110 protein-coding genes, 1 tRNA gene, 1 pseudogene and 1 riboswitch (2 of these 113 cut by a window edge) are annotated in these 110,951 nt (G+C 71.9%); of the genes and pseudogenes, 57 read left to right on the forward strand and 55 right to left on the reverse strand.

Features of this window, described 5'->3' with window-relative positions:
• Positions 1-1,555: the 5' end (the start) of a sacsin N-terminal ATP-binding-like domain-containing protein gene (locus ACZ4SV_RS24465; protein ID WP_468006404.1), read on the reverse strand. 1,604 nt of this gene lie to the left of the window's left edge; 1,555 of the gene's 3,159 nt are visible here — the first part of the coding sequence; its start codon is at positions 1,553-1,555; the stop codon falls past the left edge of the window.
• Between the two features lie 171 nt (positions 1,556-1,726).
• On the opposite strand from ACZ4SV_RS24465, the gene ACZ4SV_RS24470 reads away from it, so the two are divergent.
• Complete coding sequence (locus ACZ4SV_RS24470) at positions 1,727-2,260, forward strand: ATP-binding protein (RefSeq protein WP_468006405.1); 534 nt, start codon at positions 1,727-1,729, stop codon at positions 2,258-2,260.
• A 372-nt stretch (positions 2,261-2,632) separates the two neighbouring features.
• On the opposite strand, the gene ACZ4SV_RS24475 is transcribed toward ACZ4SV_RS24470, so the two are convergent.
• Positions 2,633-3,556 carry a DUF3027 domain-containing protein gene (locus ACZ4SV_RS24475; protein WP_468006406.1) on the reverse strand — a complete coding sequence of 308 codons (924 nt, stop codon included), beginning with the start codon at positions 3,554-3,556 and terminating at the stop codon, positions 2,633-2,635.
• A gap of 324 nt (positions 3,557-3,880) precedes the next feature.
• On the opposite strand from ACZ4SV_RS24475, the gene ACZ4SV_RS24480 reads away from it, so the two are divergent.
• From ACZ4SV_RS24480 to ACZ4SV_RS24495, 4 genes are all read left to right on the forward strand, one after another.
• Positions 3,881-5,314, forward strand: coding sequence for an MFS transporter (locus tag ACZ4SV_RS24480; RefSeq protein WP_468006407.1), 1,434 nt, complete (start codon positions 3,881-3,883; stop codon positions 5,312-5,314).
• Between the two features lie 216 nt (positions 5,315-5,530).
• Complete coding sequence (locus tag ACZ4SV_RS24485) at positions 5,531-6,004, forward strand: DUF2771 domain-containing protein (protein WP_365871258.1); 474 nt, start codon at positions 5,531-5,533, stop codon at positions 6,002-6,004.
• Entirely contained in the window at positions 5,977-6,723 is a 747-nt protein-coding gene (locus tag ACZ4SV_RS24490) for a futalosine hydrolase (protein ID WP_365871260.1), read from the forward strand. The genes ACZ4SV_RS24485 and ACZ4SV_RS24490 overlap by 28 nt, the downstream gene beginning before the upstream one ends.
• Entirely contained in the window at positions 6,713-7,570 is an 858-nt protein-coding gene (locus tag ACZ4SV_RS24495; RefSeq protein ID WP_365871262.1) for a 1,4-dihydroxy-6-naphthoate synthase, read from the forward strand. Before ACZ4SV_RS24490 ends, ACZ4SV_RS24495 begins: the two co-directional genes overlap by 11 nt.
• A 26-nt stretch (positions 7,571-7,596) precedes the next feature.
• Here ACZ4SV_RS24495 and ACZ4SV_RS24500 read toward each other — a convergent pair whose 3' ends face one another.
• Complete coding sequence (locus tag ACZ4SV_RS24500; RefSeq protein ID WP_285559186.1) at positions 7,597-7,980, reverse strand: cold-shock protein; 384 nt, start codon at positions 7,978-7,980, stop codon at positions 7,597-7,599.
• A 473-nt stretch (positions 7,981-8,453) separates the two neighbouring features.
• Between ACZ4SV_RS24500 and ACZ4SV_RS24505 the strand changes: the two genes are divergently transcribed.
• Complete coding sequence (locus ACZ4SV_RS24505) at positions 8,454-9,026, forward strand: recombinase family protein (protein ID WP_468006409.1); 573 nt, start codon at positions 8,454-8,456, stop codon at positions 9,024-9,026.
• A 99-nt stretch (positions 9,027-9,125) separates the two neighbouring features.
• Here ACZ4SV_RS24505 and ACZ4SV_RS24510 read toward each other — a convergent pair whose 3' ends face one another.
• The 4 genes from ACZ4SV_RS24510 to ACZ4SV_RS24525 all read right to left on the reverse strand — a co-directional run bounded on the left by ACZ4SV_RS24510 (position 9,126) and on the right by ACZ4SV_RS24525 (position 13,728).
• Positions 9,126-9,395, reverse strand: coding sequence for a hypothetical protein (locus tag ACZ4SV_RS24510; RefSeq protein WP_468006411.1), 270 nt, complete (start codon positions 9,393-9,395; stop codon positions 9,126-9,128).
• Between the two features lie 859 nt (positions 9,396-10,254).
• Positions 10,255-10,614, reverse strand: a complete 360-nt coding sequence (locus tag ACZ4SV_RS24515) for a hypothetical protein (protein ID WP_468006413.1) — start codon at positions 10,612-10,614, stop codon at positions 10,255-10,257.
• A 296-nt stretch (positions 10,615-10,910) separates the two neighbouring features.
• Positions 10,911-11,789, reverse strand: coding sequence for a hypothetical protein (locus tag ACZ4SV_RS24520; RefSeq protein WP_468006414.1), 879 nt, complete (start codon positions 11,787-11,789; stop codon positions 10,911-10,913).
• Positions 11,790-12,576: 787 nt separating this feature from the next.
• A complete protein-coding gene (locus ACZ4SV_RS24525) occupies positions 12,577-13,728 on the reverse strand; it encodes a helix-turn-helix domain-containing protein (RefSeq protein ID WP_468006416.1) in 1,152 nt (383 codons plus the stop codon).
• A 190-nt stretch (positions 13,729-13,918) separates the two neighbouring features.
• Between ACZ4SV_RS24525 and ACZ4SV_RS24530 the strand changes: the two genes are divergently transcribed.
• A complete protein-coding gene (locus ACZ4SV_RS24530; protein ID WP_468006418.1) occupies positions 13,919-14,353 on the forward strand; it encodes an ATP-binding protein in 435 nt (144 codons plus the stop codon).
• Positions 14,354-14,430: 77 nt separating this feature from the next.
• Here the strand turns inward: ACZ4SV_RS24530 and ACZ4SV_RS24535 are convergent, their stop codons facing one another.
• Positions 14,431-16,098: a recombinase family protein gene (locus ACZ4SV_RS24535; RefSeq protein ID WP_468006420.1), complete on the reverse strand. Its 1,668-nt coding sequence runs from the start codon at positions 16,096-16,098 to the stop codon at positions 14,431-14,433.
• Between the two features lie 225 nt (positions 16,099-16,323).
• On the opposite strand from ACZ4SV_RS24535, the gene ACZ4SV_RS24540 reads away from it, so the two are divergent.
• On the forward strand, positions 16,324-16,587 hold the full coding sequence (locus ACZ4SV_RS24540; protein WP_468006422.1) for a hypothetical protein: 264 nt from the start codon (positions 16,324-16,326) through the stop codon (positions 16,585-16,587).
• On the opposite strand, the gene ACZ4SV_RS24545 is transcribed toward ACZ4SV_RS24540, so the two are convergent.
• Together ACZ4SV_RS24545 and ACZ4SV_RS24550 are read right to left on the reverse strand one after the other, a co-directional pair.
• On the reverse strand, positions 16,551-17,189 hold the full coding sequence (locus tag ACZ4SV_RS24545; protein ID WP_365871266.1) for an HAD family hydrolase: 639 nt from the start codon (positions 17,187-17,189) through the stop codon (positions 16,551-16,553). The genes ACZ4SV_RS24540 and ACZ4SV_RS24545 overlap by 37 nt on opposite strands.
• 195 nt (positions 17,190-17,384) lie before the next feature.
• Positions 17,385-18,704, reverse strand: coding sequence for a hypothetical protein (locus ACZ4SV_RS24550; RefSeq protein ID WP_468006424.1), 1,320 nt, complete (start codon positions 18,702-18,704; stop codon positions 17,385-17,387).
• Between the two features lie 98 nt (positions 18,705-18,802).
• Here ACZ4SV_RS24550 and ACZ4SV_RS24555 point away from each other — a divergent pair, with 98 nt between their 5' ends.
• From ACZ4SV_RS24555 to ACZ4SV_RS24570, 4 genes are all read left to right on the forward strand, one after another.
• On the forward strand, positions 18,803-21,376 hold the full coding sequence (locus tag ACZ4SV_RS24555) for a helicase-associated domain-containing protein (protein ID WP_468006426.1): 2,574 nt from the start codon (positions 18,803-18,805) through the stop codon (positions 21,374-21,376).
• A 352-nt stretch (positions 21,377-21,728) separates the two neighbouring features.
• Positions 21,729-22,481 (forward strand): CHAP domain-containing protein, encoded by a 753-nt coding sequence (locus ACZ4SV_RS24560; RefSeq protein WP_468006427.1) that lies wholly within the window; start codon positions 21,729-21,731, stop codon positions 22,479-22,481.
• Between the two features lie 64 nt (positions 22,482-22,545).
• Positions 22,546-23,565: an RICIN domain-containing protein gene (locus ACZ4SV_RS24565; RefSeq protein WP_468006429.1), complete on the forward strand. Its 1,020-nt coding sequence runs from the start codon at positions 22,546-22,548 to the stop codon at positions 23,563-23,565.
• 99 nt (positions 23,566-23,664) lie between these two features.
• Entirely contained in the window at positions 23,665-25,314 is a 1,650-nt protein-coding gene (locus ACZ4SV_RS24570) for a DNA repair helicase XPB (protein ID WP_468006431.1), read from the forward strand.
• Here ACZ4SV_RS24570 and ACZ4SV_RS24575 read toward each other — a convergent pair.
• Together ACZ4SV_RS24575 and ACZ4SV_RS24580 are read right to left on the reverse strand one after the other, a co-directional pair.
• Entirely contained in the window at positions 25,266-26,411 is a 1,146-nt protein-coding gene (locus ACZ4SV_RS24575) for a glycosyltransferase 87 family protein (protein ID WP_468006433.1), read from the reverse strand. The two genes, ACZ4SV_RS24570 and ACZ4SV_RS24575, sit on opposite strands and share 49 nt — an antisense overlap.
• Positions 26,412-26,501: 90 nt before the next feature.
• Positions 26,502-27,131, reverse strand: coding sequence for a TetR/AcrR family transcriptional regulator (locus ACZ4SV_RS24580; protein WP_468006435.1), 630 nt, complete (start codon positions 27,129-27,131; stop codon positions 26,502-26,504).
• Between the two features lie 86 nt (positions 27,132-27,217).
• Between ACZ4SV_RS24580 and ACZ4SV_RS24585 the strand changes: the two genes are divergently transcribed.
• Together ACZ4SV_RS24585 and ACZ4SV_RS24590 are read left to right on the forward strand one after the other, a co-directional pair.
• Complete coding sequence (locus ACZ4SV_RS24585) at positions 27,218-28,177, forward strand: zinc-binding dehydrogenase (protein WP_468006437.1); 960 nt, start codon at positions 27,218-27,220, stop codon at positions 28,175-28,177.
• A 246-nt stretch (positions 28,178-28,423) separates the two neighbouring features.
• Positions 28,424-30,526: a HelD family protein gene (locus tag ACZ4SV_RS24590; RefSeq protein WP_468006439.1), complete on the forward strand. Its 2,103-nt coding sequence runs from the start codon at positions 28,424-28,426 to the stop codon at positions 30,524-30,526.
• 58 nt (positions 30,527-30,584) lie between these two features.
• Here the strand turns inward: ACZ4SV_RS24590 and ACZ4SV_RS24595 are convergent, their stop codons facing one another.
• The 3 genes from ACZ4SV_RS24595 to ACZ4SV_RS24605 all read right to left on the reverse strand — a co-directional run bounded on the left by ACZ4SV_RS24595 (position 30,585) and on the right by ACZ4SV_RS24605 (position 32,727).
• Positions 30,585-31,061, reverse strand: a complete 477-nt coding sequence (locus ACZ4SV_RS24595; RefSeq protein ID WP_468006441.1) for a TrmO family methyltransferase domain-containing protein — start codon at positions 31,059-31,061, stop codon at positions 30,585-30,587.
• A 200-nt stretch (positions 31,062-31,261) separates the two neighbouring features.
• Complete coding sequence (locus ACZ4SV_RS24600; protein WP_365879219.1) at positions 31,262-31,960, reverse strand: copper homeostasis protein CutC; 699 nt, start codon at positions 31,958-31,960, stop codon at positions 31,262-31,264.
• Positions 31,961-32,049: 89 nt separating this feature from the next.
• Entirely contained in the window at positions 32,050-32,727 is a 678-nt protein-coding gene (locus tag ACZ4SV_RS24605) for a maleylpyruvate isomerase family mycothiol-dependent enzyme (RefSeq protein WP_468006443.1), read from the reverse strand.
• 183 nt (positions 32,728-32,910) lie between these two features.
• Between ACZ4SV_RS24605 and ACZ4SV_RS24610 the strand changes: the two genes are divergently transcribed.
• The gene (locus ACZ4SV_RS24610; RefSeq protein WP_468006445.1) at positions 32,911-33,585 is read left to right on the forward strand and encodes an HD domain-containing protein; all 675 of its coding nucleotides are present in this window, start codon (positions 32,911-32,913) and stop codon (positions 33,583-33,585) included.
• 26 nt (positions 33,586-33,611) lie between these two features.
• On the forward strand, positions 33,612-34,715 hold the full coding sequence (locus ACZ4SV_RS24615; RefSeq protein ID WP_468006447.1) for a GNAT family N-acetyltransferase: 1,104 nt from the start codon (positions 33,612-33,614) through the stop codon (positions 34,713-34,715).
• A gap of 205 nt (positions 34,716-34,920) precedes the next feature.
• On the opposite strand, the gene ACZ4SV_RS24620 is transcribed toward ACZ4SV_RS24615, so the two are convergent.
• Together ACZ4SV_RS24620 and ACZ4SV_RS24625 are read right to left on the reverse strand one after the other, a co-directional pair.
• Positions 34,921-35,196: a DUF4031 domain-containing protein gene (locus tag ACZ4SV_RS24620; protein WP_365879211.1), complete on the reverse strand. Its 276-nt coding sequence runs from the start codon at positions 35,194-35,196 to the stop codon at positions 34,921-34,923.
• Positions 35,193-35,576: a hypothetical protein gene (locus ACZ4SV_RS24625; protein WP_365879209.1), complete on the reverse strand. Its 384-nt coding sequence runs from the start codon at positions 35,574-35,576 to the stop codon at positions 35,193-35,195. Before ACZ4SV_RS24625 ends, ACZ4SV_RS24620 begins: the two co-directional genes overlap by 4 nt.
• 56 nt (positions 35,577-35,632) lie before the next feature.
• Here ACZ4SV_RS24625 and ACZ4SV_RS24630 point away from each other — a divergent pair, with 56 nt between their 5' ends.
• Both ACZ4SV_RS24630 and murQ read left to right on the forward strand, forming a co-directional pair.
• A complete protein-coding gene (locus ACZ4SV_RS24630) occupies positions 35,633-36,538 on the forward strand; it encodes a MurR/RpiR family transcriptional regulator (RefSeq protein WP_365879207.1) in 906 nt (301 codons plus the stop codon).
• A gap of 84 nt (positions 36,539-36,622) precedes the next feature.
• Positions 36,623-37,576, forward strand: coding sequence for an N-acetylmuramic acid 6-phosphate etherase (murQ, locus tag ACZ4SV_RS24635; RefSeq protein WP_468006450.1), 954 nt, complete (start codon positions 36,623-36,625; stop codon positions 37,574-37,576).
• Here the strand turns inward: murQ and ACZ4SV_RS24640 are convergent.
• Positions 37,549-38,220 (reverse strand): class I SAM-dependent methyltransferase, encoded by a 672-nt coding sequence (locus ACZ4SV_RS24640; RefSeq protein ID WP_468006452.1) that lies wholly within the window; start codon positions 38,218-38,220, stop codon positions 37,549-37,551. The genes murQ and ACZ4SV_RS24640 overlap by 28 nt on opposite strands.
• A gap of 88 nt (positions 38,221-38,308) precedes the next feature.
• Between ACZ4SV_RS24640 and ACZ4SV_RS24645 the strand changes: the two genes are divergently transcribed.
• Positions 38,309-38,881, forward strand: coding sequence for a hypothetical protein (locus ACZ4SV_RS24645; protein ID WP_365879201.1), 573 nt, complete (start codon positions 38,309-38,311; stop codon positions 38,879-38,881).
• Between the two features lie 16 nt (positions 38,882-38,897).
• Here the strand turns inward: ACZ4SV_RS24645 and ACZ4SV_RS24650 are convergent, their stop codons facing one another.
• On the reverse strand, positions 38,898-40,025 hold the full coding sequence (locus tag ACZ4SV_RS24650) for an NADH:flavin oxidoreductase (protein ID WP_468006454.1): 1,128 nt from the start codon (positions 40,023-40,025) through the stop codon (positions 38,898-38,900).
• 218 nt (positions 40,026-40,243) lie between these two features.
• On the opposite strand from ACZ4SV_RS24650, the gene ACZ4SV_RS24655 reads away from it, so the two are divergent.
• Genes ACZ4SV_RS24655 through ACZ4SV_RS24670 form a run of 4 tightly spaced genes read left to right on the forward strand, consistent with a single transcriptional unit; the run spans position 40,244 to position 44,812 of the window.
• Positions 40,244-41,617, forward strand: a complete 1,374-nt coding sequence (locus ACZ4SV_RS24655) for a nucleotide sugar dehydrogenase (protein ID WP_468006456.1) — start codon at positions 40,244-40,246, stop codon at positions 41,615-41,617.
• On the forward strand, positions 41,614-43,092 hold the full coding sequence (locus ACZ4SV_RS24660) for a glycosyltransferase family 2 protein (protein WP_468006458.1): 1,479 nt from the start codon (positions 41,614-41,616) through the stop codon (positions 43,090-43,092). The genes ACZ4SV_RS24655 and ACZ4SV_RS24660 overlap by 4 nt, the downstream gene beginning before the upstream one ends.
• Positions 43,089-43,250: a hypothetical protein gene (locus ACZ4SV_RS24665; protein ID WP_468006460.1), complete on the forward strand. Its 162-nt coding sequence runs from the start codon at positions 43,089-43,091 to the stop codon at positions 43,248-43,250. Before ACZ4SV_RS24660 ends, ACZ4SV_RS24665 begins: the two co-directional genes overlap by 4 nt.
• Positions 43,247-44,812, forward strand: coding sequence for a polysaccharide deacetylase family protein (locus ACZ4SV_RS24670; RefSeq protein WP_468006461.1), 1,566 nt, complete (start codon positions 43,247-43,249; stop codon positions 44,810-44,812). The genes ACZ4SV_RS24665 and ACZ4SV_RS24670 overlap by 4 nt, the downstream gene beginning before the upstream one ends.
• 103 nt (positions 44,813-44,915) lie before the next feature.
• On the opposite strand, the gene groL is transcribed toward ACZ4SV_RS24670, so the two are convergent.
• The 4 genes from groL to thrC form a co-directional block, all read right to left on the reverse strand.
• Positions 44,916-46,538, reverse strand: a complete 1,623-nt coding sequence (gene groL, locus ACZ4SV_RS24675; RefSeq protein WP_468006463.1) for a chaperonin GroEL — start codon at positions 46,536-46,538, stop codon at positions 44,916-44,918.
• A 402-nt stretch (positions 46,539-46,940) separates the two neighbouring features.
• Positions 46,941-47,144: a cold-shock protein gene (locus ACZ4SV_RS24680; RefSeq protein ID WP_004986573.1), complete on the reverse strand. Its 204-nt coding sequence runs from the start codon at positions 47,142-47,144 to the stop codon at positions 46,941-46,943.
• A gap of 432 nt (positions 47,145-47,576) precedes the next feature.
• Positions 47,577-47,852, reverse strand: a complete 276-nt coding sequence (locus ACZ4SV_RS24685; RefSeq protein ID WP_397942563.1) for a MoaD/ThiS family protein — start codon at positions 47,850-47,852, stop codon at positions 47,577-47,579.
• Positions 47,849-49,132: a threonine synthase gene (thrC, locus tag ACZ4SV_RS24690; RefSeq protein ID WP_468006465.1), complete on the reverse strand. Its 1,284-nt coding sequence runs from the start codon at positions 49,130-49,132 to the stop codon at positions 47,849-47,851. Before thrC ends, ACZ4SV_RS24685 begins: the two co-directional genes overlap by 4 nt.
• Positions 49,133-49,150: 18 nt before the next feature.
• A riboswitch (SAM riboswitch) is annotated at positions 49,151-49,293 on the reverse strand.
• A 157-nt stretch (positions 49,294-49,450) separates the two neighbouring features.
• Here thrC and ACZ4SV_RS24695 point away from each other — a divergent pair.
• Positions 49,451-50,395, forward strand: a complete 945-nt coding sequence (locus ACZ4SV_RS24695; RefSeq protein WP_365872451.1) for a glucosyl-3-phosphoglycerate synthase — start codon at positions 49,451-49,453, stop codon at positions 50,393-50,395.
• Positions 50,396-50,505: 110 nt separating this feature from the next.
• Positions 50,506-51,909, forward strand: coding sequence for an alpha,alpha-trehalose-phosphate synthase (UDP-forming) (locus ACZ4SV_RS24700; RefSeq protein WP_468006628.1), 1,404 nt, complete (start codon positions 50,506-50,508; stop codon positions 51,907-51,909).
• Positions 51,910-51,950: 41 nt separating this feature from the next.
• Here the strand turns inward: ACZ4SV_RS24700 and otsB are convergent, their stop codons facing one another.
• The 3 genes from otsB to ACZ4SV_RS24715 are packed head-to-tail and all read right to left on the reverse strand — an operon-like array spanning position 51,951 to position 54,398.
• The gene (gene otsB, locus ACZ4SV_RS24705; protein WP_468006467.1) at positions 51,951-52,811 is read right to left on the reverse strand and encodes a trehalose-phosphatase; all 861 of its coding nucleotides are present in this window, start codon (positions 52,809-52,811) and stop codon (positions 51,951-51,953) included.
• Between the two features lie 36 nt (positions 52,812-52,847).
• On the reverse strand, positions 52,848-53,072 hold the full coding sequence (locus ACZ4SV_RS24710; protein ID WP_365872447.1) for a DUF3263 domain-containing protein: 225 nt from the start codon (positions 53,070-53,072) through the stop codon (positions 52,848-52,850).
• 45 nt (positions 53,073-53,117) lie between these two features.
• Entirely contained in the window at positions 53,118-54,398 is a 1,281-nt protein-coding gene (locus ACZ4SV_RS24715; RefSeq protein ID WP_468006469.1) for an extracellular solute-binding protein, read from the reverse strand.
• 112 nt (positions 54,399-54,510) lie between these two features.
• Here ACZ4SV_RS24715 and ACZ4SV_RS24720 point away from each other — a divergent pair, with 112 nt between their 5' ends.
• The 3 genes from ACZ4SV_RS24720 (at position 54,511) to ACZ4SV_RS24730 (ending at position 57,637) form a co-directional block, all read left to right on the forward strand.
• Positions 54,511-55,455 (forward strand): ROK family protein, encoded by a 945-nt coding sequence (locus ACZ4SV_RS24720; protein WP_468006631.1) that lies wholly within the window; start codon positions 54,511-54,513, stop codon positions 55,453-55,455.
• Positions 55,455-56,597, forward strand: a complete 1,143-nt coding sequence (gene nagA / locus ACZ4SV_RS24725) for an N-acetylglucosamine-6-phosphate deacetylase (RefSeq protein WP_468006471.1) — start codon at positions 55,455-55,457, stop codon at positions 56,595-56,597. The genes ACZ4SV_RS24720 and nagA overlap by 1 nt, the downstream gene beginning before the upstream one ends.
• 122 nt (positions 56,598-56,719) lie before the next feature.
• Positions 56,720-57,637 (forward strand): 1-phosphofructokinase family hexose kinase, encoded by a 918-nt coding sequence (locus ACZ4SV_RS24730; protein WP_468006473.1) that lies wholly within the window; start codon positions 56,720-56,722, stop codon positions 57,635-57,637.
• A 21-nt stretch (positions 57,638-57,658) separates the two neighbouring features.
• Here the strand turns inward: ACZ4SV_RS24730 and ACZ4SV_RS24735 are convergent, their stop codons facing one another.
• Together ACZ4SV_RS24735 and cdgB are read right to left on the reverse strand one after the other, a co-directional pair.
• A complete protein-coding gene (locus ACZ4SV_RS24735) occupies positions 57,659-58,579 on the reverse strand; it encodes a CBM35 domain-containing protein (RefSeq protein ID WP_468006475.1) in 921 nt (306 codons plus the stop codon).
• 118 nt (positions 58,580-58,697) lie between these two features.
• Positions 58,698-60,377: a diguanylate cyclase CdgB gene (gene cdgB, locus ACZ4SV_RS24740; protein WP_365872437.1), complete on the reverse strand. Its 1,680-nt coding sequence runs from the start codon at positions 60,375-60,377 to the stop codon at positions 58,698-58,700.
• Between the two features lie 360 nt (positions 60,378-60,737).
• Between cdgB and ACZ4SV_RS24745 the strand changes: the two genes are divergently transcribed.
• Positions 60,738-61,310, forward strand: coding sequence for a flavin reductase family protein (locus tag ACZ4SV_RS24745; RefSeq protein ID WP_365872435.1), 573 nt, complete (start codon positions 60,738-60,740; stop codon positions 61,308-61,310).
• 537 nt (positions 61,311-61,847) lie between these two features.
• On the opposite strand, the gene ACZ4SV_RS24750 is transcribed toward ACZ4SV_RS24745, so the two are convergent.
• Together ACZ4SV_RS24750 and arfB are read right to left on the reverse strand one after the other, a co-directional pair.
• Complete coding sequence (locus tag ACZ4SV_RS24750) at positions 61,848-62,687, reverse strand: sigma-70 family RNA polymerase sigma factor (protein WP_468006478.1); 840 nt, start codon at positions 62,685-62,687, stop codon at positions 61,848-61,850.
• A 144-nt stretch (positions 62,688-62,831) separates the two neighbouring features.
• Complete coding sequence (arfB, locus tag ACZ4SV_RS24755; RefSeq protein ID WP_365872431.1) at positions 62,832-63,269, reverse strand: alternative ribosome rescue aminoacyl-tRNA hydrolase ArfB; 438 nt, start codon at positions 63,267-63,269, stop codon at positions 62,832-62,834.
• A gap of 196 nt (positions 63,270-63,465) precedes the next feature.
• Between arfB and ACZ4SV_RS24760 the strand changes: the two genes are divergently transcribed.
• The gene (locus tag ACZ4SV_RS24760; RefSeq protein WP_365872429.1) at positions 63,466-64,041 is read left to right on the forward strand and encodes a TerD family protein; all 576 of its coding nucleotides are present in this window, start codon (positions 63,466-63,468) and stop codon (positions 64,039-64,041) included.
• A 60-nt stretch (positions 64,042-64,101) separates the two neighbouring features.
• Here ACZ4SV_RS24760 and ACZ4SV_RS24765 read toward each other — a convergent pair whose 3' ends face one another.
• The gene (locus ACZ4SV_RS24765) at positions 64,102-64,602 is read right to left on the reverse strand and encodes a hypothetical protein (RefSeq protein ID WP_365872427.1); all 501 of its coding nucleotides are present in this window, start codon (positions 64,600-64,602) and stop codon (positions 64,102-64,104) included.
• Between the two features lie 82 nt (positions 64,603-64,684).
• On the opposite strand from ACZ4SV_RS24765, the gene ACZ4SV_RS24770 reads away from it, so the two are divergent.
• Complete coding sequence (locus ACZ4SV_RS24770) at positions 64,685-66,079, forward strand: M1 family metallopeptidase (protein ID WP_468006481.1); 1,395 nt, start codon at positions 64,685-64,687, stop codon at positions 66,077-66,079.
• Between the two features lie 22 nt (positions 66,080-66,101).
• Here ACZ4SV_RS24770 and ACZ4SV_RS24775 read toward each other — a convergent pair whose 3' ends face one another.
• From ACZ4SV_RS24775 to ACZ4SV_RS24785, 3 genes are all read right to left on the reverse strand, one after another.
• On the reverse strand, positions 66,102-66,794 hold the full coding sequence (locus ACZ4SV_RS24775; RefSeq protein WP_468006483.1) for a pentapeptide repeat-containing protein: 693 nt from the start codon (positions 66,792-66,794) through the stop codon (positions 66,102-66,104).
• Between the two features lie 177 nt (positions 66,795-66,971).
• Positions 66,972-68,378, reverse strand: a complete 1,407-nt coding sequence (locus ACZ4SV_RS24780; protein WP_468006484.1) for an NAD(P)/FAD-dependent oxidoreductase — start codon at positions 68,376-68,378, stop codon at positions 66,972-66,974.
• 10 nt (positions 68,379-68,388) lie between these two features.
• Positions 68,389-69,042, reverse strand: coding sequence for a rhomboid-like protein (locus ACZ4SV_RS24785; RefSeq protein ID WP_365872421.1), 654 nt, complete (start codon positions 69,040-69,042; stop codon positions 68,389-68,391).
• Between ACZ4SV_RS24785 and ACZ4SV_RS24790 the strand changes: the two genes are divergently transcribed.
• Positions 69,041-69,952: an aminoglycoside phosphotransferase family protein gene (locus tag ACZ4SV_RS24790; RefSeq protein ID WP_468006486.1), complete on the forward strand. Its 912-nt coding sequence runs from the start codon at positions 69,041-69,043 to the stop codon at positions 69,950-69,952. The genes ACZ4SV_RS24785 and ACZ4SV_RS24790 overlap by 2 nt on opposite strands.
• Before the next feature lie 157 nt (positions 69,953-70,109).
• On the opposite strand, the gene ACZ4SV_RS24795 is transcribed toward ACZ4SV_RS24790, so the two are convergent.
• From ACZ4SV_RS24795 to ACZ4SV_RS24815, 5 genes are all read right to left on the reverse strand, one after another.
• Positions 70,110-70,814 carry a DUF5994 family protein gene (locus tag ACZ4SV_RS24795; RefSeq protein WP_468006488.1) on the reverse strand — a complete coding sequence of 235 codons (705 nt, stop codon included), beginning with the start codon at positions 70,812-70,814 and terminating at the stop codon, positions 70,110-70,112.
• Position 70,815: 1 nt separating this feature from the next.
• Complete coding sequence (locus ACZ4SV_RS24800; protein WP_468006633.1) at positions 70,816-71,976, reverse strand: HTTM domain-containing protein; 1,161 nt, start codon at positions 71,974-71,976, stop codon at positions 70,816-70,818.
• 46 nt (positions 71,977-72,022) lie between these two features.
• Positions 72,023-72,742: a DUF5819 family protein gene (locus ACZ4SV_RS24805; RefSeq protein ID WP_468006490.1), complete on the reverse strand. Its 720-nt coding sequence runs from the start codon at positions 72,740-72,742 to the stop codon at positions 72,023-72,025.
• A gap of 133 nt (positions 72,743-72,875) precedes the next feature.
• A complete protein-coding gene (locus ACZ4SV_RS24810; RefSeq protein WP_468006635.1) occupies positions 72,876-74,096 on the reverse strand; it encodes an ice-binding family protein in 1,221 nt (406 codons plus the stop codon).
• A gap of 547 nt (positions 74,097-74,643) precedes the next feature.
• A tRNA-Thr gene (locus ACZ4SV_RS24815) sits at positions 74,644-74,717 on the reverse strand.
• A gap of 206 nt (positions 74,718-74,923) precedes the next feature.
• Here ACZ4SV_RS24815 and msiK point away from each other — a divergent pair.
• The 3 genes from msiK (at position 74,924) to ACZ4SV_RS24830 (ending at position 77,532) form a co-directional block, all read left to right on the forward strand.
• Positions 74,924-76,060, forward strand: coding sequence for a diacetylchitobiose ABC transporter ATP-binding protein MsiK (msiK, locus tag ACZ4SV_RS24820; protein WP_468006492.1), 1,137 nt, complete (start codon positions 74,924-74,926; stop codon positions 76,058-76,060).
• A gap of 201 nt (positions 76,061-76,261) precedes the next feature.
• Entirely contained in the window at positions 76,262-76,720 is a 459-nt protein-coding gene (locus ACZ4SV_RS24825) for a hypothetical protein (protein WP_365872411.1), read from the forward strand.
• An 80-nt stretch (positions 76,721-76,800) separates the two neighbouring features.
• Positions 76,801-77,532, forward strand: coding sequence for a nucleotidyltransferase family protein (locus ACZ4SV_RS24830; RefSeq protein ID WP_365872409.1), 732 nt, complete (start codon positions 76,801-76,803; stop codon positions 77,530-77,532).
• Positions 77,533-77,603: 71 nt separating this feature from the next.
• Here ACZ4SV_RS24830 and ACZ4SV_RS24835 read toward each other — a convergent pair whose 3' ends face one another.
• The 7 genes from ACZ4SV_RS24835 to ACZ4SV_RS24865 form a co-directional block, all read right to left on the reverse strand.
• Entirely contained in the window at positions 77,604-79,313 is a 1,710-nt protein-coding gene (locus ACZ4SV_RS24835) for a DoxX family membrane protein (RefSeq protein ID WP_468006495.1), read from the reverse strand.
• Between the two features lie 149 nt (positions 79,314-79,462).
• Complete coding sequence (gene rlmB, locus ACZ4SV_RS24840; protein WP_365872405.1) at positions 79,463-80,404, reverse strand: 23S rRNA (guanosine(2251)-2'-O)-methyltransferase RlmB; 942 nt, start codon at positions 80,402-80,404, stop codon at positions 79,463-79,465.
• 89 nt (positions 80,405-80,493) lie between these two features.
• Positions 80,494-81,897 (reverse strand): cysteine--tRNA ligase, encoded by a 1,404-nt coding sequence (cysS, locus tag ACZ4SV_RS24845; RefSeq protein WP_468006497.1) that lies wholly within the window; start codon positions 81,895-81,897, stop codon positions 80,494-80,496.
• A gap of 126 nt (positions 81,898-82,023) precedes the next feature.
• On the reverse strand, positions 82,024-82,428 hold the full coding sequence (locus ACZ4SV_RS24850) for a PPOX class F420-dependent oxidoreductase (protein ID WP_365872401.1): 405 nt from the start codon (positions 82,426-82,428) through the stop codon (positions 82,024-82,026).
• 57 nt (positions 82,429-82,485) lie between these two features.
• Complete coding sequence (gene ispF, locus ACZ4SV_RS24855; protein WP_365872399.1) at positions 82,486-82,980, reverse strand: 2-C-methyl-D-erythritol 2,4-cyclodiphosphate synthase; 495 nt, start codon at positions 82,978-82,980, stop codon at positions 82,486-82,488.
• Positions 82,970-83,722 (reverse strand): 2-C-methyl-D-erythritol 4-phosphate cytidylyltransferase, encoded by a 753-nt coding sequence (gene ispD / locus ACZ4SV_RS24860; protein ID WP_468006500.1) that lies wholly within the window; start codon positions 83,720-83,722, stop codon positions 82,970-82,972. Before ispD ends, ispF begins: the two co-directional genes overlap by 11 nt.
• Positions 83,723-84,007: 285 nt before the next feature.
• Positions 84,008-84,490 (reverse strand): CarD family transcriptional regulator, encoded by a 483-nt coding sequence (locus ACZ4SV_RS24865; protein ID WP_003953493.1) that lies wholly within the window; start codon positions 84,488-84,490, stop codon positions 84,008-84,010.
• 615 nt (positions 84,491-85,105) lie between these two features.
• Here ACZ4SV_RS24865 and ACZ4SV_RS24870 point away from each other — a divergent pair.
• Positions 85,106-85,798, forward strand: a complete 693-nt coding sequence (locus ACZ4SV_RS24870) for a copper chaperone PCu(A)C domain-containing protein (RefSeq protein ID WP_365872395.1) — start codon at positions 85,106-85,108, stop codon at positions 85,796-85,798.
• A gap of 284 nt (positions 85,799-86,082) precedes the next feature.
• Here ACZ4SV_RS24870 and phoP read toward each other — a convergent pair whose 3' ends face one another.
• Positions 86,083-86,754 carry a two-component system response regulator PhoP gene (gene phoP, locus ACZ4SV_RS24875; protein WP_465195177.1) on the reverse strand — a complete coding sequence of 224 codons (672 nt, stop codon included), beginning with the start codon at positions 86,752-86,754 and terminating at the stop codon, positions 86,083-86,085.
• A gap of 5 nt (positions 86,755-86,759) precedes the next feature.
• A complete protein-coding gene (phoR, locus tag ACZ4SV_RS24880) occupies positions 86,760-88,058 on the reverse strand; it encodes a two-component system sensor histidine kinase PhoR (RefSeq protein ID WP_468006502.1) in 1,299 nt (432 codons plus the stop codon).
• A gap of 388 nt (positions 88,059-88,446) precedes the next feature.
• Between phoR and phoU the strand changes: the two genes are divergently transcribed.
• The 10 genes from phoU to ACZ4SV_RS24930 all read left to right on the forward strand — a co-directional run bounded on the left by phoU (position 88,447) and on the right by ACZ4SV_RS24930 (position 95,465).
• Complete coding sequence (gene phoU / locus ACZ4SV_RS24885) at positions 88,447-89,136, forward strand: phosphate signaling complex protein PhoU (protein ID WP_365941519.1); 690 nt, start codon at positions 88,447-88,449, stop codon at positions 89,134-89,136.
• 244 nt (positions 89,137-89,380) lie between these two features.
• Positions 89,381-89,536, forward strand: a complete 156-nt coding sequence (locus tag ACZ4SV_RS24890) for a hypothetical protein (RefSeq protein WP_468006505.1) — start codon at positions 89,381-89,383, stop codon at positions 89,534-89,536.
• 127 nt (positions 89,537-89,663) lie between these two features.
• Entirely contained in the window at positions 89,664-89,912 is a 249-nt protein-coding gene (locus tag ACZ4SV_RS24895; RefSeq protein WP_365881115.1) for an SCO4226 family nickel-binding protein, read from the forward strand.
• Positions 89,913-89,966: 54 nt separating this feature from the next.
• Positions 89,967-90,227, forward strand: coding sequence for a ribbon-helix-helix domain-containing protein (locus ACZ4SV_RS24900; protein WP_468006507.1), 261 nt, complete (start codon positions 89,967-89,969; stop codon positions 90,225-90,227).
• Positions 90,224-90,667, forward strand: coding sequence for a PIN domain-containing protein (locus ACZ4SV_RS24905; RefSeq protein WP_468006509.1), 444 nt, complete (start codon positions 90,224-90,226; stop codon positions 90,665-90,667). The genes ACZ4SV_RS24900 and ACZ4SV_RS24905 overlap by 4 nt, the downstream gene beginning before the upstream one ends.
• The gene (locus ACZ4SV_RS24910; protein ID WP_468006511.1) at positions 90,664-90,948 is read left to right on the forward strand and encodes a hypothetical protein; all 285 of its coding nucleotides are present in this window, start codon (positions 90,664-90,666) and stop codon (positions 90,946-90,948) included. The genes ACZ4SV_RS24905 and ACZ4SV_RS24910 overlap by 4 nt, the downstream gene beginning before the upstream one ends.
• Positions 90,949-91,057: 109 nt before the next feature.
• Positions 91,058-91,606 (forward strand): flavoprotein, encoded by a 549-nt coding sequence (locus tag ACZ4SV_RS24915; RefSeq protein WP_468006637.1) that lies wholly within the window; start codon positions 91,058-91,060, stop codon positions 91,604-91,606.
• Positions 91,607-91,678: 72 nt separating this feature from the next.
• Positions 91,679-92,170 (forward strand): hypothetical protein, encoded by a 492-nt coding sequence (locus ACZ4SV_RS24920; protein ID WP_468006513.1) that lies wholly within the window; start codon positions 91,679-91,681, stop codon positions 92,168-92,170.
• A gap of 1,232 nt (positions 92,171-93,402) precedes the next feature.
• Positions 93,403-93,807, forward strand: coding sequence for a HEPN domain-containing protein (locus tag ACZ4SV_RS24925; RefSeq protein WP_468006515.1), 405 nt, complete (start codon positions 93,403-93,405; stop codon positions 93,805-93,807).
• The gene (locus ACZ4SV_RS24930; protein WP_468006517.1) at positions 93,807-95,465 is read left to right on the forward strand and encodes an ATP-binding protein; all 1,659 of its coding nucleotides are present in this window, start codon (positions 93,807-93,809) and stop codon (positions 95,463-95,465) included. The genes ACZ4SV_RS24925 and ACZ4SV_RS24930 overlap by 1 nt, the downstream gene beginning before the upstream one ends.
• 348 nt (positions 95,466-95,813) lie before the next feature.
• On the opposite strand, the gene ACZ4SV_RS24935 is transcribed toward ACZ4SV_RS24930, so the two are convergent.
• Genes ACZ4SV_RS24935 through ACZ4SV_RS24945 form a run of 3 tightly spaced genes read right to left on the reverse strand, consistent with a single transcriptional unit; the run spans position 95,814 to position 97,097 of the window.
• On the reverse strand, positions 95,814-96,197 hold the full coding sequence (locus tag ACZ4SV_RS24935; RefSeq protein WP_468006519.1) for a hypothetical protein: 384 nt from the start codon (positions 96,195-96,197) through the stop codon (positions 95,814-95,816).
• Positions 96,191-96,619 (reverse strand): ATP-binding protein, encoded by a 429-nt coding sequence (locus ACZ4SV_RS24940; RefSeq protein ID WP_468006520.1) that lies wholly within the window; start codon positions 96,617-96,619, stop codon positions 96,191-96,193. The genes ACZ4SV_RS24935 and ACZ4SV_RS24940 overlap by 7 nt, the downstream gene beginning before the upstream one ends.
• Before the next feature lie 46 nt (positions 96,620-96,665).
• Positions 96,666-97,097 (reverse strand): NUDIX hydrolase, encoded by a 432-nt coding sequence (locus ACZ4SV_RS24945; RefSeq protein ID WP_468006523.1) that lies wholly within the window; start codon positions 97,095-97,097, stop codon positions 96,666-96,668.
• An 83-nt stretch (positions 97,098-97,180) separates the two neighbouring features.
• On the opposite strand from ACZ4SV_RS24945, the gene ACZ4SV_RS24950 reads away from it, so the two are divergent.
• The 3 genes and pseudogenes from ACZ4SV_RS24950 to ACZ4SV_RS24960 all read left to right on the forward strand — a co-directional run bounded on the left by ACZ4SV_RS24950 (position 97,181) and on the right by ACZ4SV_RS24960 (position 98,804).
• Positions 97,181-97,969: a GntR family transcriptional regulator gene (locus ACZ4SV_RS24950; RefSeq protein ID WP_468006525.1), complete on the forward strand. Its 789-nt coding sequence runs from the start codon at positions 97,181-97,183 to the stop codon at positions 97,967-97,969.
• Positions 97,970-98,030: 61 nt separating this feature from the next.
• A pseudogene (locus ACZ4SV_RS24955) lies at positions 98,031-98,481 on the forward strand (site-specific integrase); the annotation flags it as partial.
• 47 nt (positions 98,482-98,528) lie between these two features.
• Positions 98,529-98,804 (forward strand): ribosomal protein L7/L12, encoded by a 276-nt coding sequence (locus tag ACZ4SV_RS24960; protein ID WP_468006527.1) that lies wholly within the window; start codon positions 98,529-98,531, stop codon positions 98,802-98,804.
• Positions 98,805-98,910: 106 nt separating this feature from the next.
• On the opposite strand, the gene ACZ4SV_RS24965 is transcribed toward ACZ4SV_RS24960, so the two are convergent.
• The gene (locus tag ACZ4SV_RS24965) at positions 98,911-99,672 is read right to left on the reverse strand and encodes a phosphoglyceromutase (protein ID WP_365881123.1); all 762 of its coding nucleotides are present in this window, start codon (positions 99,670-99,672) and stop codon (positions 98,911-98,913) included.
• 256 nt (positions 99,673-99,928) lie between these two features.
• On the opposite strand from ACZ4SV_RS24965, the gene ACZ4SV_RS24970 reads away from it, so the two are divergent.
• From ACZ4SV_RS24970 to ACZ4SV_RS24985, 4 genes are all read left to right on the forward strand, one after another.
• Positions 99,929-101,587, forward strand: a complete 1,659-nt coding sequence (locus ACZ4SV_RS24970; RefSeq protein ID WP_468006529.1) for a stealth family protein — start codon at positions 99,929-99,931, stop codon at positions 101,585-101,587.
• A 12-nt stretch (positions 101,588-101,599) separates the two neighbouring features.
• The gene (locus ACZ4SV_RS24975; RefSeq protein ID WP_468006531.1) at positions 101,600-103,567 is read left to right on the forward strand and encodes a stealth family protein; all 1,968 of its coding nucleotides are present in this window, start codon (positions 101,600-101,602) and stop codon (positions 103,565-103,567) included.
• 77 nt (positions 103,568-103,644) lie between these two features.
• On the forward strand, positions 103,645-104,919 hold the full coding sequence (locus tag ACZ4SV_RS24980) for an MDR family MFS transporter (RefSeq protein ID WP_468006533.1): 1,275 nt from the start codon (positions 103,645-103,647) through the stop codon (positions 104,917-104,919).
• A gap of 82 nt (positions 104,920-105,001) precedes the next feature.
• A complete protein-coding gene (locus ACZ4SV_RS24985) occupies positions 105,002-105,475 on the forward strand; it encodes a carboxymuconolactone decarboxylase family protein (protein ID WP_468006534.1) in 474 nt (157 codons plus the stop codon).
• 13 nt (positions 105,476-105,488) lie between these two features.
• On the opposite strand, the gene ACZ4SV_RS24990 is transcribed toward ACZ4SV_RS24985, so the two are convergent.
• Positions 105,489-105,914, reverse strand: coding sequence for a DUF2000 family protein (locus tag ACZ4SV_RS24990; RefSeq protein ID WP_468006536.1), 426 nt, complete (start codon positions 105,912-105,914; stop codon positions 105,489-105,491).
• Positions 105,915-105,963: 49 nt separating this feature from the next.
• Between ACZ4SV_RS24990 and ACZ4SV_RS24995 the strand changes: the two genes are divergently transcribed.
• A complete protein-coding gene (locus ACZ4SV_RS24995; RefSeq protein ID WP_468006538.1) occupies positions 105,964-106,764 on the forward strand; it encodes a helix-turn-helix transcriptional regulator in 801 nt (266 codons plus the stop codon).
• 61 nt (positions 106,765-106,825) lie between these two features.
• Positions 106,826-107,470 carry a hypothetical protein gene (locus tag ACZ4SV_RS25000; RefSeq protein ID WP_468006540.1) on the forward strand — a complete coding sequence of 215 codons (645 nt, stop codon included), beginning with the start codon at positions 106,826-106,828 and terminating at the stop codon, positions 107,468-107,470.
• 60 nt (positions 107,471-107,530) lie between these two features.
• On the opposite strand, the gene ACZ4SV_RS25005 is transcribed toward ACZ4SV_RS25000, so the two are convergent.
• Together ACZ4SV_RS25005 and mshA are read right to left on the reverse strand one after the other, a co-directional pair.
• Positions 107,531-108,031 (reverse strand): type III secretion system chaperone family protein, encoded by a 501-nt coding sequence (locus tag ACZ4SV_RS25005; RefSeq protein WP_365877347.1) that lies wholly within the window; start codon positions 108,029-108,031, stop codon positions 107,531-107,533.
• Positions 108,024-109,361, reverse strand: a complete 1,338-nt coding sequence (mshA, locus tag ACZ4SV_RS25010) for a D-inositol-3-phosphate glycosyltransferase (RefSeq protein ID WP_365877345.1) — start codon at positions 109,359-109,361, stop codon at positions 108,024-108,026. The genes ACZ4SV_RS25005 and mshA overlap by 8 nt, the downstream gene beginning before the upstream one ends.
• A gap of 177 nt (positions 109,362-109,538) precedes the next feature.
• On the opposite strand from mshA, the gene ACZ4SV_RS25015 reads away from it, so the two are divergent.
• Both ACZ4SV_RS25015 and ACZ4SV_RS25020 read left to right on the forward strand, forming a co-directional pair.
• Positions 109,539-110,333, forward strand: a complete 795-nt coding sequence (locus tag ACZ4SV_RS25015) for a class I SAM-dependent methyltransferase (RefSeq protein ID WP_365877343.1) — start codon at positions 109,539-109,541, stop codon at positions 110,331-110,333.
• A gap of 186 nt (positions 110,334-110,519) precedes the next feature.
• Positions 110,520-110,951: the 5' portion of a C40 family peptidase gene (locus ACZ4SV_RS25020; protein WP_468006543.1), read on the forward strand. The gene runs 654 nt beyond the window's last position; only the first 432 of its 1,086 coding nucleotides appear in the window; its start codon is at positions 110,520-110,522; its stop codon lies beyond the right edge, outside the window.

A 110,951-nucleotide genomic window follows, 5' to 3' on the forward strand; every position in this document is an offset into this window, starting at 1 on the left:
CGGAGCCGGAGCCCTGGGAGGCGCTCCCGGCAAGCGGCACGGGCAGCCCGGACAGCCGTTCCGGGTCGACGCCGGCGAGACTGTCGTACAGCCGCCACCACCAGCCCGGTTCCTTCTCCAGCCCGGCGAGCCGGTCGACGGCGTCGGCGAGCGGCAGCCGGGCGACACCCAGCGTGCGCAGCTCGGTGCGGCGCTCCAGCCCGGCCGGCAGCAGGGTGGGCAGCACCTCGGCCAGCACCCGTACGGTGCCGGCCCCGGCGCCCTCCACCACCTCGGCGTCCCGGGGCCGCAGGGCGTGCGGCAGGTCCTCGTCGCCCTTCGGCTCGGCGGCCGGCGGCAGGAACGCGGTGCGCGGCAGCCGCTCCAGCACGGCCTGCCGCAGCGCGCCGTCCAGCGCGCCCTTGCCGAGCGGTCCGGGCACGAGGTCGATGATGCCCTCGCCCACCGGCCGCCATCCGGCGAGCAGGTCGGCGTAGGCGTCGGCGGCGCGCTGCACCAGGAAGTCGGTGAGCGGCCCGGGTGCCGCGTGCCGGCGGGTGGTGTCCAGCGGGAACGAGGCGATGAGCAGCGCGGGCACGCCCAGCGGCTCCTCGCTCGGCGTCGGCGCGTGCACGACGGCGCTGGTACGCGGCCGGACCGGGGCGCCGTAGGCGTCGACGGGCACGGCCCAGGTCACCGACCAGTGGGGCCGCAGCCGTTCCTCCACGGGCCGGTCGGCGAGCAGATCGGGCGTCAGCGGCCCGTGCGCGGCCGCGGTACGCCAGTGGGTGACGCCGTGCCGGGAGTCCTCCACGACGGTGAAGGCCCCGTCGGTACGGCGGCTCAGCGTGCGCGGCGCCTGTCCCTCGACCTCCACGACGACCTCCGCCAGCCCGGGCAGGGCGAGCAGCAGCGCGTCGTCCACACCGGCGAGCAGCCGCTCGGCGAGATCGGCGGCGGCGGTGTCGCGCAGCGGCAGGATGACCGCGGTGTCGTACGGCTCCGGGGCGGTGCCCTCGGCGGCGAACGGCAGCCGCAGCACGGGCACGTGGCCGTCCCGGCGCCGCACCTCGTCGCCCAGTCCCGGGCTGTGCCGGGCCGTTTCGGCGGCCAGTTCCCGGGCCTCCGCCAGCGACCAGCGGACCCCGCCGTGCCGTCCCACGATCGCCGGCTCGTCGGTGACGGCGAGCACGGCGGCGAAACCGACGCCGAACCGGCCGACGGCACCGTGCGTGGCCTCGGTGTCCCGCTTCGCGGAGGCGCGCAGCGTGGACAGCGACTCGACGCCGGCCGCGTCCAGCGGGGCGCCGGTGTTCGCGGCCACGAGCACGCCGTCGCGGAGGGTCAGCCGCAGCCGCCCGGGGGTCTTCGCCCGCGCGGCGGCGTCGGCGGCGTTCTGGGCCAGCTCGACGACGAGCCGGTCCCGGTAGCCGCCGAGGACGAGATCCTCCTCGGCGTTGGCGTCCTCCCGGAACCGGGCGGGGCTGGTCGCCCAGGCGTCGAGGACACCGCGCCGCAGCCTGGCCGTTCCGAACGGATCGGCCCCCTCGGCCGCCGGCCGCACGAACTTGCTCACGTTGACTCTCCTCTTCCGCGTGAGGACGAAGGTACAGCGCGCGGGGGCGGCGGCGGAGCGCAGAGGTGGGGCGTGCGGGGCCCGCACACCACCCGGCGTGCGCCGGGGAGTGACCCCGCACAACCCGCTGGTCACTCTTCACGGAGGGCGGACGCGGCCAGGCTGAGGGGTGTGAAACAGGAAACCTCCCCCCGCGTCCTGCCCCGCGTCCTGCCTTACACGGTGCGGCTCTCCCCCACGCCCCGCGGGGCCCGGCTGGCCCGGCTGCTCGCCACGGAGCAACTGCGGTCCTGGGGCCTGCCCGTGGACCCCGGGGCGGTGGTCGTGGCGGAGCTGGCCGCGAACGCCGTCACCCACGGGCGCGTGGCCGGGCGGGACTTCCGGCTGACGCTGTACGCCGCCGGGGACGTGCTGCGGATCGAGGTGACGGACACCCGGGGCGACCGGCTGCCCCTGCGCGGGCCGGGCGGACCGGACGCCGACGGCGGCCGGGGACTGCTGCTCGTGGACGCGCTCGCGCTGCGCTGGGGCACGGCGCCCGGGCCGGCGCCGCTGAAGACCGTCTGGGCGGAGGTGCGGACCGGCAGGGGCGGCACACCGGCGGCGGACCGGCCGGGAGCCGACCTCGGGGACGGACTCGGCCGGCTCGGAGAGTTTGGGGCAATCGGAGGGTTCGGACGGGGTGAAGCCGAGCTGGTCTTCTAGAGCGCTCGCGCTCCGCCGGTGACCGCGCCGGGGCGGACGGCGGACGGGTCTACGGCTGGCCTGTGCACCCGGTCCACGGGCCACGGGCCACGTACGCCGTCAGCACGCACCCGGGCCCGACGGGCCCCCGCACACGGTCCGCAGCGTGGGCACCGGGCACGGCAGCGCAGTCCCGAGCCGACACGCGCGGGACCGTCCCGGTCCGGAAGCCCGGGGAGGGCCCGCGGCCCGGCGCGAGCGGGGCCCTCGGGGGGCCGCCGCACGCGGCGCCGGCGGGTCCGGGGCCGTCCGCCACTCGGCCCGGGCCGCCGAGGAGGGCGGGCCGGTGACGCCGGGGAGGGGCCGCTGTGGTGGTCGCCGACGCGGCCGGAGTCAGGAGTGGCCGAGTTCTGCTGTCTCGTCGTCGCCGGTCTCCGGGACGGAGCCGGAGTCGCGGGCCGGGCGGAGCGGGAAGGGGTCGACCCGGGTCTCGTCGATGACCGGCGGCGCCGGCTGCGGAGGCTTCGGCATGACCGCGGCCTCCGAGTGCCCGCCGCAGCCGTAGGCCAGGGAGACCACCCGGCCGTCCGCCGGGGAGAACTCGTTGGCGCAGACCCCGAAGGCCTGGCCCAGGGAGCCGCCGATGCGGGCCAGGAAGCCGCAGCTCACGCAGGTGGCGGGGGCCGCCTGCGCCATGGCGGTCTTGGGGCCGAACGCGTCCTCCCAGCGGTCGGCGGCGACCCGCAGGCCGTACCGGGACAGCACCCGCGCGCGGCGCAGGCCCAGTTCCTCGGCGACGGACGCGATCGTGCCGCGGGACGGCGCCGGCTGGGTGGCCGGGGTGCCCGGCGTGACGTCGGCGTCCTCCGCCTCGGCCAGTTCCCGCATCTCGTCGGAGACCGGCGAGTTCGGCGGCGGCTCCTCCTCGCCCGTGTACCCGGGCTCCAGGCGCAGGTCGTCCTGGTCGGTGGGGAGCAGGTCGCCGGGGCCGAGGTCGCCGGGGCGCAGCCGCTCGCTCCACGGCACCCACTCGGGCGCGAGGAGGGCGTCGGAGCCGGGCAGCAGGACGACCTCGTCCAGGGTCACCGTCTTGGCGCGGGAGGCACGGGCCACCGTGACGGCCCAGCGCCAGCCCCGGTAGCCCAGCTCCTTGCACTCGAAGAAGTGCGTGACAACGCGGTCGCCCTCGGACACGAGACCGGCGTGCTCGCCCACCACACCGGGCGCGGCGGCCTCCTCGGCGGCGGCGCGGGCGAGGTCGACGGCCTCGGCGCACAGGCGGTCGGGGGTGCGGCTTCGCGTTGTCGCTGCGCTCACAGGTATCGCTTCTCTCCTACGCCGTCTCGTCGAGTGCGGCTGCCTCCGGCGGTTTCGCCTACGGAGCGGACCTGGGGACCGCATCGACGTCTGCATCCGCGCGCCCGGGCGCACCTCTGCCATCCATTCTGCGTTATGGCTGAGACAGGCACGCTACACCGGGCGGGATTCCTGCATTTTCCCACCCGGCCCACCGGACGGCCCACCCGGCCCCCGCGGACGGCCGGCACCGGCCCGGCGGACGGCCGGCGCGGCCCCGGCGGCGCCGTGCCGGACGCCGCCATCCGTGCCGTAGCGCACTATCCGCCCGGATCTCGGGGCACTATGAACGTCGTGGCAGCCGCGGACAAGGCGAGTGGTCGGGGCGGCGGTTCGGGCCGGGTGGGCGGTGCCGTCCGCGCGGTGGGCCGTGCCCTGCGTCTTCCGGTCACCGGCGCGGCGCGCGTCATCCGCCGGGTCACGCACGCGCACGGCGCGGGCGAGTCGGGCCTGGGCAAGCTGATCGAACTGCACGCGGTGAACGGCGCGGGCGACGTCATGGTCACCGTGGCGCTGGCGTCCACGGTGTTCTTCTCGGTGCCGACCGACGAGGCGCGCGGGCGGGTCGCCCTCTATCTCGCCATCACCATGGCGCCGTTCACCGTGCTCGCCCCGGTCATCGGACCGCTGCTGGACCGCCTGCCGCACGGGCGGCGGGCGGCGATGGCGGGCGCGATGCTGGCGCGGGCGCTGCTCGCGCTGGTCGTCTCGGGCGCGGTGGCGAGCGGCGGTCTCCAGTTGTATCCGGCGGCGCTGGGCGTGCTGGTGGCGTCCAAGGCGTACGGCGTGGTCCGCAGCGCCGTCGTGCCGCGGCTGCTGCCACCGCGGTTCTCGCTCGTGAAGGCCAACTCCCGGGTGACGCTCGCGGGCCTGCTGGCCACCGGGGCCGCCGCCCCGGTGGCGGCCGGCCTGCACACGCTCGGCGATCCCTGGCCGCTGTACGGCGCCTTCGTGATCTTCGCCGCCGGTACGTTCCTGTCGTTCTCCCTGCCGCCCGTCGTGGACTCGGCCAAGGGCGAGGGCATCGCCCTGCTGGCGGCCGGCGGGGACCGGCCGCGCGGGCCGGACCGCAAGCAGGCCAGGCGGCCCGGGCTGCGCACGGTGGGGCCCGCCGTCACGCACGCGCTCGGCGCCAACGCCGCCCTGCGCTGCCTGTCCGGTTTCCTGATCTTCTTCCTCGCGTTCCTGCTGCGCGAGCACCCGCTGACCGGGCAGAGCGCGGCGGTCTCGCTGGGCATAGTCGGCATCGCGGCGGGCGCGGGCAACGCGCTGGGTACGGCCCTGGGGGCGTGGCTGCGGTCCCGCGCCCCGGAGATGATCATCGTGGCCGTCGTCGCGGTGGCGCTCGGCGCCGGGGTCGTCGCCGCCGTGTTCTTCGGCACCTTCCTGGTGGCGTGCCTGGCGGCGGTCGCCGGGTTCGCGCAGGCGCTGGCCAAGCTGGCGCTGGACGCGCTGATCCAGCGGGACGTGCCGGAGGCGGTGCGCGCCTCGGCGTTCGCCCGCGCGGAGACGCTGCTGCAGATGGCGTGGGTGCTGGGCGGCGCGGTCGGCATCGTGATGCCGCTGGACGGCACGGTCGGGCTGCTGGTCGGCTCCGCGTTCGTGGCCGCCGGCTGGCTGACCACCGTACGGGGACTGCTGGCCTCGGCCCGGCAGGGCGGCCGGACGGGACCGAGGTGGCAGGAGGTCGCGGGCGACACCGGCCCGTCGGCCCCTTGACCGGCGGGCCGGCACGGATCCGCCGGCCCGCGACCGGTCGGGCGCCAGCGACACGTCGGCCCCGCGCCCCGTGGGCGGCAGCGGGCCCGGCCGGTGCTCGGCCCCGTGGTCCGTGGGCCGGCGTCGGACCGGTCGCCGGGCACGCGTGGCGTAACGAACCGGGCACGCCGTACCCCGCGTGGGCGGGCGGCTCCGGACGCCCGATAGCCTTCGGCCATGACCACGCTGCAATCCGCTGTGCGACGCCGCCGCGCCGTCGCCGCCGCCGGCGCCGTTTCCGCCGGACTGCTCGTCCTGTCGGCCTGCGACAAGCCGAGCCCCGTCGCGACGATCACGGTCGGCGGTAACTCGGTCAACTCCGAGGCCCTCTGCTACAACGACGGCGACAAGCTGACCGCCGACTCGCTGAAGGACTGCGTCAAGAACTCCGGCGACGTGGAGTCGATCAAGGTCGGCCAGGACGAGACCGTCCGGATCGGCGTCGACCCGAAGATCGCCGACGCGGGCTGGATCGTGCTGGTCAACGGCCGCCAGTTCACCGACTCCAGCAAGGAGACGTACCGCACGATCCCGAGCAGCGCCTTCTTCAACGCCCAGTACGGCACGCAGGGCGAGACCAACACGCTCGCGATCCAGATGGGCGACAAGACGAACAAGGGCGTGTGGTCCTTCAAGCTGAAGAAGGACTGACCACGCCCTCCGTCCCGGTCCTCGTCGCCACCGCCGTCCCCGCCGAGCGGGACGCGGTGGCCCGGGCGCTGCCTGGACCGGCCGAGGAGGTACGGCTGCCCGGCGCGGCCCTGTGCCGGACGGCCGCGGGCTGGGACCTGCTCGCCGCCGGGGTCGGACCGGCGCTCGCCGCCGCGTCCACCGCCGGCGCCCTGACCGCCGCCGCGCTGGCCGGCCGGCCCTACGGCCTGGTCGTCTCGGCCGGGATCGGCGGCGGCTTCGCGCCGGACGCGCCGCTCGGTTCGCTCGTCGTCGCCGACGCGATCACCGTGGCCGACCTGGGCGCCGAGACCGCCGACGGCTTCCTGCCGGTCACCGAACTCGGGTTCGGGACCGTCAGCCACCACCCGCCGGAATCACTCGTACGCGCCACCGCCGAGGCCACCGGCGCCCGTACCGGAACGATCCTGACCGTCTCCACGGTGACCGGCACCGCCGCCCGTGCCGCCGCCCTGCGCGCCCGGCACCCCGGCGCGCTCGCCGAGGGCATGGAGGGGTTCGGGGTGGCGGAGGCCGCCGCCGCGCACGGCGTGCCCGTGCTGGAGATCCGCGCGGTCTCCAACCCGGTCGGGCCCCGCGACCGCGCCGCCTGGCGCATCGGCGACGCCCTCGCCGCCCTCACCGGAGGCTTCGGGAAGCTGGCGCCCGCATTGGAGAGTTGGCACCTGTATGACCAGTGAGCAGCAGCGGTCCCTGCGGATCGCGTACTCCCCCTGCCCGAACGACACCTTCGTCTTCGACGCCCTCGCCCACGGCCGCGTCCCCGGCGCGCCCGCGCTGGACGTGACGTTCGCCGACATCGACATCACCAACGGCATGGCCGAACGCGGTGAGTTCGATGTGCTGAAGGTGTCCTACGCCGTCCTGCCGTACGTCCTCGACGAGTACGCGCTGCTGCCGTGCGGCGGCGCGCTGGGGCGGGGCTGCGGACCGCTGGTGCTCACCCGGGAGCCGGGCGCCGACCTCACGGGCCGTACGGTCGCGGTGCCGAGCGAGAAGTCGACCGCCTATCTGCTGTTCCGGCTGTGGGCGGCGGACACCCTGCCGGGCGGGGTCGGCGAGATCGTGGTCATGCCGTTCCACGAGATCATGCCGGCCGTGCGGGACGGCAAGGTGGACGCGGGCCTGGTGATCCACGAGGCCCGGTTCACCTACCAGAACTACGGGCTGCACAAGCTGGCCGACATGGGCGAGCACTGGGAGCGGACCACCGGGCTGCCGATCCCGCTGGGCGCGATCATCGCCAAGCGGTCGCTGGGCGCCGGCACGCTCGGCCGGCTCGCCGACTCCGTCCGGGCGTCCGTGCGGGCCGCCTGGGACGACCCGGAGGCCTCCCGGCCGTACGTCATGGCGCACGCCCAGGAGATGGACCCGGCCGTCGCCGACCAGCACATCGGGCTCTACGTCAACGAGTTCACGGCCGGTCTCGGCGAGGACGGTTACGCGGCGGTCCGGGGACTGCTCACCCGAGCGGCGGCCGAGGGACTCGTACCGCCCCTCGGCCCGGACGCGCTCGCGTTTCCCTGAGGAATACCGCGTGGCCGACGGGGTGCTCAGACGTCCAGTTGGTCGGCGACCGCGCGGAGCAGACCGGCGATCTTCTTGCCCGAGGCCTTCTCCGGATAACGGCCCTTCTCCAGCATCGGAGTGATGTTCTCCAGAAGGGTCGTCAAATCCTGCACGATCGAGGCCAGCTCGTCCGGCTTCTTGCGCTGGGCGGCGGCGACCGACGGCGTCGGGTCGAGCACGATCACCGACAGCGCCTGGTCACCGCGCTGACCGGCGACGACGCCGAACTCCACGCGCTGTCCCGGCTTGAGCGCTTCGACTCCGGCGGGGAGAACCGAGGAATGGACGAAGACGTCACCGCCGTCGTCGCGGGAGAGAAAGCCGAAGCCCTTCTCGCTGTTGAACCACTTGACCTTGCCAGTCGGCAAAGCACACACTCCCTCGATCGCTCCAGGCACGTCCTGGCACTACCCTCTACAGCCGTCGAACCAGCCTACCGGCCCTCTCCCCACGTGGGCACGGGCGGAAACAGCGGAGAGTATCGAAAGCGACACAGAGGCTCCTGTTTGAAGGCGGGGCGCTGTCACACACATACGCGTCAGATCCTTGACATGATGCCGCCCCCCGATGTAGGCGCTGCGCCGAATGCCTGACGGATCGTCGGAACCTTCCCTGTGCGCCGCCCTCCCGTCGACAAGGCGGGGCAGAGCCGCGATTTGAGGGGGTCTCATATTCTTGGTTATGAGACCGGTCTCATGACCCCCACAAGACAGAGTCTCTATGTCCGATTTCAGTCTGGTTTGCCTGGGAGTTGGCGAGACCCGTCCGCGAGACTGTCCCAAACTGACTTATGAGACTGGTATCGTAAGTCTCGTTGGGACGGCTTGAGACTGGAGAGACGATGACCACCTACGCATACGGCTACGCCCGAGTCAGCACCACCGCACAGGACTTGCAGCGTCAGTTGGACTGGCTTGCCTCTCAGGGCGTGCCGACGGAGCGCACCTATGCCGACAAGAGGACAGGCACGGACTTTGAGCGTGAGGGACTGGCCTCTGTGCTGGCACAGCTTCGCTCCGGTGACGTTCTGTACGTCGCTTCCCTGGACAGGCTTGGACGCACCATGCACAAGGTGCTCGCCCTCATTGCCGAGTTGCGAGAGAAGGGTGTTCACCTGGTGATCGGGGGAGCGATGACCATTGACACTCGCGTTGGTGGTCCGGCTACCGATATGGCTCTCTTGATGCTCGGTACGTTCGCTGAGATGGAACTGATCTTCCAGAGGGAGCGCCGTGCATCTGCCCGCGCCTCTCGCGAGTCCAGCGGGAAGAGCTGGGGGCGTCCCAGGGAGATTGACCGTTCGGCCGTTCTGGCAGACCTCAACGACGGCATGAGCGTGATGAAGGTGGCAGCTAAGTACGGGATTGGTCGGGCAACCGTCTTCCGCATCAAGGGGGAAGCCAAGAGTAATTGATGAAAAACCGACCAGAAAACCTCCGCCTTTTTCGGGTGGAGGTTTTCTTCATTCTCCGGCGCAATCCGGTTGGTGCAACCAGGAAAAATGCGGTTCCGACTACTGGTCGGCGAAAGTCAGTGATCCGGTCTCGTAGGCCGACGGCGACGGCCAGGACATACGCGGCTGCGCGCCGGACTGCCCGAACGCGTGCGGCTGGAAAGCCGTGCTGCGAGTCTCCGACTGCTCCCCGTCCCCCCCGGCCTGCTCCGGCGGCCGGTAACCGTGCTTCTCCAGGAAGTTGCTCGTGATGTTCTGGATACCGTCGACCAGGCCGCCGAACTGCTCGTGACTCAAGTTCTGGGGATTCGGGATTCCTGCGGTGCTCATTGAGTGATCCTCTCTCCTGCTCCCTTTCAGGCTACTGTCTCCGGTCCCACATCTGGTAGCCATTCGCATGACCAGACCCCTTAGTCTGAGCCCATTCCTTTTAAGGGTAGGGGGGGGTGAATTCATAGGCTACTACTCACCATTACCGGGAATTACAATTCAGGCCACTTACCCGGAATGGCTGGGAAATTCGTGCGACCCACCCCCGGTTTCACCATGGTTGGCACGCTGCTGTAGCTGCTAAAGGGCCGTTTCATGGGGCGGAGCGCCTGGAGTAGTTGCTAGATGGGGGAACATCACAACTGCCGTAGGCAGTGGCCGTGAGTCGGTGTAACAACTAGCGGCCGTGGAATTGAGAGAAAATGCCGACGGACTGAGACTCCGTGAGTTGATACGCAGCACCGGGCAGAGCATGTCTCTCGCGTGTATATGCCATAGGGGGAGTCATAGGCAGTGAGGAGGTTTTCCTCCGGCCCCGGAAACGTCGACCGGGAGCAGCGGGCGAACGGGGCGCAGCCGTGGTGCTGTGTGGCTCTCTCGTCTGTGTAGGGCGTGACAGCGGGGGAATCTCCCATCGGCCCCGAATTCGGCTCCCAGGGCGCTGCGTGGGCCCGTTGTAGGCGTAGGCCGTGACACTGTCCCTAAGCCTCGTTCGCGAGGGGGGTTATGCGTCACAGGGAGAGCAGCGCGGAAGCTCTCCTCCGGCCCCGGTTTCAGGCCACTGCCTCGGAGCCTCGCGCACGAGGGGGGTTATAGCTCACAGGGGAAATGAAAACTCCCCCCGGACGTGACACCGAGGGGAGCGATCCAGCGTGAACAACCCGAACAACGATTTACCGAATGAGTACCAGTTCCCTACTTACGCAGCATACAGGTAAACGCTGCGCACACCCATGAGCCCTTCCGGGCCCTGTGACGTAGCAAGGTGACCGGCCTCAATCAGACTGTTCACCGTGTCATTAAAGTCGCCACGGGACGCCCCGGGAAACGACGTGAGGAAGTCGCGCTGAACCTGCTCGTAGTCGGCCCGTACGTATGCGTCGGTGTACCGGCGCACCATGGCGACGACGGCCGGGCCGACGTTCTCCACCAGGCTGGTGCGCTGTGCTGCTGCTGCCTGCTCTGCTGCTGCCTGCTCTGCTGCGGCGCGCTGCTGCGCCTGCCCAGCCTGTCGGACCGCGTATGTGCTGATGTTCTGCGGAGTCCAAAAGTTACTCATGGGGAATTCCTTCGGGAGAGTCTTCCTGTTCTCATTCCCAACGTAGGGCAAGGGGAAGGAACGTTGGTAAATGCGGAGGGTTATATCAACTCTGCGGAGGCATGTAGTTGCTAGCCGGCTCGGTCCGCTCCTGGTCCCGTGAACCTTCTGATCACACCCCCATGAACCTTCTGATCACACCTACGGCGCTCCCGTGAACCTTCTGATCACACAATCAATTCCAAGAACCTTCTAGTAATGCCGGGAAGGTAATCCATGCCAGGAACTAACCGCGCAAGGCGCGGTAGGGGAGGGAATTAGGCTGCGACTGCCATAGGGACCGGGAGAGACTTCCCGGCCCGGTAGGTACCGGCAAGATGCTCCGGCACGGTGTAAACCCTCGTCCCCTTCCGGCCGGTCTCTCCGGTGGGGAGCAGCAGGCCGGATTCCACCAGGCGCTTAGCCGACCTGGTGACGGCCTCCCTGGTCATTCCTGCTCGCTCGCCGATCGTTCCGGCTGCTGCGGAAATTCCCTCGGGCCCGAGAAACGACCGCATGGCCACCCACGCCAGGAAGTCGCCGTCTGTATCGGCCTGCTCCAGGACGGCCAGGGGAACGTGTACGTACGGGTATGCCGTGCCCTTCCTGGTCATCATGACTTCCCGGAGGGACCGCGCCCGGACGTCCTTCCACTTTGCGCCGTCGGCCCGCTTCTCGACAGAGTTACGCATAGCCGCTAGCCACTGGTCGGCCTTTTCATCAGTCGTGAGACGGTCTGGAGACGGCCAGTAGCGCGTAACTCCCCTAGTGCCGGTCTCTTCCATCACCACCCATTCCGCGAGGGCGTACGAGGCTTTCAGCGCTTTCTGCCGAGCCATGCCGTTCCAGACCTGGCCGAGGTCAACGGCCGACAGGTCGACGTAATCCCGCTTCCCTGAGTGGCGCTCCAATTGGACCCACTGCCGGAAGGGAGCAGGCTTCAACGTCCCCAGCATCGCACGGGGAACCATGCTGTAAGCCGCCGCGCCGTTCGTGGTTGAATACATGTGAGGCTCTTCCTGTCTCTGGCTCGACCCCCTCGCTTCCACGGCTATCGGGGGTCGAGCCTCTTTATTTTCTCCAGGAAGTGTCTCCAGGAAGTCGCCCCACCTGGTAATACCGGGGATTGGTACCAACTTCCCGACAGTAAGTATCAACTCATGTAATGACAGAAACGCCCTGCGCCCCTTACCGGTTATAAACGGCGGCTCCCGTCCTGGCAGCCTGACAAAGACAGGGAAAGTCAGTTAGTACCCAGGAAGGGTTTCCATGGGAATCGTCATTTCGCTGGATGACTACCGGCGACGGAAGGGCCTCCCCATCCCCCGGATCTCGACGACGGTCACGACGGCCGGGAAGCGTCAATGCGCGGAGGCCGACTGCGGGCGAGCGGTGCACGCAAAGGGACTGTGCAGCCGGTGCTACTCCCGGCAGTACCAGGCCCGGAAGCGGCGGGAGCAGCAGCCGACGACGGCCAGCAGGCCGACGGCTCCGGCCCGTTCTCGGCGCGCTGCGCGGTCGGCCGTCGTCGTGACGGACGTTGACCCGTGGGCAGTCGTCCGGGAAGCCCTGGTGATGCCGGAGCGCCGTCCTGCTGCCCGACGGGAGGCCGTCGGTGTCTGAGCGTGTGGAAGTCGTCCCCGTGGTCGACGTTGACCGGCCGACGGTGTGCGGCACGGCCGACTGCTCCCGGCCGCCGAGGTGGCGCGGCCTGTGTCAGTGCTGCTACTCGCGGGAGTGGAAGGCTGCTCGCCGGAGGGCCTTCCAGGCGCAGCGCGCGGCCGAGCTGGCGGCGCTCGCGGAGTGGGCCGACACCGAGCCGGCTGTCTGCTGAGAGCCCCTGAGGGCCTGTCTGGCATTGGGGACCAGCGAGCAGCGCAGGAGCGTTACAGCGGCGTACAGGGGGCTTTACGGGCCATCCCTGGGGGTGTGGTCGACGCGGGGTCAGGACTCAATGGCCTTGAGCCCCTGATACGCCTCTCGCAGATCTGCGCTCTCCGGAAGCTGTCGAGCCTCTACAGCCCTTACAACTTCCAGCGCACGCCAATGGTTGGAGGGGACCACTCGGCCGGACAGAATGGCTTTCTGCGCCGAGTCGCACGCTTCGTCTAGCCGATCTTCCTTGAGGAGTACCAAGGCAAGGTCGATATTCGCTGAAGCCACACGCCTAGGCCATTTGGTCACGTCGTCACTCGGGCTCAGCCTCTCGATTACTTCCCTGGCGTACGGCTCTGCCGCTACGTCTCCAAGCCAAGCAAGCGTTGTAGCCGTGTAGGACAGAGCCTTTGCAGGGTCGTACCGATAGTGATGCTCTGGCGTATCGGGAGCGCCGATAGCAGCAGACATGTTCTGTACCCGCTCAATGGCGGAGTAGGTGTCTTTGGCTTCCCCGAGCCGTGCGTGTGCTCTGCCCTCTTGGGCGGTTGCCTGAATGTGTCCAGAGGAACCAGCCGGGGCAATCTTCTGTGCAGCACGGGAGAGGTCAACGGCCTGGATGTAATCCCCGTCAGTCAGCACGCGCCATGCCTCAGTCTCATAGCACCATGCCTCAATCTCAGGGTGTCCGGCTTCCCTGGCAAGCGTTGCTGCTGTCTCCAGACGGGCCGTAGCGGCATCGTCTTGCATCAAGTCGATATGGACCGTGGCACCCAAAAGAGACAGCCAACCCCCGATGACCAGCAACCGCCGATGCTCTGAAAGAGTCTTCCGGCCGTCGAGCAACTTCCCCACATAGGCAGAGTGCTTACGGACATGGCGCAAGAGGTCTTCCGGCTTGGCTTTTGGATAGGCCATGGCCAAGTCATCAAAGGCACGCTCTAGCCGTTCAAGGGTGGCTGTACCCACATCACTCGCCTGTACGCGTCGAGCAAGTTCCCAAGCGTCCATCTCATCATCGTGAGACCCGCTGTCCTCAACTGTCAGGGAGAGGCCGAGGTATTCATTAACGGCTTGTGTGAACTCAGGAGAGGGAGCCTGTTTCCCATTGAGTACACGACTCAGATAGGCAACGTCGTAATGAAGTTCCTTGGCTGCACCTCTGAGGCTTTTCCCCTGCGCCTTGAGTGCCGTCCGTACCTCAGACCCGAAGTCGATCATCCCGCCGCCCGTGCAGTGTGGACTGTTGACTCTGAGCATAGTCAACGCTGGTCAACAACACCCATGCGCGTTACTGGAGTTGGATGTTGTATCAGGTGGCCCCCACACCGTGTGGGACGGGTGGGGGCCTGGTCCACGCTGGTTAGGAGCGCAGACAGGTGCAGCATACGCGGACGGTCGGGGGTGCCTGGTGACGATGGCACCAACACGGAACGATGAGGCTCCAGAGGCCAAAGCATGGCGTTGGTCGGCTGTTGAGGGAAGCGCGCCGCTCTCGCGTCACGTCTTCCAAAAGTGGCTCATCCGAGTAAAGGCCACCCAGCATGAGGAGAGCGGAAGTCTCCTCTTCTCTGAGTTGTTCTCGAATGCTCTGAGGTATCCGGCACCTGACAGGCTTATTCCCACTCGATGGTTTCGCCTTGATGGCTTCATTCGGGTTGAGGTTGATGATGCCTCCCCGAAAGACCTTGTGATCACTGACCCCGGAATTGAGGCGGCGAGCGGACGGGGCTTGATCCTCGTTCATCTCCTTGCCGACAAGTGGGGAGTGCATCACCGGAGGTTCAACGACGGACACGGCAATTACCTGAACGGCAAGACTGTCTGGTTCGAGCTACACGACTAGCTAGCCGACCACAGACAGCAGAGAGCTCCTGTGACGCCCTCCCCCTCGGGATGGTATCCAGGGGCTCTCTTGCTTTTTCAGGAGCTCTCAGACGGCCGCAGGTTCACTTCAACCACGGGCCCCTGCTTCAGAAGATCTGCCCTTATCTCGATCTTGCGCCAGTAGTCTTCCGGCGCATTGTGAGTGTGCACCAGTTTGAACCTGGTCCAATCAAGATTGGGGAAGAGTTCTTCGGTCATGGTCCTGATATCCCCTAGGTTCATGACGTACGCCCGATCCTTCTTGTCGTCGCCCTCACTCCAGACAAAGACCTTTACGCCATAGTTCCGAAGAAAGCCCCTACGGTCTTCCCGGTCTTTCGCTTCCCAGACTTCCCCGTACTTCTTACCCGTTGCCTTAAAAGTCGGGTTAGCCCTCTCCGCTTCCTGCTTTGCCAGAAGAGCGACCTTTCCAGAGAGCGACTTATGCATACGCTGATAGGACTCTTCCTGCCCCTCTCCGTCGTAAGCTCCTGCGATGTACTTAGCTTCCAGGTTTTCCAGGCGTGCCCTAGTCGTCTGGAGTTCCCTTGCCTGAGAGGGGCCTACTCCTGCCCTTTCGTACATATCCCACTGACCAATACTGTCCCGTATCACCTGGTCAACCCAGGAATCAAGAACGTCTGCCCGGATACTCGGGCCGTTCTGACAGTTCCCACCCTTGAACTTGTTGGAGCACCGGTAATACCTGTGACCTGGTGTCTTGGTGCCATCCTTCCTGGTGTAGCCAGCGCCCATGAGGGAGGTAAACGGCGCTCCACACTCCCCACAGTGGCCGACACCGGACAGGAGACTCTTAGCGCCGTTACGGCTCCCTGTAGGGGCTCCCTCTGCCTTGGGTGCGGGCTTGATCTTGTCTACTAGGTCCGTCCACTCATCCATCGTGGCCAAAGGCGTCTCAGGGAGGATTACAGGCTCTCCCTGGTCATCCAAGACAGCCTCTCCCTTATAGGTGTAGACACCGGGGATCCAGTTGGACCGGATCATTTTGTTGATGATCGTTGCTTGCCATTGCTTGCCCTGAGTCTTTTCCCCTTTCAACTGACGTAGGTGATCGGACCACGTGAGGACTCCTCGCCCGTTGAAGTCTCGGGCAATACGGTGTGTGGACTGTCCCTCTCGGATGCGCCGGAAGATCTCTTCTACGTAGGGGTAGAAGTCCTGGTCAATCTCCAGGATCTTGCGCTTCCCACCTTCAACAACTTTGATCCGGTAGCCAGTTGGCGGAGCACCTACGAGCCATGAACGGTTCTCTAGACGGCTCTGTACGCCGTTCAGGATGCGGGCTTGGATCGTGTCCCACTCAGCCTCAGCAAAGACGGCAGTCATGCGCGCCATCATCTTTCCCTGGGGAGTGGAGAGGTCGAACCCCTCTTCTACACAGACAATGAACTTGCCGTTCTGCTGCGCCCACTCCAGTAGCTCATTGAAGTGCATCGAGCGACGGGTAAGCCTGTCCATCTTGGCTGCAATGATCACGTCGAACTCATCAGCCTTGGACGTCAGCCACTTCCCCAGCTTCGGCCGCTTGAAGGGGGACAGGGAGCCGGACACGTCCGTGTCCTCTGCCTCCCCCACCAGGACGCCGGACAGGTGAGGAGAGCTGACGTGGTGGCGTATCACGCCACGCTGCCACTCGATGGACGTCGAGCCGTCCGAGTCGGCAGAGAGTCGGAGGCATGCGAGGTAGCGGAGACCAGGAGTCATGGGGAGGACTGTAGCGGGTCTCTGTGTTTAGCGGACCGGCTAGACCTTGCCGGTAGGCACGTCTGTCCTCGTCCTCGTACTCGTCGGGAAAACCGCTGGGGAAACGGCTCTTGATAGCACTAGAGCGGGTCGTCCACGACCCGCCGCTACCAAGGCTAATGGTCTTCGGGCGGGTGACAAGACGTCCCCCGGTTGTTCTGTCGCGCAGGGAACTACCCTGGTCCGGTGCGTGACAAAACCCAACCGAATTCCGCCGCGCCGGGTGACCGGCTGATCCGCGCCGGTGCCGTCGTCTTCTTCCTCGGGGCCGTGGCCACCCTCGTCACGGTGGCCCCGCTGCTCCTCGGCGCGACACCATTTCCGACCTACATGTTCGGCCTGAGCATGCTCATGGCCGTAGGATTCCTCGTCGCCGGCGCCGGTGTCCTGCGGTCGGCCGCCGCCGGACGGCGTCAGGCGCGGGGTGCCGCGCCGGGCGTCCCGCGGTAGCCGGCGAGCCACGCCGGGAAGGCGGACAGGTCGGCCAGGACGACGTCCGCGCCGGCCTCCCGCAGCTCGTCGGGCGGGCACGGACCGGTCGCCACGGCGACCGAAAACGCACCCGCCGCGCGGGCCCCGCGGACGTCTCCGACGTGATCGCCGACGTACACCGCCGCGTCGTACTCGCGCAGCGCCGCAGCCTTCTGCTCGGCCCACAGGTCGCCGACGACCACGTCCGGTGCGATGCCGAGGTGCGTCAGGTGCAGTTTGGCGTTCGGCTCGTACTTCGCCGTCACCACCATCGTCCGTCCGCCGGCCGCCCGCACCGCGTCGACCGCCTCCCGGGCGCCGGGCATGGCGGGCGTCGTGGTGATGGCTATGGACGGGTACATCTCCCGGTACAGCTCGGCCATCGCCGGCACCCGCTCGGCCGGGAACCAGTGGATCAGCTCCTCCACGAGCGGCGGCCCGAGCCGGGTCACCGCGAGGTCGGCGTCGATGAACGTACCCGTCCGCTCGGCCAGGGCCTGATAACAGGCGCGGATGCCCGGGCGGGAGTCGATGAGGGTCATGTCGAGGTCGAAGCCGACGGTGAGGGCCATGGGGGACATTGTGCGGGGTGCCTCCGGCGGTGGGTGGGGCGGGGCGTGTCGTGGGGGGTGCTGTCTTGTGCCGGGTGCGGGTGCGTGGGGGGTGCTCGCGCCGTTCCCCGCGCCCCTTCGGGGGCGCGCCGTGGGGGGTGGTGTCGTGTGCCGGGTGCGGGTGCGTGGGGGGTGCTCGCGCCGTTCCCCGCGCCCCTTTGGGGGTTATCTGGTGCGTTGGGAGCGCCAGGTCAGGTAGAGGGCCGATGCCAGCGCTGCGCCGCGGACCACCCAGGGCCAGGTCTCGCCGATCGCGTCCGTCATGGTGCCCTGGGTGATCGGGTCCCCCCAGCGGCCGTCGGCGCGGCCCCACAGCCACGCCGCGCCGGCGGCGACCGCCGCGCCCGGCAGGAACATCACCGCCCACTTGGTCTCCGCGGGCGTCAGCCGCCGGGAGCCGTAGGCGATCGCCCAGCCGAGGAGCAGCGCGTACCAGTTCCCGAGCACGGCACCGGCGACGAGCGCGACGGCGGCCAGCAGCAGGAGGGGGTTGGACCAGCCGGCCGGCACCAGGACGGGCAGTCCGCGCCGGCGGCGGGCGGCCGGCGCGGACGCGGGTCCGGGCTCGGTTCCCGCTTCGGCCTCCGCCGGGGCGGCCTCCGTGGCGTCGGGCTCCCGTGCCGGGCGGCTGAGCAGTTCCGGGATCTCCACCCCGCCGACGAAACCCGGTACCGGGTCGGCGTCCGTCAGAGGTCCGCTCACCCGCCACCAGTCGGGCGGTGCCGTACCGTCGCCGAGTTCGTGGGCCGGGGCCAGGTGCGGCGGGGCCGGGACGTCGCGGGCCACGGGCGGGTCGGCGGGTCGGGGGCGGGGGCGCGGTACGACCCTGCGCAGGCCCTTCGGGCGTTCCTCCCGGGGCATCTCCTTGTCGAGGGCCGGCTCCTCCCGGCGCGCGTCCTTGCCGCGGCCCGCCCCGCCCTGGTGCGCGTCCTTGCCGCGGCCCGCGCCGCCCTGGTGCTGCTTCCTGCCGTAGGTCGCCTCACCCCGGCGCGACTCCTTGCCGCCGCCCGGCTCGCCCTGGCGCGGGTCGCTGCCGCCCGGGTCGCTCTGGCTCGGGTCGTCGCGGCCCGGGTCGTCCCGGTGTGGGTCCTTCTCGTGGGGTGTCGTCTCGCGTCGTGGCCCCCAGGGCCGGTTCCGGTCCGGACGGCGCGGGCCCTTCGGCCGGGGCCGGGCCGCCGGGTCGGGAGCCTGGTCGCCGGTGACGGGCTGGGCGGGGACGCTCGTGGCGGGCGGCGCGGGCGGCCCGGGCGCGCCGGCCGTGCCGCTCGCCGTGCCGACCACCTCGTCCGGGCTGCCCAGCCGGTCCAGGATGCGGCGGACCGCGGCGGGCGAGTCGACCGTCGCCCGCGCCCGGTGCCGGTCGATCTCGTTGCGCAGCTCCGACACCAGCCGCATCCGGGTCGCCGACGGCAACTGCCGCTGCTGGGCGATGTCACCGACGCGGCTCAGATACTCGTAGACGACCTGGTCGCTCTCGATCCCCACGGAACCCCTCCGGGGTGCGCCGACTGAACTGCCGTGAGGGACGGTACCGCGTCTTCGCCGCTGCCCTGGGCCCATCGATGTCGGCTACCGTTGGCCGGATGAGCCCCGAGGCCCACCCCGCCCCTCGGTCCCTGGCGGAGGCGCTCCGCGCCCGGGACGACTCCTCCCTGGCCGCGTTGCTGCGCAGCCGCCCGGACCTCGTCACGCCCGTGCCCGGCGATCTCACGCAGCTCGCCACCCGCGCCGGCACCCGCGCCTCGGTGCTGCGCGCCCTGGAGCGGCTGGACCGGTTCGCGCTGCAGACGGCGGAGGCGCTGGCCGTGGCGCCGGACCCGGCGCCGTACGACACCCTGCTCGGGCTGATGGCCGGGGACGACCGCGACGAGACCGTGGCCGCCGCGCTGCCGCGGGCCCTCGCCACCCTGCGCGAACAGGCGCTGGTGTGGGGCGGCGACGACCGGCTGCGGCTGGTGCGCACCGCCCGCGAGGTGCTGGCCCCCTCGCCGCGGCACCCGTCGCCGACCGGGCTCGGGCCGACCGTGCAGGAGGCCACCTCGGGCATGTCCCCGGGGCGCGTCCAGGAGCTCGTGACGGCGGCCGGGCTGCCGTCGACGCACGACCCGGTGTCCGCCGTGGCCGCGCTGACCGCGCTGTTCGGCCACCGGAAGAAGATGGCCAAGCTGCTCGCCCAGGCCCCCGAGGCCGCCCGCGAGGTGCTGGACCGGCTGGTGTGGGGGCCGCCGTACGGGCAGGTCACCGCGGAACCGGCGGCGCATCTGCGCTGGCTGCTGGACCGCGGGCTGCTGCTGCCGACCGTGCCGGGCACGGTGGTGCTCCCGCGCGAGGTCGCCCTGCATCTGCGCGCGGGCCGCGCCCACCGCGCGCCCGAGCCGCTGCCGCCCGCCGTGGCACCGGCCGCGACGCACTCCGGGCAGGTGGTCGACGCGACCGCGGCCGGGCAGGCGTACACGGCGCTGGCCACCGTGGAGGAGCTGCTGAAGGAGTGGGACGAGGGCGGTCCGGCCGTGCTGCGGGCGGGCGGGCTCAGCGTGCGTGACCTGAAGCGGACGGCCGTGGCGCTGGACGTGTCCGAGCCGGTCGCCGCCTTCTGGACGGAGCTGGCGTACGCGGCCGGACTGGTCGCCTCCGACGGCGAGGCCGACGAGCGGTACGCGGCCACGCCCGCCTTCGACGAGTGGCTGGAGCAGCCGCCGGCCGAGCGCTGGTCCCGGCTGGCGCAGGCGTGGCTGACGGCCACCCGCACGCCGGGGCTGGTCGGCGGCCGGGACGCCAAGGACCGTACGCTGTCGGCGCTCGGTCCGGGCCTGGACCGGTCCGCCGCGCCCGAGGTACGGCACCGGGTGCTGTCCCTGCTCGCCGGGCTGCCGCACGGCACGGCGCCGGACGCCGGGTCGGTGCTGGACCGGCTGCGCTGGGAGCGTCCGCTGCGCGGGGCCCGGCGGGAGGGCGAGGACGATCTGCGGACCCTGCTGGCCCGCTGGACCCTGTCGGAGGCGGAGCTGCTGGGCGTGACCGGCCGGGGCGCCCTGTCCTCGCACGGCCGCGCCCTGCTGGGCGCGTCCGTCCCCGGCTCTGGGTCACCGGGGCCCGGGTCGGGCTCCCCGGGGTCCGGGTCCGGCTCCGCCGCGCCGAGCGGTCCGGGGGACAAGCTGCCGGTGCACCACCACCACGCGCCCGGCCGGCTGGTTCCCCTCGCGGCTGCCGAGCAGGCCGTCGCGGGCGCCGCAGCGGCGCGGCTGCTCGCGCCGCTGCTGCCGGAACCGCTGGACCACGTGCTGCTCCAGGCGGACCTGACGGCCGTCGCTCCCGGCCCGCTGCGGCGCCCGCTCGCCCAGGTGCTGGGCGTGCTCGCGGACGTGGAGTCCAAGGGCGGCGCGACCGTGTACCGGTTCACACCGGCGTCCGTCCGACGGGCCCTGGACGCCGGGCGCACCGCCGCCGACCTGCACGCCTTCCTCGCCGAGCACTCCCGCACCCCCGTCCCGCAGCCGCTCGCCTATCTGATCGACGACGTGGCCCGCCGGCACGGCCACCTGCGGGTCGGCGCGGCCTCGGCGTATGTGCGCTGCGACGACGACGCCCTGCTGAACGAGATCCTCGCCGACCGGCGGGCCGCCGCCCTGCGGCTGCGCCGGCTGGCCCCGACCGTGCTGGCCGCGCCGGTCGATCCGGCGGCGCTGCTGGAGGGGCTGCGCGCGATGGGGTACGCGCCCGCCGCCGAGTCCGCCGAGGGCGATGTCCTGATCACCCGCGCGCACGCGCACCGCACCCCGCCGCGCACCGCGCCCGAGCCGGTGCCGGACGGGCCGCCGCCGCCCGACGCCACGCTGCTCGCGGCGGCGGTCCGCGCCATCCGGGCCGGCGACCTGGCCGCCACCACCCCGCGCAAGCCGGCCGGCGAGCCGCCGGCGGGCGGCGGGCTGCCGCGCACCTCGTCCGCCGAGACGCTGGCCACCATGCAGGCCGCCGTGCTGACCGGGGACTCGGTGTGGATCGGCTACGTCAACGCCGAGGGCGCCGCCAGCCAGCGCGTCATCTCCCCGGTCCGGGTGGAGGGCGGCTTCGTCACGGCGTACGACCACACGGCGGACGAGGTGCGGACGTATCCGCTGCACCGGATCACCGGCGTCGCCGAACTGGCGGACGACTGACTCCTGCCAGGCGGCCCCCCCTGCCGGCGGTCCCTCCCGCCTGGTGGTCTCCTGCCCGGCGGTCCCGCTGCTCTTCGGTCCGCCCGTCCTGAGGCGTGCCCCTGTCGTGCCCCTGCCGCCGCGTCCCTCCCGCCGTACCCCGGCCGCCGCGCTCCCCACGGGATCGCGTGATGTCCGGTGTTCCGGCGCGGCGGCCCGGACAGGGCGCTGACCAGGCCGGACAGTGCCCGGCTGTCCCGGACATGTCCTGGACGCCCCGACCCGTTGTCAGCGCCGGGAGCGCCCGGCCAGCCTTTCGGTCGTCAGCCGGACCCACCGGGCCCGGCACCGGACCGACGGAAGGAAAATCGGGATGACCGCGATACGCACAGCGAGGACCACGGCCGTCGCGGGGGCGGTCCTGGCCATGTCGCTGGGGGGCCTCGTGACGGCCGGCCCGGCACACGCCGCGACGCCCCCGGGACCGCTGGCCGCCAAGCAGGCGCTGAGCCAGTACACGAGCGACAACGCCGAGGTGAAGAAGCGCAAGTACGAGGGTGACGCCAAGGACGGCGACTCCGAGCGCAACAACTGCAACTTCTACACCGGCTTCTGGACGGCCAGGGCCAACCTGCGCTGGGACCACACCAGCGCCCCGCGCACCGGGACCATCAACAACCACCAGGCCTGCGGGACCAGCAAGGGCTACATGTACGTCAAGACCGGCGGCGCCTGGAAGAAGAGGTGGACCAGCGTGAAGTGGACCTCGCGCGCCTGGTGCGCGGACTTCGCCAAGTACGCCTGGTACTGGGGCAAGGCGGACGTCAGCGGCCTGAACGCGGCGGCCGACTCGTTCCGCGCGTACGGCAAGGCCCACCACACCTGGCACTCCAAGGCGCAGGTGAAGGCGGGCGGGTACCGGCCGGCGCCCGGTGACGTGGTCTCCTACGACGACAACGGGGACGGCCGGGCCGACCACGTGGGCGTCCTGACCTCGTACAGCTCCAGCCGGAAGGTCTACCACTCCGTCGAGGGCAACACCTCCCTGGAGCGGCTGACCTACAAGAAGAGCCAGTCCGCCACGGCGGGCCGGGTGATCGGCTACACCACGCCGAAGGCCCGCTGACCTCGGCCACGTTGGCCGGAAAAGGATTGGTTCCCCGGCCGGCTCCCGCACAACGATGGGGGCCATGGACGACAGAGCGCTCGCGTTACGGGAGGTACGGACGGCGGCGGACCTGAACGCCGCCCTGTGCGAGCTGAAGGCGCGCTCCCGGCTGACCTACCGGCAGCTCGAGGAGCGCGCCGCCGAGAAGGGCGAGCCGCTGCCGCGCAGCACGCTGGCCGACGTCCTGCGCAACGGTTCGCTGCCCCGGCAGGAGCTGCTGACGGCGTTCGTCCGGGCGTGCGGGGAGGGCGGGTACGTGGACGAGTGGCTGGCCGCACGGCAGCGGGCCGCCGAGGCGCCGCCTCCGGGGCAGGGGCCCGGGGCCGCGGGGGGCGGCGTGGGGGGATCGGCGGGCCCGGGGGGCCCTGGGGCCACGGGGGGCTCCAGGGACTCCGGGGACCGCGAGGAGGGGGCCGGGCGGCCGGTATGGCGGCTCCTGCGCGCCCACCCGGCCGGTGTCCTCGCCGGGTCCCTCCTCGCGGCCGCGCTGGCCGCCGCGGCCGCCGTCTGGTCGCTGGGGAACTTCGGGGGCGACGGCCGGCCGGCGCGGCTGCCGCACGGGCAGGTCCTGCTGCGGCCGCTCGGCTCGCCCGGCCTGTGCGTGACGGACGGGCAGGTCCCGGACGGGCGGTACCACTCGCTCGTCGCCGTCCAGCGCCCCTGCGATCAGACGGCACCCCAGACCACCACCCTGGACCCGGTGGGCGAGGACGCCTACCGGATCGCCTGGTACCGCCCCGACCAGGGCAAAGGGTGCCTGAAGGCCCTCACCGAGGGGCCCGGCCGGGACCTGCTCGAACCGTGGGACGCCTGCGAGCGGACCACTGCCTTCCGCTTCGTCCGCACCGAGCCCGCCGGCAGCGGGCAGGCCGGCGGCACGTACACCGGCCCGAGCTACAGCGGCCGCAGCTATCTGATCAAGATCTCCGACGACACGTGCGTCGGCATCAGGGACGGGAGCGGCGCGGCCGGGACCGAGGCCGTGGTGGAACCCTGCACCGGCGCGGACGCCCAGCTCTTCGTCGTCGAAGCCGTGGTGTGAGCGGGCGGCCGGGCCCTGCGCCGGTCCCGGGACTCGCGGTCGGCCCCGCCGCATGAGGCACACTGGACGTTTGGCCGTTGTGGAAAGGGTGTGCCGCGCGTGAATGGTCCACTGATCGTCCAGTCCGACAAGACCCTGCTGCTGGAAGTCGACCACGAGCGGGCCGACGCCTGCCGGCGGGCCATCGCGCCCTTCGCCGAGCTGGAGCGCGCCCCCGAGCACATCCACACCTACCGCGTGACGCCGCTCGGCCTGTGGAACGCGCGCGCCGCCGGACACGACGCCGAGCAGGTCGTGGACGCCCTGGTGGAGTACAGCCGCTATCCCGTGCCGCACGCGCTGCTCGTGGACATCGCCGAAACGATGGACCGCTACGGCCGCCTCACCCTCAGCAAGCACCCCGCGCACGGACTCGTCCTGTCCAGCACGGACCGGCCGGTGCTGGAGGAGGTGCTGAAGTCCAAGCGGATCGCCCCGCTGGTCGGTGCCCGGATCGACCCGGACACCGTCGTCGTGCACCCCTCGGAGCGCGGGCAGATCAAGCAGACGCTGCTGAGGCTGGGCTGGCCCGCCGAGGACCTCGCCGGGTACGTCGACGGCGAGGCGCACCCGATCGACCTGCTGGAGGACGGCTGGACCCTGCGGCCCTACCAGCGGCAGGCCGTGGAGAACTTCTGGCACGGCGGCAGCGGGGTGGTCGTGCTGCCCTGCGGCGCCGGGAAGACACTGGTCGGCGCCGGGGCGATGGCCCAGGCCAGGTCGACCACGCTGATCCTCGTCACCAACACCGTCTCCGCCCGGCAGTGGAAGCACGAGCTGGTGAAGCGGACCTCGCTGACCGAGGACGAGATCGGCGAGTACAGCGGCACCAAGAAGGAGATCCGGCCGGTCACCATCGCCACCTACCAGGTGCTGACGACCCGGCGGAAGGGCGTCTACCCGCACCTGGAGCTGTTCGACTCCCGGGACTGGGGCCTGATCGTCTACGACGAGGTGCACCTGCTGCCCGCGCCGGTGTTCAAGTTCACCGCCGACCTCCAGGCACGCCGCCGGCTGGGGCTGACGGCCACCCTGGTGCGCGAGGACGGCCGGGAGTCGGACGTGTTCTCGCTCATCGGGCCCAAGCGGTTCGACGCGCCCTGGAAGGAGATCGAGGCGCAGGGCTACATCGCGCCCGCCGACTGCGTCGAGGTCCGGGTGAACCTGACCGACTCCGAGCGGCTGGCGTACGCGACGGCCGAGGCGGAGGAGAAGTACCGCTTCTGCGCGACCACCGAGACCAAGCGGAAGGTCACGGAGGCGATCGTGCGCCGCTTCGCCGGGCAGCAGATCCTGGTCATCGGCCAGTACATCGACCAGCTGGACGAGCTGGGCGAGCATCTGAACGCGCCGGTCATCAAGGGCGAGACGTCCAACGCCCAGCGCGAGAAGCTGTTCGACGCGTTCCGCCGGGGCGAGATCAGCGTGCTGGTGGTGTCGAAGGTCGCGAACTTCTCCATCGACCTGCCCGAGGCCACGGTCGCCGTCCAGGTGTCCGGGACCTTCGGCTCCCGGCAGGAGGAGGCCCAGCGGCTCGGCCGGGTACTGCGCCCCAAGGCCGACGGCCACCAGGCGCACTTCTACTCGGTCGTCGCCCGCGACACCCTGGACCAGGACTTCGCCGCCCACCGGCAGCGCTTCCTGGCCGAGCAGGGCTACGCCTACCGCATCGTGGACGCGGACGAGATCCTGGCCGAGGGCGCGGCCTGACGCTCCGGGCGGCGCACCGCCGCCCCCGCCAGCAGGACCAGCGCCAGCAGCGGGTACGGCGAGGCCAGCGGCTGCTGCCACCACGGCAGGTGCAGGTCCCGGTCGCCCGCGTGCGGGACGAGCCACAGGGTGCGGGCGGTGAAGACCGCCGCCGTCCCGGCCGCCGTCCAGCGGCGGCCGTCGCCCAGCAGCACCGCGAGCAGCGGCACGCACCACACCCAGTGGTGGGACCAGCTGATCGGGCAGACCAGCAGGCCCGTGCCCGCGGTGAGCAGGATGCCGTGCCGGTCCTGCCCGGCGCGCGCCGCCAGCCACAGGCCGGCGGCGCAGCAGACCGCGGCCGGCAGCGCCCAGCCGAGGCCCGGCGCCGGCTCGCCCAGCGTCCGCGCGACCAGTCCCTGGAGGGACTGGTTGTCCACGATCCACGCCTTGCCGACACGGCCGGTCTCCCACAGCCGCCCGCCCCAGAAGGAGACCGTCGCGGACGGCAGCAGGACGGCGCCGGCCGCGACCGTCCCCGCGCAGGCCGCGAGCGCCGTGACCGCCTCGCGCACCCGGCCGCGCAGGAGCAGGTAGGCGAGGAAGACGGCCGGGGTGAGCTTGATGCCGGCCGCGATCCCGAGGGCGGCCCCCGCCCACCGGGCGCCCGGGGGCCGGGTCAGGTCCCACAGGGTCAGACAGGCGACGGCCAGGTTGATCTGGCCGAACAGGAGCGTCTGGAAGACCGGTTCGAGCCAGAGGGCGAGGGCGGTGCCGGCGCAGACCAGGGCCGGGGCCGGGGTGCGCTGTGCCAGCCGGGCGGAGAGGGCGACGAGGACGGCGAGGAGCAGCGCGTTGGCCGCGAGGAAGGCCGCCTTCAGGACGGGCACGGGAAGCCAGGACGCCGGGACGAACAGCAGGGCGGCGAAGGGCGGATAGGTCGCGGGGAGCCGCCACTCGGTGACGGTGAAGCCGTACAGGTCGGTGCCGTGGGCCACGGCCGCGCCCTCGGCGCGGTAGACGAGGAGGTCGGCCATGGGCGCTCCGCGCAGGGCGCACAGGGTGCCGAAGGAGGCCAGCGAGAGGGCGAGCAGGAGCAGGGCCGTCCGTTTCCGCACGGACCCGACCTTATGCGGTGATACGCGGCGTACGCCCGCCTCCTCGCCGTAGCCGCCGGGGACGGGCGGGGCGACTGGCGGGCCCCGCGGTCAGGGACCGGCCGGTGCCGCGGGCGCCGGTCGTGCCGCCGGTGGCAGCGGCGCGTGGTGGGGGCAGGTCTCGAACGCCTGGACCGCCAGGGCCGCGAAGCGCCGGGAGGCCGCGACCCGGGCGGCGGTGGAGGTGGCGTGGATGCCCTTGTTGGCCATGAGGACGAGAAGGAGGTCGTCCAGGACGAAGTCGGGCCTCAGCCGCCCCGCGTCCTGGGCGCGCCGGGCCAGTGCGGCGACGGCTTTCACCGTGTACGCGCGTCCCGCCACGTCCGGTGCGCCCGGGAGCGTCGACAGGAAGGCTTCGGTGAAGCCCCGGTCGCGTGCGTGCAGCTCACAGATCTTCTCGATCACCAGGCACAGGCCACGCCACGGATCGGGGTCCGCGCACCCCTCGTCGACGATGGCGCGGCACGCGTTCAGCCGCTCCTCGAAGGCTTCGGCGATCAGTGTCCGCTTGGCCGGGAAGTGCCGGTACAAGGTGGCGGGTCCCACCCCGGCGCGCCGCGCGATCTCCCGCATGGGCACGTCGAGGCCGTCCGCCGAGAACAGCGCCCGGGCCGCTTCGAGGATGCGGTCGCGGTTGTCCTGGGCGTCGGACCGCAGTTTCTGAGGCAAGCGATCGCTCACCTTCTCACTTTAGCCAAGCGGACGGCGGCGTCCGTATACCGTCCCGGGACGCAGCTTCGACAGCATCGAGACCGTGGGAGACGACGTTGAAAGCAGTGGTGATCCGGGCGTTCGGAGGCCCCGAGGGTCTGGCCGTCGTCGATCTGCCGGACCCCGTCCCCGCCGCCGGGCAGGTGCTGATCGCCACCGAGGCGGCCGGCGTCGGCGGGGTCGACGCCGTGATCCGCAGCGGGGCCCTGGCCGCCTACGGCTTCACGGCGGGCCACATTCCGGGCGGCGAGGTGGCGGGCATGGTGACCGCGGTCGGTGACGGCGTCGACGCCTCCTGGATCGGCCGGCGCGTGTGGGGCTTCACCGGCACCGGCGGGGGCTACGTCGAACAGGCCGTCGCCCCGGCCGAGGACGTCGTCCCGCTGCCCGGGGAGCTGTCCGCCGTCGACGCGGTGACGCTCGGCAGTTCCGGCGCGGTGGCCCACTTCGGGCTTCGCCACGCCCGCTTCGCCGCCGGGCAGACGGTCCTGGTGCGGGGCGCGGCCGGCAGCATCGGGATCATGGCGGTGCAGCTCGCGGCGCGCGGTGGTGCCGCCGCCGTGGCGGTCACGGCCTCCTCGGCCGGGCGCGGCGAGCGGCTGCGCCGGCTCGGCGCGACCCATGTGCTGGACCGCTCGGGCCACGGGCAGGACGCTCCCGCGGGCTACGACGTCATCATCGACGTCGTAGCCGGTGCGGACCTGCCGTCGTTCCTCGACAGGCTCAACCCGAACGGCCGCATGGTGGCCGTGGGCGCCGTGGCGGGGCAGCCGCCCGCGGACTTCGGTACGAAGCTGATGGCGGCCTTCCAGAAGTCGCTGTCCTTCGCGACGTTCAGCGCGGCCACCGTCCCGCGGGCCGAGCTGCGTGCCGTGCGCGGCGCGCAGTTCGCCGAGGCCGGCCGCGGCGGGATCGAGACGGTGGTGCACGAGGTGCTGCCCCTGGACCAGGCCGTGCGCGCGCACCGGAAGATGGCCGCGGGCGAGGTCTTCGGCAGGATCGTGCTGACCCCGTGACCGGGGCGCGCGTCCGTCCTGGCCGGACGCCGGCCGGCGCCGGGGAGCGATCGTCACGACAGCGATCATCGCGGCAGCGATCGTCACGGCAGCGATCATCGCGGCAGCCGAAATCCAGTGGACCCGCTCCGTCGGCCCGCCTAGAATCTCCGCCCTTGCCCGCCTCCCTCACGGAGTGCCGTCGTCCGGCCGGAAACCGGACGGCATCGTCGTAGCCCACGTAGCTGGTCCACCGGAGGCACCCCCTTGTCCACGCCCGCCCACGCCCCGCTCGGCGACCCGCCCGACGATCCGCTCGCCCGCGAGCGCTCCCACCTCGCCGCCTCCCGGGCCGCCCTGCGGGCCATGCGCGAGGACGTGGAGGCCCTCGACATCAGGGACGTCACCGCGAACTGGGTCAACGCCGAGGTCCTCGCCCGCCAGATCGACGAGCGCGTCAAGGCGCTGGCCGACCTCAGCGACACCCCCCTGTTCTTCGGGCGCCTGGACTACCTGCGCGCGCCGGGCGCGGAACTGGCCGAGGGCGCGCGGGGCGAGCGTTTCTACATCGGGCGGCGGCATGTGCACGACGCCGACGGCGACCCCATGGTCATCGACTGGCGTGCCCCGGTCGCGCAGCCGTTCTACCGGGCGTCCGGCAAGAACCCCATGGACGTCGGGCTGCGCCGGCGCTTCGGCTACACCGGCGGCGAGCTGACCGCGTACGAGGACGAGCACCTGTCCGACCCGGCGCAGACGGCCACCACCAGCAAGCTGCTCCAGCAGGAGATCGAACGGCCGCGCGTGGGCCCGATGCGGGACATCGTCGCCACCATCCAGCCGGAGCAGGACGAGATCGTCCGCTCCGGCCTGTCCGGCACGGTCTGCGTGCAGGGCGGCCCGGGCACCGGGAAGACCGCCGTCGGCCTGCACCGGGTCGCGTACCTGCTGTACGCGCACCGGGACCGGCTGGCCCGCACCGGCACCCTGGTCATCGGGCCGAACCGGTCCTTCCTGCACTACATCGAGCAGGTGCTGCCCGCGCTCGGCGAGCTGGCCGTCCGGCAGGCGACGGTGGACGACCTCGTCGCGCAGGTGGAGGTGCGCGGCACGGACGACGCCGCCGCCGCGACGGTCAAGGGCGACGCCCGGATGGCCGAGGTCGTCCGGCGCGCCCTGTACGCGCACGTGACGGCGCCCACCGAGCCGGTCGTGGTCGTGCGCGGCTCCCGGCGCTGGCGGGTGCCGGCGTACGAACTCCAGGAGATGGTCCGCGAGTTGCTGGAGCGGGACATCCGCTACGGCGCGGCCCGCGAGGCGCTGCCGCAGCGCATCGCGCACGCGGTGCTGGTGCGGATGGAGCAGGCCGGGGAGGCGCCGGACGACCGGGTGCAGGACGCGGTCGCCCGCAGCGGCCCGGTGAAGGCGGCCGTGAAGGAGGTCTGGCCGGCCGTGGACCCGGCGAAGCTGGTGCTGCGGCTGCTGACCGACGCGGACTTCCTCGCCGAGCACGCCGCCGGGATCCTGGACGAGGACGAGCGCAAGACGATCCTGTGGACGAAGCCGGCGCGCAGCGTGAAGTCGGCCAGGTGGTCGGCGGCGGACGCGGTGCTGATCGACGAGGCGGCCGATCTGGTCCAGCGCACCCCCTCGCTCGGGCACGTGGTGCTGGACGAGGCGCAGGACCTGTCCCCCATGCAGTACCGGGCCGTGGGCCGGCGCTGCACCACCGGCAGCGCGACCGTGCTGGGCGACCTCGCACAGGGCACGACCCCGTGGGCGACCCGGAGCTGGGCCGAGGCGCTGCGGCACCTGGGCAAGCCGGACGGGGCCGTCGAGGAGCTGACGGCCGGTTTCCGCGTGCCGTCCGACGTCATCGCGTACGCCTCCCGGCTGCTGCCGCACATCGCGCCCGGCCTCACCCCGGTCGCCTCCGTCCGCGAGAACCCGGGCTTCTTCGAGGTCCGCACGGTCACCCAGGCGGCCGAAGTCGTCGCTGCCTGCGCGGAGTTGCTGCGCAAGGAGGGCTCGACGGGCCTGATCGCCGCCGACGCCCGCGTGCCCCTGCTCGCCGAGGCGCTGACGGCGGCCGGCATCTCCTGGCTGGCCCCCGGCGAGGAGACCACCCGGGAGACCCGGCTGACCCTGGTCCCGGCCTCGCTCGCCAAGGGCCTGGAGTACGACTACGTGGTCCTGGACGAACCACAGGCCGTAGTGGACGGCGAGCCGGACGAACGCACCGGCCTACGACGCCTGTACGTGACACTGACCCGCGCGGTATCAGGCCTGACCATCACCCACACAACCCCACTGCCCGCACAGCTCACCCCGGAGGAAACACCTTCTCCACAGCCGGTGCCGGGGAACTAGCCAGGCGCCCTCCACCTGTTCCGAGCGGGGATCCGGGGACGGGAAGTGCCCAGGGCGCTCAAGAGGTCTTGTCGGCCCAGTAGTCCTTCAGCATCTCCCGAGGCCAGGAGGGCTCGCGCACGGGTCCCCGCGGTCCCATCTCCTCGAAGTACGGCGAGAGGTCGTAGATCTTCGTGCCGACGACGGCGTCCAGGTCGGTCACATGCAGTCTGAGTCCGTCGACCCTGAGGAGCCGGGGGAAGCTCTGCGCGAGTTGGTTGGGGCGGCGGTGATTGCGGTGCGCGAACGTTCCCGTGGCCGGCCAGTCCGGGTTCCCCCTCGGACTGCGCGCGTGATACTCGACGTCACCGGGTGATGCCTTGTCGAAGTGCCACACGACCACCAGGTGCGAGAACTCGTCCAGTCCCTGCACGGAGTCGAGGGGGAACTCCGACTCATCGAGCTGGATCACGGACTCGACGCCGCCCCAGTAGTCGTCCGCCACCTCGGTGCGTCCTTCGACCACCGTTCCGATCGGCCTGAGCTCCAGCACCACGGCACCAATCCTCCGGCTCGCCCTCAATCACGCGCCTGATCAATCTACTGGGGAGAGATACGTGGTCGCGCGGGCGTCGAGAACGCGCCGAGTGTGACGGCTCGGCCACGCCGTCCGGGCGGTGGCCACCCTGCTCAAGCCGGTCATGGCTTGCTGAACAAGGGGGCGGCCACCGCCCGTACACGCCGCCGCGACATTCCTTAGCCGGCGTCCTCGTCCAGGGTCGTGCGCCACTGGGCTACCGCGTTGGCCGAGACCGGGCCCTGCCAGCCGTCGGGGCGGGCCGCGCCGCCGATGTGGAACGCCTCGATGCCGCCCGCGCGCAGCGGGGCCACGTGGTCCAGCCGCAGTCCGCCGCCGACCAGGATCTGCTGCTCGTAGCCGGGGCCGGCGCCGCGCGCGGCCTCGGCGAGCAGCGTGGGCAGTCCGTCGTCCACGCCCGCGGCGGAGCCGGCGGTGAGGTAGGTGTCCAGGCCGGGCAGGCCGGCGAGCTGCTTGCGCAGGAGGTCCCGGTCCGCGGCCCGGTCGATCGCCCGGTGGAAGGTCCACGCGGCGCCGTCGAGCGCGCCGACGACCCGTTCCACGGCGGCCAGGTCGGCGGCGCCGTCCGCGGCGAGGAAGCCGAGGACGAACTGGTCGGCGCCGGCCTCCCGCAGTTCGCCGGCCACGCCGACCAGCCGGTCCACGTCCCCGGCCGCGAACCCGTCCGCGAGGCGGAGCATCACGCGCAGGTCGATGTCGACGGCGGCGCGGACCGCGGCGACGGTGGCGGGCGCGGGGGTGAGCCCGTCGGCCGCTATCTCGGTGACCAGCTCCAGCCGGTCCGCGCCTCCGGCCTGGGCGGCGACCGCGTCCTCGACGTCGAGGGCGATCACCTCCAGGACTGCACGCTTGCTCATGGCACCCCAATTCGTCGGCGTTCGTCGGGCGACTACAGGTCTAGTCCAATTCAAGAGTACGCCGGTACCGGGGCGCCACGGGGCCGCACTCATCCGAAGACGTTCAACTCCGCCTCCGTGACCCCCGTCAGTTCATAGGACGCACCCGTCAACGGGCGCCCCGCGTACAGCCGTACCAGCGTGGCGGCGTCGCCGGCGTACCGGGCGGGCGCGCGGTCCGCGGCCTCCGCCCCGAGCCGCAGCGGCCCCTCCGCCCCGGCGAGGTCCGCGCGCAGCGGCACGTGGTCCCGCTCCCGGGTGAGCCGGACCAGCAAGGTCAGCGCGTCCGGCAGCCCCGCGCCCGCGTACGCCCCCGGCTCCCGCCACGCGTCCCGCACGTCCCCGGCGTGCACCCACTCCGCCAGCGCGAGCAGGTCCAGCCACGGGTCGCCCCCGGCGATCACCGGTCCGGCCTTCCGCATGCCGTGCTCCAGCTCGTCCACCACCCGGGCGTTGCTCCAGCCGGCCCGCTCGGCGATGTCCCGGTCGTTCGACTCGGCGGAGAACACGCCCTCCTCGAACCGGTTCTCCAGCACCCGGGCCAGCGCGGCGGAACCGTGCGCCAGCACGTCCCGCACGGTCCATCCCGGGCACGCGGGCACCGGCAGCGCGAAGTCCGCGTCGGGGCGGGAACGCAGCAGCGGTACGAGGGCGTCGCACTCCGTGGCCAGCAGCCGGCCGGGCAACCAGGGATCACGCTCGTCCCTGTGGGGGGTGATGTCCGTCATGCGGCTCACGCTAGGCACCCTCGCGCCCGCCCCGCGGACGGCACGGCGACGGGGAACCCGCACGAGGGAACCCGCACGAAGGACGCCGGAAGCCGGATGCCGGAAATCGCATGCGGGGGCGGACCGACCGTTGACGTCCGAGGGGGCGGGTCCGGCGGGTGGGGGCGCGGGAGAATGGGGGGCATGGCCGATCTCGACGACCCGCGTCCGCACGACACGCCTCCGCACGACCTGCGTTCCCGTTTCGTCCGGGCGCTGACGGCGGTCCGCTCCCCCGGCGGCGGTCCCGACCCCGCCCCCTACGCCGACAACCTGCTCGCCCGCTGGCAGGAGCCCCAGCGCCGGTACCACACGGTCGCCCACCTCACCGCCGTACTCGACCACGTCGACGCCCTGGAGACCTGCGCGGCGGATCCGGACGTGGTCCGGCTGGCCGCCTGGTTCCACGACGCCGTGTACCTGCCCGAGCGGTCGGAGAACGAGGAGCGGTCCGCGCGGCTGGCCGAGCGCGCCCTGAGGGAGGCCGGCGTCCCGGACGCGAAGACGGCCGAGGTGGCCCGGCTGGTCCGGCTCACCGCCGGCCACGACCCGGCCGAGGACGACCGCGACGGCCAGGTGCTGTGCGACGCCGACCTGGCGATCCTGGCCGCGCCCCCGTCCGCGTACGCCGCCTACACCGCCGCGGTCCGCGAGGAGTACCACTTCGTGCCCGGCGACGCCTTCCGCGCCGGCCGTTCGGCGATCCTGCGGCAACTCCTCGGCCTGCCCCGGCTGTTCCACACCCCGTACGGGCGGGAGCACTGGGAGGCCACCGCGCGCTACAACCTCGCGGCCGAGCTGGAAATGCTGTCGACCTGACGGAACCGGCCCCCTAGGGTTCGCCCATGCGACCGATAAACGGGGACGACGTGACCGAGGCCGTCGCGAGCTGCATCGCGGCCCTGCGCCCGGCGGCGGACCGCGACTGGAGGGCCGTGCCGGCCGGCGGACTGGAGTGGGACTGCCACACCACCGCCGTGCACGTCGCCGACGACCTCGCCGCCTACGCCGCCAACCTGGCCGGACGGGCCGAGGACGCCTACTTCCCCTTCGAGCTGACCCTCGACCAGGGCGCCGGCAACGGGGAGCTGCTGGACGTCGTCGGGGCGACCGGCGCCCTGCTGGCCGCGGCCGTGCGCAGCGCGCCGCCCGGTGTGCGCGGCTACCACACCTACCCGTTCGGCAGTGCGGACCGCCAGGGCTTCGCCGCCATGGGCATCGCCGAGGTGCTGCTGCACACCCACGACATGGCCCGGGGCCTCGGCCTGCCCTACGAACCGCCCGCGGGACTCGCCGAATCCGTGCTGGCCTGGCTCTTCCCGCACGTCCAGCCCGGCTCCGCGCCCTGGCCGACCCTGCTGTGGGCCACCGGCCGCGGGGAGCTGCCCGGCCGCGCCCCGGTCACCGAGTGGCGCTGGCGCAACAACCTGGTCATCCCCGCCGGGCGCATCACCCTGACCGGCGTCCGCCCGGCCGTCGCCCGCGACCTGGGCCTCGGCGGCGACGGCGGCTTCGACTGGCCGGACGGCGGACCGTTCGACGGCACCCGGGAGGCCGCCGGCTATCTGGTGAAGGCGTACGAAGCGGGCGTGCACCGGCCGGAGTTCGGCGTCTTCGTGCTCGTCCGGGAGGAGGACGGCCGCGCCCTCGGCGGCATCGGCTTCCACGGCGCCCCGGACGAGGAGAGCCGGGTGGAGATCGGCTACGACCTCGTCGAGAGCGCCCGCGGCCAGGGCTACGCCACCGAGGCGCTGCGCGCGCTGGCCGAGTGGGCGCTGGCCCGGGAGGACGTCGGCCTGGTCACGCTGACCATCGAGCACGACAACGTCGCCTCGCAGCGCGTCGCGGACCGCGCGGGCTTCACCCGGGCGACCGTGGAGGAGGAGCGCACCGCCCACGACGAGCAGGGCATGGAGTCCGGCCTCCGCCTCTACCTGCGCCGCGCCTGAGCACCCCGCGGCCGGCACGGCACCCACGTCCCGGCCGCGACCTCACCCGCGCCGGACCCCCGCGGTCTCACCCGCGCCCCGGCCGCACCCGCACCGGCATCCGCGCCCCGGCCCCGGCTCACCCGGACCGCACCCGCACCGGACCCCGCAGCCTCACCCGCACCGCACCCGCATCCCGGCCCCAGCCTCACCGGACCCCCCGGTCTCACCCGCCCCGCGCGCGCAGTCCCTTCGGGCGGCGCAGGCCCGAGGCGCGCAGCAGCCGTACCACCTCGCGGCTGCCGACTTCCACCGCCCCGGCGGCCACCGCGTCCGCGTACCGGTGCGACGGAAGGTCGTAGTGGTCGCCGTCGAAGGCCCGCCCCGGCAGGCCCAACCGCTCGGCGAAGGCGTGGAGTTCGGCGTACGACACATCGCTCACCAGGTGCGACCACATGCGTCCGTGGCCGGGCCAGGCGGGCGGGTCGACGTACAGCGTCACGAGGAGGCCGCCGGTCCGGTGGCCGAGCCCAGCGAGCCCACCGACGCCACCCGGACGCCCGCCTTGTGGCACACCCAGTGCGGATCGGGGCCCAGTTCCGGTTCCACGTCCAGCGCGTGCGGGTCGCCGGAGCCGCACACCGGGCACAGCGGCCAGCGGCCGTACCGGTCCAGCAGCGCGTCCTGCACGTCCTGGGCGACCAGCCCGGCGACGAAGCCCGCGCCGTCCGGCCACTGCTCGACCCACCAGCGCCGCTGCGCGATGGAGTCCTCCACCAGCGAGACCACGTCCGCCTCGGCGGCCTGGCCCGCGACGAGGTCGGCGAGCACCAGGGCGCGGGCGGCGTGCAACGCCTGTTCCAGAGGGCTGATGGGGTCCATGCACCCCATTGTGCGCACTCTTGACCCCGGCACCGAACCGAAAATATCTTTCATTCGTGACCCAGGACGTGAAGGAAAGTTTCGGCAGCCCGGGCGGCTCGCTCGCCGCCAAGGTGCGCACGCTCGCCCCCTCCATGACCCGGTCCATGCAGCGGGTCGCCGAGGCGGTCGCCGGCGACCCGGCCGGCTGCGCCGCGCTCACGGTCACCGGCCTCGCCGAACTCACCGGCACCAGCGAGGCCACGGTGGTGCGCACCGCCCGGCTGCTGGGCTATCCGGGCTACCGCGACCTGCGGCTCGCCCTGGCCGGACTCGCCGCCCAGCAGCAGTCCGGCCGCGCGCCCGCGATCACGACCGACATCGCGGTGGACGACCCCATCGCCGACGTCGTCACCAAGCTGGCCTACGAGGAGCAGCAGACCCTCGCCGACACGGCCGCCGGGCTCGACACCGGGCAGCTCGGCGCGGCCGTCACCGCACTGGCCGCCGCCCGGCGCACCGACGTGTACGGCGTCGGCGCCTCCGGACTGGTCGCCCAGGACCTCACCCAGAAGCTGCTGCGGATAGGGCTCATAGCCCACGCGCACAGCGACCCGCACCTCGCGGTGACCAACGCGGTGCAGCTCCGTTCGGGTGACGTGGCGCTCGCCATCACCCACTCCGGGGCGACGGGGGACGTCATCGAACCGCTCCGGGTGGCCTTCGAGCACGGGGCGACGACGGTGGCCATCACCGGCAGACCCGACTCCGCCGTCACGCAGTACGCCGACCTCGTGCTGACCACGTCCACCTCTCGGGAGACCGAGCTGCGGCCCGCCGCGATGTCCTCGCGGACCAGCCAGCTGCTCGTGGTGGACTGTCTGTTCGTGGGAGTGGCGCAGCGGACGTACGAGACGGCGGCGCCGGCGCTGGCGGCGTCGTACGAGGCGCTGGCGCACCGGCACCGCAACACCGCGCGGTAGACCGCAGGACCGACCGTTCGTGGGGATCCGCGGGTCCGCCGTGGCGGACCGCGCTCCCCGTACTGGAGAGAGCCGCCCCCCAAAATGACCTCTTCCGACCTCCGCAGTCAGCTGGCCTCCCTGACCACCGAGGCCTTCCGTCCCGAGCTGGCCGACATCGACCGGCTGCCCACCCTGGAGATCGCCCGGCTGATGAACGGCGAGGACGCGGGCGTGCCCGCCGCCGTGGCCGCCCGGCTGCCGCGGATCGCCGCCGCCATCGACGCCGTCGCCGAGCGCATGGCCCGCGGCGGACGCCTCGTCTACGCCGGTGCCGGCACCGCCGGCCGGCTGGGCGTGCTGGACGCCTCCGAGTGCCCGCCCACCTTCAACACCGATCCGGAGCAGGTCGTGGGTCTGATCGCGGGCGGGCCCCCGGCGATGGTCACCTCCGTGGAGGGCGCCGAGGACTCCGCCGAGCTGGCCCGCCGGGACCTGGACGCGCTCAAGCTGACGCCCGACGACAGCGTGGTCGGCGTCTCCGCCTCCGGCCGCACCCCCTACGCCGTCGGCGCCGTCGAGCACGCCCGCGCCGTCGGTGCGCTGACCATCGGCCTGGCCTGCAACGAGCACAGCGCGCTCGCGGCCGCCGCCGAGCACGGCATCGAGGTGGTGGTGGGCCCGGAGCTGATCACCGGCTCCACCCGGCTGAAGGCGGGCACGGCCCAGAAGCTGGTGCTGAACATGCTGTCGACGATCACGATGATCCGGCTCGGCAAGACGTACGGGAACCTGATGGTCGACGTGCGCGCCTCCAACGCCAAGCTGCGGGCCCGCTCGCACCGGATCGTCGCGCTGGCCACGGGCGCGGACGACGCCGAGATCGACAAGGCGCTCACGGAGACCGGCGGCGAGGTCAAACACGCCATCCTGGCCCTGCTCACCGGCGTCGACGGGCCGACGGCCGCCCGGCTGCTGGAGGAGTCCGCCGGCCATCTGCGGGCCGCGCTGGCGCGGGGTGGCGGTCCGCGTCAGGGGGCCCGCCAGACCAGGGTGTAGCGCCAGAACAGCCGGCGGCGCAGCCGGGCGCCGGGCAGCAGCCGGCGGGCCGTGCGGGAGATCTCGGCGAAGCTCTCGGCCGGCTCCCGGGTGCGGGCCGTCATGGCGGCGGGCCGGTGCGGGGCCGGCCGGCCGCGGTTCTTCGCCCAGCCCAGCAGCGCGTTCGGCGGTACGGCGGCCAGGGCGAGCGCATGGTCCGCCGGGCCCGACGCCCGCGCGCAGCCGACGACGACCAGCGTGCCGCCGGGCGCGAGCTGGCGGCGGAAGCGGATGAGGGTCCCGGCGAGCGGGAGGTGGTGCAGCGCGGCGACGCAGGTGATGACGTCGTAGCGGCCGGCGGGGAGTTCTCGGGAGGCGTCGGCCACGCTGTAGCGGACCCGCGCCGACCCGGGCGTCGCCGCGCGGGCCCGGGCCAGGATGTCCGGGTCGGCGTCGATGCCGTGCACCTCCCGGGCGCGCCGGGCGAGCAGCCGCGCCAGGTCGCCGCTGCCGCAGCCCACGTCCAGGGCGGTGCCGAAACGGCGGGGCAACTGCCGTAGCAGCCACGGGTGGTAGTGGGCGTTGTGGTCCCACGGGTGGGCCGCGTTGAAGCGGTGGAGGGCGTCGAGCGGGCGGGCCGCGCGGGTCGTCGTCACGGATGCCACTCCACCACGGGCGCGGCCCGCGGGGACACCGGGCGGCCGGTGCCGGACGCGGCGGGGCACCATGGAGGGAAGGAGGCGACCGACCCATATGAACCACGCCCAGCTCACCGCCCTCGGACGGGCTCTCCGGCTGCTCGGGGAGCACGGAGAGGCCCTGACCGCCGACACCCCGGACGCCCGGCTGCACGAGATCAAGGACGATCTGCGGCGCGCCCTCGACCTGCTGGAGGAGAGCGTCGGCGCGGGCGCGCCCGCCACCCGGTGCCGCGAGCACCCGCAGGGGCCCGTGGACGAGAGCGCGCCCGATCTGTGCCTGCTGTGCGAGACCCGGCGCCGGGCCGCGCGCCGCTCGGAGTTCCAGGGCACGCGGCCCCGCCCGGGGGAACCGGTCCCCACCGCGCCCTCCCGGTACGGCGTGCGCGGTGACCGCCCGCAGCCGCAGCAGCGGTGGCTGCCGGAGCTGTGGAACGGGCAGGAGTGGCAGCTGTGCGGGACGCCGCGCCGGGACCGGCGCGAGGCGGAGGCCTATCTCGCGGCCCAGCGGCACGGCTCCCGGCCCGCCATGGCGTACCGGCTCGTCCACGAGTTCACCGACTACGAGGTGCTGCGGGTGTGGGGCACACCCGTGCGGGTCGACATCGAGCCGATGGGCAACCTCTGACGGGCGGCCGGAGCGGTCAGCTCAGGGTGTTGACCGCCGAGGCGTCGTACGGCTTCAGCTCGTCAAAGCGGTCGTCGAGGACCTTCGCCGCCCACTCGGGGTCCTGGAGCAGCGCACGGCCGACGGCCACCAGGTCGAACTCGTCGGCCTCCAGCCGGTCCAGCAGGTTGTCGATGCCCTTGACCGGGGAGTCCTCGCCCTGGAAGGCGTTGACGAAGTCGCCGTCGAGGCCGACCGAGCCGACGGTGATGACCGGCTTGCCGGTGAGCTTCTTCGTCCAGCCGGCCAGGTTGAGGTCCGAGCCTTCGAACTCGGGCAGCCAGTAGCGGCGGGTGGAGGCGTGGAAGACGTCGACGCCGGCCGCCGTGAGCGGGGCGAGGATGGCCTCCAGCTCGCCCGGGGTCTCGGCGAGGCGGGCGGTGTAGTCCTGCTGCTTCCACTGCGAGAAGCGGAAGATGACCGGGAACCGCGGGGACACGGCCGCGCGGACCGCGGCGACGATCTCCGCGGAGAACCGGGCGCGGGCCACCGGGTCGCCGCCGTAGGCGTCGGTACGGCGGTTGGTGCCCTCCCACAGGAACTGGTCCAGCAGATAGCCGTGGGCGCCGTGGATCTCCACGCCGTCGAAGCCGATGCGCTCGGCGTCGGCCGCGGCCCGGGCGAAGGCGGCGACGACGTCGTCCACGTCCGCCTGGGTCATCGCCTTGCCGGTGGGCTCGGCGCCCGCGGTGACCAGGCCGGAGGGGCCGACGGCGGGGGCGTCCGGGAAGGGCGGCCGGCCCTGCTCGCGGACCATGCCGATGTGCCAGAGCTGCGGGACGATCGTGCCGCCCGCCGCGTGCACGTCCTCGGCGACCTTCGCCCAGCCCGCGAGCTGCTCCTCGCCGTGGAAGCGCGGGACACGGCTGCTCGTGCCGGCCGACTCGTGGCCGACGTAGGTGCCCTCGGTGACGATGAGGCCGACGCCGGCGGCGGCGCGGCGCGCGTAGTAGGAGCGCACGTCCTCACCGGGGACGCCGCCCGGGGAGAACATCCGGGTCATCGGCGCCATCACGATCCGGTTGGGCACGGTGAGGCCGTTGAGCGTGATCGGGCGGGACAGCACGCGGGCCGCGCGGGAGGCGGGAGGCGTGGTGACGGTCATGGGGGCTCCTCGCGGATAACGGGTTACCGACTGGTATGTGCGTGCGCATTGTTACACCTCCTTAAGCAATGCCGACAGCCCGGTCCGGCATTCCCGCGCCGGCCCGCGGGGCGGTGTGACACCCGCCATAGGCACAGAGACCGGCAACCGGGTGAATCCCCCGCGGCCCGCCGCCGCGCCGCCCGGAAGACGGAGCCACGAGCTCTAAATAACACAACGTGACTATTACGCAACACATCGCTGGCAACGGAGGGACCCGGGAGGCAGGCGCCGGTCCCGGCCTCGCCCGCTGGACCGGCCGGCTCGACGCGGACGACGGAACCAGCGCCGCCTCCCTGGCCGGACTCACCGTCGCCGTAGTCGGTCTCGGCTATGTGGGCCTGCCCACCGCCCTCGGCCTGCTGGACGCCGGTGCCACCGTCCTCGGCGTCGACACCAGCGAGCGCCGGCTGGCGGACATCCGCGCCGGCGACGTGGACCTGCTCCCGGCCCAGCACGCCGCCCTGGCCTGCACCCAGAACACCGGTGCCTTCCTGCTCACCACCGACGCCGGCGCCCTGCCCGGCGCCGACGCCGTCATCGTCTGCGTGCCGACACCGGTCACCGAGGACCACCGGCCCGACCTGCGCGCGCTGCGTGCCGCCTGCGCCACCGTGGTCGAACGGGCCGTCCCGGGCCAGCTGATCGTGCTGACCTCCACCAGCCACGCCGGCACCACCCGCGAGTTGCTGCTGGCCCCGCTCGCCGCCCGCGGTCTGACCGCCGAACAGGACGTCCTCGTCGCCTTCGCCCCCGAGCGCATCGACCCGGGCAACGCACACCACACCCCGGAGACCACCCCGCGGATCGTCGGCGGCGCCGGACCGCTCAGCGCCCGGGCCGCCGCCTTCCTGCTGCGGGTCACCGCCTCGCACATCCACCAGGTGCCCGACCCGGAGACGGCCGAGATGGCCAAACTCTGGGAGAACATCTTCCGCGCGGTCAACATCGCCCTCGCCAACGAACTGGCGGAGGCCTGCGCGCACCTCGGGCTGGCACCGGTCGAGGTCATCGAGGCCGCCGCCACCAAGCCGTACGGCTTCATGCCCTTCTACCCGGGACCCGGGGCCGGCGGTCACTGCATCCCCTGCGATCCCTACTACCTGCTCGACCGGCTGCCGCCCGGCGGACCGGCCGCGCCGGTGCTCGGCGCCGCCATGAGCGCCCTGCGCGAGCGGCCCGCGCGGATCGCCGCCCAGGCCGCCGCCCGGCTGCGCGCCGACGGCGCCCGGCTCGACGGCGCCCGCGTCCTGGTCCTCGGCGCGGCCTACAAGCCGGGGGTGTCCGACGTACGGGAGAGCCCGGCGCTGCGGCTGCTCGGGCTGCTCGCCGAGCGGGGCGCCGACGCGCACTACAGCGACTGCCACGTGCCCCGCCTCACCGCGGGCGGCCGCCGGCTCACGTCCGTGGCCGACCCGCACCGGCAGCACTGGGATCTGGTGATCGTGCACACCGCGCACCCCGGTGACGACCTCGGCTGGCTGGACACGGTGCCGCGGGTGCTGGACACCCGGCACCGCATCCGTCCCGCCGGCCCCGTCCCGGTCCGGTGAGCGCCGCACCCGGCACCCTGGCGACGGTGCCCGCCCCGGCCGGCTCCGCCCCGCGCCACCGGCTGCGCGCCCGCCTGGGCGGTGCCCTGGACAGGATGGACCCGCGCGGGCGCGCCGGACTCGTCCGGCTGCTCGGACTGGTCGCGCTGCTGCCGCTGCTGCTGCTGATCGCCCGGCGCTCGGTCCGGCTGCCGTACGAGCCGAACCTGCTCACCTGCTACGGGCTGGCGGTGCTGACCGGCACCGCGGGCCTGCTCTACCTCGCCTACACCCAGTACGACGACCCCGCGGTGCGCACCCTGCGCCGCCGGGCGCGCGGCCACGAGACGTTCCCGGCGCTGCCCGAGCGGCCGAAGGTCAGCTTCCTGCTCGCCGTCAAGGACGAGGCCGGCAACGTCGAGGCGTGCGTCCGCTCGATGGCCGCCTCGGACTACCCCGGCCTCCAGATCATCGTGGTCGACGACGGCTCCCGGGACGGCACCGGCGAGATCCTCGACGGCCTCGCCGACGAACTCGGCGTCACCGTCGTCCGGCTGGACCGCAACCTCGGCAAGAAGGCCGCCCTGGTGCGCGCCTGCGCCCTGGCCGACGGCGACGTCCTGGTGTTCACCGACTCCGACTGCGTCCTCGCCCGGGACGCGGTCCGGCGGTGCGTCCGGGCCATGGTCCGCCACCCGGACCTGGGCGCGGTCAGCGGGCACTGCCGCGCCCTCAACCCGCACAGCAGCGTGCTGACCCGGATCCAGGACGTCTGGTACGAGGGGCAGTTCCGCATCGCCAAGGCGGCCGAGGCGGCGTTCGGCGCGGTCACCTGCGTCTCCGGCCCGCTCGCCGCCTTCCGGCGCGAGGCCGTCTACAACTACCTGCCCGCCTGGGCGGAGGACCGGTTCGCGGGCGCGCCGTTCCGGTTCGCCACCGACCGGCAGCTCACCGGATACGTGCTGGGCCAGGTCTGGCGCGGTCCGGCCCTCAAACGACGGCACGCCGGCTCGCCGTTCGTCACCGGCCAGGACCACCCGGAGCGGCCCTGGCTGGTGGGGTACAGCAAGTCCGCCCGGGTGTGGACGAACGTGCCCGCGCACTGGCGTCCCTTCCTGCACCAGCAGGTCCGCTGGAAGAAGAGCTTCCTCCGCAACCTCTTCTTCACCGGCGGCTTCATGTGGCGCCGCGGCCCCGTCCCGGCCCTGCTCTACTACGGCCACGCCCTGTGGGTGCTGGCCGCCCCGGCCCTGGTCTTCCTGCACCTCGTGTGGGCGCCCCTGCACTGGGCGGCCGGGCTCACCGCGCTCTATGTGGCCGGGGTGCTGCTCAAGGGCAGCATCTGGGGCCTGGCCTTCCGCCTCGACAACCCGGGGGACGGGCGCTGGCGCTACCGGCCCCTGATGAGCCTGCTCTCCTGCTGCGTCCTGGCGTGGCTGCTGCCCTACGCCGCTCTCACCCTCCGCCGTGGAATCTGGACGAGGACTACCGCATGACCCTCACGACCGCCACGTCGCCGATCCCGCGCCCGCCCCGGCACGGCCGGGCCGGAAAAGGCTTCGGCCGGCTGTTCCGGCTGACCGCCGCCGCGGTCTCCGCGGCCGCCGTCCTGGCCCTCTACTACGTCGTCCTCACCCGGGGAGGCTCCTGGTGAGGCGGCCCGGCGGCCCCGCGGACGGCCCCGGCGCCGCCCCTGCCCGGCCGCCGGGCGGGCGGCCCGGCGGCCGGGCGCTGCGCACCCTGCTCGGCGTCGCCGCCGCCGTCGTGGTGGCGACCCCGTTCGTCACCGCGTGGCGCTCCGACGCCGGCCGGCGCGCGGTGACCGCCCAGGTCCCGGCGCCCGGCGCGGCGGCGGACACCGGGGCCGGCACGCTCGTCACCCCGCGCACCAGCGCGCCGGTCGTCCTCGCCTACCACGACGTCAACCCGGCCCCGGCCCACGCGTACACCGTCACCCCGCGACAGCTCGACGCCCAGTTGTCGACGCTGGCCGCGGCCGGCTACCGCGCCCTGAGCACCGCGGAGTTCACCCGCTACCTGAGCACGGGCCAGTCCCCCGCGCCGCGCACCGTCTACCTCACCTTCGACGACGGCACCAGGGGCCTGTGGACCTACGCGGACCGGATCCTCGCCAGGCACAAGATGCGCGCGGCGGCCTATCTCATCACCGGCGCGGTCGGCACCCACCGCCCCTACTACCTCTCCTGGTCCGAGATCGGCCGGATGGCGGGCTCCGGGCGCTGGGACTTCCAGGACCACTCGCACCTCGCCCACGGGCGGGCGGCCGTCGACGCCGCCGGGCACCGGGGGTCACGGCTCGCCAACCGGCTGTGGCTCGCGCGGCAGCGCCGGCTGGAGACCGAGGACGAGTACCGCACCCGGGTCCGCGCCGACCTCGACCAGTCGCTGCGGACGTTCGCCGGCCACCGCCTTCCGGCGCCCCGGCTGTTCGCCTACCCGTTCTCGGAGACGGCCGGGCCGACGAACCTCGCCACCCGGGACACCTCCGTCCTGGACGGGCTGCTGCGGGAGCGGTTCACCGCCTCCCTGACCAATGTCTCCACCCGCCCGCTGCCGGCCGGGCCCCGGGCCGCCGCCGCCCGGCAGGTGCAGCGCCTGGAGATCACGCGGGCCATGTCCACCGGCACCTTCGTGCGGCTGCTCAACGAGTGGGTCGCCCGCCCACCCGACGAGGTGCCCGAGCCGCTCGGCCACCCCGGGCAGTGGGAGTTCCCGGGCAGCCCTCCGGGCACCGGCCTGGCGGCGCTCACCGGGACGGGGGCGGCGAAGGGCACGTATGTGTCGGCCGTCCACCTGCCCCTGGCCACGGCCGGCTGGGACACCTACCGGGTGACCGCCACCGTGGACCGGCTGAGCGGGACCGGGACGAGCGCGTCGGTGCGGACCGGGTACGGCAGCCTGGTGCCCGTCACCGTCACGGTCTCGGAGACCGGGCTGCGGGTGACCGAGCGGCCGGACGGCGGGGTCCCGCGCGTCACGGTCCGCAAGCTGGTCCCGGCGGCCCGGCACCGGCTGAGCCTGGAGGTCTCGCCCGGCGGGGTCCGGATCACCGTGGACGGCGGCGCCCCGCTGGTGGCCCGGGCCACGGCAGACCCCGATCCCGCGCGCACCGGCGGCGGTCTGGCGCTGGCCGTGCGCGACGAGGCGAGGGACACGGCCTGGCCGCGGTTCACCTCCCTGCGCATCGCTCCCTGAGCGGCGCGGGCGCAGCGGGCACAACGGCCGAGGGCGGCACCTCCTGTCGGAACAGGAGGTGCCGCCCTCGGTTCGTACAGACGACGATCAGCGGTCAGGCCGATCAGAAGTCCATGTCACCGCCCGGCATGCCGCCGCCGGCCGGCGCGGCGGTCTTCTCCGGCTTGTCGGCGATGACGGCCTCGGTGGTGAGGAACAGCGCGGCGATGGAGGCGGCGTTCTGCAGCGCGGAACGGGTCACCTTCGCCGGGTCGATGATGCCCTCGGCGACCAGGTCGACGTACTCGCCGGTCGCGGCGTTCAGGCCGTGGCCCGGGGTCAGGTTGCGCACCTTCTCCACCACGACACCGCCCTCGAGGCCGGCGTTGACGGCGATCTGCTTCAGCGGGGCCTCCAGGGCGACGCGCACGGCGTTGGCACCGGTCGCCTCGTCACCCTCCAGCTCCAGCTTCTCGAAGACCTGGGAGGCCTGCAGCAGGGCCACGCCACCACCGGCGACGATGCCCTCCTCGACGGCGGCCTTCGCGTTGCGGACGGCGTCCTCGATGCGGTGCTTGCGCTCCTTGAGCTCCACCTCGGTGGCGGCACCGGCCTTGATGACCGCGACACCGCCGGCCAGCTTCGCCAGGCGCTCCTGCAGCTTCTCGCGGTCGTAGTCGGAGTCGCTGTTCTCGATCTCGGCGCGGATCTGGTTGACCCGGCCGTTGACCTGCTCGGAGGAGCCGGCACCGTCGACGATGGTGGTCTCGTCCTTGGTGATGACGACCTTGCGGGCGCGGCCCAGGAGGTCCAGGGTCGCGTTCTCCAGCTTGAGGCCGACCTCCTCGGAGATGACCTCGCCGCCCGTGAGGATGGCGATGTCGCCGAGCATGGCCTTGCGGCGGTCGCCGAAGCCCGGGGCCTTGACGGCGACGGACTTGAAGGTGCCGCGGATCTTGTTGACGACCAGGGTCGACAGGGCCTCGCCCTCGACGTCCTCGGCGATGATCAGCAGCGGCTTGCCCGACTGCATGACCTTCTCCAGCAGCGGGAGCAGGTCCTTGACCGAGGAGATCTTGGAGTTGGCGATGAGGATGTACGGGTCCTCGAGCACCGCCTCCATGCGCTCCATGTCGGTGGCGAAGTAGGCGGAGATGTAACCCTTGTCGAAGCGCATGCCCTCGGTGAGCTCGAGCTCCAGGCCGAAGGTGTTGCTCTCCTCGACGGTGATGACGCCTTCCTTGCCGACCTTGTCCATGGCCTCGGCGATCAGCTCGCCGATCTGGGTGTCGGCGGCGGAGATGGAGGCCGTGGAGGCGATCTGCTCCTTGGTCTCGACGTCCTTCGCCTGCTCCAGCAGGGCGGCGGAGACGGCCTCGACGGCCTTCTCGATACCGCGCTTCAGGGCCATCGGGTTGGCACCGGCGGCTACGTTGCGCAGGCCCTCCTTGACCAGGGCCTGGGCGAGCACGGTCGCCGTGGTCGTACCGTCGCCGGCGACGTCGTCCGTCTTCTTGGCGACTTCCTTGACCAGCTCGGCGCCGATCTTCTCGTACGGGTCCTCGAGCTCGATCTCCTTGGCGATGGAGACACCATCGTTGGTGATCGTGGGCGCGCCCCACTTCTTCTCGAGGACGACGTTGCGGCCCTTGGGGCCGAGCGTCACCTTCACGGCGTCCGCGAGCTGGTTCATGCCGCGCTCGAGGCCGCGCCGCGCCTCCTCGTCGAACGCGATGATCTTGGCCATGTGAAGTGGTCCCTCCAGGACTGGGGGTGATTCCTTCGGACCGCGCCCGCGCCCGCGACGGACGGCTCGCCGGCCGTGTGGTTCCTTGCCCCACCTGACCCGCGGGCCTCACCGACCCGGTCCTTCGCTGTCACTCTCACCTTCAGAGTGCTAACGCAATGATTAGCACTCGGCATGCCCGAGTGCAAGACGCGCTCGCGAAGCGGGCCCCAAGAGACGGCGGTCGGGTGACGGGCGGAGGCCGGGCGCCGGGAGCGGTACGGGGCGCCGCCGGCCGCCGTGCGGACGCCGGAGACCGGAGGTCGCAACCGGAGGCCGGGCAGGGCGAAGGGCACACCAAGCCCAGGCATGGCGAAGGGCCCGCACCCTCTGCGAGGTGCGGGCCCTTCACGCGAGAAATGTTCAGGCGGTGACGCGAACCATATCGGCCTGCGGACCCTTCTGGCCCTGCGAGATCTCGAACTCGACCCGCTGACCCTCTTCCAGGGTGCGGTAGCCGTCCATCTGGATCGCGCTGTAGTGGACGAATACGTCCGCACCACCGTCGACCGCGATGAAGCCGTACCCCTTCTCCGCGTTGAACCACTTGACGGTGCCCTGAGCCATGCCTAACTCCCCTATTACTGGCCCTTGCACAGATCCACACTTCGCGGACCCGGGTCAGACCTCACCCCCCAACCGGTCTGGGGGCGTGCGCCGGAACGCGTCGACCGCGGCTGAATGTATCTGTCCAACTGCCGTCTGCAACAGGTCAATCGGACGAGAAATCTGGACGCGAGGGGTCCGGAATGTGGCGAGAATTCACCTGACTTCAGGGCAAGTCGGGCCCCATGAAAGCCACAAAAGCCGCAAAGAACCTGCACACTTTGGCTACTTCTTGTCGGGCAGGCGGCATGAATCCAGGGCCCGCGGCGCGACGGCCGCGACCGTGTTCCCCAACTCTACCGCGCTCAATCACACAGAATTGCCCCCTCCGTTTCTCTTACGGAGGGGGCAATCCGATGAACGCTCGGTTACCGCGGTGACCGGGGGCGACGATCAGCCGCCGGCGACCGCCGGGATGATCGAGACGCCGGCGCCGTCGGGGGTCGCCGTGTCCAGGCCCTGCTCGAACCGCACGTCGTCGTCGTTGACGTACACGTTGACGAACCGGCGCAGCTTGCCCTGGTCGTCCAGGACCCGGGCGGCGATCCCGGTGTGGTTCTTCTCCAGGTCGGCGATGACCTCGCCGAGCGTCCCGCCCTCGGCGGCGACCTCGGCCCGGCCGCCGGTGTAGGTGCGCAGGATGGTGGGGATGCGAACGGTCACGCTCATGCGAGGCCAGCCTCTCGGAAGGAGTCCAGGGTCGGGCGGATGGTGGCGGTCAGGCCGGTGCCGGCCACCGCGTCCAGGGTCTTCAGGCCGTCGCCGGTGTTCAGGACGACCGTGGTCTTCGCCGGGTCCAGCACGCCGTCCTCGAGCAGCTTGCGGGCGACGCCGACGGTGACCCCGCCCGCCGTCTCCGCGAAGATCCCCTCGGTGCGGGCGAGCAGCCTGATCGCGTCCACGACCTGCTCGTCCGTCACGTCCTCCACGGCACCGCCGGTGCGGCGCGCGATGTCCAGGACGTACGGCCCGTCGGCCGGGTTGCCGATCGCCAGGGACTTGGCGATGGTGTCCGGCTTCTGCGGGCGGACCACGTCGTGGCCGGCCTTGAAGGCGGTGGACACCGGCGAGCAGCCCGCGGCCTGGGCGCCGAAGATCTTGTACGGCCGGTCCTCGACCAGGCCCAGCCTGATCAGCTCCTGGAGCCCCTTGTCGACCTTCGTCAGCTGGGAGCCGGAGGCGATCGGGATCACGAGCTGGTCGGGCAGCCGCCAGCCGAGCTGCTCGCAGATCTCGTACGCCAGGGTCTTGGAGCCCTCCGCGTAGTACGGCCGCAGGTTGACGTTGACGAAGCCCCAGCCCTCGCCGGCCGGGTCGCCGATCAGCTCGGAACAGAAGCGGTTGACGTCGTCGTAGTTGCCCTCGATGCCGACGAGGTCACCGCCGTAGACCGCGGCCATGACGATCTTGGCCTGCTCCAGGTCGTGCGGGATGAACACACAGGAGCGCAGGCCGGCCCGGGCGGCGGCGGCGCCGACGGCACCGGCCAGGTTGCCGGTGGAGGAGCAGGAGAGCGTGGTGAAGCCGAAGGCGCGGGCGGCCTCCAGGGCCTGGGCGACGACCCGGTCCTTGAAGGAGTGGGTCGGGTTGCCGGAGTCGTCCTTGATGTACAGGCCGCCGGTCACGCCCAGTTCGCGGGCCAGGTTGTCGGCCTTGACCAGCCGGGTCCAGCCCGGGTTGAGGTTGGGCTTGCCGGCCACGTCCGCCGGGACCGGCAGCAGCGGCGCGTACCGCCAGATGCTGGCGGGGCCGGCCTCGATGCGGCGCCGCAGTTCCTCGGTGTCGTAGGCGGAGAAGTCGTAGGCGATCTCCAGCGGGCCGAAGCACTCCTGGCAGGCGAAGACCGGTCCGAGCGGCACCCGGTGGCCGCACTCGCGACAGCTCAGGGCGGCGGCGGGGCCGAGGTCGACGGCGGATTCGCTGGTGGTGGCAACTGTCTGCACAGCCATGTGAGGCGAGGCCCTTTCTCCTCATCTTCCTCACGACGCATCTCGTCGCGAGACGGATTTGGCACCTTCCCTAGCCGGGAGCCTCGCGTGGAAGACGAGTACCGGCTGGAGGGTTGCCGGGGCTTCATCGGGCCGTGTCCCTCTGCCCCTCTGGATGAGCTGTATGCGGTTGTGTGAACGCCCGCCGACCCCGACATGCGATGGTCACCGGCGTTGTTCAAGACTGTAACCGACGGCCAGGACAGTTGAGATAGTCGTCCGAACCGCGAGATGCATCACACGGAGACGTGTGGTCGTGACAGTGAGGAGCCGCCGACCGTGCTGGAAGAAGTCGAGCGCTGGCTGAGCACCCGCTCCTGGTCCGTGGCCGACCGCCCGCTGCACCAGGTGCTGGCCGCCAAGCAGCGCACGGGCCGGACGATCAGCGTCGTCCTGCCCGCCCTCAACGAGGAGGCGACGGTGGGCGACATCGTCACCGTCATCCGGCACGACCTCGTGGAGCGGGTGCCGCTCGTCGACGAGATCGTGGTCGTCGACTCCGGCTCCACCGACCGCACCTTCGAGGTCGCCGCGCGCGCGGGCGCCCGGGTGGTCCACCGCGACGAGATCCTGCCCCGCCTCCCCGCCGTCCCCGGCAAGGGCGAGGTGCTGTGGCGCTCGCTGCTGGTGACCCGCGGGGACATCCTCTGCTTCATCGACGCCGACCTGCGGGACTTCTCCTCCGACTTCGTCTCGGGGATCGTCGGACCGCTGCTCACCGATCCGGACGTGGACCTGGTCAAGGCGATGTACGACCGTCCGCTCGCCGGTGCCGCGGGGCAGGGCGGCCGGGTCACCGAGCTGATGGCCCGGCCGCTGCTGAACATGCACTGGCCGCAGCTTGCCGGGTTCGTGCAGCCGCTGGGCGGCGAGTACGCGGCCCGCCGCTCCCTGCTGGAGCAACTGCCGTTCCCGGTCGGCTACGGCGTGGAGCTGGGCATGCTGGTGGACGCGCTGCACCTGGCCGGCCTGGACGCGCTGGCCCAGGTCGACGTGGGCGTGCGCAAGCACCGCCACCAGGACGGCCAGGCCCTCGGCCGGATGGCCGCCGCGATCTACCGCACCGCACAGCTACGGCTGGCCCGCGGCCATCTCATCCGGCCCGCGCTGACCCAGTTCGAGCGGGGCGAGGACGGTTTCGAGCCGCGCACGTACTCGGTGGACACCGAGGAGCGGCCGCCCATGGCGGAGATCGCCGAGTACGCCGAACGGAAGGTGGCGTGAACGGGCCGTATACGGTCGGCTCCGCAGGTGGATCGCACGTTTGAGGGTTTACGGGCCGGGCTAGGTTGAGGCGTATGGCTCCCACGCACGATCCTGCCGAGAAAGCCCGGGTGCTGGTCGCGTCGAATCGCGGCCCGGTGTCCTACCAGGTACACGAGGACGGCTCACTGCACGCCAGAAGGGGCGGCGGCGGACTGGTCTCGGGGCTGTCCGCCATCGGCTCGGACGCCGGCTCGGTGTGGGTGTGCGCCGCGCTCGGCGACGGCGACCGGGCGGCCGTCCGGCGCGCGGACGGCGGACTGCTGCCGGCCGGGGACACCGGCGGGCAGCGGGTGCGGATGCTCGACATCGACGCGTCCGTGCACGCCGACGCGTACAACGGCATCGCCAACTCGGTCCTCTGGTTCGTCCACCACATGCTGTACCAGACCCCCCTGGAACCGGCGTTCGACGCGGAGTTCCGGCGGCAGTGGGCGGCGTACCGGGAGTACAACCGGGCCTTCGCCGAGGCGCTGGCCGAGGAGGCGGGCGAGGGCGCGGCGGTGCTGATCCAGGACTACCACCTGGCCCTGGCCCCGCGCATGCTCCGCCGGCTCCGGCCGGACCTGCGCATCGGCCACTTCTCGCACACGCCCTGGGCCCCGCCGGACTACTTCCGGCTGCTGCCCGACGACATCGCGGCCGAGCTGCTCGACGGCATCCTGGGCGCGGACCGGGCGGCGTTCCTCACCCGGCGGTGGGCGGACGCCTTCACGGCCTGCTGTCACGCGGTGCTCGGGCCCGACAGCCTGTCCGGCACCCGGATCGGGGTGCACGGGCTGGGCGCGGACGCGGACTTCCTGCGCGAGCGGGCGCACCGCGAGGACGTGGCCGAGCGGATGGCGGCGCTGCGCGAGGAGATCGGCCCCGGCCGCAAGACGGTCGTCCGGGTGGACCGCACCGAGCTGTCCAAGAACATCGTGCGCGGGCTGCTGGCGTACCGGCAGCTCCTCGACGACCACCCCGAGTGGCGGGAGAAGGTCGTCCACGTGGCGTTCGCCTACCCGTCCCGGCAGGACCTCGCCGTGTACCGCGACTACACCGCCGAGGTGCAGCGGCTCGCGGACGAGATCAACGAACGGTACGGCACGCCCGGCTGGACCCCGGTGGTGCTGCACGTGAAGGACGACTTCGCGCGCTCCCTGGCCGCGTACCGGCTGGCCGACGTGGCGCTGGTGAACCCCATCCGGGACGGCATGAACCTGGTCGCCAAGGAGGTCCCGGTCGTCTCGGACCACGGCTGCGCGCTGGTGCTGTCGCGGGAGGCCGGCGCGCACGAGGAACTGGGCGAGGACGCGTTCACGGTGAACCCGTACGACATCACGGGCACGGCGCAGGCCCTGCACACGGCACTGAGCCTGCCGCCGGAGGAGCGCTCGGCCCGCAGCAAGCGCCTGGCCACCGCCGCGACCGCCCTCCCGCCCGCCCGCTGGTTCCTGGACCAGCTCGCAGAACTGACCAACCGCCCGGACTGAGCGACCGCCCGGAAGGTGGGTGCCAGGCGTCGAGGTGGGTGTCAGGCGTCGAGGTGGCGGGTGAGGTCGCGGAGGAGTGCCACCACTCCTTCCGGGCCGTCGACCACCAGGTCGGCTCGGTCCGCCAGCTCGGTGACCTCCGTGCTGCCGCTGCAGACCAGCAGGCCGGGCGTGCCGTTCTTGCGGAGTTCCTCGACCGCGGCGAAGGCGGGCAGGTCGCCGAGGTCGTCGCCGGCGTAGACGACGCAGCCGGCGCCGGTGGCGCGGACGTGGCCGAGCAGGGCCACGCCCTTGTCCATGCCCGGCGGGCGCAGCTCCAGGACCAGCCGGCCGGGTTCGACGATCAGGCCGTGCCGGGCGGCGAGAGCGGTGAGCGGGCCGCGCAGGGACTCGAACGCGGCCTGCGGGTCGGCGGCGCGGCGGGTGTGCACCGCCAGGGCGCGGCCCTTCTCCTCGATCCGGATGCCCTCGTCCGCGCCGGCGCCCTCCAGCAGGCCGGGCAGTTCGGCGCGGGCGGCGGCGACGCCGGGGTGCGGGGGCGGGGCGGTGACGGTGCCGGTGGCCGCGTCCCAGCGTTCGGCGCCGTAGTGGCCGAGGACGGTGAGGTGCTCCAGGCCGGGGACGTCGGCGAACCCGCCGTAGCGGACCGCCACCTCGGGCGGGCGGCCGGTGATCACGGCGACGGAGGCGACCTCCGGGGCGAGCGCGGCCAGCACGGGTACGGCGTCGGGGTGGGCGCGGGCCTGCTCGGGGTCGGCGACGATGGGGGCCAGCGTGCCGTCGAAGTCCAGGCCGATCAGCGCGGAGCGGGGCCGCGTCAGCAGCGCGGCGAGCCCGTCGCGGCCGGGCCGGGTCCGCGGGACCGGCAGCGGGTGCGGGGGTTCCGTCGTGTGGGTGCCCATACAGCGACCCTATCCACGAGGGGCCGGGTCCACTCCTCAGCGTTCGGCGCGGCGGGCCTCGCGCAGACGGCGCAGGCGGTTGACCGTCACGGGGTCGTGGGCGAGGGCCCGCTCGTCGTCCAGGAGGGCGTTGAGGAGCTGGTAGTAGCGGACCGGGGCGAGGCCCAGTTCCTCACGGATCGCCCGTTCCTTCGCGCCGGCGCCGGGAAAACCCCGGCGCTCCAGCGCGAGGACGGCCTTCTCACGGCTGCCGAGTTCCATGTGGCCACGGTAGCGCCGGGCACCGACAGCCGGAGCCGGCCGGGGTCAGCCCTGGCTGCTGCTGTCGGCCGCCGTGGCCGTGGACTGCAGCCGGCTCAGGACGGCGGAGGGGTTGCCGCCGGGGGCGACGGCCTGGCCGATGTTCTTCTTCACGGCCGCGCTGACCGCCGCCCAGGAGGTCTTGCCGACGGGGTACAGCCCGGAGGTGGGCAACTGGTCCAGGAAGGGACGCAGGGCCTTGTCCCCGGCCGCGTCCGACGCGCTCATGGCGTTGGAGGCGGAGCTGGTGACCGGCAGCAGGCCGTAGGTGCGGGAGAAGTCGAGGACGTTCTTCTCGCTGTAGACGAAGTCGAGGAAGTCGCCCGTCTGGTCGGCGTGCCCGTTCTTGAACGCCATCATCCAGTCGGCGACGCCCATGGAGGCCCTGGCCGCGCCGTCCCGGCCGGGCATCGGCACCATGCCGAACTTCACGCCCTTGCGGGCGGCCTGCTGGATCAGCGTGGGATGCCCGTTGACCATGCCGACCTGGCCGTCGGCGAACGCGGCGAAGGCGTCCGCGCGGTTCAGCCTGCCGGGCGCGACCGGGCCGGTCAGGCCCTTGCCGACCAGTTCGTCCTTGAGCCAGGCGAACGTCGAGACGTTCGCCGCGGAGTCGATCGTGTAGGTGCCTATGTCGTCGGTGTAGCCGCTGCCGCCGTTGCCGCCGGCGAGCAGCCACTGCATGGTCTCGGCCTGGGCCTCCTCGGGGCCGAGCGGCAGGGCGTAGGGGTACTTCACGCCCTTGTCCTTGAGCGCCTGGGCGTCGGCGGCCAGCTGGTCCCAGGTGGTGGGCGGGGTGATGCCGGCCTTGTCGAAGAGGGTCTTGTTGTAGAAGAGCACGCGCGTGGAGGCGGCGAACGGGATGCCGTACTGGGTGTGCTTCCACTCGCCGGCGTCGGAGAGCTGGGAGAGGAAGTCGGCCTGGGTGCGGATGGAGAGCAGCTCCGAGGCCGGGTAGAGCTTGCCGGCGGCGGCGTAGTCGGCGTAGGCGCCGATCTGGGCGAGGTCGGGCGCGTGGCCGGCGTCGACCATCTCCTTGACCTTGCGGTCGACGTCGTTCCAGGAGTAGACGCTGACCTCGACCCGTACGTCGGGGTGCTTGGCCTGGTAGTCCTTGGCCAGGGCGTCCCAGTACTTCTTGGAGCTGTTGGCGGCGGAGTCGCCGTAGTCGGCGGCGACCAGTCTGAGGGTCACCCCGGAGGAGCCCGTGCTCCCGCAGCCGCCGAGGGCCGCCGTCATGCCCAGTGCGGACACCACCGCGATCGTTCCTGCTGTACGCCGACGCACCCTCAAAGCCCCAACCCTGCTGTCTGACCGTTCAACATATGGACACATAAGGTCTACACCACGCGAGTGGACTAGACCTCTCGCGGGTGGGAGGGCCACACTAGGCCCCGTGGTGAGACATGTCATCGCCCTCGACGTGGGCGGTACCGGGATGAAGGCCGCCCTCGTCGGCGACGACGGCACGCTGCTGCACCGCGCCCGCCGTGCCACCGGCCGCGAGCGCGGCCCCGAGGCGGTGGTGGAGGACATCCTCGACTTCGCCGCCGAGCTGCGCGCCCACGGCGTCGCGCACTGCGGCGAGCCGGCCGGCGCGGCCGGCATCGCGGTCCCCGGCATCGTCGACGAGGCCGCCGGCACCGCCGTCTACGCGGCCAACCTCGGCTGGCGGGACGTACCGCTGCGCGCCCTGCTCGCCGACCGGCTCGGCCTGCCCGTCGCGCTCGGCCACGACGTCCGCGCCGGCGGTCTCGCCGAGGGCCGGATCGGCGCCGGCCGGGGCACGGACCGGTTCCTGTTCGTGCCGCTGGGCACCGGGATCGCGGGCGCCATCGGCCTGGACGGGCGGGTGGAGGCCGGCGCGCACGGCTTCGCGGGCGAGATCGGCCATATCGTCGTACGGCCCGGCGGCACGCCCTGTCCCTGCGGGCAGCGCGGCTGCCTGGAGCGGTACGCCTCCGCGTCCGCCGTCAGCGCGGCCTGGGCGGCGGCCGGCGGCGACGCGGACGCGGACGCGGCGGACTGCGCCCGCGCCGTCGCGTCCGGTGACCCGAACGCCGTCCGGGTCTGGCGGGAGGCGGTGGACGCGCTCGCCGACGGCCTGGTCACCGCCGTCACCCTGCTGGACCCGCGCACGCTGATCATCGGTGGCGGGCTGGCCGAGGCGGGGGAAGTGTTGTTCCGACCGCTGCGGGACGCCGTCCGGCAGCGGCTCACCTTCCAGAAACTGCCCGCCATCGTCCCCGCCGCCCTCGGCGACAGCGCCGGCTGCCTGGGCGCGGGACTGCTGGCGCGCGACCTGCTCACGACCGCTTCATCGACTCCGGAGGTAAGCACCTGATGGCTCCCAGGTTGGTTCTCGCAGGTGCCCGGGTGGTGCTGCCCTCCGGGATCGTGGACGGCGCACGCCTGGCCGTGGAGGGCACGAGGATCGCGGCCGCGGCACCCGAGGACACCGACGTGCTCGACGTGACCGGCCACTGGCTGGTCCCCGGCTTCGTCGACCTCCACAACCACGGCGGCGGCGGCGCCTCCTTCGCCGGCACCGCCGAGGAGATCCTCACCGCCGTGCGCACCCACCGCCGGCACGGCACCACCACGCTCGTCGCCTCCACCGTCACCGACGAGATGGACCTGCTGGTGCGCCAGGCCGGGCTGCTGAGCGAGCTGGCCGAGCAGGGCGAGATCGCGGGCATCCACTTCGAGGGCCCGTTCATCTCGCCGTGCCGCAAGGGCGCGCACTCCGAGGCGCTGCTGCGCGACCCGGACCCGGCCGAGGTCCGCAAGCTGATCGACGCCGCGCGCGGCAAGGCGAAGATGGTCACCCTCGCCACCGAGCTGCCCGGCGGCGTCGACTCCGTACGGCTGCTCGCCGAGCACGGCGTGCTCGCGGCGATCGGGCACACGGACGCGACCTACGAGCAGACGGTGCAGGCCATCGACGCGGGCGCCACCGTCGCCACCCACCTGTTCAACGCCATGCCGGCCCTCAACCACCGCGCGCCCGGCCCGATCGCCGCGCTGCTGGAGGACGAGCGGGTCACCGTCGAGCTGATCAACGACGGCACCCATCTGCATCCCGCGACGCTGGAACTGGCCTTCCACCACGCGGGCGCGGACCGGGTCGCCTTCATCACCGACGCGATGGACGCGGCCGGCACCGGCGACGGCCGCTACATGCTCGGTCCGCTGGAGGTCGAGGTCAGCGAGGGCGTGGCCCGGCTGGTGGAGGGCGGCTCGATCGCGGGCTCCACGCTCACCCTGGACCGCGCCTTCCGGCGGGCGGTGACCGTCGACAAGCTGTCGGTGCCGGACGCGGTGGCCGCGCTGTCCGCCAACCCGGCCCGGCTGCTCGGCCTCTCCGACCGCGTCGGCTCCCTGGAGCCCGGCAAGGACGCCGACCTCGTCCTGCTGGACGCGCGGTTCGAGGTGAAGGGCGTGATGCGCCGGGGCGAATGGGTGGTGAAGCCCCAACTGCCCTGATCCGTAACCCGGTCGAGAGACGGTGACCGGCCCGCGCACTGGGCCCGCCGCCGTCTCTTTGGCATGATCGAGGCCCCGGAAACCGCAGACAGGCGCAGGCACTTCGAGGGAGGTCGGCCCGGGTGATCCTCACGGTCACACTGAACACCGCTCTCGACCTCACCTATCGCGTACGGTCCCTGCGGCCGCACGCCTCCCACCGTGTCTCGGCGGTCGCCGAACGGCCCGGCGGCAAGGGCGTGAACGTGGCCCGGGTGCTGGCCGCGCTCGGCCACCCGGTGACGGTCACGGGGTTCGCGGGCGGCGGGACCGGCCGGGAGATACGCGACCGGCTGGCCGGCACGCCCGGTCTGACGGACGCGCTGGTGCCGGTCGCCGGGGCGAGCCGGCGCACGATCGCCGTGGTCGACGAACTGTCGGGCGACACCACCCAGCTGAACGAGCCGGGCCCGCAGATAGCGCCGGGCGAGTGGGGCGCCTTCCTGGACCGGTACGGCGAACTGCTGGCGGGCGCCTCGGCGGTGGCGCTGTGCGGCAGCCTGCCGCCGGGGGTGCCGGTGGGGGCGTACGCCAACCTGGTCCGCACGGCCCGCTCGGCCGGCGTCCCCGTGCTGCTGGACACCAGCGGTGAGCCGCTGCGCCGCGGGGTCGCCGCCCGTCCGGACATCATCAAGCCGAACGCCGACGAACTGGCCGAACTCACCGGCTCGCACGAGCCGGTGCGCTCCACCCAGGACGCCCGCCGGCGCGGCGCCCACGCGGTCGTCGCCTCCCTGGGCGCCGGCGGCCTGCTCGCCGTCACCCCGGAGGGCCGCTGGCGCGCGGTCCCGCCCGCCCGCGAACTCGGCAACCCGACCGGCGCCGGCGACTCGGCGGTGGCCGGCCTGCTGTCGGGCCTGCTGGAGCAACTCCCCTGGCCGGACCGCCTCAGCCGCGCGGTCGCCTTGTCGGCGGCAACGGTACGGGCCCCCGCGGCGGGCGAATTCGACCCCGCGGCCTACGACAAACTCCTACCGCACGTGTCGGTGACGGCGGAGTGACGGCCGCGCTCCCCCGCCGGTCTAGACCCACCCCTTGACCAGCCACAGCTGGTCGATGAGCGCGTCGCACTGGTTGCCCTGCTCGCACGAGAGCTTGATGGTGTTCGTGCCCTTGTCGAGCTGGATCCAGTTGTACGTCTTCGTCCAGCCCTTCTCGTAGTCGCCCGCCGGCGCGCCCGCCCAGTTCTTCAGGTTGACGGTCTTGTCGGACGTCGTACCGTTGACCGTGAGAGTGGCGTTGGCGTCCTTGCCGGGGACGCTGTAACCGACGAAGACGCTGTACTTGCCGGACTCGGGCACGCCGGTGACGCTCCAGGTGACGGAGGCTCCGGGCTGGTTGAAGCCCGTCACGTAGGTGCCGCCGTCCGACCTGGCTCCCTTGACGTCCGACGCCGTCGTCACCCCGGTCCCGAGGGTCAGGCTCTTCGCGTCGGTCTTGGGCAGCTCGGTGCCGGCCGGGCTGGCGCTCGCCGACCGGCTCGGCTCGGCGCTCTGCGACGTGGACGGCGCCGCCGAGGCGCCGCCGTCCGTCTTGTCGCCCGCGTCGTCGTTCATCATCGCCACGCCGATGCCGATGACGACCGCGGCGACCACCGCGATCGCGCCGATCAGCAGGCCCTTGGTGTTCGGGCCGCGGCGGGGCGGGGCCGGCTGCGGGGCGCGGCCGCCGGACTGGGGGCCGCCCGGAAGGGTCTCCGGAGCCTGGTAGTGGGTGTTCGGCTGGCCGTAGGCGCCCCGCTGGGGCGCGCCCTGGCCGTACGCGGGCGGCTGCTGCTGGCCGTACTGGCGCTCGCCGACCGCGCGCACCCTGGTGACGGAGTTCGGATAGCCGTACCCGCCGCCGGACGGCGGCTGGGCTCCCCGGGCCTGGCCGTCTGCGTACAGGTAGCCGAACGGGTCGTCGTCCTCGGGCGTGCTCGCGCCGTTGTCGCCGGGCGTCATCCCTTGGTACTCCTCAACAGTGCGGGCGGATGCGGTGTACGGGTTGGAATGGCGAGCCTACCCGCTCTCACTCGGCCAAACGGGTGACCCAGCCCGCATCAAACCGCTGACCTGCGGTTCATCCGGCACGGCGGTGCTGTTTGGGACGAGATCGTTTCTCTACGTACATCCGCTCGTCAGCGGACTTCAGCACTTCGTCCGCCGTCATCCCGCAGTGCGCCCACCCGATGCCGAAGCTGGCGCCCACCCGGACGGACCGGCCCTCGGCCCGGATCGGCTGGATGATCTCGTTGCGCAGCCGTACGGCGAGGTCCTGGGCGTCGGCCCGGCCGAGGCCGTCGGCGAGGATCACGAACTCGTCGCCGCCGAGCCGGGCGACGGTGTCGCCGTCCCGGACGCCGTTGCTCAGCCGCCGGGCGACCTCGATGAGGACCGCGTCGCCCGCGTTGTGCCCGTACCGGTCGTTGATCGACTTGAAGCCGTCGAGGTCGCAGAAGAGGACCGCGAGGCCCTTGGTGCCGTCGTCGCGGCCGTCCGCGGGCGCCGCGGTGTGCACATGGTGGTCGTAGGCGTCGTAGCCCTCCGCGCCCGGCGTGAAGTCGAAGCCGTGGCCGGCCGGGACCTCGAAGCCGGGGCCGGCCGGAGTGTCGAAGACCGGGTGGCCGTAGGCCGCGTCCAGGGACTCCAGGGCGCCGGCGTGCGCGGGGCGCTGACAGAGCCGGGCGGACAGCCGCGAGCGCAGCTCGGCGGAGTTCGGCAGGCCGGTCAGCGAGTCGTGGGAGGCGCGGTGGGCGAGCTGGAGTTCGCGCCGCTTGCGTTCCTCTATGTCCTCGACGTGGGTGAGCAGGAAGCGGGGGCCGTCGGCGGCGTCCGCGACGACGCTGTTGCGCAGGGACACCCACACGTACGTGCCGTCGCGGCGGCCGAGCCGCAGCTCCGCGCGCCCGCCCTCGGCCGAGGTGCGCAGCAGGGTGCCGATGTCCTCCGGGTGGACGAGGTCGGCGAAGGAGTAGCGGCGCATCGCGGAGGCGGGGCGGCCGAGCAGCCGGCACAGGGCGTCGTTGCTGCGCAGGATGCGGCCGTGCTGGTCGCCGCCCATCTCGGCGATGGCCATGCCGGACGGCGCGTACTCGAAGGCCTGCCGGAAGGACTCCTCGCTGGCGCGCAGGGCCTGCTGCTCGCGCTCCAGGCGGACCAGGGCGCGCTGCATGTTGGAGCGCAGCCGGGCGTTGCTGATGGCGATGGCGGCCTGGAAGGCGTACATCTGGAGGGCCTCGCGGCCCCAGGCTCCGGGACGGCGGCCGTTGCGCGGCCGGTCGACGGATATCACGCCGAGCAGTTCACCGGAGGAGCCGCCCTGCACGCCGGGGGTGTACATCGGCGCGAAGAGCCGGTCGGAGGGGTGCCACTCGTCCTCGAAGCGCGGCGCGGGCCCGTCGGTGTGCCACTGGGGCACGTCGTCGTCGTCCAGGACCCAGCCTTCGGTGTGCGGTATGAAGACCAGGTCACCCCAGCGTTCGCCCATGCCCAGCCGGCGGTCCCAGGACTCGCGGGAGCCGGCCCGGCCGGTGATCAGGGCCTCGGCGACGGAGTTGCCGGAGAAGGCGGCGACCACGAGATCGCCGTCCTGGCGGACCAGGTTGACGGCCGCCATCTCGTACCCGAGGGCGTTGACGGCGCCGTCGGCGACGCTCTGCAGTGTGTCCGCCAGGCTGCGGGCCGTGTTCATGTCGGCCATGACCTGGTGCAGCTGTCGCAGGGACGCAAGACGGACGTACGGCTCCGACTCGGTCTCCATGCTCGCCCTCCCCCCGAGACCTCGCAGCGAATCAAGGGTTGTCTTCGGCGCTGCTTCCGCGTTGCCGCGGTGGCACTTCGTATTGCCGTGCGCGTTGCTCTTGCCGCTCCTCCCGCCACTGAATCACAGCGCGCTGCCCACTCGGTACACAGGGTCAACAATTCCTGCCCCTTGTGACTCAAGTCACAGCAGAACGTGAACAATTGAGTGGGGTTTCTGCGTTTGCCCCCCACGTCGCGCGAACACATACCGTACCCATGTCTTCACATGATGCACGCGCTCCTGCGCCGCCGGACCTAGGACCCGGCTCGGACGAAGGCCCGATGCGCGCCGCGCCGGGCGAAGACTAGCGTTTCCGGCGTGCTGAACACTCCCTCTCCCACGACCCCCCAGGCCACCGGGCATGCTGAGGGGGTGAGCAACGACGAGTTCCGGGCCGCGATGTCCCGGCTGGCCGCGGGCGTGGTCCTGGTCACCGCGCAGGAACCGTCCCTGGACCCGGACGACCCGACGGCGCCGGACGTGGAGGACGTCGGCATGACCGCCACCGCCTTCCTGTCGGTCTCCCTCGACCCGCCGCTGGTGCTGGTCAGCCTGCGCGAGGGCTCCCGCATGGACGACCTGCTCGCCGAGCAGCCGCTGTGGGCGGTGTCGGTGCTCGCCGAGAGCCAGCGGCACATCGCGGGCCGCTTCGCCATGAAGGGCCGGATCAGCGACCGGCTGCTGTTCGCGGACATCCCGTACGTGCGCGGCGAGGTCACCGGCGCCCCGCTGGTCGGCGGCGCGCTGGCCACGCTGGAGTGCCGCACCGAGCAGCGGGTGACCGCCGGGGACCACACCCTGGTCGTCGGCCGCGTCCTCACCGCCCACGTACCGAGCGCACAGGGCGGCCCCCTGCTGTACTTCCAGGGCCGCTACCGACACCTCGGCTGAGCCGGCCACCCACGGCGCCCGGCCAGCCACCGCGGCCCGGCCCGGCCACCCGCAGACCGGGCCGACCGGGCGCCGGTGTCCCTCTCGCCCGGGACACCACCGCTGCCGACCGGCCCTCGCGCCGGTTCCGCGACCCCGTCCGAGCGCACGGGCCCGCCCGCCCGTTCGGCTCCGCGCCCCCCGGCCCGACCCACACGGGGCCACCCGCCCGCGCCGACCCCGCCGGCCCGGCCCCGCCTGCCACGGACCCGCCCACGTCGGCCCCGCGACCCCGCCCGCCACGGACCTGCCCGCCCGGTTGGCCACGCGAACCCGGCCGACCCGCACGCACCCGCCAGCCCTGCCTGACCCGCACGCACCCGCCCGCGCCGGCCCCGCCGGCCCGGCCCCAGCGCACGGACCCGCGCGGCCGGCCCCACGACTCCGGTCCGACCCGTACAGACCCGCCTGCCCGCGCCGCCCCCGTGCCCCCGGCCCGGCCCGCCACGGACCCGCCCGGTTCGCCCCGCGAACCCGGTCCGACCCGCACCGCAGCTCCTAGACCTCCTCCACACTCAGGTCCGCCAGTCGGGTCGGGGTGGTGATGATGTCGATCGCGGCGATGCGGCCGGACACGAAGGTGAAGGCCAGCACCCGCTCCGGGCGGCCGTCGGCGAACACCGCCAGGCCGGTCGCGCCGTCCACGAGCACCGGGCGCGCGACACGCGCCAGGTGCGCGAACGCCGCCGCGCCGGCGGCGACCCGGGCCGCGCCGCTGTTCACGCCCTGCTCCGTGCGGGCCACCACGTCCGGGTCGAGCACCGCGAGCAGCCCGTCGAAGTCGCCGTCCCGGGCGGCGGCCAGGAAGGCGTCCACCACCTCCCGCTGGCGGGCCAGGTCGGCCTCCGGGGCCCGCACGCCCCGCACCCGGCGCCGGGCCCGGCTGGCGAGCTGCCGCGCCGCGGCCGGGCTGCGCCCGAGGATGCCCGCGATCTCGGCGAAGGGCACGCCGAACAGGTCGTGCAGCACGAACGCCAGCCGCTCGGCCGGCGCGAGCGTGTCCAGGACGACCAGCAGGGCGAGCCCCACGGAGTCGGCGAGCAGCGCGCCGTGCGCCGGGTCCGGCCCGGTGTCCGGCGCCGGCCGCCAGCTCTCCAGCGGCTCCTCGCCCCGGGAGCGGCGGGCGCGGAGCACGTCGAGGCAGACCCGGCCGACGACGGTGGTGAGCCAGCCGCCGAGGTTCTCCACCTCCCCGGTGTCGGACCGGCTCAGCCGCAGCCACGCCTCCTGGACGGCGTCCTCGGCCTCGGCGACGGAGCCCAGCATGCGGTAGGCGACGGCCCGCAGGTGCCCGCGGTACGCCTCGAACCGCTCGGCGAGGAAGTCGTGGTCGGTCATCGCTGCTCAGGCCTCTTCCGTCATCGTCCAGGCGCGTGCGTACGACACCCTGACGCCGGAGGACCCGGGAATGTGACTCGCCCGCGACCGCCGTCCCAGCCGGTGACCGCCGGCCACCCATACGAAGACGCCGCCGCGCGCCCGCTACCCCCAGTCGCGGCCCGTGCGGCCGCGCTTGGTCTCCGCGCGCTGCTTCTTCTCGCGCAGCCGCCGCTCGTTGATGCCGCGGGGGATGCGGGTGGGCCTGCGGGGCTTCGGCGGCGGCGCGGTGGCCTCCGCGAGGAGCGCGGCGAGGCGTACGGCGGCGGTCTCGCGGTTACGCCACTGCGAGCGGTGCTCGGAGGCCCGTACGGACACCACGCCGTCGACGAGACGGCCGGCCAGCCGGTCCAGCGCCCGCTCCTTCCACACCGCCGGCAGCGCCTCGGTGCGGGCGAGGTCGAACCGCAGCTCCACCTGGGAGTCGCTGGTGTTGACGTGCTGTCCCCCGGGCCCCGACGACCTGGAGAAACGCCATATCAGCTCGGCCTCGGGAAGCGAGACGGAGCCACGGATGAGATAGGGCCCGGACATGTGCTCCATGTTCCCGGCCCGACCCGGCGCACGTCACCCCGATTTCGCGCGCCGGACCCCGGCTCGGTAAAAAAGGTAAAGCGAGCCGGAACCCACGGGACCCTCCGCGACGTTGTCCCGGGTGACGGTAGCTTCGTCGGTAGCTTCCGTCTGGCACAGATCGTGCCCGGATATGCACGGTATCTAAGGAAGGGACTCCCAAATCATGGCTGTAAGCCTGTCCAAGGGTGGCAACGTCTCGCTCACCAAGGAGGCTCCGGGCCTGACCGCCGTCACCGTGGGCCTCGGCTGGGACGTCCGCACCACCACCGGCACGGACTTCGACCTGGACGCCTCCGCCATCGCGGTGAACGGACAGGGCAAGGTCTACTCGGACGCCCACTTCGTCTTCTTCAACAACAAGCAGACCCCGGACAGCTCGATCGTCCACACGGGCGACAACCGCACGGGTGAGGGCTCCGGCGACGACGAGGCGATCAACGTCAACCTGGCCGCGCTCCCGGCCGACATCGACAAGATCGTCTTCCCGGTCTCCATCTACGACGCGGAGAACCGCAGCCAGAACTTCGGCCAGGTCCGCAACGCCTACATCCGCATCGTCAACCAGGCCGGCGGCGCCGAGATCGCGCGCTACGACCTGTCGGAGGACGCGGCCACCGAGACGGCCATGGTCTTCGGCGAGCTGTACCGCAACGGCGCGGAGTGGAAGTTCCGCGCGGTCGGCCAGGGTTACGCCTCGGGCCTGGTGGGCATCGCGCAGGACTTCGGCGTCAACGTCTGAGCCCCTCCCGCGCGAGGGCTGTCCGGCACCGCCGGGGAGCCCTCGCGGCCCCGGCGGGCCTCACCCCACCCGCGGGAAGCGGGCCTGGAGGGTCCAGACGGCCGGGTTCTCCGCCAGGCCCTCGTGCAGGTCGGTGAGGTCGGCGAGCAGGTCGTGCAGGAAGTCCCGGGCCTCCCGGCGCAGTTCGGCGTGGGAGAAGGTCAGCGGCGGCTCCTCGGCCGGGCTCCAGTCGGACGTGATGTCGACCCAGCCGAAGCGGCGCTCGAAGAGCATCCGGTCGGTGGACTCGGTGAAGTCCAGCTCCGCCCGCTGCGGCCGGGCGGCCCGCGAGCCCATCGGGTCCCGGTCCAGCCGCTCCACGATGTCGCACAGCGCCCACGCGAAGTCCAGCACCGGCACCCATCCCCAGGCTGTGGACAGTTCCCGGTCGGCCTCGGTGTCCGCGAGATAGACGTCCCCGCAGAACAGGTCGTGCCGCAGCGCGCGCACGTCCGCGCGCCGGTAGTCGGTCTGCGGCGGGTCCGGGAACCGGTTGGAGAGGGCATAGCCGATGTCGAGCACGGTGAGATGGTGTCACGCCCGCCCTCCGGCCCCCGCCTCCGATCCGCCCGGCCCGGCCGGGGGCCCGCCTAAGATCACTGACATGTCCAGGTCCGTACGCCGTGTCCCGGCCGTCGCCGCCCTGCTCGCCCTCGCCCTCACCGGCACCGCGTGCGACGGCGGGGTGCGAGGCACCCCGGGCGCCTCCGGCCTCGGCGACCCGTACTTCCCCCGGGCCGGCAACGGCGGCTACGACGTCGACCACTACGCCCTCACCCTGGACTACACCCCGGCCACCCGCCGTCTCACCGGCACCGCGGTCATCACCGCCCGGGCCACCCGGGATCTGTCCGCGTTCCGCCTCGACCTCGCCGGACTGCGCGTCGGCTCCGTCCGCGTCGAGGGCGCCGCCGCCCGGTGGAGCCGCGCCGGCCAGGAACTCACCGTGCGCCCGCGCGACGACCTCGCCCAGGGCGAGACCTTCCGCACGACCGTCCGCTACTCGGGCACCCCGCGCACCCTCACCGACCCCGACGGCTCCAAGGAGGGCTGGCTGCCCACCGCCGACGGCGCCCTGGCCCTCGGCGAACCCGTCGGCTCCATGACCTGGTTCCCCGGCAACCACCACCCCTCCGACAAGGCGTCCTACGACATCACGGTCACCGTCCCCCGGGGCCTGCAAGCCGTGTCCAACGGCGAGTTGACGCACCAGAGCACGCGCGGCGGCCGCACCTCCTACCACTGGCATCCGGCCCAGCCCATGGCCAGCTACCTCGCCACCGTCGCCATCGGCCACTACGACATCGCCCGCACCACCGGCCCGCACGGCCTGCCCGTCCTCACCGCCGTCGACCCCCGCCAGGCCCGCGCGAGCGCCGGGGTGCTCGCCCAACTGCCCGCGATCCTCGACTGGGAGGAGTACAACTTCGGGCCGTACCCGTTCTCCTCCGCCGGGGTGATCGTCGACCGCCCCGGGGACACCGGCTACGCCCTGGAGACGCAGACCCGGCCCGTCTTCCCCGGCGACCAGTTCGACACCGGCACGCTCGTGCACGAACTCGCCCACCAGTGGTACGGCGACTCGGTCGGCCCCGCCTCCTGGCGGGACATGTGGCTGAACGAGGGCTTCGCGACCTACGCGGAGTGGCTGTACGACGAGGACCACGACGGGCCCACCGCCCAGGAGACCTTCACCCGCCTGTACGAAGGCGACCACGAGGCCGTCTGGGCCTTCCCGCCGGCCAGGCCGTCGAGCGCCGCGCACATCTCCGACAGCCCGGTCTACGAGCGCGGCGCGATGGTCCTGCACAAGATCCGCCAGAAGGTCGGCGACGACACCTTCTACGACATCATCCAGGGCTGGGCCGCCGCCCGCCGCCACGGCACCGCCGGCACCGCCGCCTTCACCGCGTACGTCGAGAAGAAGGCCCCGGAGCAGGACTTCGGCGAGATCTGGCGGGACTGGCTGTACGGGGACGGCAAGCCGGACCGCCCGTGACCGACCGCCCGGCCGCCGCGCCTCAGCCCTCCACCCGGATTCCCAGCTCCGCCGCCAGCACCGGGGCCAGGTCCAGCAGCTGACCGGTGCTGACCACCGCCCCGGACAGCCGGTCCAGACCGCGGGTGATCTCCAGGGGCGCGGCGCCCCGCAGGTCGACGTCCGTCAGGGCGGCGTTGCCGAAGTCGGCGCCCGTGAGCGCGCAGTCCACGAACTCCACCCGCTCCAGGCGCGCGCCCGCGAAGTCCGGCTCGACCAGCACGCAGGACTCGAACACGACGTCCTTCAGGCGGGCCTCGCGCAGGTTCAGGAAGTCGATCTTGCCGCCGCGGACCACGACCCGCTCCAGCACGGCACCGTGCATCTGGGCGCCACCCAGGCGCGCGTCGACCAGCTCGACGTCCCGGAACGCGGACTCCGCGAGCTGGGTGCCGACACCGCGCAGCCCGGTCAGCACCGAGTCCAGCACCCGGGCCCGGCCCAGTGCCGTGCCGTCCACCGCGCAGCCCGTCAGCGCGCAGTCCATGAACCGGGCGCCCCGCGCGTCCTGCCCGGTCAGGTCCCGCTCCCGGAACTCCAGCCCGTCGTAGTCGCCGTCCGGCTCCAGCGCGTCCCCGTCCCACGGGTCCAGGGCCGGCAGCCGCACCTCCGCCCGCCGCGCACCCCGTACCGCCGTCCGGTCCGCCGCCCGGTTCCCGCTCGTTCGCCTCACCATGCCCCCATGCTGCACCCCGCCACTGACAGTCCGTCCCGAGCCCGCGGCACGCCGGGATGTCACCCACGGCGAGGCACCGGCCGTCCTCCCCGTGGAGCAGGTGGACCGACCCGCGCGGCCGTCCGGCCGGTCGCGCGGGTAGCGCCCCGCGGGCGGTCCGGTGGCGTCCGCCGGAGGTCAGTGCCGGCCCGCCACCCGGTCCGCCGCTCGCGCCAGCCGGGAGGACCGCAGGCCCGGGCGCAGGCGTTCGCGCCGGTCGGCGGCGCGGTAGGTGGCGTACATGCCCTGGACGCCCAGCCAGCGCAGCGGTTCCGGCTCCCATCTGCGCACCTTGTGGTCCACCCAGGGCAGTTCCGTCAGCTCGGTCCGCCCGCCCTGGCCGGAGTCCCGCCGGAGCAGGTCGCGCAGGGTGCGGGCGGCCAGGTTGGCGGTGGCGACACCGGAGCCGACGTAGCCGCCCGCCCAGCCCAGCCCGGTGGAGCGGTCCAGCGTGACGGTCGCGCACCAGTCGCGCGGCACGCCGAGGACGCCCGACCAGGCGTGCGCGATCCGGACGCCGGCCAGCGACGGGAAGAAGCGGGTCAGGATCTCGCGCAGCGCCTCGACGGTCGCCTCCTGGGTGCGGCCGTCGTTGTCGGTGCGCGAGCCGAAGCGGTACGGCACCCCGCGCCCGCCGAGCGCGATCCGGCCGTCCGCCGTGCGCTGGGCGTACATATAGGCGTGCGCCATGTCGCCCAGGGTCTCCCGGCCCGCCCAGCCGATCGCCGCCCACTGCTCCTCGGTGAGCGGCTCGGTGGCGATCATCGAGGAGTTCATCGGCAGCCAGGTCCGCTTCTGGCCCTTCAGGGAGGCGGTGAAGCCCTCGGTGCAGCGCAGGACGTAGGGCGCGCGGACCGTGCCGTAGGGCGTGACCGCGTGCCGGGGCCGGATCTCCGTCACCGGCGTCGACTCGTGGATCGTCACGCCGAGCGCCTCCACGGCCGCCGCGAGTCCCTTCACCAGCTTCACCGGGTGCAGCCGGGCGCCGTGCGGGGTCCAGGCGGAGCCGACCGCGTCCGCGACCCGGATCCGCGCGGCGGTCTCCCGGGCTCCGTACAGCTCCCGGTCCTGCTCGCCGAAGGCCAGCTCGTGCTCGTGGAACGCCCGCAGCCGGGCCCACTGCGCCGGGGTGGTGGCCACTTCCAGGACACCGCCCTGGTGCACGTCGGCGTCGATGCCCTCCGCCGCCGCGACCGCGACGACCTCGGCCACCGTGTCGTTCATCGCCTTCTGGAGCCGTACGGCGGCCTCGTGGCCGTGCAGCCGCGCGTACCGGTCCCGGCCCGCGATCCCGTTGTACAGCCAGCCGCCGTTGCGGCCGGAGGCGCCGTACCCGCAGAACTTCTGCTCCAGCACGGTGATCCGCAGGAAGGGCGCCGCCTTCTTCAGGTAGTACGCCGTCCACAGCCCCGTGTACCCGCCGCCGACGATGACGACGTCCGCGGTGGCGTCCCCGGACAGCGGCTCCCGCACCGCCGGAAGACCGTCGTCCGCGTACCAGAACGAGACACCGCCGTTGACGGCACCGCTTGCCGAGCTGCTCATGGCCGGGACGTTAACCCCTGAGCCCGGCCGGTGTCTCCTTCGGATTCCATGCTTTTCCCCGCCCTCTGACCAGCGGATAGCAGGCGAGGCCGATCAGCGCCGCGACGAAGTGGCCGATATCGGTGAAGGTCGGCCCGGCGGTCAGCGGCAGGGCGAACACGGCGAGCACCGCCGCCAGGTACGCGTACCGCCAGGGCGCCGCGATCCGGTAGCCGAGCACCGCGATCACCCCGGCCAGCGCGTAGCTCACCCCGATGTCCAGGGTGTGGACCGCCGTGAGCGGCGCCCGGCCGCGCCGGATCGCCGTCAGCAGCACCGCCTCGCTGACCAGCGAGGCCAGCACGTGGGCGAGCGCGCACACCGCCAGCCAGCGGGCCGTGCCCAGCCGGCGTTCGGCCGGCGCGTGGAACACCGTGTACAGGAAGGCGTACGGCAGCCAGTGGCCGCTCTCGTTCCACATCGCGCTCGCCACCAGCACCCGCACCGGGTCGCGCGACAGCTCGTGCAGATTCGTCGACCGGTGCCGCAGGAAGTGCTCCTCGAACTCCGGCGGCATGTGATGCAGCACCACCGTCGTGACGAAGAGGACACTCAGCCACACATAGGTGCCGGGAGCACCGCGGACGAACGCCCACACGCCGCCCAGGGCCCGGTGAATTCGCATGGTCCGATTCACGCACGGCGGTATCGTCTGGCCCGTGATCGACATTCCCGCGGGGCTCGCCGAGGCGCAGGAGAGGTACAACGGCGCGGCGGGGCGGGAGTTCGTCGCCGCGCTGCCGGACCTCGCGGCCGGTTTCCTGGACCGCTGGCGGCTCCGGCTCGACGGCCCGTCGATGCACGGGGTCAGCGCCCTGGTCCTGCCGGTCGTCCGCGCCGACGGCCGCCCCGCCGTCCTCAAACTCCAGCTACGCGACGCGGAGACCGAGGGTGAGGCGGTCGCGCTGCGGGCCTGGGACGGCGCCGGGGCCGTACGGCTCCTCGACCACGACCCGGCCACCGGCACGCTGCTGCTGGAGCGCCTGGACGAGACCCGGATGCTGGCCGGCCGCGTCGGCACCCGGGAAGCGGTCCTGGTCATCGCCCGGCTGCTGGCGCGTCTGACGTCCTTCCCGGCCCCGCCCGGACTGCGCCGGCTCGGCGACATCGCCGAAGCCATGCTGGACCGGACGCCCTGGGCGCTCCCCCGCATCCCCGACCCGTGGGCCCGCCGGACCGTCGCCGACTGCGCCGCCGCCGTCCGCGAGGTCGCCGCCGAACCCGGCGACCGGCTCCTGCACTGGGACCTGCACGACGAGAACGTCCTCGCCGCCGAACGCGCCGACTGGCTCGCCATCGATCCCAAGCCGCTGGCCGGCGACCCCGGTTTCGAGCTGTGGCCCGCCCTGGACAACCGGTTCGATCCCGCCGAGGTCCGCTGGCGCTTCGACGCGATGACCGACGTCCTCGGTCTGGACCGGGACCGGGCCCGCGCCTGGACCTTCGGCCGGCTGCTCCAGAACGTCCTGTGGGACGTGACGGACGGCCGCCCGGTCGAGGCGCGCCGCCTGGAGATCGCCCGCCTGCTGGCCTGAGACAGCCCGGCGCCCGCGGTCCGTTTCCTGCTTGGAGACGGGCTCGCGGCTCGGACAGGGTGAGGTCGGGGGCGGTCCTTCCACCGGGGTGGAAGATCCGGTCGCCCGTTACGCCGCCGCCGCGATGAGGACCAGGAAGGCGTTCATGGCGGCCACGTCACATACCGACGATCAGCCGGCTGGCCCGGCCGGGCGGACCGGTCTGCCGGGGAACGGCTGCGGACACCACCAAGGCGCCGCCCTCGTACTCCCCTGTCTCGTCCGGGTCCGGTGGCCGGTCGGCCGCGAAGACGCCGTGCCGGGCCTCGTCCGCGGCGATGAGCGCGCTCGCCGTCAGCGGCGGGCCGTCGCAGTCGGACGCGGCGGCCATCAGCCGGGCCGCCGACTCCGCCCCGGTCCCGGGCGGGACGACCAGGAGGTCCCAGCGGCCGGTGCCGTAGGAGAGCAGCAGCAGCTTGTGCGGATCGATCTCCAGAGTGAACCAGCCGACCTTGACGATGTGCCCGTCCACGGGAACCTGGCGGGGGATGACCGGCCAGTGCTCCGGGTTGACGGCGATGCGGGTGATGCGGCCCCACAAGGGGTCCAGCACATCGGTGAGAGCCGGCAGTTCGCTCAGCAGATCACGGGACCGGGGCCACCAGGCGCCGTCCAGGAGTCCGCGGGAGGCACCGTCCGCTTTCAGAGCGAGACGCGCGGCCGGAGCCGCGGCGGGCTCGCGGTGCGGCAGGGTGGGGTACAAGGTCGCCGACATGATGCGGACCCGTCTCCGGGCCGCCTCTGCGACGGCCCGGATTTCATCTTTCGCCGGGAACGACCCGGCGTGGAAGCCGGTGTGCGGAATGCCCTCGGTACCGTCCACACTACTCCGCGCTACGCCGCAACGCGCAGGAGTGGCCGCATGGATGTGCGGTGACGCGGGACAGCGGCCCGCACTCCTCCGGACCGTCCGGGCGGCCGCCCTGCGGGGGAACGGAGCCGAGCCCTGTTCCCTGCACCGGCGCCCGGACGCCGCATCGCCTGGCACCGCGCCGAAGGAGGCGAGGCAGGAACGCGTAGAAGCGGTCGGGAAGGAACACGGCGTCCGCGACGATCATCGCGCCCGAGAAGAGGGGCAGTCCCAGGAGCACCGCGATGCCGGCGTGCATGCTCAGCAGCATCACGAGAACGGGGTACTTGAGCCTGCCGAACAGGACGAAGGGGAAGGCGACCTGGGTGAGGACGGTCAGGTAGCCGACGGCCGCGAGCACGATCGGGTACTGGTCCAGGGCGTGGGAGAGCGCGGGCCAGGGCTGGAAGAGTCCAAGGTTCAGCACGTAGTGAAGCGCGGTGCCGTCACCCCAGAACGCGCCCTGGACTTTGTACAGACCGGCCGATCCGTACAGGAAGCAGACCTGTGCCGCGATCACGAAGACGCCGCAGTTGTGCACCACGGTGACCAGCGTCCGGCGGACCGCACGCAGGTCCTGCGCGACAAGGCTCCGCGCCCGCGCCGGCACGCCGTCCGTACGCGCCGTCCTGATCCGCTCTCTGCGCGCGTCCAGGGACCACCGCCGACCGCACGCGGTGAGCACGAGGTACAGGGCCATCAGCAGGATCAGGTTGTCGCCCCCGTCCGTCATGAAGATCGCTCTCGCGTGGAACGACGTCACCACGACGGCGAACAGGACGGACGTGGCACGGGTCCGCCAGCCCAGCGTGAACAGCGCGGACGTCAGGAGAGCCAGCGCGTAGCACAGTTCGAAGTAGGCACGGCTGTCCGACAGGACCAGGACGCTGTACCAGCCCGTCTGGTCGAAGAGCTGTTCCGCCAGCGCGGGTGTCCACGGGGAGCCGGGGCCCCAGATCTCGTGCCGGTGCGGGAACTCGCGCAGGAGGAAGACCAGATAGAGCGACCCGTAACCGATACGCAGAACCGACGTGGCGTACAAGGACACCGGCCGGCCGGTGAGAACGTCCCAGAAGGCATCGGCCCGTGCGCGGAGCGGACGGCGGACCGTACCGGGGGGCCATGCCCCGCCCATGGGCCTGCCCGGTGCGGCCGTCGTCGCCGGGAGTCCGACGGCCTGTTCATTTCCCATGGGGGGTCACCTTCCACCAGGGCAGGAGCCGGTTCTCGACCGGCGCCGGCGGCCGGTTGCCGGCCGCGGCGTCGGGCGCGGCGACGGGCCGTGTGACGACCCGGAGCTGAATGAAGTCGAACCTGCGGCCCTTGTCGTGGCCGGTGACACGGTCCGCGGCGATGTTGCCCAGATACGTCTGCATCATCGCGGCCCGGTTCGAGCGTGCCGTGTCGTCCGCGCCGTGTGTGTCGACGTAGGAGGCCCAGGAACGGCGCAGGAGGTTCTGAGCCGTGTGGCTCGGAAACACGTGGTGTTCGACCGCGGCACGGTCCACGGCGGTCAGGTCGAGCCATGGGCTCACCCGCATCGACCCGTCCGGGGCGGTGCGCGCGGTTCTCGCCAGGATCTGCCGGTTGACCGAGTCGGGATCGGGGGCGAAAAGCCGCCAGTTCTGTTCGAAAAGGGGATACACCCATGCGTTGATCTGCCGGCTGTACCGCTGTGAGAGGGAATTGGAGGGAGCCACGGCGAGGAAGACGACGGCGACATGGATCAGAGCCACCACCAGACACAGGCCCACGGCACTGTGCAGCCCGGCTCTCAGCGCGCGGGCACCGGCGGGCCCGGCGGCGGGCGGGTCCGTGCCGTCATGGCCCTCCTCCGGGAGCGGTCCGGAGCCGGACTGCTCGCGTTTCCTCACCACCGCTGGTTCGATTCCGCTCGACACCGTCCACCCTGTCTTCTCATCTGTCGCTGTCCGGCGCCTGGGGTGTGCGTGGACTCGCGCCGGCGGCGCGCGGCGGGACGGAGGTCCCGCCGCACGCCGTCATTCGAGGAAGGAACTCCGCGCGGCCTGTCGCCTAGTCCTCGCTGTTGTGGGCCTCGGACCCGTCGGAGTCCTCGTGACCCTTGGAGTCCCCGTAGTCCAGGTAGTCCTTGATCCTCGGCTTGCTGCCGTAGCCGTAACCGTTGTGCACGTCCGGCTTCTCGCCATGGCCGTGGCCCGGCTTGCCGTGCGCACCCGGGTACTCATGGCCCGGCTTGCCCTGGTGGGGGCCGCCACCAGGGCCTGGCCCGCCCGGCGCGCCGCCATGCCCGCCACCGGTGGTGTTGCCCGCGGAGTTCCCGGCGGTGTTGCCCGCGGTGCCGGCGCCCCCGGTGACGAGGGGGCCACCCAGGAGGCCGCCGCTGATCAGGCCCCCACCGGTCGCGCCGAGGATGGTGCCGCTCGTCAGTCCGCCCGTGCCGGTCGTGGTTCCGCCGGTGGTGGTGCCGGTGGTGGTGCCGGTGGTGGTTCCGCCGCTGGTCGTTCCGGTCGTGGTTCCGCCGGTGGTGCCGGTGGAGCAGGAACCGAGGAAGATCCGGTTCGTGTCGAGCGTCACGGCGCCGTTGCGGGCCAGCGCCCGCCCCTCGATATTCGTTCCCGTGGTCACGTGGATGTCCGTCAGAGCCATGATGGTGCCGACGAAGGTGGAATTGGTGCCGAGCGTGGCCGAACTCCCGATCTGCCAGTACACATTGCACGGCGAAGCGCCGTTGGTCAGGAGCACCCGGCTGGAGGAAGCCGTCGTCAGGGCCTCCGGAATCTGGAACACCCAGACGGAATTCGGGTTGCCCCCGGCGTCCAGGATCAGATCACCGGTGAGCCCGACACCGGAGGAAGCGGTGTAGACGCCCGGGAGCAGGGTGGTGCCGTTGCCGATTCCCGCCGCGAGCGCGAAATCCGTAGCCTGGCCGGCCGCGTTGTTGTACGCGGTGACCAGGTCGGACTTGGCCTGAAGCGCCACGGCGTCAGCGGCGTGCACCGCACCGAGCACCTCGCCGGGCGGGAAACCGGTGATGGCCGGGTTCGGGTGCGTCCCGAGATCGTGACTGATCACCGTAGGGCCGGTGTTGGTGACTCCCGCGCCCGCCAGAACGGAGAAGCCGGCCGCGGTGGCCAGCGGAACGGGCGTGGCGATGGCTACTGCCTGAGCGGGCGACAGGACGACCATCGCGGCGGCGACCGTTGCGGCGAGGGCCGAGGCGAGCAAGCCGGGCAAGGTGCGGCGGCGGGCCGTTTCAGGGATCTTCAGCTTCATCAAGAGGCCATTCTGTGAGGGCCGTGGCGTGCGTACCGGGCCATAACCAAACACGCGGAGAGGCTTGATCTGCTGGTGCATATTACGGAGGAATGTCCCAGAGGCCATTGAAGGCGAGGGTGATTTGTGATTTCCAAGCCTTAATCCCCCCGAATGCAAGGCAATTATCGGGGAATGTGGACTTCCGATTATCCGGCGCATTCACCCGGATGCGCGGATGGATCCGCTCCCGGGGCCGCCGCTCTCGATCGAGCCGGCCATGCCTGCTCTGGGGGTTCTCCGGTACGCGGAGTCCGGAGGCCGGCTGCCCACTCCGTGCGATGTCGGTGAGCCTGCGGCGGCCACAGCGGGACGGCCAGGCAGACCGCGGCCCGCCCTGTCACCCGCTCCCCAGACCCGCCGGCCGACGCCGGGGAATCCGCAGCCCGGCCGGGCTCTGGTGACGCGTCCGCTCACGCATCGCTCACGCAGACGGCCCCGGACGAGGAGTCCGAGGCCGGGGGAAGCGCCTCCCTGGGAGAAACCGCAGGTCAGCGCGTGTTCGAAGAGCCCCCTGTCGGATTCGAACCGACGACCTTCGCTTTACAAGAGCGGCGCTCTGACCAGCTGAGCTAAGGAGGCGTGCACCGGGGTGCTCGTGCAGTCTACCCAGGTCTCCGGGGCGCCCCGGAGAGAATTTCCGTGAAGTTCACCTCGGCCGAAGTACTGACAGAGCGTGTGAACGCCAGGTACCGTCTCGATCCAGTTCACCCCGGTGGACTACACCAACCACCTTCCTACAACGGATCGTCCGGCACGTTCCTGCCGGTAGAAGGGGGCCCATCACCATGGCCACTGTCACGTTCGACAAGGCGACCCGGATCTACCCGGGTTCCACCAAGCCCGCCGTCGACGCGCTGGAGATCGCGATCGAGGACGGCGAGTTCCTCGTCCTGGTCGGCCCGTCCGGCTGCGGCAAGTCGACCTCCCTGCGGATGCTCGCGGGTCTGGAGGACGTCAACGGCGGCGCCATCCGCATCGGCGACCGCGACGTCACGCACCTGCCGCCGAAGGACCGGGACATCGCCATGGTGTTCCAGAACTACGCCCTCTACCCGCACATGACGGTCGCCGACAACATGGGCTTCGCGCTCAAGATCGCCGGCGTCAACAAGGCGGAGATCCGGCAGAAGGTCGAGGAGGCCGCGAAGATCCTCGACCTCAGCGAGTACCTGGACCGCAAGCCGAAGGCGCTCTCCGGCGGTCAGCGCCAGCGTGTCGCCATGGGCCGCGCGATCGTCCGCGAGCCGCAGGTCTTCCTCATGGACGAGCCGCTGTCCAACCTGGACGCCAAGCTGCGCGTCTCCACCCGTACGCAGATCGCGTCGCTCCAGCGCCGGCTCGGCATCACCACCGTCTACGTCACCCACGACCAGGTCGAGGCCATGACGATGGGCGACCGGGTGGCGGTCCTCAAGGACGGTCTGCTCCAGCAGGTCGACTCGCCGCGGAACATGTACGACAAGCCCGCGAACCTCTTCGTCGCCGGCTTCATCGGCTCGCCCGCCATGAACCTGGTCGAGGTCCCGATCACCGACGGCGGCGTGAAGTTCGGCAACAGCGTCGTGCCGGTCAACCGGGACGCCCTGAAGGCCGCCGCCGACAAGGGCGACCGCACGGTGACCGTCGGCGTCCGTCCCGAGCACTTCGACGTGGTCGAGCTGGGCGGCGGCGCCGCCGCGTCCCTGTCGAAGGACACCGCGGACGCCCCGGCCGGCCTCGCCGTCTCGGTGAACGTCGTCGAGGAGACCGGCGCCGACGGCTTCGTCTTCGGCACCGTCGAGGTCGGCGGCGAGCAGAAGGACCTCGTGGTCCGCGTCAACAGCCGCGCCGTGCCGGAGAAGGGCTCCACGCTGCACGTGGTGCCGCGGCCGGGCGAGATCCACGTGTTCTCCACGTCCACGGGCGAGCGGCTGACCGACTGACCCTCCCGGGCGCGAGACGCCCCGTCGTGAAAGGCCCCGCGGTCCGACCGCGGGGCCTTCCGCGTCGGCGGCGGAACACCCCGGCGCGGTGATCATTCCGAGCGGCGGAGTCAACCCATTACCCCGAAAACAGCCCGTTCTCATCCCCCATAAGGGTGACGCATTGTCTTCACGCCATTACCGGGCGCTACCCTCACACGCGTGAAGCACTCCACCACCCCACAGACGCGACGCGGCCACCGGGGCGGCCCTGCCCGCCGTATCGGCCGCACTCTCGCCCTCGTCCTGCCCGTCGTCCTGGTGCTCTCCGGGACCCTCGCCGTCACCCGGGTCAACTGGACGGGGAGCCCCGCCGGCCCGATGCTGGCCGCCTCCGACATCTCGGCGGCGAAGGCCCCCGCCAGGACGGCCCGCGCCCCGCAGGACGTGCTCCGCGACCAGCTGCTGAGCGAACTCCGGGAGAAGGACCCGGGCGTGGCGCTCACCCACCTCCAGCGGGCCGTCAACGGACGCCCCGCGCTGGCCCGGCACTGCTCCTCCATCGCCCGCGCCCTCGGCACGGCCGCCGTGCGCATCTACGGCGCCTCGCGCGCCCAGTCGTACGCCCGGCCCGTGTGCGACACGGCCTTCGCCTCGGGCGTCCTGGCCGCGCACAGCTGAGGCGGGAGTCCGGCGACGGGTCCGCCGGGGAACCCGTTGCCGACCGCGCACCGTGGCGGGGCGCCACGTACAGTGCGGTCATGACCCATCCGAGCGCCGCGTCGCGCCCCACTCAAGCCGTGGTCCTGGCCGGTGGCCAGGGCTCGCGGCTGCGTCCGTACACCGACGACCGGCCCAAGCCGATGGTCGAGATCCCCGGTACGGGCACGCCGATCATCGGCCATCAGTTGACCTGGCTCGCCGAGGAAGGCGTGACGGACGTGGTGGTCTCCTGCGGCCACCTCGCCGACGTCCTGCAGAAGTGGCTGGACTCGGCCGACCTGCCCGTCTCCGTCACCACCGTCGTGGAGACCGAGCCCCTCGGCCGCGGCGGCGGCCTGCGCTACGCCGCGGCCCGGCTGCCCCATCCCGACCGGCCCTGGTACGCCACCAACGGTGACATCTGGACGCGGTTCTCCCTGCGGGACATGGCCGACTTCCACACCGAGCGGGACGCGGTCGCCACGCTGGCCCTGGCCCGGCCGCGGATTCCCTGGGGAGCCGTGCGGACCGACGGGTTCGGGCACATCACCGACTTCATCGAGGCGCCCCCGTCGACGTTCGAGATCAACGCGGGCGTCTATGTGTTCTCCCCCGAGTTCACCTCGCTGCTGCCCGAGCGGGGAGACCACGAGCGGACCACGTTCCCCCGGCTGGCCCGGGAGCGGAAGCTGGCCGGGTTCACCATTCCGCAGGGTGCGTACTGGCGGGCCATCGACACGGCGAAGGACCTGACGGAGGCGGCCAGGGAACTGGCCGCCCTGGGGCGCTAGCCGGCGCTGTCGCTCCACGCGGAAGGGGCCCTGTACCTCCTCGGTACAGGGCCCCTTCGCCGATGTGCTCCTCAGCCCAGCAGGCCGCCCACCAAGCCGGGCTGGCCGGTGGCCGTGCTGCCGCCCGTGGTGCTGGTGCCACCGCCGCCGCCCGTCGACGTGGTGCCGCCGCCGGTCGTGCTCGTGCCGCCCGTGCCGGTCGGACCCGCCGTGGTGCTCGGCGCGCCGCCGCCGGTGGGGGCGCTCTGGCGGGGCGGGAGCTGGCCCGTGGTGCCCTGGGTCTGGCTGGGGGCCGCGGTGGTGGCGCCGGTGGTGGCGCGGCTCGGGCCGGTCGGCGTCGCCGACCCGGTGGGGCTCGCGCCGGCCGTGGCGCCGTCCGTCGGGGCGGTGGAGGCCGCCGGGGCCTTGCTGGGCCGCTTGCCGGGCTCCTGCGGGAGCGGGGAGCCGGGCAGTTGGTTGCGCGGGGCCTCGCCGGGTCCGGGGACGACCACGCGGCCGGAGTCGCGGACCGCGCCGCCCAGCACGGAGCCGATCAGCAGGGTCAGGCCCACGGTGACGGCCGTGATCAGCGCACCGCGGCGCAGCACGTAGCGGCGCAGCTCCCAGATGTCGGAGCGGGGGCCGAGCCGGCGCCAGGCGCTGCCCGCGAGCCGGCCGTCCACGGAGTAGACGGGGGCGCCCGCGATGACCAGCGGGGACCAGGCGGCGAGGTAGATGATGTCCGGCGCGTCGTAGACCTGGACCGTCTTCCAGCTGACGGTGACGATCAGGGCGGCCGACAGGAGCGCGCCGAAGGCCGCGGCCACGCGCTGCCAGCAGCCCAGGACGGTCAGGACGCCGACGACGACCTGGAGGAAGGCGATGACCAGGCCGGAGCCGACCGGGTGGTGCAGCGCGAACTGCCGCAGCGGCTCGGCCGCGTCCCACGGGTGCAGGGTGTTCAGCCACTTGACCATGGAGCCGCGTTCGCCGCCGTCGAAGTAGACGGGGTCGCACAGCTTGTTCATGCCGGCGTAGCCGGAGATGAAGCCCAGGAAGACGCGCAGCGGGAGGAGGACCACGCCCAGGTTCATCCGGCGGCCCGGGTAGTAGGCGTGCCGGGCCGGGTCGTCGCCCTGGCGCCTGGCGGGGCGCAGGCTGACGGTGTCCGTGTCCGTGTACGGCTCCGGGCCGGTCCCGGGGCCGGCCGGGTACGCGTCGTACGCGTAGGCGTCGTACGGGTCGTGGCCGGTGTCGGCCGGCGGGTCGTAGGCACCGGTGGCCGTGCGCATGTGCGGCAGCAGGCGGGTGCCGTCGGCATCGGGGGCGGTGCGCTGGTGGCCGACGACCGGGGTCTCGACGGTCTGGTCGAGTGCGGCGTAGCTGTCGGCGTAGCCGGTCTGGAGGCGCGGGATGACCTGGGTGGCGCCGGGCTCGGGCTCGTCGGCGTGGCGGACGCTGCCCCGCACGGCCTGGAGGAGGCGGTGGGCGCCGGTGTCGTCGGGGGCGGACTTGCCGCTCCACACGACGGGGCGGCGGCGGCCGGCGGGCCCGGCGGTCCGGCCCGCGGTGCCCAGGACGGGCTGGCGGGCGGTGTCCTGGCCGGCGCTCGGGTGCCGGGCGATCCGCGGGGACTGGATGCCCCTGGCCGTCGCGCCCAGCTGCACGCGGAAACTGGCGTGATTGACGATGACCTGCGCCGGATCGCTCGGCACCTTCACCATGCTCAGCGCGGGAGCGTCGTCGTAGCCTGACGAGCGGTCCCCCGTGGGTGTGCGGGGTGTTCTGGTGTCCACACTCATCTAACAGAGTGACGTGGTGTTAGGACACTGCTTTGACCGGCCCGATGTGTCCGGACCGCGTCAAAGCCGTCCCGGACGCCACACCGACGTCCGGGTCACCCCGCGCGAGTGACGTCCCGGACGGGTGTCCGGTCCGCCGGGGACGCTCGTCAGCCGCGCATGCGCGCCGTCTCGTACAGCACGACGCCCGCCGCCACACCGGCGTTGAGCGACTCCGCGCCGCCCGGCATCGGGATGCGGACCCGGATGTCGCAGGTCTCGCCGACCAGGCGGGACAGGCCCTTGCCCTCGCTGCCGACGACGATGACGACGGGGCCGCTCAGGGCCGCCAGGTCGCCGAGTTCGGCCTCGCCGTCCGCCGCCAGGCCGACCACCGTGAGACCGGCCTTCTTGTACGACTCCAGGACCCGGGTGAGGTTGGTGGCGCGGGCGACCGGCGTACGGGCGGCCGTGCCGGCGGAGGTCTTCCAGGCGCCGGCGGTCATCCCGGCCGAGCGGCGCTCGGGGACGACCACGCCGTGGCCGCCGAAGGCGCAGACCGAGCGGACGACGGCGCCGAGGTTGCGCGGGTCGGTGACCCCGTCCAGCGCGACGACCAGCGGGTCCTCACCCTCCTCGGCGGCGGCGTCGAGCAGGTCCTCCGGGTGCGCGTACTCGTACGGCGGGACCTGGAGGACCAGGCCCTGGTGGTTCAGGCCGTTCGTCATGCGGTCCAGCTCGGGGCGCGGGGCCTCCATGAGGTTGATGCCGCCGCGCTCGGCGGCGAGCTGGAGGGCCTCGCGGACGCGCTCGTCGTTGTCGATGAACTGCTGGACGTAGAGCGTGGAGGCGGGGACGCCGCCGCGCAGCGCCTCCACCACCGGATTGCGGCCGACGACCATCTCGGAGGCGGACCTGCCGCCGCCCCGGCGCTGCGGCGCGCGGGTTTGCGCGCGGCGGACCTTGGCCGCCGCGGCGCGCTGCTTGGCGTGTCCCTTGCGCATCTCGGCGGGCGGGGTCGGGCCCTTGCCCTCCAGGCCCCGGCGCCGCTGGCCGCCACTGCCGACCTGCGCGCCCTTCTTGCCGGACATGCGACGGTTGTTCGCGGCCATGACCTACCTGTCTTCGTGAGCGTTCGTACGTACGTCTTATGCAGTGTGCCGCCCGGGGGGCCGGGCGGCACAATCGATCAAGGGGACGGCTAGCGCGTCCCGAGGCTCCAGCGCGGCCCCTGCGGGCCGTCCTCGATGGCCAGCCCGGCCTGTCCGAGCTGGTCGCGGATGGCGTCGGCGGTGGCCCAGTCCTTGCGGGCGCGGGCGGACTCGCGCTGGTCGAGGACCAGCCGCACGAGGCTGTCGACCACGCCTTCGAGGTCCTCGTCGTGGTCGGCGGCGCCGCCGGCCCAGTGCGCGTCGAGCGGGTCGAGACCGAGGACGCCGAGCATGGCGCGCACCTCGGCGAGCCGGGCCACGGCAGCGTCCTTGTCGTCGGCGGCGAGCGCGCTGTTGCCCTGCCGGACGGTGGTGTGCACCACGGCGAGGGCCTGCGGGACGCCCAGGTCGTCGTCCATCGCCTCGGCGAAGGCGGGCGGGACCTCGGCGGCCGGCTCGACGGTCTTCCCGGTCAGCTCGGTGACCCGCTGGACGAAGCCCTCGATCCGCGCGAACGCGGACTCGGCCTCGCGCAGGGACTCCTCGCTGTACTCGATCATGGAGCGGTAGTGCGGGGTGCCCAGGTAGTAGCGCAGCACGATCGGGCGCCACTTCTTGACCATCTCGCTGACCAGCACGCTGTTGCCGAGCGACTTGGACATCTTGTCGCCGGCCATGGTGACCCAGGCGTTGTGCACCCAGTACCGCGCGAAGTCGTCGCCGTAGGCCTTGGCCTGGGCGATCTCGTTCTCGTGGTGCGGGAAGATCAGGTCCAGGCCGCCGCCGTGGACGTCGAAGGCGGAGCCCAGGTACTTGTGGGCCATCGCCGAGCACTCCAGGTGCCAGCCGGGGCGGCCGGGGCCCCACGGGGTCGGCCAGGCCGGCTCGCCCGGCTTCGCCGCCTTCCACATGGCGAAGTCGCGCGGGTCCCGCTTGCCGGTCTCGCCCTCGCCGGACGGCTGGAGCAGGTTGTCCAGCTCCTGGCGGGACAGCTCCAGATAGCGGGGGAAGGAGCGGACGTCGAAGTAGACGTTGCCGTCGGCCTCGTAGGCGTGCCCGCGCTCGATGAGGCGCTGCATCATCTCGACCATCTCGGGCACGTGGCCGGTCGCGCGGGGCTCGTACGTCGGCGGCAGGCAGCCGAGGGCGGTGTAACCCTCGTTGAACGCGCGCTCGTTGTCGTAGCCGATCGACCACCAGGGCCGGCCCTGCTCGTGGCTCTTGGCGATGATCTTGTCGTCGATGTCGGTGACGTTGCGGATGAACGTCACCTCGTAGCCGCGGTAGGCGAACCAGCGGCGCATGATGTCGAAGTTCAGGCCCGAGCGGATGTGGCCGATATGGGGTGCCGCCTGCACCGTGGCGCCACACAGGTAGATCGAGACACAGCCCGGCTTGAGCGGGGTGAAGTCACGGATCTGCCGGGCGCTGGTGTCGTACAGGCGAATCGTCACGACTCCAGAGTAGTGGGCGCCGACCAGTGCGATGCGCCTTCCCCGGCGGAACGCGCACCGCACCGCCCGGCCCGCTCTACCACGCGCCGGCCGGCCCGCCCCACCACGCGCCGGCCGGCCGGCGTCTCACAGGCGCCCGACCACCTTCCGCGGCCGGACCCGGACCACCACCCGCTGGGCGTCCTGGCCCGCGGACGGGTTGAAGTCGGCGTAGTCCTTGCCGGTGTACTTGCGGCTGAGTTCGTCGATAAGTTCCTGGCCGCCGTCCGTCGTCGTCTCGGCGATGCCGCGGATCTCGGCGTACTCGTAGGGCTCGTCGGGGTTGAGGACGGCGACCGTCACCCGGGGGTCACGCTCCAGGTTGAGGTGCTTGCGGCGGTCGACCGTGGTGGAGAAGAGGAGGTCGTCGCCGTCGCGCGTCACCCAGACCGGGGACAGCTGCGGGCTGCCGTCGGGCTGGACGGTGCCGACGACGATGAACACCTTGCCGTCGAGCACGGACTTCAGGCGGTCGGACAGTACGGCGGACATGGGCACCCTCCGGAGTCCAGGGATCACTGGTGGTCGTGAGGGTACCCTCGCACGCGCTCAGCTCACCCGCACGACGAGTGCCGTCGCCACCGCCATCAACCCCTCGCCCCGCCCCGGGAAGCCCAGGCCGTCGGTCGTGGCGCCGGAGACGGACACGGGCGCGCCGGCCGCCTCGGACAGGATCTTCTCGGCCTCGTCCCGGCGCTTGCCGATCTTCGGCCGGGGCCCGACCACCTGGACGGCGACGTTGCCGACGGCGAAGCCCGCCGCGCGCACGATCCGGGCGGCCTCGGTGAGCAGCGTGACCCCGGACGCGCCGGACCACTCGGGCCGGCCGGTGCCGAAGTGCTGTCCGAGGTCACCGAGTCCGGCGGCGGAGAACAGCGCGTTGCAGGCGGCGTGCGCGACCACGTCGGCGTCCGAGTGGCCGGCCAGGCCGGGTCCCTCGCCCTCCCACTTCAGGCCCGCGCACCACAGTTCGCGGCCCTCTTCGAAGGCGTGGATGTCGGTGCCGATGCCGACCCGGGGAAGCGGCGGTGCCTCAGAAGCCATCGGTCAGCCTCCTGCGGGCCAGCACCGCCTCGGCGAGGACCAGGTCCAGCGGGCGGGTCACCTTGAACGCCTCCTCGTGGCCGGGGACGGCGACGACCGTCAGCCCCAGCCGCTCGACCATGCCCGCGTCGTCGGTGACCTCGTCGGTGACGGTCTCGTGGGCGCGGACCAGGGTCGCCCGGTCGAAGCCCTGCGGGGTCTGCACGGCGCGCAGCCGGGCCCGCTCGGGTGTGCCGGCGACCGGCTCCGGGTCACCGGGCACGGCCGCGGGCTCGACCTCCTTGACCGTGTCGGCCAGCGGCAGCGCGGGCACCACGGCGGGGGCGCCGTCGCGTACGGCCTCGACGACCGCGTCGACCGTGTCGACCGGGACGAGCGGCCGGGCCGCGTCGTGGACCAGCACGATCCCGTACTGCGGCGGCAGCGCCTCCAGGCCGAGCCGGACCGACTCCTGGCGGGACTCCCCGCCGGGTACGACGAGGAAGTCCGTCCGCTCGGGCAGCGCGTGCGCGTCCAGCAGCGACTTGACCTCGGTGGCGCCGTCCGGCGGGGCCACGACGACGACCAGCGAGACATGGCGGGACGCGGCGAGGGCGCGGACCGCGTGGATGAGCATCGGAGTGCCGTTCAGCGCGCGGAGCGCCTTGGGGGCGCCCGGACCGAGGCGCACGCCTCGGCCGGCGGCGGGAATCACGGCGGCGACGGGGCTCTGCGCGGGCGTGGCGCGCGATTCGTCAGACATCGGTTCCTGTCAGGTTTGTGTGCTCGACCTACGTGGGTATGGCCTCAGGAGTGCCGGGCGCGACGCCTTGACCGGACCCTTTCCGTGACCCTGGTCGAGCCATCCGCCCGGGCCCGGCACGTCAAGTATCGGGGGGTTGATCCGCAGGCTTCCCGGGGGACACCGAGCACGCGCCGCGGGGACGAAGATGCCGCAGCGCCCGGCGACAGGATCAGTGTCATCGGGCACCGCGGCATCTTCACTGTGCTGAGCGTGCCGGAAGCGAGGGTTCGCTGCCGCTGCGCGTCAGGAGGCGAGCACCTCGTCGAGCAGGGCCTCGGCCTTGTCCTCGTTCGTGTTCTCCGCGAGAGCCAGCTCGCTCACCAGGATCTGGCGGGCCTTGGCGAGCATGCGCTTCTCACCGGCGGACAGTCCGCGCTCGCGCTCGCGACGCCACAGGTCACGCACGACTTCCGCGACCTTGATGACATCGCCGGAGGCGAGCTTCTCCAGGTTTGCCTTGTAGCGACGGGACCAGTTCGTGGGCTCCTCGGCATACGGCGCGCGCAGTACCTCGAAGACCCGGTCCAGTCCGTCCTGACCGACCACATCACGCACGCCGACGAACTCCGCATTGTCCGCTGGCACACGCACCGTGAGGTCACCCTGGGCGACCTTCAGCACCAAGTAGGTCTTGTCCACGCCTTTGATCTGGCGAGTTTCGATAGCCTCGATCAGCGCGGCCCCGTGATGGGGATAGACCACGGTGTCGCCAACCTTGAACGTCATGTGACAGGTACCCCTTCCGTGGCTATCCAGGGTAACACGGATACGGCGTCTTCTGAATGGCGTTTTCGCAGGTCAGGGCATATCTCGGGGCTTGACAACAGTCACCGGGACGTGCTGCGGGGCCCCTGCGGAAGCGGGTAATCGCAGGTCGGAGGGGCTCTGCGGGCAAGGGGAAACGCGTACGTTACACGCTCCGGGAGGCCGCTCCAAGTGGCGGAACGTCCCGGTTCGTCCCGCCTCAAGCGTGCGACTTCCACTACTCCGTTCGGTGGCGGCAGGCGGATGTGAGCCGTTTCCGAAATTGATCAGCGACCGCGGGTCGGGCACCCCGTGATCAATTTCGGGAGGGTCGCGCATTCCTTCACGGAAAATCCGCGCGGGCCGTCGAGAGGCGTCCGCCGTCGCGTTATGTGAATGACAGACGAGCGGCCCCGCAATGTGGCCGCGGCGTCACTCGGCCCCCTCCGGGTACCCCCACCTGGAGGGAAGGCCGGGCCTTGGGGGAGGGTCGGGTGCGGCCGCCCGGGAACGGCTCGGTAACCTAAGCCCGCTGACAGACACTTAGGGCGGCTTTATCAGGGGAGCCGTCCGCGCGTTCAAGGAGTTGCCGCCGCCGTGAGCAGCAGCCTTCGACGCGGCGCCCTCGCCGCCTCCGCCATCGCCTTCTCGATCGCCTCGCTCGCCGCCTGCGGCGCCGGTAACAACGCCCAGACCCTGGAAGTCAAGCCGGACAACGCGGCGATCCAGGTGGGCACCATCAAGATCCAGAACGCCGTGGTCATCACCCAGCCCGACCTGAAGTCGACGGGTCCGGCGGTGGTCTCCGCGGCCGTGTTCAACAACGGCCGCAGCGCCGAGACCCTCCAGTCCGTCACCGTGGGGGGCAACGGCACGTCCGCCGAACTGAAGCCCGCCAAGGGCCAGAGCCTGACCATCCCGGCGGGCGGCTCGCTGCTGCTCGGCGGCAAGGACAACGCCTCCGCGTCCCTGCCCAGCGGCCGGGAGGCCGTCCAGGACGGCAACGCCGAGAAGGTCACCTTCACCTTCAGCAAGGCCGGCAAGGTGACCCTGCGCGCGTTCGTGGTTCCGGCCACCAGCTACTTCGGCAAGTGGGGCCCGTCCGACATCCCGTCCGCCTCGGCGTCGGCTTCGGCGTCCGCCTCGGCGTCCGGCAGCGGCGCGCCCGGCTCCAAGCCCTCCGGCAGCGCCAAGCCGGGCAAGACCGGCGAGGCGTCCCCGTCCGGCAGCGCCTCCGGTACGCCGGCGACCCCGCTCGACTCGGCGTCGCAGTCGGCCGCGGGGCACTGAGCAGCGGCTTCTGCCGGCCGGCCGGGGCGGGCCGGCTCGTCGTCCGGCCTCGGTCGGTCGCGGGCCGGCGGTGCCCTCGGCGCCGTACGTGTTGCAGGTGTCCGGCGCCATGACCCGGCCGTAGGACACGCACGCAGCCACCGACTGGCCGTAGACCATGCATCCAGCCGCCGACCGGTCGTAGGCCAGGCGGCTGCCGGTCCGGCCGGCCGGGCGTACACGCGAGGGCGGCGCCCCCCCAGGGGGCGCCGCCCTTCGTCGTACCCGTACGGCTGGCCGCCGGCCTACGGCTCGAACTTGTAGCCCAGGCCCCGGACCGTCACCAGGTACCGCGGCGCGCCCGGGTCCGGCTCGATCTTGGCGCGCAGGCGCTTGACGTGGACGTCCAGGGTCTTGGTGTCGCCCACGTAGTCGGCACCCCAGACGCGGTCGATGAGCTGCATACGGGTGAGCACGCGGCCCGCGTTGCGCAGCAGCATCTCCAGCAGGTCGAACTCCTTCAGCGGAAGGTCGACCTTGGAGCCGGCGACGGTGACCACGTGGCGGTCGACGTCCATCCGGACCGGGCCCGCCTCCAGCGCGGCCGGGGCGACCTCCTCCGGCTCGCCGCGCCGGCGCAGCACCGCGCGGATACGGGCGACCAGTTCCCGCGAGGAGAACGGCTTGGTGACGTAGTCGTCGGCTCCTATTTCGAGACCGACGACCTTGTCGATCTCACTGTCCTTGGCGGTCACCATGATCACCGGGACGTTGGAACGGCCGCGCAACTGGCGACAGACCTCGGTGCCGGGCAGTCCCGGCAGCATCAGGTCGAGGAGGACCAGATCGGCGCCGTTGCGCTCGAACTCGTCCAGACCGTCGGGACCGGTCGCCGCGACGGCGACCTCGAAGCCCTCCTTGCGGAGCATGTACGACAGGGCGTCGGAGAAGGACTCCTCGTCCTCGACGACGAGCACACGGGTCACGGAAGGACCTCCGGGGCGGGAAGCGAAGCGTACGGGGATGAGTCGGTGAGGCCGGCCTCGTCGTCGAGGCCGGGGTGCTGCTGTGCGCGGTCGCGGGCCGCGCCCGCCTCCGGCAGCCTGAGGGTGAAGGTGGAGCCCTGGCCCTCGGCGCTCCAGACCGTGACCTCCCCGCCGTGCGAGGCGACCACGTGCTTGACGATCGCGAGACCGAGACCGGTGCCGCCGGTGGCCCGGGAGCGGGCGGGGTCGACGCGGTAGAAGCGCTCGAAGATGCGCTCCTTGTCCCTGTCGGAGATGCCGATGCCCTGGTCGGTGACGGCCAGCTCGATCATGTCACCGCCCGGGGCGGCGATCCGCCGGGCGACGATCCCGACGCGGGTGCGGGCCGGGGAGTAGTTCACGGCGTTCTCGACCAGGTTGCCGAGGGCGGCGGCCAGCTGCCCCCGGTTGCCCCAGACGCGCAGGTCCTCCACGTCGGCCTCGCCGCGCCCGCCGGCCTGGTCGGGCCCTTCGGCGGTCCACACGTTCGAGGCCATGGTGATCTGCTTGGTGCCGGCCTGGTGGCGGCAGCGGTCGATGGCCTCGGCGACCAGCTCGTCCACCCGGACGGGCTCGGCATCCTCCAGCGGGTCGTCGTTCTGCACCCGGGAGAGGTCGATCAGCTCCTGGACCAGGTTGGTCAGGCGGGTCGCCTCGATCTGCATACGGCCCGCGAAGCGCTGTACGGCCTCGGGATCGTCGGAGGCGTCCATGACGGCCTCCGAGAGCAGGGAGAGCGCGCCGACGGGCGTCTTCAGCTCATGGCTGACGTTCGCCACGAAGTCGCGTCGTACCGCCTCGATCCTGCGGGCCTCGGTCAGGTCCTCGACCAGCAGCAGCACCAGGCGGGAACCGAGCGGAGCCACACGCGCGGAGACGGCCAGGGCCTCGCCGCGGCCGGTGCCGCGCCGGGGCAGGTCCAGCTCGACCTGGCGTATCTCGCCGTCGCGTCTGGTGTCCCGGGCCATCTGGAGCATGGGGTCCACGGACAGCTTGCCGCCGCGCACCAGCCCGAGGGCGTAGGCGGCGGAGCTGGCCTTGACCACGGCGTCGGCCTCGTCGAGGACGACGGCGGAGGAGCGGAGCACCGACAGCACGGTGTCCACGCCGGGCGGGAGTACGGGATCGGTGTGCAAGGAAGTCCTGGTGGGTCGCTTCTGGTCGCGTTCGCTCCAGCGGAACGCCAGCATGGCGATGACGCCGGTGAGCACCCCGGCGATCGCTGCCGCTGCGGCGACCGCCGCGTTCACGTCCATGCCTCAAGGTTAGGCATGGGGTACGACATGCCTACAGCCGCCGAGGGGCGACCTCGAACACTCGTCGCCCAGAGTTCACCTGGGAGCCAGCACTGGTTCATTCGGGGTGGCGGAAACAGACGCGTACGGGGCACAGCGTGGAACGTGGGGGTCGTACCGCCGGTTTCACCAGGGACGCACACGTGACGTGACCGCGCCCGAACCCACAGGACACCCGAGAACTCCGAGCACCCGAGATTTCCGAGCATCCGGGATCTCCGAGCACCCGGGATCTCATCGCCTCCGGGATCTCATCGGATCCGAGATCTCCAGGCAGCCGAGACCCCGGGACCCCGAGAACCCGGGACATCGAGACCCCCGAACGACGACGCACGAGAGGGAACCGACAATGCGGGACGCGTACCACGAGGAACTGGACTCGATCGGCGACGGACTGGTGGAGATGGCCCGGCTGGTCGGGTCGGCCATCGGGCGCGCCACGACCGCCATCCTCGACGCCGATCTGAAGCTGGCCGAGAGCGTGATCGAGGCCGACCAGAAGGTCGACGAACTCCAGCACGACCTGGAGGCCCGGGCGATAGCCCTGCTGGCCCGGCAGCAGCCGGTCGCGACGGACCTGCGCATAGTCGTCACGTCGCTGCGCATGTCCGCCGACCTGGAGCGCTCCGGGGACCTCGCCCAGCACGTGGCGAAGCTGGCGCGGCTGCGGTTCCCGGCCCGTGCCGTTCCGCAGGACCTGCACGCCACCATCCTGGAGATGGGCCAGCTCGCGCAGCGGCTGATGGCGAAGGCGGCCGAGGTGATCGTGACCAAGGACGTCGACCTCGCGCTCCAGCTGGAGCAGGACGACGACGAGATGGACCTGCTGCACCGCACGCTCTTCCAGCACCTGATCGACGAGCGCTGGAAGCACGGCATCGAGACGGCCGTGGACGTCACGCTGCTGGGCCGCTACTACGAGCGGTACGCCGACCACGCCGTGGCCGTCGCCAAGCGCGTCGTCTACCTGGTCACCGGCGAACACGCGGACGAACTCCAGCCGGACATCCAGCCGGCCACGGGGGTGGAGGGCGCGTAGCCCTCCGGGGGGCGGGCGGCTGGGGTGTCTTACGGCGCCGGTGCGGGGGGGGGTGCCGGTGCCGGTGTGGGGGTGGCCGGCGGTCGGCGCGCAGGGCGGTCAACGGCCGTCGGCCACGCTGCTGCCGGACGCTCCACTGCCCGGGCGTTCTGACGCCGGGCGCCTCCGTGCGCCGTTGATGCGCCCGGCCGGTCGGGCATGGAATGGGCGAGGGCACCCCTGCCCCGAGGTATAGGAGGGACCCATGGCCGAATCCCCCAGCACCACGCCCGACCCGACGCAGGAGCGCGACACCGAGCAGTCCGCCGAGATCAGGAGCCTGCCGCTGTTCGGCGCGTGCGGCTGCGGCTCGGGCTGCGGCTGCGGGTGCCAGTCGGGCAACCCCTGCCAGTGCGGCTGAGCGACGACCCAGGGGCTGGTGTGAACCAGGTTCACACCAGCCCTCCGCCGTACCGGCGCACCGGATGCCGTGCCCGCCGGCCGGGCGCAGCATGGACACGGGGGAAGCAACCGGAAGGCGTACGGTCATGGCCAGGTTCATCGACATCCACCGCGGCATGCGGGGCATCACGGCCGACCAGCTGATGGAGGCGCACCAGGCCGACCTGGCGGTCGAGAAGGACGAGTCCGTGCACTTCGAACACGCCTGGGCGGACCCGGAGTCCGGCACGGTCTACTGCCTCTCCGAGGCCCCCTCGGCCGAAGCGGTCCAACGCGTCCACGAACGCGCGGGCCACCGGGCGGACGAGGTACATCCCGTACCGCTGGAGGCATGAGCGACCGGGGGCGCACGCTCCTACACAAAGTGGTACACGTACTACTCTCGGCATATGTCCCTGAAGCGCACGAACGTCTATGCCGACCCCGAGGACCTGGCCATCATCAAGGAGGCGGCCAAGCGCCGGGGCATAAGCGAGGCGGAGATCATCCGGCAGGGGATCCACCTCGCGGCGAGGGCGCATCGCGTCTGGGACGAGCCGCTGTTCTCCCGCACCTCCGAGGGACCGGGACGTACGGCGTCCCAGGCCGAGGTCCGTGACGTGGTCGCCGACGCGGTCCGCCGCGAGACGGACCCGGGGACCGCCGCGTGATCATCGTCATCGCGGACACGTCCGGTCTGCTGGCCGCTCTCGACTCGGCGCACCCGGAGCACGAGGCGGCCAACGAAGCGATCATGGCGGCCGGCCTGCTGGTCATGTCGCCGCTCCTGCTGGCGGAACTCGACCACGTCGCCACGCGGGAGCTGGGGCGGGAAGCCGCCGTCAGCGCGGTTGACGACCTGCGCCGCTGGATGGGCCTGGGCCGAGTCGTCCTGCCGGAGATCACGGAGGACCACCTGGGCGCAGCCCAGTCCGTCCGTGTCCGCCACCACGCACTCGACCTCGACCTCGCCTACGCGGTGAACGTGGCGTTGGCCGCGGACTACGACACCGACGCGATCCTCACCCTCGACCGCCGTGACTTCCGTGCGGTACGGCCCCTGGGCCGGCACAAGGCATTCCGCGTCCTGCCCGACGACCTGCCTCTATGACGGACTTCGGACGCTACGTCCGCCAGCTCGCGGGCAAAGGACTCGGGCGGCGCCTCCGCCCCTTGACCGCCGGCACCGTGCGGGCCATCCGTGAGCGGGCCGGCACGTGGGGTGTCCCGGCGTACCCGTCGAATGCGGCGCAGCGCCGGATCGAACGGGCCAACCTCGCCGAACTGATCGCGGACTTCGACAAGATGCACGGCCCCGCCGCCCCGGAGTCGGTGGCGGCCAAACGCTCCCGACTGACCGACACCACCTCCGACGCCGGGACGACCACGTGAGCGGCACGCGTGCCCGGACGGCGCGGACTTGGGAAAGGCTGCCCAACGAGACCGCGAGATGCACCAGTGGCCGACCGCCCTACCTGGCATGTGATCCGATGGATGCATGATGACGACATGTCCCGTCCTCTACCTGTTCGGTTCTGCCGCTCCGCCGGTGCTCGACGTGGCCGAAGTCGTCGCGGACGCGCGGGATCGGGGGTTCGACGTGTGTCTGGGCCTGACCCCGACCGCGGCCCGCTGGCTGGAGCCGCAGCGCGAGGAGTTGGAACGGCTGACCGGGCACCCGGTGCGCAGCGTGTACAAGTTGCCGGGAGAGCCGGACGTGTGGCCGAAGGCGGATGTGATCGTGGTCGCGCCCGCTACGTTCAACACCATCAACGCGTGGGCCCTCGGCATCACCCGGGACTTCGTGGTCGGTGTCGTCGCCGAAGCCATCGGCAAGGGCATCCCCATGGTGGCGATGCCCTGCGTGAACGCCGCCTACGCACAGCACCGGCAGTTCGGACGGAGTGTCGCCGAACTACGGGCGATGGGAGTGCGGGTCCTGTACGGCGACGGCGGATTCACCCCGAACCAGCCCGGCCAGGGCAAGCCACACGAGTATCCGTGGCACCTGCTCCTGAACGCGACGGAGGAGCTCGCCGCAGCGCGATAACCGAGGAGCCTGCCCCTAACCGGTCCGCCCAGGGCGCGGCCGGTACCGATACCGAGAAAGAGAAGGCCGACCGTGACGACCATCGCGGTGACCGGACACATGGACCTCACCGAGGACACCGTCCCCCTGGTCCGTGCCGCCCTGGAGCGGTTGCTCGAGCAGTACGCCGGCGACGGCCGCTTCGTCGGCGTCTCCTGTATTGCCAAGGGCGCCGACTCCCTGTTCGCCGAAGCCGTGCTCGCCCTCGGCGGACGCCTCAGTGTCGTCATCCCATCCCGGGACTACCGCCGCAGCAAGGTCAAGCCCGACCACGCGCCCGTCTTCGACCGCCTGGTCGAGTCCGCCGGCGAAGTCCTGGTCCTCCCGTACGACACCGCCGACCGGCAGGCGTACGAGGCTGCCAACACCGTCCTCATCGAACGAGCCGACCGGCTCGTGGCCGTCTGGGACGGGCAGCCGCCGAACGGTAAGGGCGGAGGCACCGCCGACACCGTCCTCCGCGCACAAGCCGCAAACCTCCCCGTGGACGTCATCTGGCCGAACGGAGCGGCCCGCAGAGGATGAGCTTCGCCACTGCCGTGCCTGGACAGGGGGCAGAGGAAAGCCCCCTCCCCGCGGGAGCAAACCGCAGGTAGCGGGCTCACAAGCCAACGGAGGCTTACTCCTTCTTCCCCTGGGTGTTGTCGGGGATTGCGATGAGCTGGGTTTTCGCTGGTTGGAGCGGTGAGGTCGTACGCCTGGTGATTGTCATTGGTCTCATTGGCCACTTCAGAGTGACGTCGGACGGCCACGAGACGACTGAGCGCGCCGCCCCGACTGACGGCCGGCGCCCTCGACTGCTGCTCTCTCTGAACCTCAGCTGACGACGGTCAGCCACGACGGCGATTGCGCCAACCGACCACACACGCGCATGCCTCGCTGCGTCCCCACCGGTCTCGGCTACGCCGCCGGTGACGTCGGCCAGAGCAAGCCATGGCGTCCGGCACATGACGATGACGCCTGAGCTCTCAGCTTGGGAAGCTACGATCATTTGACGCCTGCTTGGGCTTTGACCTGGGCGAACGGTCAGGGGGCAGACTCCTTAGGCCAGGCTGCTTTCACCATGGTTTCCGTCGTTCCCCACTCGATCTGGTGCGGTTGTGGTGCGGGGTCGACGGGCACCGTGGCAGTGGCTACAGCCGGTTTATCCAGTGGATCACCTTGATCAGCACCATGGTTGGCCCGTTGATCGCTACAGGATCCGCCATGTTTCTGGACCGTCAACGGTGGAAGCGGGAGCGCTTGGATCGCGAGATGCAAGCGCGTCGCACTCTGTATGGGGACTACCTGGCCAGCCTGCCTGAAGCCCATCACGACTGCGGCAACGTGGCTCGGGACCGGGCATGGAACCCTCGGCACGCCGCCCCCATGGCTCGCGAAGCATTCGGGCCGTGCATCGGCCTGAGAATCTGTCCGGTTCTGACGTGCGGCGGAGCAGCCCGGTAACTGACTGACTCGCTCTACGCTAGCTCGGTGCTCCCCTGGTTCTCCTCTGCATCTGGCACGCGTCTGGCATGACTCCAACGCGAGCCTTCTGCGGCGGGCCGTCAACTGAGGGAACATCTGCGAGGCACGTGCAGCAGATGGTGGCCTCTCGACGCGATTTGGGCTATCCTACGCTGTTCACTGCTAGGGAGGGGCCCTGCGGCACGATGCCAGTAATTACGCCTACCGACTTACTGTTGCTTCACATTTCGACGAGCAAAAGTGCTGCAATTTCCGCTCTCCCTACTAGGGGAGGCAGATATCCTTTCCCTGTGGCACAGCTACTGCAGCAAGTAGTCACGGATCGTTTACTGCTTGCTGGTGAGCATTTGAGATCCGGAGATCATCTCCTCCTAGGTACGCAGTACCGATCGGCAATTAGTCGCCATTATTATGCGATGTATCATGCGGCGCGGGCCATTGTGTTCGCCGAGAATCGCGGCGATGATTACGAACGTCACAATGTACTGCCGAGAAATCTGCCACCATCTCTACCTAACTCGGCAACTCGCGAGAGCGAACTGACGGATGCGCGCCTTCTGCGCAATCAGGCGGATTATGACGCCTATCCGCTCAACGAAGCCGACTGGGCGGCTGACGCCCGCGCGCTTTCTGTGACTGCGGCCAATTTTCTTCAGGAATGTGAATCATTCGCCTCGACGAACGGGTATATTTGATGTCAAGTGTCAACTATGAATCCTTGATTTCCGGCGCCCTCGAAGAGGCGAATATTTCGATCGTCCGAGTTGACGAAAGGTCATTTCCGGGCGAAAGGTGGTTCGTTGTATGGGTTAACGAAGATGCCCTAGTGGCTGCACAAAGTCTCGCCGGCTCCATTGAACAAGCACTCAATGAAGCTTCTGATGTCGCCAACCACTCTCTAGTTGTGACCTTCAGGCCTCACCGAGTTGAAGTTAATAAATCCAGCGAGGAAGAGGTTAGAAGTCCCCTTGCCGGGTCGAAGGTGGACCAGTTGATCCAGCTTCTTGAAGCTCGGTCCCGCACCTCGGATGCCCTTCCGAGTTTGAAGTACATGGAAGACCCGAGGGCCAGCCTCGCTGCTATTGGAGCTTCGAGACACCATCTAGTGTATGGGCGCCGGGGAGTGGGAAAGACGGCCCTGCTTCTTGAGGCGAAGCGAATCGCTGAAAGAGACGGCTACGTTACCGCTTGGGTCAACGCCCATACATTGCGGCGTCTGGATGCCGCTAGTGCTTTTCTTGCAACTGCGGATGTTGCCCTGAACTCGCTAATTCACCATGCGGGCTCATCGCAGGGGGATTCCTATCTTCGCCTCAAGGAGACTCAGTCCAGCCTAGCTCGGTTGCGGACAGAGGGGCCGGTGTCCGACGTGGCCCTAGGTGAAATGGTTGCTGACCTAAATCGCTCGTTGCGGGGTGTTCTGAGGGAAGGTCTGGTTCGCCTCTATCTCTACATTGATGACTTCTACCTGTTTCCCGAGAGGGCGCAGCCGAACTTTTTGGACTGTGTCGCTGGCATGCTGCGGGATTGTGATGGGTGGATCAAACTGGCCAGCATTGAGCGTCTAACTCGACCTTTTGAGCCATCGTCGAGAATGGGGATTGAAGTGCCGCATGACGCTTCAAAGATCGACCTCGATGTCACTCTGGAGGATCCGGAATCCACGCAACGATTCCTCGAATCGGTACTTGCTAACTACACGACCACTGCTGGCATTAGCAGGCCGACGAGTATTGCACAAAACGCGGCACTTGGTCGACTGGTCTTGGCTTCCGGTGGGGTGCCACGCGACTATCTCAACCTATTCGCTTCTTCGATTGTAGCTGCGCGATCTCGTCCGAAAGCTCGAGAAATCGGGCGCGAAGACGTTGCGGACGCTGCTGGGCGAGCAGCTAGGAGCAAGAAGAGGGACTTGGAGCAAGACGTATCCTCAGATAATGCAAACAGCTTGTCCGTCGCCCTAGACACTCTCTCTGCCGAGGTTCGTGGAGCTGGATACACATACTTTAGGGTCGATGTCGCTCAGAAGTCACATCCATTCTATGAAGTCCTCGGACAGTTGGTTGATTTGCGCTTCGCACACCTGATTCAGGCGACTTTGTCAGATCAGCATAGGCCAGGAGTTAAGTACGAGGCTTACATCCTCGACTTGAGTGAGTATGCCGACGTTCGATTGAAGCGAGGGCTAGCCATTCTTGACCTCAGGGATGGAAAGTGGAGTTTTCGACGGAGCGGAAAGGCGGGAACGCAAAAGAAATTGCCTGGAACGCTACTGCGAGATGAATTGCGTCGTGCGCCGGTCGTTGATCTGGATCAATTGGCAATTAAGGTAGCTGAGCGTATGGGCGCCTGAGTCGAGAGTTCGGTGGAGCGGCTTTAGGCTGGAGGTGCTTTGGCACGAGTGATCATGGCCGCGAAGGATTGCGGTGCGTCGGGCAGTCTGTGGATCTGCCCGGTAAAGCACGAGGTGCGGCCGTGATCTTCGAGGCTCGCGCCACAGTGGCTGCCGGAAGTCGTGGAGCTGACCGCCCCAGCCGCGAGATACCCCTTCTCTCGCCTCTGGCGGTTGACTGCTGTGCGCGTGGGGCGGGCGCCGGCCGGGCTGGAGTGGGGCGGAGACAGGAGCGCAGGCCCGGCCGGGGGCCGGGCCGCGCGCCGGGTGCGGAGCGACTCGTCTTGAACCCGTAGAGAAAGTTGTAACTCACTCTCTCGTGCGGGGCGTGAAGGCGTGCGCGCATGCCGGGGGTTCGGTGCCCTGTCGGTGTGCGAGGGGCAGGAACAGCACCGGCCGGATCGTCCACGTGATGCGGGTGCCGGCGTGGGTCAGGGACACCGTGCACGGTTCGGCCCGCAGCAGGGCTCGTCGGGTGTCGATCCGGCCGTCATACATCCACTCCCACGCTTCTGTGAAGGCGTCCGCGTCCAGTGCCGGGGAGATCGTTTCGAGGGCGACTGCTACCCAACGGTCCGCCTGCGGAGCGGAATACGCGTCGAACGATGCCACCAGTACCGGCGGCCCCTGCTTGGTCAGGCTCTCCGTCCAGCACTCGCACCAGAACCCCCACCGGGGGGACTTCATCAGCATCGTCGGCCTCCCAGTCGGGCATCCGTATACAGCTCCGCGGTGACCGTGTGGCCCTGGTCGGTGTCGTGGACGATGACCCGGTGGGCCAGGGCGCTGACCATGTCCAGGCCCCGGCCGTGTTCGGCGTTCTGGTCCTGGTGCTCGACCTTGGGAGCCGTGGCCGTGCCGCCGTCGTCCGTGACCGAGACCGCGATCACCTGGGCCGAGACCGCGACGGCCAGGTGGAAGCTGCCGTGCTCCCGGCCGCTGGCCGTGTGGAGGATCGCGTTCGTGCTCAGCTCGCTCACGATCAGTTCGGCGTCGTCGGCCAGAGGGGAGTCACGCAGGATGTCACGGGTCCATCGGCGGGCCCGGCTCACTTCTTCCGGGAATCCTGGGCAACTCAGCCCCCAGACCCGGGTTGTACTCGTATACTCGTGCATACAAGTTCCTTCATGCTGGTAGGCCGCCATGTGCAGCGGGTTCGGGCTAGACGAGTTTCACGCCGTCGTGGGCGCGGATGGCCGGCGGGGTGGTCGCGTCGAGTGCGTCCAGGACGCGGATTGCGTACGCCTCGTCGGCAAGCTGGGTGACCTCTTCGCGGGTGGCCCAGCGCAACGCGCGGGTCTCCGCGCCGGTGGTGGGCGTTCCGTCGGCGGCCTCGCAGCGGAAGACCAGCGAGACGATCAGGCCCGTCATGTTCTTGTAGACGCCGGTCAGGGTCGCCGGAAGGGCGATCTTGATGCCGGTCTCTTCGAGGACTTCACGCTGGAGGGCTTCCGCGATCGTCTCCTCGCGTTCGAGGACGCCGCCCGGCGGCTCCCAGTGGCCGTTGTCGCGGCGCTGGATCAGGAGGGCCCGGCCCTGGTCGTCCACGACGACCCCGGCAACGCTTACGGAGTGCGGGCGTTCAGTGCTCACGTTCCTCGGCCCTCTCGGCTGGCTAGGCTCTCCACCGTAGCAACAGCACTCGCCCACTCGTCTAGACACCTAAAGGAGTAAATGTGAGCCCTCTCAGTTCGGGCCTGCTCGGTGATCTCGACCCCACGAGCGATCGTGCGGTCTTCCGGCAGATCGCCGACCAACTGCGCGAGGCCATCGACCGTGGGCGATTCCGCGAGGGCGAGAAGCTGCCCTCCGAAGCCGACCTCGTCGACCACTTCGGCGTCTCCCGGATGACGGTCCGCAACGCCTTCTCCATCCTCCAGGGCGAGGGCCTGGTACACGCCGAGCACGGCAGGGGAGTCTTCGTACGGCCACGCCCGCCCGTCAGGCGCCTCGCCTCCGACCGCTTCGCCCGCAGGCACCGGGAGCAGGGCAAATCCGCGTTCATCGTGGAAGCCGACGCGGCCGGCGGCCACCCGCAGGTGGACAGCCTGGAGGTCAAGGAGGAGAAGGCCGGCCAGGACATCTCCACCCGGCTCGGCTCCGTGCGGCGGGTTCTCGCGCGTCGGCGCCGGTACCTGCTCGACGGGAAGCCGGTCGAGTTCGCCACCTCCTACCTCCCGCTCGACATCGCCCGCGGAACCCCCATCGCCGAACCCAACCCCGGCCCCGGCGGCATCTACGCCCGCCTCGAAGAACTGGGCCACCACCTCGACCACTTCGAGGAAGAGATCCGCGCCCGCATGCCCTCCCCGACCGAGGTCAAGACGCTCCGCCTGGCCGCCGGCGTCCCGGTCATCCATCTCATCCGGACCGCCTTCGACACCGACGGGCGGGCCGTCGAGGTGTGCGACACGGTGATGGCAGCGGACGCCTACGTCCTCTCGTACCAGCTCCCGGCGACCTGATCGTCACGATTCGCGGTGGTACGCGGGGACGTCCTCCCGAACTCGTACACCCCAGCACGCCGGTCCAGTCGCTGACGCCCTCCGCGTCCCTATGAAGCGATTCCCGCCGACCTGGATCACCTTGCCGCGGAAGGTGGCGGACGGGCCTCCGGTTGCCAAGCGGCTCGTCTTCACCGGGCGCGCGGCCGGCACGTCCGGCGTACGTCGCTGAACAAGGTGGTGTGGAAGCGCGCCCTCATTTCGGCCCGCGCGATCCCCGAGCGGGAGCCGACGGATCGTATGCCGAGACGCGTGAAAACGGGAGGGCACGCATGCCCTCCGCCGCTTCTACGCCTCGATGCTCCCGGACGTGGGAAAGAACACCAGGCCCTCGCCGCGCACCTCGGCCACGCGGACCCTGGTGTCGCCCACCGGGTATACGCGCACCTCATTCCGTCCAGCCGTCCGACCAAGAGCGAACCCGCAAGGCCGTAGCCGCTCGCTTCGCCGCTGCCAAAAACGAAGCGACATGACGGTTGAGGGCTCGTACGCTCCGAGCCGGGGAAGGGCGGGGAGCGCAATGGCAGACGAGTACTTCTTGCTGGTGTGCGACGACGTGCCCCATGACGTGGTGCTCACCGATCCTGGTGACCGTGTGATGGACGTCGTCCAGGTCGTTCGTCGGCTCACGGGGCTGAGTCTCTGGCGCAGCAAGGTTCTGGCGACGCGGACTCCCGCTGTCGTTATCGCCGGCGTGCCCGAGGAAGACGCGGCGGCGGCCGTCTCCGTCCTCCGCGGTGCGGGAGCCCAGGCAGAGGCGAAGGAACAGCCGGAGCCGGACCTCCCGGAGCGCTGAACACGACTCGATCGACCGGCTGGCAGCCCAGAGACGGCCCCGGGCAAGAGAAGGCCCCCTCCCCGCGGGGCGATCCGCAGGGAAGGGGCTCACAAGTCGGCCGGGGCTACTTCTTCTTCCCCTGGTTCTTGACCGCCTCGATCGCCGCTGCCGCCGCGTCCGGGTCGAGGTAGGTGCCGCCCGGGGTGAGCGGGCGGAAGTCGGCGTCCAGGTCGTAGGCCAGCGGGATGCCCGTCGGGATGTTCAGGCCCGCGATGTCGGCGTCGGAGATGCCGTCCAGGTGCTTGACCAGGGCGCGCAGGCTGTTGCCGTGGGCGGCGACCAGGACCGTGCGGCCGGTCAGCAGGTCGGGGACGATCGCGTCGTACCAGTAGGGGAGCATGCGGAAGACGACGTCCTTGAGGCACTCCGTCCGCGGGCGGATCTCCGGCGGGATCGTCGCGTAGCGGGCGTCGTGGGCCTGGGAGAACTCGGAGTCGTCCGACAGCGGCGGCGGCGGGGTGTCGTACGAGCGGCGCCAGAGCATGAACTGCTCCTCGCCGAACTCGGCGAGGGTCGCCGCCTTGTCCTTGCCCTGGAGGGCGCCGTAGTGCCGCTCGTTCAGGCGCCAGGAGCGGTGGACCGGGATCCAGTGGCGGTCCGCGGCCTCCAGCGCGAGCTGGGCCGTGCGGATCGCGCGCTTCTGGAGGGACGTGTGGACCACGTCGGGCAGGAGGCCGGCGTCCTTCAGTAGCTCGCCGCCGCGGACTGCCTCCTTCTCGCCCTTCTCGTTCAGGTTCACGTCCACCCAGCCGGTGAACAGGTTCTTCGCGTTCCACTCGCTCTCGCCGTGGCGGAGGAGGATCAGCTTGTACGGTGCGTCGGCCATGCCGTCGAGCCTACCTAAGGGGCGTCCGGGACGGGACGCGGACGGGTGCCGGGGCACGCCGGGCCCGGGGGGTGCTTCGGGTAGGCTGCGCCCTCCCCCAAGTTCCGGTTAATTCCTCTACAACCTTTCGCCACATTCGTGCGTCTGGATATCGTCCGGGAAGGTAGAGGGGTCAGGAAGAGGAGTACAGAACGTGACCGTGCGTTCCTTTGCGCGGCGGATACGACCGCGAGTCGAGCGGAAGGCCGCCGAGCGCGTGTGGCAGCTGCGTACCCTGCGGCGGCGCCGCAAGGCCGCGGTGACGGATCCCGAGCTCCGGCCGGTGGCGGTCCGGGGCCAGCAGTTCTACGGCCGGATCGTGGACGGGTTCACCGCGGCCGGGGCGGCCGCGGCCAACCTGGACATCGTGGTGCAGGCGCTGGAGCAGGAAGGCATCCCGTACTTCCTGGTCTCCTCCCGCACCCGCTACACGGTCGGGGTGAACGCCGTCGACCGGGAGCGGTTCCTGACCGCGCTGGAGGCCCGGAACGCCGGTACGGCCGTCTTCATCGGCCGGCCCGTGGCCGGCGGCCAGCTCAAGCACGCGGCCCTGTTCCTGGACGGGGTGCTGCCCGCCGCGCTGCACACGGCACCCGTGCTGCGGATCGGCGAGAACCACCTGGGTCCGGCCGGGCAGCTGCTCGCCGGCCCGGAGCTGGCCTGTGACGTGGAGTTCTGGGAGGACGGCGGCGCGCTGCTGGCCTCCGACGACGGGCCCCGGCGGCTGGCCAAGGTGCAGCCGCAGGCGTCGGCCGACGTCTTCGCCGAGTCGCTCGTCGCGCCCCGCAACAACGGGATCACCGACGTGCTGCCGGTGAGCGAGCAGACCCCGGTCACCGTGCGGGTCGGCGAGCGGGAGCTGCCCAGCTTCGGCCCGCTGACGCTGCCCACCGTGAACCGCGTCACGTTCCCGGTGGACGTCGTCTACACGTGGGTGGACGGCGAGGAGCCGGCGATGCGGGCCAAGCGGGCCCGCTACCAGGAGCACGGCATGGCCGAGATCCTGGACAAGGAGACCAACGCCTCCCGCTACACCAGCCACGACGAGCTGAAGTACTCGCTGCGCTCGCTGGCCATGTACGCCGACTTCATCCGGCACATCTACATCGTCACCGACGGCCAGAAGCCGCACTGGCTCGACGACAGCGCCCCCGGGATCACGGTCGTGGACCACCGCGACATCTTCCCGGAGGAGGCGCTCCCGGTCTTCAACTCGCACGCGATCGAGACCCGGCTGCACCACATACCGGGCCTGTCGGAGCACTACCTGTACTTCAACGACGACGTCTTCGTCGGCCGCCGGGTCACCCCGGAGCACTTCTTCTTCGGCAGCGGTCTGATGAAGATCCCGGTCTCCCCGCTGAAGATCGGTGTCGGCAAGCCGCACGCCGAGGAGACCGCGACCAACTCCGCCAGCAAGAACGTGCGGCGGCTGCTGCTGGAGAAGTTCGGGCGGATGACCACGAACAACTTCATGCACACCCCGCTGCCGCAGCAGCGCGGCACGCTGCAGGCGCTGGAGGAGCTGTTCGCGGCGGACATCCGGCGCACCACGGAGTCCCGGTTCCGCTCGCCGCAGGACATCGCCATGACGGCCCCGCTGCTGTACCAGTACGCGCTGATGACCGGCCAGGGCGTGCCCGGCAAGTTCAGCTTCCGGTACGTGAACATCAGCCGGCCGGACGCCGAGCGGCGCCTGGCCGACCTGCGCCGCAACCGCCGGTTCGACTTCTTCTGCCTCAACGACGTCGACGTGCCGCCGGAGGAGCGCGAGCAGGTCAGCGTCCGGATGCACGAGTTCCTGGAGAACTACTTCCCCTTCCCGAGCCCGTTCGAGAAGCAGGGGCCGTCCGCCGCCTCCTTCGAGCAGAGCTGACGGGCCGCGCCCATGGCCATGGACATCCGTCAGCGTTTCGCGACGCCGCCGCCCGGCCTGCGGGCCGTCCGGGACCTCCTGCCGCGGCTGCGGCTGTGGCTGGCGGCCCGGCTGTGGGCGCTGCGCGTGGCCCCGGCCCGGCGCCGGCTGCGCGCCGCGGTCCCGGGGCTGCGCCGGACCGGGCACGGGCCGGTGCGGCTGTACGGGCGTACGGTCAGCCGGTACACCGCCGCGGAGGCCGCCGCCGCCGACCTGGAGCAGGTGTGCGCCCTGCTGGAGGCGGCCGGTGTGCCGTACTTCCTGGTCCCCGCCGAGCAGGGGCCCGGGCTGCCGCGGCCCGTGGTCGGCGTGGCGGAGTCCCACCGGGGCGCCGTCCTCGCCCGCGCCCGGCAGCACTTCGCCCGCGGTGCCGAGTACGTCGGCGCGGTCGGTCCGGACGGGGCCGTGACGCGGGCGGTGCTGTGGGCCGACGGGCGGCTGCCGCGGGCGCTGCGCGCGGCGCCGGTGCTGCGCACCGGGGTGCTGCGGCTGGGACCCGGCGGGCAGGTGCTCGGCGGGCTGGAGGCCGGGTGCGACATCGAGTTCTGGCGCTACGGCCGGGACCTGGGCGCCGACCCCGGGCATCTGACGGTGCCGGGCACCCGGTTGCAGGACGACTTCGGCCCGGCGCTGGTCGCGCCGCGCCGCAACGCCGTCTCCGAGGTGCTGCCGGCGGCGACCTGGCAGCAGGGCGCCACGGCGTCCGGGCAGCCCGCGGCGACGGTGACGGGGCCGGCGGAGCAGGGTCCCGCGGCCGTGGCCGGGCGGTATCTCGACGCGGTGCCGGGGCAGTTCGCGGGTCTGGCGGGCGAACCGGGTGCGGGGCAGCCGGGCGGGCCGCGGGCGGCCGGGGCGGGTGCGCCGCGGCGTGCCGTGCCGACGTTCCCGGCGTTCGCCGAGCCCGGGATCGACCAGGTGTGCTTCCCGGTGGACGCGGTGTACACCTGGGTCGACGGCGAGGACCCGGCGATGGCCGTGAAGCGCCGGTCCCACCAGGCGCTGTCCGACAACGTCATCGCGGCGCGCGAGACCGGCGCCTCCCGCTACACCAGCCATGACGAACTGCGGTACGCGCTGCGGTCGCTGGAGATGTACGCCGGTTTCATCCGGCACGTCTATCTGGTGACCGACTCCCAGACGCCGTCCTGGCTGGACCCGGAGGCGGCGGGCCTGACCGTGATCGACCACCGGGACATCCTCCCGGCCGACGCGCTGCCCGTGTTCAACTCGCACGCGATCGAGAGCCGGCTGCACCACATACCGGGCCTGTCGGAGCACTACCTCTACTTCAACGACGACGTCTTCATCAACCGCCCGGTGGGCCCCGAACGCTTCTTCCACGGCAACGGTATCGCCCGCATCCCGCTGTCCCCGCTCAAGCTGGGCGTCGGCGACCCGCATCCGCTGGAGCCGGCGCCGAACTCGGCCGGGAAGAACGCCCGCGAGGTGATCCGGCGCTTCCACGGCCGGTACCCCACGCACAAGTCGCTGCACACCCCGCACCCGCAACTGATGTCCGTGATGCGGGAGATGGAGAGCCTCGGCATCGAGGAGCTGGAACGCACGGCGTACTCGCGCTTCCGCTCCACCTCCGATGTCGCCCCGGCGTCCACGCTCCACCACCACTGGGCGATCGCGACCGGCCGCGGTGTGCCGGCGGACTACCTCTTCCGGTACGTCCAGCTCGGCACCCCGGACATGCGGCGCCGGCTGGCCCGCCTCGCGGCCGGCGAGGACGTGGACTTCTTCTGCCTCAACGACGTGGACACCGACCCGGCGGACCGGGCGGCGGCCCAGAAGGCGATCCGTGCCTTCCTGGACCGGAAGTTCCCCTTCCCGAGCCGGTTCGAGCGGGCGGCGCGCGGTGCCTCGTACCCGGCCGTGCCCCACGCGGTGTCCCGGCGCCGCACGCGCCGCGGGCGGATTGACGCGGCCTGTTAATCGAGTGGCGTAGCCGATCCCCCCGTTTGTAAGTTGTGGTCACCGCCAGTGCCGCTTACAGACGTGGGGGATCCTCGATGTCGCCAGCCCGTGTCAGACGTGCCGTCCGGGAATCCGTCTCCGGGCTGCCCCGGGCGTTCTGGTGGCTGTGGCTCAGCACCCTGATCAACCGGCTGGGCGCCTTCGTCGCCACGTTCATGGCGCTCTATCTGACGCTGGACCGCGGCTACTCCGCCTCGTACGCCGGTCTCGTCGCCTCCCTGCACGGGCTCGGCGGGGTCGTCTCCTCGCTGGGCGGCGGGGTGATGGCCGACCGGCTCGGCAGGCGGCCCACGCTGCTCGTCGCGCAGACCGCCACCGCGGCCTCCGTGGCGCTGCTCGGCTTCGTGACGGATCCGGTCTCCATCGCCGCCGTGGCCTTCGTCGTCGGCATGGCGTCCAACGCCTCCCGGCCGGCCGTGCAGGCGATGATGGCCGACATCGTCCGCCCCGAGGACCGGGTGCGGGCCTTCTCCCTCAACTACTGGGCGATCAACCTCGGGTTCGCCGTCTCCTCCACGGCGGCCGGGTTCATCGCCGAGGTCAGCTATCGCGCCGGGTTCCTGATCGAGGCCGGGATGACCCTGGCCTGCGCGGTCGTCGTCTTCGCCCGGCTGCCCGAGTCGCGGCCCGCGCCCGCGGCCCGGCAGGAGCAGGCCCGGGTGGGTCTCGGCACGGTGCTGCGGGACGGGCGGTACATGGCCGTCGTCGGGCTGTCCTTCCTGGTCGCGCTGGTCTTCCAGCAGGGCTCGGTCGGGCTTCCGGTGGCCATGGGCCGGGCCGGGTTCTCCCCCGCCGACTACGGCCTGGCCATCGCCGTCAACGGCGTCCTGATCGTCGTCCTCCAGATCCCGGTCACCCGGCTCGTCGAGCACCGCGATCCGCGCACCCTGCTGGTCGTCTCCTCGCTGCTGGCCGGGTACGGCTTCGGACTCACCGTCTTCGCCGGGTCGGTCGGTGTCTTCATGCTGACCGTGTGCGTGTGGACGCTCGCCGAGATCGTCAACGCCCCGACCCAGACCGGTCTGGTCGTCCGTCTCTCGCCGGTCCACGGCCGGGGCCGTTACCAGGGCGTCTACACCCTCTCCTGGTCCCTCGCCGCCCTGGTCGCCCCGCTGATGTCGGGCGCGGTCATCGACCGGCTCGGCGCGGGCTGGCTGTGGGGCATGTGCGCGGCGGTGGGCACGGCGGCGGGCCTCGGTTACGGCGTCCTCATGCGCCGCCTGCCGCCGGAAGGGCCGGCCGGGATCACGGTGGAGAGGGAGACGGGGGCTGCGGCGAAGGCCGTGCAAGCCGCCGGGGCCGTCGAGTGACACGGGTCACGTCCGCCCGTGTCACGGTTCCCGGGCCCCGTCCGTCAGTGAGGTGTCAGCACTCGCACCCCAGGAGGACCCCATGGACGCCCGGCTCAACCTCTTCACCAGCCCCCTGGCCGGCAAGGTGTTCACGCACCTGACCGCGGCCGGCAAGGCCGTCGCCGGCTCCGCGCTGCCGGCCGCCACGCAGGAGCTGGTGAAGATCCGCGCCAGCCAGATCAACGGCTGCGGTTTCTGCACCGACATGCACACCAAGGACGCCACGGCGGCCGGCGAGAGCGCCACCCGGCTGCACCTGGTGGCGGCCTGGCGCGAGGCCACCGTGTTCACCGAGGCCGAGCGGGCCGCCCTGGAGCTGACGGAACAGGCCACCCGCATCGCCGACGCGGCCGGCGGCGTCAGCGACGAGGTGTGGGCGAAGGCCGCCGAGCACTACGACGAGGAGCAGCTCACCGCCCTGATCGGCCTGATCGCTGTCATCAACGCCTACAACCGCGTCAACGTGATCGTCCGGCAGCCCGCCGGCGACTACGTGCCCGGCATGTTCGGCTGAACCGGGCACGGCCTCACGGGTGCATCCGCGCGCCCTTCACCGTCTTGTCCACGGCGTTGCGCGGGCCGTACACCGCCAGTCCCACCAGGTCCAGGCCGGCCGTCGGGACGGCGCGGACCGCCGCGCGGTTGTCGCGGTCGTTGCCCGTGGCGAACAGGCCGGACGTGAACACCGCACACGGCAGGGCGCGGTCCAGCGCCCTGCCGTGGGCCGTCCTCAAGGTCTCCTCGCCGCCCTCGAAGACCAGCACCGGCTGGCGGAACATCGGCAGGTATCCCACCCCGTCCGCGTCTTCGTAGGGCTCGCCGACAAGCTCGGGCACCCGGCTGCCCAGGCCGCTGACCAGGAAGGCGGTGACGTTCAGGCACTGCCATGACTCCAGGTCCGCCCGCAGCAGTACGGCGATCTTCGTGTCGAAGCGGAGGGGTTGCGTGTTCATGGAGCGAGACTCCCCCGCGGGACGCGGCCGGGTCTTGTACGTTTTTTGCATGGCCGCCGGGCAGGACCACGTCACCGCGTGGCGTCCCGGGGTGCCGGGCGTCACCGAGGTCTTCCACGCCCGTTTCACCGAGTACGCCTATCCGATGCACGTCCACGACGCGTGGACGCTGCTGATCGTGGACGACGGGGCCGTGCGGTACGACCTGGACCGGCACGAGCACGGCACCCCGCACGACACCGTGTCGCTGCTGCCGCCGCACGTCCCGCACAACGGCTCCCCGGCCACGCCGGGCGGTTTCCGCAAGCGGGTGGTGTACCTCGACGGCAGCCGGCTCGGCCAGGAGCTGATCGGTCCGGCCGTGGACCGCCCCGATCTGCGGGACCTGGTGCTGCGGACGCGCGTCGCCCGGCTGCACTCCGCCCTCGCCCGGCCCGGTGACGAACTGGAGGCGGAGAGCAGGCTGACGCTGGTCGCCGAGCGGCTGCGCCGCCACCTGCGGCCGCGGGCCGGCGCACCGCGCCGGTTCCGGGACCCGGTACTCGCCCGGGCGCTGCGGGAGTTGCTGGACGCCCGGGTCGTCGCCGGTCTCTCGCTGGAGGAGGCCGCGCGGGTGCTGCACGCCCATCCGGCGCACCTGGTCCGGGCGTTCAGCGGTGCGTACGGCATCGCACCGCACCAGTACCTGATGTCCCGGCGGGTCGGACGGGCCCGGCGGCTGCTGCTCGACGGGGTGCCGCCGGGCGAGGTCGCGCAGGTCACCGGGTTCTACGACCAGGCCCATCTCACCCGGCACTTCCGGAAACTGGTCGGCGTCACCCCGGGCCGCTACCGCGGCGGCTCCCGCTGAACCGCGTACCGGTCCGGCGGAAGCCGCCCGTCCGCCGGTGACCGCTGGTTAACCTCCGCCCATGGACGACACACGGAGAACACCGGACCCGCAGGCTCCCCGCGATGCCTCCCGCCCCTCCCGCGCGCTGCCGTTCCGACGCCTCGGGGCTGCCGTGGCGGGCGCCGCGGCCCTGGTCGCCGTCGGCGTCGGCGTGGCGCTCGCGGCACCCTCGGACGGCGCCCCCCGCCACGAGCGCGGCGTCGCGGCCACCGTCCCGCCGGACACGGACGCCGGGGGCACGTCCGTCGGCACCACGGACGGCGGCGGCACCTCGGACGGCAGCACCACCGGCGGCACGGCGGACGACGGCGGTCTGTTCTACGGCGGCACGTCCGACGGCGGCACGTCCGACGGCGGCACGGCCGCGGGCGACACGGGCGGCGCGGACGGCGGTTCCGTCGCCGGTTCCGGCAGCAGCGGCGGCCTCACCGACGGCGGCGGCAGCGCGGGTACCGACGGCGGCACCGACCCGGACGACCCCGGGCCTTCGGCCGAGCCCACCGGGACGGCCGGCCTGGAGGAACTGAACCGGCGCATCACGGAACTGGACAAGAAGGTCGACCAGTTGCCGACCAAGAAGGAACTGGCCGATGCCCTGCGGGCGTTCGCCGACGAGCTGGATCACGGCGCCGGGACCGCAACGCCCCGTCCGGACCCGTCCTGAGGGCCGCCGGACCCGTCCCGGGTCCGGCCGTACCCGCCGCGAGTCCCCGGCGGACCCGCGTCAGTCCGCCGGGCGCTCGATCAGGTGGCGGAACGCCTCCAGGTTCCGCGTGGACTCGCCCCGGGACACCCGCCAGGCGTGCTCCTTGCGGATCGAGGAGGCGAAGCCCAGCTCCAGCAGGGTGTTGAAGGCGCCGTCCGACGCCTCCAGGACCTGGCCGAGGAGGTGGTCGACGCCGTCCGGGGTGACCGCGGCCAGCGGCAGGCGGGCGGTGACGTAGACGTCGCCGAGCCGGTCCACGGCGTAACTCACGCCGTACAGCTTGAGGTTGCGCTCCAGCAGCCAGCGGTGGACGCCCGCCTCGTTCTCGTCGGGGTGGCGGACGACGAAGGCGTTCAGCGACAGCGAGTGGCGGCCGACGAGGAAGGAGACCGTGGTGGACAGCTTGTGCGTGCCGGGGAGTCTGACGACGTAGTTCCCGGGCTCGGGACTCTCCCACTCCAGCTCCGCGTCCTTGAAGACGCTTTCCAGGACCTGTCCCGCCTTCTCGACCTCACCCATGGTGGGAGCGTACGCGACGGCGGTGGGACTGGGTCGCGGCCAGGTACACGTCGGCGGTGGCGGCGGCGGCCGTGTCCCAGCCGAAGGACTGGGCGTGCCGGGCGGCGGCCCGGCCCATGCGCGCCGGCAGGTCCGGCGCGTCGGCGAAGCGGCGCAGCACGTTCGCGTAGTCGGCCGGGTCGTGGCCCTGGACGAGGAAGCCGGTCTCGCCGTCGCGCACGGCCACCGGCAGGCCGCCGACCGAGGCCGCGAGCACGGGCGTGCCGGCCGCCTGCGCCTCGATGGCGACCAGGCCGAAGGACTCGCTGTACGACGGCATGACGAGGACGGACGCGGCCCGGAACCAGTCCGCAAGCTGCTCCTGCCCGACCGGCGGCCGGAACCGCACCACGTCCGCGATGCCCAGCCGGGCCGCCAGCTTCTGCAGGCCCTCGGGCTTGGCGAGCCCGCTGCCGCTGGGGCCGCCGACGACCGGGACGAGGAGGCGGGAGCGCAGCTCGGGGCGCCGCTCCAGCAGGACGGCGACGGCGCGCAGCAGGATGTCCGGCGCCTTCAGCGGCTGTATGCGGCCCGCGAAGAGCGGGATCAGCGCGTCCTGCGGGAGGCCGAGGCGGGCGCGGGCGGCGGCCCGGCCGTCGGCGGGGCGGAAGCGGCGCAGGTTGACGCCGGGGTGGACCACGGCGACCTTCCCGGGGTCGGCCGCGTAGTGCCGGACGAGGTCGGCGGCCTCCTCGGCGGTGTTGGCGATGAGCCGGTCGGCGGCGGCGACGATCTGGGTCTCGCCGATGACCCGGGCGGCGGGCTCGGGCGTGTCGCCCTCGGCCAGGCTGGCGTTCTTGACCTTGGCCATGGTGTGCATGGCGTGCACCAGGGGCACGCCCCAGCGCTGGGCCGCGAGCCAGCCGACGTGCCCGGAGAGCCAGTAGTGGGAGTGGACGAGGTCGTAGTGGCCGGGGCGGTGGCCGGCCCACGCCTGCATCACGCCGTGGGTGAAGGCGCAGAGCTGGGCGGGCAGCTCCTCCTTGGCCAGGCCCTCGTAGGGGCCCGCGTCGACGTGCCGGACGAGGACGCCGGGGGCCAGCTCGACGACCGGGGGCAGGCCGCCGGCCGTGGCCCGGGTGAAGATCTCGACCTCGATGTCGATCTCGGCGAGCCGCTGGGCCAGCTCCACGATGTAGACGTTCATGCCGCCCGCGTCGCCGGTGCCGGGCTGGTGGAGCGGGGAGGTGTGCACGGAGAGCATGGCGATCCGCCGGGGCCGGCGGGACAGCCTGAGCCGGGAGGCGGCCGCCGGGGAGCGTCGCCCGAGCCTGCTGACGTACTGGCTCACGTGGCGCTCCTCCTTGCCGCCGGACTGCCTGCGGAGGGTCCGCCCGCCCTCCGAAGGAGGACAACAGCGAGCGAGTGCCCGCCCATTTCCCGATCAAGCGACTTTGTCGAATCGTTACCCATTATCGGTCAACCGTTCGACACGGAGTGGCGTACGGGGCGCTTTACCCTCGTAGGCATGACAGCCCGCGCAGCGACCCGCCCCGTGGGAACGGTGACGCGCGGGACGACCAACCCGAACCGGCTGCGCCGCATGGACCGCTGGATCGCGGCCACGCACGGCGCCGCGCTGCGGCGCGCGGACGAGCCCGTCGCCGTCGACCTGGGGTACGGCGCCGCGCCCTGGACCGCCGTGGAGCTGCTGGCCCGGCTGCGCGCGGCGGCGCCCGGCACCCGCGTGGTCGGCGTCGAGATCGAGCCGGCCCGGGTCGCGGCGGCCCGGCCGTACGAGCGCGACGGCCTTATCTTCCGGCACGGCGGCTTCGAGGTGCCGGTGCCCGGGCGCCCGCTGCTGATCCGCGCGGCGAACGTGCTGCGCCAGTACGACGAGGCCGAGGTCGCCCCGGTGTGGCGGCAGCTGTGCGCGCGGCTCGCGCCGGACGGGCTGCTGGTGGAGGGCACCTGTGACGAGATCGGCCGCCGGCACGTATGGGTGGCGCTCGGCCCCGAGGGCCCCCGCACGGTCACCTTCGCCACCCGGCTGGGCTCGCTGGAGCGCCCCTCCGATCTCGCCGAGCGCCTGCCGAAGGCGCTGATCCACCGCAATGTGCCGGGCGAGCCGGTGCACGCCTTCCTCCGCGACTTCGACCGGGCCTGGGCCGCCGCCGCGCCCTACGCCTCCTACGGCGCCCGCCAGCGCTGGCTGCGCGCGGTGCGGGACCTGACGGCCGACTGGCCGGTGACGGACGGCCCGGTCCGCTGGCGGCAGGGCGAAGTGACCGTGGCCTGGACGGCGTTGGCGCCGGTGCGCTGACCGGCCGCAGCCCGGCCGGGCGCGCGGCGCGGGAACGCCGCGGGCCCGCCGCACGTCACACCGGTGGGGGGAGCGCCGTACACGGCATCCGGTCTCAGGCGGCCTCTGTCGTTTTGCGCGCGGGCGTGGCACGATCCCTCAGGCGACCGTAAGTTACTGACGGTCAATCAGTTGGGGGGAACAGGTATGGGTTCGGGCAAGCGCGGCCTGCTCACGGCCGCCCTGACCGTGGTGTGCGCGGTGACCGTCCTCGCGGCCCCGGGCACGGCGTTCGCGGCTCCCGCTCCCCCGCCCGCGCCGGAGGCGACCGCCGGGCCGGCCCGGACTCCCCTGCCGGACAAGGAACTTGAGAAGGTCCGGGCCAAGCTGGACAAGCTCTACCACGACGCGGCCGTGGCCACCGACGCCTACAACGCGGCCGAGGAGAAGGCCAAGAGGCAGTCCGCCGAGATCGCGGAGCTGACCAGGAGGATCGACCAGGGTCAGCGGCGGCTGGACCGGCTCACCGACCAGGCGGGCGCGACGGCCCGGGACCAGTACCGCACCGGCGGCCTGTCCTCCTCCGCCCAGTTCCTGCTCAGCGACGACCCGGGCCGGTTCCTGGACGGCGCCGGCCGG

The sequence above is a fragment of the Streptomyces sp. NPDC027672 genome, assembly GCF_055566335.1.

Bases quoted from the DNA above. Each gene is read 5' to 3' on its own strand.
- ACZ4SV_RS24800 (WP_468006633.1), bottom strand. From the start codon at position 71,976: ATGGGCGGGGCATGGCCCCCCGGTACGGTCCGCCGTCCGCTCCGCGCA.
- ACZ4SV_RS24775 (WP_468006483.1), bottom strand. From the start codon at position 66,794: ATGGTGAGGCGAACGAGCGGGAACCGGGCGGCGGACCGGACGGCGGTA.
- ACZ4SV_RS24785 (WP_365872421.1), bottom strand. From the start codon at position 69,042: ATGCGAATTCACCGGGCCCTGGGCGGCGTGTGGGCGTTCGTCCGCGGT.
- ACZ4SV_RS24485 (WP_365871258.1), top strand. From the start codon at position 5,531: ATGACCACGCTGCAATCCGCTGTGCGACGCCGCCGCGCCGTCGCCGCC.
- ACZ4SV_RS24960 (WP_468006527.1), top strand. From the start codon at position 98,529: ATGGCAGACGAGTACTTCTTGCTGGTGTGCGACGACGTGCCCCATGAC.
- ACZ4SV_RS24850 (WP_365872401.1), bottom strand. From the start codon at position 82,428: ATGTCCGCCGTACTGTCCGACCGCCTGAAGTCCGTGCTCGACGGCAAG.
- ACZ4SV_RS24565 (WP_468006429.1), top strand. From the start codon at position 22,546: ATGGACGACAGAGCGCTCGCGTTACGGGAGGTACGGACGGCGGCGGAC.
- ACZ4SV_RS24480 (WP_468006407.1), top strand. From the start codon at position 3,881: ATGAACGTCGTGGCAGCCGCGGACAAGGCGAGTGGTCGGGGCGGCGGT.
- ACZ4SV_RS24525 (WP_468006416.1), bottom strand. From the start codon at position 13,728: ATGATCGACTTCGGGTCTGAGGTACGGACGGCACTCAAGGCGCAGGGG.
- ACZ4SV_RS24510 (WP_468006411.1), bottom strand. From the start codon at position 9,395: ATGAGCACCGCAGGAATCCCGAATCCCCAGAACTTGAGTCACGAGCAG.
- groL (WP_468006463.1), bottom strand. From the start codon at position 46,538: ATGGCCAAGATCATCGCGTTCGACGAGGAGGCGCGGCGCGGCCTCGAG.
- otsB (WP_468006467.1), bottom strand. From the start codon at position 52,811: ATGGGCACCCACACGACGGAACCCCCGCACCCGCTGCCGGTCCCGCGG.
- ACZ4SV_RS24890 (WP_468006505.1), top strand. From the start codon at position 89,381: ATGGCCGAATCCCCCAGCACCACGCCCGACCCGACGCAGGAGCGCGAC.
- ACZ4SV_RS24495 (WP_365871262.1), top strand. From the start codon at position 6,713: ATGACCAGTGAGCAGCAGCGGTCCCTGCGGATCGCGTACTCCCCCTGC.
- ACZ4SV_RS24830 (WP_365872409.1), top strand. From the start codon at position 76,801: ATGACCCATCCGAGCGCCGCGTCGCGCCCCACTCAAGCCGTGGTCCTG.
- ACZ4SV_RS24560 (WP_468006427.1), top strand. From the start codon at position 21,729: ATGACCGCGATACGCACAGCGAGGACCACGGCCGTCGCGGGGGCGGTC.
- ACZ4SV_RS24600 (WP_365879219.1), bottom strand. From the start codon at position 31,960: ATGAGCAAGCGTGCAGTCCTGGAGGTGATCGCCCTCGACGTCGAGGAC.
- ACZ4SV_RS24735 (WP_468006475.1), bottom strand. From the start codon at position 58,579: ATGACGCCCGGCGACAACGGCGCGAGCACGCCCGAGGACGACGACCCG.
- ACZ4SV_RS24895 (WP_365881115.1), top strand. From the start codon at position 89,664: ATGGCCAGGTTCATCGACATCCACCGCGGCATGCGGGGCATCACGGCC.
- ACZ4SV_RS24995 (WP_468006538.1), top strand. From the start codon at position 105,964: ATGGCCGCCGGGCAGGACCACGTCACCGCGTGGCGTCCCGGGGTGCCG.
- ACZ4SV_RS24865 (WP_003953493.1), bottom strand. From the start codon at position 84,490: ATGACGTTCAAGGTTGGCGACACCGTGGTCTATCCCCATCACGGGGCC.
- ispF (WP_365872399.1), bottom strand. From the start codon at position 82,980: ATGGCTTCTGAGGCACCGCCGCTTCCCCGGGTCGGCATCGGCACCGAC.
- ACZ4SV_RS24900 (WP_468006507.1), top strand. From the start codon at position 89,967: ATGTCCCTGAAGCGCACGAACGTCTATGCCGACCCCGAGGACCTGGCC.
- ACZ4SV_RS25000 (WP_468006540.1), top strand. From the start codon at position 106,826: ATGGACGACACACGGAGAACACCGGACCCGCAGGCTCCCCGCGATGCC.
- nagA (WP_468006471.1), top strand. From the start codon at position 55,455: ATGGCTCCCAGGTTGGTTCTCGCAGGTGCCCGGGTGGTGCTGCCCTCC.
- ACZ4SV_RS24835 (WP_468006495.1), bottom strand. From the start codon at position 79,313: ATGAGTGTGGACACCAGAACACCCCGCACACCCACGGGGGACCGCTCG.
- thrC (WP_468006465.1), bottom strand. From the start codon at position 49,132: ATGGCTGTGCAGACAGTTGCCACCACCAGCGAATCCGCCGTCGACCTC.
- phoR (WP_468006502.1), bottom strand. From the start codon at position 88,058: ATGGACGTGAACGCGGCGGTCGCCGCAGCGGCAGCGATCGCCGGGGTG.
- ACZ4SV_RS24625 (WP_365879209.1), bottom strand. From the start codon at position 35,576: ATGGACCCCATCAGCCCTCTGGAACAGGCGTTGCACGCCGCCCGCGCC.
- rlmB (WP_365872405.1), bottom strand. From the start codon at position 80,404: ATGGCCGCGAACAACCGTCGCATGTCCGGCAAGAAGGGCGCGCAGGTC.
- ACZ4SV_RS24980 (WP_468006533.1), top strand. From the start codon at position 103,645: ATGTCGCCAGCCCGTGTCAGACGTGCCGTCCGGGAATCCGTCTCCGGG.
- ACZ4SV_RS24750 (WP_468006478.1), bottom strand. From the start codon at position 62,687: ATGACCGACCACGACTTCCTCGCCGAGCGGTTCGAGGCGTACCGCGGG.
- ACZ4SV_RS24940 (WP_468006520.1), bottom strand. From the start codon at position 96,619: ATGCACGAGTATACGAGTACAACCCGGGTCTGGGGGCTGAGTTGCCCA.
- ACZ4SV_RS24930 (WP_468006517.1), top strand. From the start codon at position 93,807: ATGTCAAGTGTCAACTATGAATCCTTGATTTCCGGCGCCCTCGAAGAG.
- ACZ4SV_RS24780 (WP_468006484.1), bottom strand. From the start codon at position 68,378: ATGAGCAGCTCGGCAAGCGGTGCCGTCAACGGCGGTGTCTCGTTCTGG.
- ACZ4SV_RS25015 (WP_365877343.1), top strand. From the start codon at position 109,539: ATGACAGCCCGCGCAGCGACCCGCCCCGTGGGAACGGTGACGCGCGGG.
- ACZ4SV_RS24975 (WP_468006531.1), top strand. From the start codon at position 101,600: ATGGCCATGGACATCCGTCAGCGTTTCGCGACGCCGCCGCCCGGCCTG.
- ACZ4SV_RS24645 (WP_365879201.1), top strand. From the start codon at position 38,309: ATGAACCACGCCCAGCTCACCGCCCTCGGACGGGCTCTCCGGCTGCTC.
- ACZ4SV_RS24610 (WP_468006445.1), top strand. From the start codon at position 32,911: ATGGCCGATCTCGACGACCCGCGTCCGCACGACACGCCTCCGCACGAC.
- ACZ4SV_RS24915 (WP_468006637.1), top strand. From the start codon at position 91,058: ATGACGACATGTCCCGTCCTCTACCTGTTCGGTTCTGCCGCTCCGCCG.
- ACZ4SV_RS24790 (WP_468006486.1), top strand. From the start codon at position 69,041: ATGGTCCGATTCACGCACGGCGGTATCGTCTGGCCCGTGATCGACATT.
- ACZ4SV_RS24680 (WP_004986573.1), bottom strand. From the start codon at position 47,144: ATGGCTCAGGGCACCGTCAAGTGGTTCAACGCGGAGAAGGGGTACGGC.
- ACZ4SV_RS24545 (WP_365871266.1), bottom strand. From the start codon at position 17,189: ATGTCCCCCATGGCCCTCACCGTCGGCTTCGACCTCGACATGACCCTC.
- phoU (WP_365941519.1), top strand. From the start codon at position 88,447: ATGCGGGACGCGTACCACGAGGAACTGGACTCGATCGGCGACGGACTG.
- ACZ4SV_RS24665 (WP_468006460.1), top strand. From the start codon at position 43,089: ATGACCCTCACGACCGCCACGTCGCCGATCCCGCGCCCGCCCCGGCAC.
- ACZ4SV_RS24505 (WP_468006409.1), top strand. From the start codon at position 8,454: ATGACCACCTACGCATACGGCTACGCCCGAGTCAGCACCACCGCACAG.
- ACZ4SV_RS24965 (WP_365881123.1), bottom strand. From the start codon at position 99,672: ATGGCCGACGCACCGTACAAGCTGATCCTCCTCCGCCACGGCGAGAGC.
- ACZ4SV_RS24760 (WP_365872429.1), top strand. From the start codon at position 63,466: ATGGCTGTAAGCCTGTCCAAGGGTGGCAACGTCTCGCTCACCAAGGAG.
- ACZ4SV_RS24515 (WP_468006413.1), bottom strand. From the start codon at position 10,614: ATGAGTAACTTTTGGACTCCGCAGAACATCAGCACATACGCGGTCCGA.
- ACZ4SV_RS24985 (WP_468006534.1), top strand. From the start codon at position 105,002: ATGGACGCCCGGCTCAACCTCTTCACCAGCCCCCTGGCCGGCAAGGTG.
- ACZ4SV_RS24605 (WP_468006443.1), bottom strand. From the start codon at position 32,727: ATGACGGACATCACCCCCCACAGGGACGAGCGTGATCCCTGGTTGCCC.
- msiK (WP_468006492.1), top strand. From the start codon at position 74,924: ATGGCCACTGTCACGTTCGACAAGGCGACCCGGATCTACCCGGGTTCC.
- ispD (WP_468006500.1), bottom strand. From the start codon at position 83,722: ATGTCTGACGAATCGCGCGCCACGCCCGCGCAGAGCCCCGTCGCCGCC.
- ACZ4SV_RS24810 (WP_468006635.1), bottom strand. From the start codon at position 74,096: ATGAAGCTGAAGATCCCTGAAACGGCCCGCCGCCGCACCTTGCCCGGC.
- cdgB (WP_365872437.1), bottom strand. From the start codon at position 60,377: ATGGAGACCGAGTCGGAGCCGTACGTCCGTCTTGCGTCCCTGCGACAG.
- ACZ4SV_RS24650 (WP_468006454.1), bottom strand. From the start codon at position 40,025: ATGACCGTCACCACGCCTCCCGCCTCCCGCGCGGCCCGCGTGCTGTCC.
- ACZ4SV_RS24935 (WP_468006519.1), bottom strand. From the start codon at position 96,197: ATGCTGATGAAGTCCCCCCGGTGGGGGTTCTGGTGCGAGTGCTGGACG.
- ACZ4SV_RS24535 (WP_468006420.1), bottom strand. From the start codon at position 16,098: ATGACTCCTGGTCTCCGCTACCTCGCATGCCTCCGACTCTCTGCCGAC.
- ACZ4SV_RS24685 (WP_397942563.1), bottom strand. From the start codon at position 47,852: ATGAGCGTGACCGTTCGCATCCCCACCATCCTGCGCACCTACACCGGC.
- ACZ4SV_RS24615 (WP_468006447.1), top strand. From the start codon at position 33,612: ATGCGACCGATAAACGGGGACGACGTGACCGAGGCCGTCGCGAGCTGC.
- ACZ4SV_RS24990 (WP_468006536.1), bottom strand. From the start codon at position 105,914: ATGAACACGCAACCCCTCCGCTTCGACACGAAGATCGCCGTACTGCTG.
- ACZ4SV_RS24555 (WP_468006426.1), top strand. From the start codon at position 18,803: ATGAGCCCCGAGGCCCACCCCGCCCCTCGGTCCCTGGCGGAGGCGCTC.
- ACZ4SV_RS24910 (WP_468006511.1), top strand. From the start codon at position 90,664: ATGACGGACTTCGGACGCTACGTCCGCCAGCTCGCGGGCAAAGGACTC.
- ACZ4SV_RS25005 (WP_365877347.1), bottom strand. From the start codon at position 108,031: ATGGGTGAGGTCGAGAAGGCGGGACAGGTCCTGGAAAGCGTCTTCAAG.
- ACZ4SV_RS24710 (WP_365872447.1), bottom strand. From the start codon at position 53,072: ATGGAACTCGGCAGCCGTGAGAAGGCCGTCCTCGCGCTGGAGCGCCGG.
- arfB (WP_365872431.1), bottom strand. From the start codon at position 63,269: ATGGAGCACATGTCCGGGCCCTATCTCATCCGTGGCTCCGTCTCGCTT.
- ACZ4SV_RS24770 (WP_468006481.1), top strand. From the start codon at position 64,685: ATGTCCAGGTCCGTACGCCGTGTCCCGGCCGTCGCCGCCCTGCTCGCC.
- murQ (WP_468006450.1), top strand. From the start codon at position 36,623: ATGACCTCTTCCGACCTCCGCAGTCAGCTGGCCTCCCTGACCACCGAG.